The organism is Deinococcus sp. YIM 77859, assembly GCF_000745175.1.
Classification (GTDB): domain Bacteria; phylum Deinococcota; class Deinococci; order Deinococcales; family Deinococcaceae; genus Deinococcus.
This window is the reverse complement of record NZ_JQNI01000002.1, coordinates 160,908-272,500: the sequence shown is the minus strand read 5'-3', so window position 1 is coordinate 272,500 and position 111,593 is coordinate 160,908. Positions and strand designations below refer to the sequence as shown.

The window sequence follows — 111,593 nt, the reverse complement described above, 5'->3', positions numbered from 1 at the left end:
CCAGCACATTCCGCCCGAGGTAGCCCGCTGCCCGCGCCTCGTGAATCGCGGCCCATACCCGCTTGGCGGCGTGGACATACTCGCCGCGAATGTAGATGTAGCCGACGGAGGCGCGCATGGCATACCCACCGATCAGCATCCCCTCGATGAGCTGGTGCGGGTCTTCCGAAAGGAGGTAACGGTCCTTGAAAGAGCCCGGCTCGGACTCGTCGGCGTTGCAGATGATGTAGTGTTGCCTGCCGTCCTTGAGCGGCATAAAGGACCACTTCAGGCCGGTGGCAAAGCCCGCCCCGCCGCGCCCGCGCAGGCCGGACTTCTTGACCTCCTCGATGACGGCGTCTGGACCCAGCGCAAAGGCGCGCCGCACGCCCTGATATCCCCCATGACGCAGGTAATAGTCGAGCGTCCAGCTGCCCGGCTGCCCGACATGGGCGTAGAGGGTGGGGGCAAAGCGGGGATCCTTGCCACTGGTGATGGGCTTGGGGGCCGGTTCCGCGACGGTCACGCCTCACCTCCCAGGGGGACGAGGTCCGCGACGCTCGCCCCGACCCGTTCGCCGCTGGCCAGCATCTGCCGCCCGTCCTCGCGCACGGTGACGGGAACGGGATGGTCGGGCGGGGGCGGCGTCTCCGCCCGCAGGGCAGCGAGCAGGCGATCACACTTCGTTCGGGTGACCTGCTCGTAGTAGCCCTCGTCGTTCAGTTGCACGACCGGGGCCGTCCCGCACGAGCCCAGGCATTCCACCTTCTGCACGCTGAAGCGCCCGTCCGGCGTCACCTCGCCGGGAACCACGTCAAGCTCCGAGACCAGGTAGTCCCACAGCTCGTCACTTCCGGCCAGCGCACACATCAGCGTCGAGCAGACCTGAAGGTGATACCGCCCGGTCGGCAGGGTGTGGTAGGTCGAGTAGAAGCTCATCACCGAGCGGACTTCGGTGGCCGTCGTCCCGCACAGCTGGGCGATCTCGGCCAGGCGCGCCTCAGATACAAAGCCCTCGGCGTCCTGCACCTCACGCAGGAGCGGCATCAGCGCCGAGCGGCGGCCCTGGGGCGTGGCGGGATAGCGAGAAAAGATGTCTGCGAGGAGGGATGGTTTGTCTGCGAAGTAACTCAAAGTGCCTCTCCTTAGGGGCGAGGGAGAACTCAGGGGTGAGAGAAAGGCAGCAGAGACAACAGCGAAGAGGCCGCCTTCCTCACGGCTCACCCCTCAAACCGTTCACCGGTCCACATCGCCCAGCACCGGATCAATCGTCGCCAGGATGGTGATCAGATCGGCAAACTGGGCACCCACACAGGCGTACTCGAGGGCTTGCAGATTCACGAAGCTGGGCGCACGAATCTTGACGCGGTAGGGCATCGAGCCGCCGTCCGAGACGATGTAGTAGCCCACTTCGCCGCGGGCCGATTCGGTGGGCACGTACACTTCACCGGCGGGCGGGTGAAAGCCTTCCGTCACGAGCTTGAAGTGGTGGATCACCGCCTCCATGCTCGTTTCGAGTTCGGGGCGGGGCGGCAGCGAAATCTTGCGGTTGGGGTCCTTGATGGGACCGGGGGCCAGGCGTTTCAGGGCCTGCCGCACGATCTTGGCACTCTCGCGAAATTCCAGCAGCCGGAGCTGAAAGCGGGCCAGGCTATCTCCGGCGGTGGAAAAGGGCACCTCGAAGTCGTACGTCTCGTAGCCGCAGTAGGGGTTCGCCTTGCGGTGGTCGAGGGGCACACCCGAGGCCCGCAGGTTGGGCCCGGTGAGGCCCAGGTCTATGGCCACGTCACGGGGAATCACACCGACGCCCGTCGCTCGGTCGAGGAAGATCGGGTTCTGGGCAAACAGCGCCTCGTACTCGTCCACTCCGCGCTCGAAGGTGTCGAGGAAGGCGGCGACGCGGGCCGGCCAGTCTTCCGGGATGTCGCGCGCGAGGCCGCCCACGCGGAAGTAGCCCTGGTTCATTCGGTAGCCGCACACCGCCTCGAAGAGGTCTTGCACCGCCTCCTTCTCGCGGAAGGCGTAGAAGAAGGGAGTGAGCGCGCCGAGGTCGAGCAGACCCGTCCCCACGAAGACAAGGTGCGAGTGAATGCGGCCGAGTTCGTGCAGAATCACCCGCACGGTGGTCGCGCGTTCGGGCACCTCGGCCCCCAGCAGCTTTTCGACGCTCAGGACGTAGGCGAGCTCGTGCCCAAAGGAGTGCAGGTAGTCGGTGCGCGGCGCATAGGTCACGCCCTGCTGGTAGGTTCGGTGTTCAAAGGTCTTCTCAAAGCCCGTGTGCAGGTAGCCCATGTGCGGCGTAACCCTCGTGACGAGCTCACCGTCCATATCCACCACGAGGCGCAGCACACCGTGGGTGGAGGGGTGCTGGGGCCCCACGTTCAGACTCATGATCTCGGTGTGCAGCAGGGCGCCCTCTGGAGGGGAAGACAGGGGTTCTGCCGTCATGTGAGCACCTCCGGTACCCTTCACTTCGGTCCCCCTTCCGGCAGCACCGGCGGCACGCGGTCACCCCGCTCGCCACGCCGGAACTCGCCGCGCCAACCGGTGAGGCCGGGGTTTTGCCCGCTCAGGCCCGCGCGGAAGGCAGCAGGATCGATAAAGCGGCCTTCGCGAAACATGGTGGGCGATTCCCCCAGGGGAAAATCTTTGCGCAGGGGGTGGCCTTCAAGGTCGTCGGGCGTGAGGATCTTGCGCAGGTCCGGGTGACCAGCAAACTCGATGCCGAAAAGGTCATACACCTCGCGCTCCAGGTAGTTCGCCGCGCGCCACACCGGGTACAGGCTGTCCACGGGCTGCCCCTCATCCAGCCATACCCGCAGAAAGAGGCGGCGGTGATCTTCCGGGTGGTAGATGTTGTGCAGCACGGCAAAGCGCGCCGGCCTGGGTTCGGGGTAGGCAAGGTAATCCACCCCGACGGTATCGAGCAGCATAAAGCCTCGTTCCTTGAGGGCCTGCGCCACCACCCGCAAGCGCTCGGCGGGAACGGTGGCGGTGGGTTCGGCGCTGTCCTCGGCCAGCAGCCCCAGCTCGGCAAGCAGGGCCGTCACGTCACGGCGGCTCCCCGTCATCGCGTCCATGCCTCCACCATCGGAAGCCGCTCGCCGCGTTCGTCGTACGCCTCGCCGCGCACCTTTTTCTGAAGCTGCATCACGGCGTAGATCAGGGCCTCGGGACGAGGCGGACAGCCGGGCACAAACACGTCCACCGGTACCACGTGGTCGACGTTCTGCACGATGGCGTAGTTGTTGAACATGCCGCCCGAACTCGCGCAGGCACCCATGCTGATCACCCACTTGGGGTCGGGCATCTGGTCATAGACCCGGCGCATGACCGGCGCCATCTTTTTGGAAAGCCGCCCGGCCACGATCATCACGTCCGCCTGCCTGGGCGAGGCGCGAAACACCTCGGAGCCGAAGCGGCTGAGGTCGTTGCGCCCGTCGGTGCTGCTCATCATCTCAATGGCGCAGCAGGCCAGGCCGAAGGTGGCGGGCCACAGGCTGTTGCTGCGCCCCCACGCCACCAGCTTTTCCAGCGTACTGAAAAGAACGCCCTCGGATTCGAGTTCCTGCCAGTCGCGGTCAAAAAGTTCCTTTAGGGCCATGAAGACACAACCTCCGCTTTGCGGCCTCGTACGTCCGGGAGCAGAGACCGGCCAAGGCCCCCACGCGCCCGGTCCCCCGCCTCCCTCACGTCCATTCCAGCACCCCTTTTTTGAGGATGTAGTAGTAGCCCACCAGCAGCAGGGCGACAAAGGTCACGGCCTCGAAAAACACGAAGGGCACCAGCTTCTGGTAGGCGACGGCCAGAGGGTAGAAAAAGGCCGTCTCGATGTCGAAGACGATAAACAGCATGGCCACCAGGTAGAAATGAACCGGGAAGCGCTGGTCGGTGCCGACGCCCCCACCCTGGGGGTCGTTGCCGCTCTCGTAGGCCATCAGCTTGGCGCGGGTGGCCTTTTTGGGCCCCAGCAGGGCGGAGGCAATGACCGCCAGCACTCCAATCCCCAACGCGACCAGCAGCATGACGACGAAATTCGCGTACTCGATGGGAGTCTCCCTTCTGCCCTTGTCTCCTCTCCTCATAGCTCGTGAAAAAACGCACGAGATGGTTGAAAAAAAGAGACGCGGACCTGACGAACCGAATCTGCGACCGACTTGTGGTACGCCACTGTTCTAGCACGAAAACACGTCTCAGGCGACACACAACCCTCGAGGACGGCAGAACGGCGGAGCCGCAGGGGGAGTGCCGCAAGGTTGCGCCCGCGAGGCAGGGGGCATGAAACAACTTGTCGCTTTGCTGCTTGCCCTGGGCACCACCGCTTCCGCCCTCACTCCTGGCTTCGTCGTAACGGCCTGCAGGGCACCGGCAGAACACCCTAGAGCTGTGCCGGCCTTCTTCCTCAGCTCAGCAGCTCGGCAAAGTCGTCATCGTCATTGTCGTGGGCAAGGGGCAGAGTAAAGGTGAAGGTGGAGCCCCGGCCACGCTCGGACTGAACCCAAATGTGCCCGCCATGCTGCTCGACGGCCAGCTTGCAAAAGGCCAGACCCATACCGGTGTCAAAACGGCCGTGCAGGGTCAGGCGGGACTGCTCGAAGGCGGCAAAGAGGTTCGGGAGATCTTCTGCGGGAATTCCCTCACCGTCGTCGCGAACGGTGACATACGTCTCTTCGTCCCTCTGCCAGACACGCACCTCGATCAGGCCACCGGTGACCGTGTGCTTCATGGCGTTGCTGATGAGGTTGGCCAGAATGCGGCGCAGAATGTCGGGGTCGGCCCGGGTGGGGCTGAGGTCCGGCAAGACGGTGACGGAGACATGCCGGTCACGCAGGCCGCTGCCAACGTCGCCGCGTGCCTGCTCGATGATCTCCTCGAACATGGGGCTAAACACCAGCTCGGGGCGCAGGCGCATCTTGCCCGCCTGGATCTTGCGCACATCGAGCATATTCACGGTGAGGTGCAGCAGGTGCCCGGTCTCGTCGCGGGCCACCTTGACAAGTTCGCGGGCGTCGTCGGGTACGCGGTCATCATCCTCGACGACTTCCAGCAGGCCCAGCACCGCCGTGATGGGGTTTTTCAGGTCATGCACGAGCATATGCACAAGCTGGTCACGCACGCGTTCCTCGTGTTCCCAGTCTTCTAAACGGCGCTGAAGCCCCTGCAGACGGCTTTCGAGGTCACGGTGCTGAACGGCGCGGGCAAGTAGGGTACGAACCTGAAGGGCGAGGGTGCCCACCGGCATCTCGTCTCCCATCAGGGCGTCCACCCCCGCCGCCAACAGCGGCTCCAGGTCCCGGCCCACCGCCAGCCAGTAGGTGCCTGCGAGCTCCGCACGCTGGCGCAGAAAGGGCAGCACCTCCGCGAGCGGGACGCCCGGTGTGTCGGCGTGCAGCAGGACCACCGCGGGGGGATGGACATGCGCTTCTCGCAGCAGCGTCTCGGCGTCGGCGATGGCCAACACAGCCGCCTCCTGAAGTAGAGGCGCGAGCCGTTCCGCCCGGGTCGAGTCAGGGGACACAACAAACACCACCGGAACATGGGGAATGGGCATGGGATAGCTGGAGTCTATCGCGGGAAGGCCAGCTCCTCTGCTGCATCGTCCACGCCGCTCAAAGCACGCGGCACGCCCTCAGCGCAAGGACGTGCCGGAAGGCCTTCTTGTCCTCTTTGTCTACCCCTTGACACTCCCAGCCAGCAGGCCACGGACGAAGTACCGTCCCAGCAGGATGTACACCAGCAGGGTCGGCAGCGCCGCGAGAATAGCCCCGGCCATCGGCAGGTTCCAGCTCACCGCCTGGCCGCCCGCAAGCTGCGAGAGGGCATACGTGACGGGCTGCGAACTGGTGTTCGTGAGGGTGGCGGCAAACAGAAACTCGTTCCAGACCTGCGTGAACTCCCAGATAATCACCACCACAAAGGCGGGCAGGCTCAGCGGCCAAACCACCTGGCGGTAGATGCTCCAGAAGCCCGCGCCGTCGATGGTGGCGGCCTCGATCAGCGCATCGGGCACCTCCGCGTAGTAGTTGCGGAAAATCAGGGTGGTGATGGGCAGGCCATACACGACGTGCGCGAGGATCAGGCCCCAGATGCTGCCGTAGAGGCCCAGCGCCTTGACAAACTGGAAGAGGGGAATCAGCACGGCCTGATAGGGAATGAACATCCCAAACAGCATCAGCGCAAAGAGGAAATGGGCACCGCGGAACTTCCATTTGGAGAGCGCGTAGCCGTTGAGTGACCCCAGCAGCGCGGCGAGGATGGTGGATGTGACGGCAAGAAAGAGGCTGTTGCCGAGGTTGCCGCCCACCTTGGCCCAGGCCTCCACAAAGCTCTGCCAGTTGAGCACACGCGGCCACTGCCAGGTGGTGGCGAGGTTGATCGCGTCCGGCGTCTTGAGGGCCGTCGCGACCAGGAGGTAGACCGGCAGCAGGAAAAATAGCGCTCCGAGCAGCAGCAGCACGTACAGCCCGATGCGGCCCACTCTCCCCTTGCGCGAGGTGGGAGCAGCCGTGGTGGTGGGCAGGGTGGTGGTCATGCGTGACCCTCCTCGCTGCGGAAGGCGCTGCGCAGGTAAGGCACAATCACGACCGCGACCAGAATGAGCAGGATGGTCCCGATGGCCGCCCCCAGCGCGAACTGGTTTTGCCGAAAGGACGTGAGGTACATGTTCAGCGCGGGCACGGAGGTATAGGTGTTGTCCGGCCCGGCCATGGCGTACACGAGGTCAAAGATCTTGAGGCTGATGTGCCCCAGGATGATCATCGCGCTGAGGGTGATGGGCGAAAGCAGCGGAAAGACCACGTGCCGGTACATCCCCACCTCGCTGGCACCGTCCACACGGGCCGCCTCGCGCAGCTCCTCGGGAATGCCGCGCAGCCCCGCGAGGTAGAGGGCCATGGTGTAGCCGCTCATCTGCCAGACAGCGGCGATGATGATCCCGATCAGGGCGAGGTTAAAGCCGTGGAGTTCGGGCGCGGGCAGGATCTTGACGTTTGGGCCGACGAACAGTGCCCAGCCCAGAAGCAGCGCGGCGCAAAGCCCCGAGATGACGGCCCGGGCCCGGTCAGCGGCGCGCAGTGCCCGCACAGCCAGCCACACCAGCACGAGCGCGACCACGACAGCCGTGAGCAGCGGGAGCTTGTTCCAGTCAAACTGCCAGATGGCGTCGGTGCTGCTCAGCCAGCCAAAGCTCCCGGGCGGAAGGCCGAACACGGTCGGGAACTGGTTGAGCCCCCCCTGCGGCTGCAGCATCCAGCGCCAGATGGTGCCCGTCACGATAAAGCTCAGGCTCATGGGAAACAGGAAGAGCGTGCGCCACAGCCCCTCGCCCTTCGGATTGCGGTCAAGCAGCAGCGCCAGGCCCAGGCCCAAACCCAGACAGCCCAGAATAAAAAACACCGTGAAGAAGATCGTGTTCACCAGTTCCTGCCGAAAACGGACCTGAAGAAATCCGGTAAACAGATCCTGGTAGTTGGCCAACCCCACCCAGCGGATGATGGGGGTAGCGGCCAGGGCCTGTGCGGGATCGTTCCCCCAGTCGGTCAGACTGACGTAGATGGTGCGCCCGATAAATCCATAGACAAATACGGCCAGCAGCAGCACGCTGGGCAACAACACCAGGACGGACCACCAGCGGTCACGGGAGAGGCCTTTCAGGTGAGGTCACCTCCTTTCGAACGGTGGGGCCACAGGTGTGGGAGAAGACGCTCCTCCCTCCACCGGCGGCCCACCCATTATTTTGCTTACTTGCCGATGCCAGCGCGGCTCGCCAGTTGCTGGGCGGCTGCAGCGGCAGCCTGCGCGTTTCGGCTGGCGACGAACTGGTCGATGATGGCGCCGAAAGCGCTCGTGAAGCTTTCGGGAGCGACCGCGCCGTGCACCATGCTGCCAACGATCCGGCTCTTCTTCCAGTCGGCTGCCGCGCTCTTCGAGTAGGTGTTGTACCGGCTGAGGTCACTGTCGAGTCGCGCGGCGATGGAGCCCTTCAGGGGGTTGAAGGTGTCCTGGCCCTGTTTGCTGCCCAGCAGCTTGAGCCAGTTGATGGCCTCGGTGCGGTTCTTGGCTCCCTTGGGCAGCCCAAAGGAGTCGGCCAGCATCACGAACGTGCCGCTCGTACCGGGGGCCGTAGTCCAGCCGAAGCCGGTTCCGGGCTTGAGCTTCTTGGTGGTCGTGAAGTACCCCGCCGCCCAGTCGCCCATGACATTAAAGGCGCTCGTTCCGTCTGCGATTCGGTCGGCCGCCTGTTGCCAGCTCAGGCCGCTGGCATCCTTATTGGTGCAGTCGAGCACCTTGCCGAACGTGGTAAAGCCCGCCAGTACCTTGGGATCGGTGAATTTGAGCTTGCCCGCCCACAGGTCCTTCCAGCCCTGCGCCCCCAGCGTCCCGACCATCACGTTTTCCCAAAGGTGCTGTTGCGTCCAGTTTTCCCCGACGACGAGGGGCGCAGCGACACCCTTGGCCTTGAGCTTGGCGCAGGTCGTCAAGAATTCATTCCAAGTTTTGGGCGGGGTGACGCCCCAAGCCTTGAGTTTGGCGGGGTTGTACCACATCACGTTGGAGCGGTGCACGTTCACCGGCACGCTCCAGATGCCGCCCCGCGCAGAGAGCAGTTCGATCACGTCCCGGGGAAACACCTTGTTCCAGCCTTCAGACTGAAACAGCCCACTCAAGTCCTCCATGCGGCCCGCGACCACCCAGGTGCCGATCAGCTCCTGCCCCGCGTGCACCTGGAAGGAATCGGGGGGCGTGCCGCCCAGCATGCGGGTCTTGAGCACGGCCTTGGCATTGGTGCCCGCACCGCCCGAGACCGTCGCGTTGTCCACCGTGACGTTGGGGTACTTCTGCTTGTACAGCTTCAGCAGGGCTTCGAGGGCCGGGCCTTCATCGCCGGACCACCAGGAAAAAATCTCCAGCTTCCCAGCAGCAGAAGCGGTGGACGAGAGAGCAAGCGCAGCCATAAGCACAACTTTTTTCATAGGGTTCCTCCAGGGGAGAAAGAACGTGGGGTCGGGGCGAGTGCGGCGGCAGGCAGGGTGCCGGGTGGCCCCCGACCTACAGCCGCGACACGGTACAGGTGGCGCAGACCACACGGCGTAAGCAGATGATCGAGCAGCATAGCGCCCGCGCCCAGTACCCCGGCATCCGCGCCCAGGGTGCTCAGATCGATGCGCGTGCCGCCCGCATTGATGCGCAGGGTACGGCTGAGGGCACTCGTGCGAACGGCCTGTAGGAACACGTCTCCCGCCTGTGCGAGCCGCCCACCGACAATCACAACGCTGGGGTTAAAGAGGTTGAGCGCAGTACTGATCGCCACGCCGAGGTGATGTCCAGCCTCTGCCCACACAGCACGTGCCAGCGGATCCACATTGGCCAGGGCGATCAGATCGGGCAGCGTAGGGGGATCAGGCAGGGCGGTGAGCATTCCCGCCTCGCGGCGGGCCTGGGCCGCTGCCAACAGCACCTGCGCCGCCGCGTAACTCTCCAGGCTGCCGGGGTTGCCGCTGCGGCCCACCGGGCCCTGCTCATTGATGCTGATATGGCCGATCTCGCCCGCTCCCCCCCGAACACCGCGGTGTAGCCGCCCGCCCAGCAGGACACCCGCACCGATGCCCGTCGCCGCTTTCACGTAGATCAGGTCGCTCGCTCCGCGGTGCGCGCCAAAACGCGCCTCGGCCAGGGCACCCAGATTCGCGTCGTTGTCCACCCAGGCCGGCAAGCCCAGGGCCGCTTCGAGACCCGCCTTCACGTTCTCGCCGTCCCAACCGGGCATGTTGGGCGGCTGCACGACGCACCCTGTTGCGTAATCAACTGGACCCGGCACGCCCGCACCCACCCCCGCGACCCGCTCGCGGGGCACGTCCGCCTCCTTCAGCACCGCTTCTGCCAGCCCCGCCAAGAGCTCATACGTGGCGGCCGGACCACTCAGGATGTCGTGAGAAACGGTTCGGCTTGCCAAGGGGGTGCAGCGCAGATCGAGGAGGTCCACCCGTGCATGACTGGCCCCCAGGTCCACGGCAAGCAGGTAGGCCGCGCGGGTGTGCAGGGCGAGCAGGGTCGCGCGCCGGCCCACCTGTCCGTAGCCTTCCCGCCCTCCCGCTCGCGGGCCAACCTCGCGAACGAGTCCTGCCGCAATCAGTTCGGCGACGATGGAGCTGATCGCGCTGCGCGACAGGCCCAGTTCCCGTGCCAGGTCCACCCGAGCCCGTTGTCCCTGCCACAGCCGTCCAAGCAGCAGGAGCGTATGCCGGACCCGAATGGCAGCCAGGTCAAGCGTATCGGGAAGAGGCAGGGCGTACGTCACAAGAACTCCAACAGGGGTGGACCAGGAACAAAACCAGGGGAAACACGGTGCCGAAGCGCCGTCAGAAGCGTCTTGGTGGTGGCTGCATACTGCGCCTGCGCAATTTTGTTTGTCAAATGAACAAATGAATAGCGGGGGTCGGAGGGGCCTGGCCTGGGCTCGCCGACCAGGCCCCGTGCTCTTGGTCTATTGGTCTGGGTGCTCGGGTTCCTCGCCGCTCTTCTCTGCGGAGCGGCTCTGACTCTCGGGCCGCAGCAGGGGAAAGAGCAGCACGTCCCGAATGGAGTCGCTGTCGGTGAGGAGCATGGCCAGGCGGTCGATCCCCATGCCCATCCCGGCAGCGGGCGGCATGCCGTATTCCAGGGCCAGCAGGAAGTCCTCGTCCTGCTCATGGGCCTCCTCGTCCCCGGCCTCACGCCTTTGCGTCTGGGCCTCGAACCGCGCCCGCTGGTCGAGGGCGTCATTCAGCTCGCTGTAGATCGGCGCGAGCTCGAAGCCCGCGACAAAGAGGTCGGCGCGCTCGGCGAGGCCGGGGCGGCTGCGGTGCGCCTTGACCAGGGGACTGATCGCCAGCGGCACGTCGGTCACAAAGGTGGGGTTGATCAGCGTGTGTTCGACGTACTCGCCAAAGAGTTTATCCAGCAGCTTGTACTCCGGCACCCTGCGGAGCTCGGGATGCCGCTCGTCGGCCCAGGCCCGCAGCCGGGCGAGATCGGTGGGATCAAAGTCCAGCCCAGCCGCCTCCCGAAGCGCCGTCACGAAGTCCAAGCGGCGAAACGGCAGGCTGAAATCCACCTCCTTGCCCCCGTAGGTGAGGCGAGGTTCGCCCTTGAGCTCGGTGACCAGGCCGCAGAGCATCTCCTCGACCAGGCGCATCATGTCCTCATAGTCACCGTAGGCAAAGTACGCTTCCAGCATGGTGAACTCGGGGTTGTGGGTGCGGTCGATGCCCTCGTTGCGGTAGTTGCGGCCGATCTCGTACACCCGCTCGAAGCCGCCGACAAGCAGGCGCTTGAGGTACAGCTCCAGGCTGATGCGCAGGGAAAACTCGTGCGAGAGAGCGTTGTGAAAGGTCTTGAAGGGCTTGGCTTCCGTCCCGCCCGGCACGACCTGGAGGGTCGGCCCCTCCACCTCCATAAAGCCCCGCTCGTCCAGGAAACGGCGGATGTAGCGAATGGCCCGCGCGCGGGTTCGGTACGCCTCGCGCCGCTCGGGGTTGACCATCAGGTCAAGGTAGCGGCGGCGGGCACGCAGCTCCTCGTCCTGCAGGCCGTGGAACTTGCTGGGCAGGGGGTGCAGGCTCTTGACAAGGGGCTGCCAGCTCTTGACCCGCAGGGTGAGCTGGCCGGTCTTCGTGACAAAAGGAAAGCCCGTCACGCCGATGATATCGCCCAGATCGATCTTCTTCGTCGCGTCAAAGGCTGCGGTGTCCTGTTTGGAAAAGTGAAGCTGAATTCGGCCCTGCTCGTCCTGCAGGTCCGCAAAGGCCGCCTTGCCCATGTGCCGCATCAGCGTGACGCGGCCCGCTAACGCGTAGCTTTCTTCCGGCCACTCCTCTCCCGGCTGGGCCGCAGGATGGGCCGCCAGCACGTCAAGGGTATGGTGCGTCTGTGGGTAACGGTAGGGATAGGGTTCAAACCCCGCCTCGCGCAGCGCCTCCTGATTTCGTAGGCGGCTTACAGTCTGCTCATGCAAGCCCGCATAACGGGCATCCGGGTGAGGAGCATCGTTCGACATGGGGGGAAGTATAGGGGGCTGGAGACAGAAGGCTCTGCTCCAGCCCCTCGCCCCCGGCGCCTAGTACTCGATGTTCGTGACCCGGTACTTGACCTGCTTGCCGTTTTCGAGGTTCACCACAAAGGTCTCGCCGGTCCTGCGGCCCATCAGTTGGCGCCCAACCGGACTTTCTTCGCTGATGCGCGGAAGGGTGCCTCCCAATACCGCCGCCTCGGGAGCGCTCACGATCTGAACGCGCATATCCTTTTTGGTGGTCTCATTGGTGAGGGTCACGATGGCGCCGAGCTCAACGGTGCCCTCGTTTTCATGGTCCTCGATGATGGTGGCGCGGGCAAGGGTCTCTTCGAGTTCCTCGATCCTCGCCTCGATGTTCATCTTCTCGCGCTTGGCGTCCTCCAGACCGGTATCCTCGGTGTCGGCGCTGGTTTCCATCTGTTCTTGCAGGATGCGGGTCGCTTCTGCGAGCCGAGCCTGTTCCTGGGCCAGGGTCCGCTGGAGGCGCTCATGGCCTTCACGGGTGAGTCTGACTTGCCTGGGTGCCTGTACCACTGCTGTCCTCCGTTGCCGGGAAGTGGGAATGGGGGGAAAGGGGTGTTCTGAGAATTGCAGGGCATTCTGCCACACGCCCGCTGGGGTGGCAAGAAAATGTAACGGGCCGCACCTGATCCCGCCGGGTCAATCGGCGCGCGTTCCCAAATCGCGGGTGACGCGCGCGGTTAGCAGGACCAGAACTGTACAGACGAGCCCCAGGGCGGCCAGGGCCAGGGGCACGCAGCCTGCCCCGCTGCGGGCGACGAGCGCGCCCAGTCCCGCAGGCGCCAGCATGCCCCCCAGAGACCCCGCAATCAGCAGGGCAGGGACCTGCCGAGCGGGAAGGCAGCGGGTCATCCAGGCGAGCACCGTGCCAAACACCGGTCCGAGGGTGATTCCCGCGAGCACATACGCGGCGGGGGCAAGCGCGGGCACCGCCGCGGTGAGAGCAGCGAGGGTCGTGAGGCCAGCCGCCGTCAGAACGAGCACGGGCGGCGGCACCCGGGCCCCAAACAGCCCGGTCAGGACGCGACCGGCGGTGAGGCCCGCCCAGTAGCCGCTGAGAATCAGGGCGGGCGCGGCAAAGCCCAGGGCGCTGAGGTGACGGGCCAACCACGCCCCAAAGCCCACTTCTAGCCCCACGTAGGTGGCGAGCAGCAGGGCGAACAGCAGCAGGGGCAGGCCGGGGCGCACGGCCCCTCCCGAAGCGCCGGAGGCCGGCAGGGCGGGCACACCCCACAGCCGGACCAGCAGCAGCGTGGCCAGCCCCAGCCCCGCGACGGTCAGGAACGGCAGTGCCAGCGACCGGGAACCCAGCGTGGCCACCAGGAGCGGCGACAGGATACTTCCCACCCCGAACACCGCATTCACCAGGTTCACCGCCCGCGTCCCGATCCCCGCGTAGGCCGTGTTGAGCGCTGCACTCATGCCGCCCAGGCCCAGCCCGCCCAACAGCGCCGCCGCCACAGCCAGGCTCCACGCCGGAGCCAGGGCCACGCCCGTTACACCGGTGAGCAGCAGCAGCAGGCTGCCCACCACCACACGCCGCACGCTCAGGCGCGTGAGGGCCACCCCAGCCAGGGGCGGAGCGACCGACGACCCCAAAAAGTGCGCGCTCGCGATCAGGCCGACCGTCGCCGCGCCGACGCCGTACCGCGCCTGAAACAGTGGGAAGGCGGCCCCGTACATCGCCTGAAGCACGCCCAGGGTCAGGAACGCAGCCCCACCCGGCACGAGCAAGGGAGCAGTCAGCGGCAGGGCGGGGCGAAGGGCACTCACGCTGCGGGAGCGTAGCACAGCTCGCCGGGGCGCAGTGGCCCGCGTTCCCTCCCCTAGCGCGGCATAAAGACCAGGCTAAAGAGCCACTTGTTGCTTTGACCGTCCCGTGTCCACTCGTAGCCGATGCCGGCCCCAACGAGGCTCGGGAGGGCCTGGACGCGGAAGAGCACGTCGTTCCACAGGTCGGTTCGGTCCTCCTGCCAGTAGTGGGTGACCCGGCTGCGGACGGCCCCCACGCCAAAGACACTCGCCGTGTCGCGCACGGGCAGGCGGTAGGTGACGCTGGCGTTCGTCTCCTGGTAGCGGCCCAGCCCGAAGTCAGGAATGGCGACCCGTCCAGCCACAAAGCGCTCGAAGTGCGAGGCGGACACCGTCAGCCCCGCCGCAGGCGTCACGCTTGCGCGCACCGAGAAGTCTACGCTTCCCTGCGCCTGCTTCTGCACCGGAAAGGTATACAGGCGGGCGGTGCTGGCCAAACCCACGTTCACCTTGCCCAACGTCCGTTCGTAGCCGCCTCCCACCTCGCTCTGGGTGTAGGGAGCGGCCACCTCCCCCTGGTAGGCCACGCCCACATTGTTCAGGACGCGCACTCGGTCCCTCAGGGTGGTCAGGGCATACCCAGCGCTGAAGCGCGAGTGGTAGCCGCTCCCTTGCAGCAGACCGGTGTACTGCACACCCCGCCAGGGGTCATGCCGGACTTCTAGCCGAGGAATCCCCCGCGCCGCGTTCAGCCCGTTGTCAAACACCCCAGCCGCCAGGCTGGTGTCATCCAGTCGGGTGTAGACACCGTATTCCCAGTAACGGGGATGCCTGACCAGCACCAGACGCACATCCGGCTGAACGGGCAGCGGGAAGGCCCGCACGCCAAAGCTCACGCCTCCATCCAGTCCAACAACCAGCTCCGTTCCCCCGAGGCGGGGACCGTAGTTGGCGGGAAGCCGCAGCGAGGGCGGGGGGCTCGTCTGGGCAGCGGCGGTGGCAGCGAGGCTCAGGGCCAGCATGCCGGCTTTCAAAAGGATGGCGGGGCGATGAGGCACCTGCGCATCTTGACGCCTCCGCGCCGACTTTTGATGAAGGGGCCGAACTCAGGTTCGAACGTTCACCACCGTCACGCCGTGCCCGCCTTGGTTGGCCTCCGCGTCGTGGAAGGACTCGACGCGCTTATCTGTCTTGAGGTAGTCGCGCAGCACCCGCCTCAAGACGCCCTGGCCTTTGCCGTGAACCACCCGCAGCGGCGTCTCCTTGAGTGCGTGTGCCTCGGCAATCGCCTGGCGCAGCTCCTCGACCGCCTCCTCGACCCCCAGGCCACGCAGTTGCAGCTCGTGCTGGAAGTTGCCCGGCCGGGTGCCCGCAAAGGTGGGCCGGGGGGCCCGGACCTTGGGCTCAGGTTTCAGGCGCACGTCGCGGCGCTTCACGCCGACCTTCATCACGCCGAGCTGCACCACCAGGTCATCGCCGCGCATCTCCAGCACCTGGCCCTGGGCGCCGTAGGCGGGTACGTCTACCGTGCTGCCCACGCGGATGGGGTCGCCGCGTTCCTCACGGGAGGGAGGCGGGGTGGGGCGGGCTTTTTGCGCGGCCGCGCGCAGCTCGCGCAGTTCCTGCATCACGCGCGGACGAGCGCTGTCCTCCTGCGCGCGGGCCCGCAGCGTGCGCACCCGCTCGATGGCGTCGGCATAGAGCGTTTCAGCCTTCTGCGCAGCTTCTGCCAACATTTCGTTTCGGCGGGCGTCCAGCGTCTCGCGTTCGTGGCGCACCCGGGCGAGTTCGGCTTCTGCCTCACGGCGGGCCGCCGCCGCGGCTTCCAGTTGCGCGGCGAGGTCGGTGCGTTCGCGCTCCAGGCCCTCCAGCATCCGTTCCATCAGGCCCGCGTCGGGACCGAGGAGTTCTTCGGCACGCGCGAGCACAGCCGGCGGCAGACCCATGCGCCGAGCGATCGCCAGCGCGTACGAGCGGCCCGGCTGCCCCACCTGAAGGCGGTAGGTGGGGCTGAGCGTCTCCAGGTCAAAGCCCATCGAGGCGTTTTTCAACCCCGGCGTTTCCAGCGCAAAAAGCTTCAGCGGCGAGAGGTGCGACGTGATGATGCCGCGCGCGTCCTGCGCGAGAAGCGTCTCGATCAGCGCCTGCGCGAGGGCCGCCCCCTCCTCGGGGTCGGTGCCGCTGCCCAGCTCGTCCACGAGGACCAGGGTGTCGGGCGCGGCGTGCCGCAGCACGTATCTGAGGTGCTTGAGGTGCGAGGCGAAGGTGGAGAGGCTCGCCTCAATGCTCTGCTCGTCCCCGATGTCAACAAGCACGTCGCGGACCACGGGCAGCCGAGCGCTGGCGGCGGGCACGTACATCCCGCACTGGTGCATCAGGACGGCAAGGCCCAGCGTCTTGAGGGTGGCCGTCTTGCCGCCCATGTTGGGGCCGGTGATCAACAGCAGCTTGGTTTCCCCAAGCCCGATGTCGTTGGGAACGGGGTTCTCGATCAAGGGGTGACGAGCTTCCCGCAGGTCATAGGTGTGATCGCTCGCGGGTTCGGGGCGGTTAAGCCGCCAGTCACGGGCCAGGCGGGCCTTGGCGGCGATCAGGTCGAGTTCGCCGATCGTGGCCAGGGTCATGGGAATCTCGGCGTCCTGGGCAAGCAGACCCGACAGCTCGGCCAGGATGCGCCGCACCTCCGCCTCCTCGTCCAGGATGAGGCGGGCGAGTTCGTTGTTGAGCGGAGTGATGGCGGCCGGTTCCACGAAGTAGGTCTGCCCGGTCGCCGAGGCGTCCACGATAATGCCCTGGACCTGGCCCACCCGGCTGGCCTGCACCGGCAGCACGTAGCGGTCGCGGCGAATGGTGACAAGGTGCTCTTGCAGCACGTCCGCCCACTTCTCCAGCGTGGCCGCCAGGCGCTCGCGGATGCGGTTCCTGAGCGGCTCGATGCGTTTGCGCAGGTCGCGCAGCGTGTGGCTGGCATCGTCGCGTACGGCCCCATCACGGTCGAGGGAGGACAGCACCCGGCGCACCAGCTCGCTGTGGTCACCCAGGCCCAGCGCCACGTCACGCAGCGGTCCACGCGAATTGGCGTTGATCGCCCGCCGCACCGCCATCGCGCCGTCGAGGGAGTACGCGGCATTCAGCAGGTCCTGCCCGGAGAGGACCCGGCCCTCCTGCGCCCGCGCGTGCAGCTCACGGATGTCCCCAATCCCGCCCAGCGAGAGGCTCACGCCGAACAGGGCATCCTCCACCTCGTCCAGTTCGCGGGCAATGCGGCCCCCATCCGCAGAGGGCATCAGTGCCCGAGCCCGCTCTCTCCCTAAGGGCGTGGCGCTGCGCTCGACCAGCGCGTCACGAATGCGGGGAAAGTCCAGGGCGTTCAGGGCACGGGGGGCAAACGGCATCTCAACAAGGAGGATAACAACGCGCCCGGTCCCGGAACGTGCGCCGGGTGGCCTAGAGGGCAGGCAAGCCGCATGCCCGCTTACGGTCCTGTCGCCCAGAATGTGAGGCAATAGGGTATGACCACCTTTCCAGCGGGTCCCCGCCGCGTCCTCGTCACGGGCGGAACGGGGTTTGTCGGACGCTCCATCGTCCGGGAACTGGTCGAGCGGGGCCACACGGTCTACGCCGGGTCAAGGGGCGGGGAGGCGCTGCCAGGGGCGCGCGGCATCACCCTGGACGTCACCGATCCGGGAAGCGTTCTGCGGGCGGTGGGCGAGGCCGAGCCGGACGCGGTGATCCACCTCGTGGGCATCATCGAGGAGACGGGCAGCCAGACCTTTCAGAGGGTTCATGTGGAGGGCACCCGACACGTGCTCGCCGCCACCCCGCGCGGCGCCCGTTTTCTGCACATGAGTGCCCTGGGTGCAGACGAGGCCAGCGCGAGCCGCTACAGCGCCACAAAGGGCCAGGCCGAGCGCCTGGTGCACGACAGTGGTCTGGAATGGACCATCTTCCGGCCCAGCCTGATTTTTGGCGTGGGGGACGATTTCTTCGGGCGGGTGCTGCGCGACCTTGTGACCGCCGCGCCGGTTGTGCCCATGATCGGGGACGGTTCCTTTCCCTTTCGGCCGGTCAGCGTGGAGGATGTGGCGCTGGCTTTTGCCGGGGCGCTCGAAAAGCCGGAGACGGCCGGGCAGACGTACGCCCTGACTGGCCCGGAGGAGTACACCTTCCGCGAACTCCTCGAGCAGGAGCAGCGCGCGCTGGGCCAGAAGCGGCCCATCGTCCCGGTGCCGCTCGCCCTGATGAACGTGGCCGTGCCGCTGATGCAGGTTCTCCCCCATCCGCCCATCACCCGTGACCAGTACGTGATGCTCAAGGCAGGCAATACCGCGCCCAACGAACCCGCGCGGACAGTGTTTGGTCTTCCCATGCACCGTCTTCGGGACCGGTTACCGGAGATCCTTCGCCGGTCCAGTTCTGCACATTGATACGGATACGGGAGAGCAGCGCTCCGTCCATCCTCCCTCCCGCGGGCCTGGGCCTGCCCCGATGTTGCGCAGTTGAAGTTAAGCGGTTGTCGCTTGGCGTTCGAACTCGTGGGGCGTCAAGTACCCGAGAGTCGAGTGGCGGCGCTGGCGGTTGGAGAAGACCTCAATGAACTCGAACACGGCGCGTCTGGCAACCTCTCGATTCTCGAACATGGCGTCCTCGAACAGCTCCCGCTTCAGGGAGCTGAAAAAGCTCTCCACGACGGCATTGTCCCAGCAATCCCCCTTGCGGCTCATGCTGCCCCTGGCCCGCAGGCGGGCCAGTTCGTCTTGAAAGATTCTGCTGGCGTATTGGCTGCCCCTATCGCTGTGATGGAGCAAGCCCGGCGGCGGATCACGACGTCCAGCGGCCATTCGAAGGGCGGCTAGCGGCAGGGTGGCGGGCATGGACGCATCCATCGCGTAGCCCACCACGGCCCGCGAATGCAGGTCCAGGGTGACCGCCAGGTACAGCCAGCCCTTCCGGGTCGGCACGTACGTGATGTCGGATGCCCAGACCTGATGGGGCTGCTGAACCTCGAACTGGCGCTCCAGCAGGTTGGGGCAGACCGGGAGGGAGTGATGGCTGTCGGTGGTTCGCACCCAGCGTCGCTTCCCCTTGGCGCACAGCCCCCCTGAACGCATCAGGCGAGCCACGCGCTTTCGAGAGACGCGCAGACCTTCGGCCCGCAGTTCCGCGTGAACTCGTGGCGCCCCATACCTGCCCTTGCCGCGCTGGTGAACGTCTCGGATGCGCTGCTGGAGCAGCGCATCCTGCTGCTTGCGGTGGGAAAGTGGCCTTCTTCGCCAACTGTGGTACCCGCTCACCGACACCTCCAGCACCCGGCACATCACGTCCAAGCGGTACCTCAGCGTATGGTCTCTTTGGCGAAGAAGGCCGCCGCTTTTTTCAGGATTTCGCGCTCCTAACGCAAGATCTCGTTCTCTTTGCGGAGCCGCTGCATCTCCTGCTGCTCCACGGTGAGGACCTGCTTCCCCTGCCCTGGGAACGCTCCATCACCTTTCTCCCGCTCGACGTTCATCCATTTCCGGAGCAGTGAGACGTTGATGCCCAGGTCGCGGGCGGTGCCCGAGAGGTTGCCGCTGGTTCGGGCAAGTTGCACTGCATCTCGCTTGAACTCGGCGGTATGAATTCCGCGGTTCGTCATGATGGCGCCTCCTATCTTCGAGGCTTCTCTCCACCTGCGCAAAACCGGGTCACCCTCAGACCCGTGCTTTGCTCGGGTGGATACAAAGAGGCGGCGCCCTTTGAAAGGGGTTGGCGCAGGCGGGGTGCTGATACGTCCCTGATGGACAGGTTCTACCTTCCCGCCGATGCCGCACCATCAGCTTGGACAACAGCACTCGCGACGACTTGGCTTGCCTGGGCTCCTCTCCCGCTGGTCCAGCGGTCTGCTGGGCACGGCGCTGCTGCTCACACCGGCGGCCCAAGCGGTCGCGGTGGGCCTCGAAGGGCAAGTGCACAATCTTGCCGTTCTAGAACGTGAGCTGGGTCGGGACGGAGTCTTGGTGCTCCTGACGAACTTGACGGCTGGCCATCTGGTAGGCGTTGGACACCTTCAAGGGGGACAATTCCAAATCGGAATCCCGGAAAAGTTTCATCCGCCGGTGAGTCCCGCTCAATTCTGTGCGGGTGTTCGCAGCCTGCCCAGCGAGCCGAACATCTACATCGCCGAGTCGCTGCTGGCCTATCAACCGGCGCGTAACGCGGCCACCCTTCTTAGTCAGGCGGATCATCCAACCAATCCCACCCGGCGAGCCCAGTGGTTTTATAGTGACCGTGCAGCGACGGTCCGGGGCCGTTGCAGCGGCCTGAACACTTCCTACCAGTTAAAGCTTCGTGCCGGCTGGAATGCCGTCATGACAGTGAGCCAACCCGGCCACTTTCTGGTGACCAATGCCACCTCCAGCCTGCCCTACTGGGCCCAGCCCACCCCGCTTCGCCAGGTCCGCACGCTCTTTCGGACCCTCTTTGCACACCCCTGAATACGCTAGCTTGCGACCGTGACCGCTCGCGCACCCCTCCTCCCCCCCACCGAAAAACCGCGCGTGCTGGTGGAGCACCCCGACTTTTACGTGGTGCACAAGCCCGCGCTGTGGCTCACCCATCCGGTTCGGGCGCGGGTGGACGTGCCCGACGTGCTCACCTTTCTGCGGGCAGAGACGGGGGAGCGGGACCTTGCGCCGCCGCACCGCCTCGACCGCGAGACGAGCGGCACGCAACTGCTCTCGCGCGACGCGGACGCGGCACGGCGGTTTTTCACCCTGTTTAAGGAACACCTCGTTGGAAAAACGTACCTCGCCATCGTGCACGGCTCGCCCGACTGGGAGCGGTACACGCTGGACGCGCCGCTGGGAGACCTGGGGCTGGGGGGGGCCAACCGGATCGCCGTTCGGCAGGCGGTGGTGCCGAACGGGCGGCCAGCGGTGACCGACTTCCGGGTGGTCGAGCGGCGGGCCGGTTTCACGCTGCTCGAGGCGTATCCGCGCTCGGGCCGCCTGCATCAGATTCGCGCGCACCTCGCACACCTGGGCCTGCCCATGGTGGGGGACAAGATCTACGGGCCCGACCCGCAGGCGTTTTTAGAGTTCATCCAAAGCGGCCAGACCCCCGAACTCACCGCGCGGCTGCTGCTGCCCCGGCAGGCCCTCCACGCCGCCCGTATCGCCTTTCCTTGGGCGGGCACGCAGTTCGTGGGGTGGGCCCCGCTCGCGCCTGACCTGCAGGAGTTCTGGGCGGGGCTGCCCGAGGCCCCCGCTCAGACGACGATGCGCCGGTAGGCCCCGTCTTCTCCCACCGCGGGAAGCTGGCCGTACATCAGCTCCTGCTCCACGACGCGGGCCAGGTCCTCGCCGAGCTGCCGGGCACTGCGCCCCTCGCTCTCCAGCGGTTCGGCCACCACGTCGAAGCCGCGCCGGGCGTTCACATCCTGCGTGCGGACTTCGATGTACAGCGTGCTGTCCTCGACGCGGGGCGTGATGGTCACACCCTCCGGATGATCGGAGTTGAAAGCAGACTGGAAAGCCTCAAGAGCCTCTTGCAGGTTCAGGCGTGCGGTCATGGCCGCAGTGTGACGCGCTCAGAGGAGCGCGAACTGCTGCCTCCGCCACACCCCAAACGGGCGTGAAGAGCGGGTAAAGGAGCGGCCTATACTGGCCGCACATGACCTCCCCTTCCTTCCCAGCCCCGCGCGTGAGCCCCTGGGTGCTGTCGGCCTTCTGGTTCGGAACAGCCTTTCACTGGTTGCTGCTGCTGCTGATCCTGATGCCCGCGAACGTGGTGCGCTTCGTGGGCGAGGAGCAAAAGGGCACGTACCTGGGCCTTCTGACCGCGCTGGGCGCGGTGCTGGCGCTGGTGCTGCCCCCCATCATCGGTGCCCGCAGCGACCGTACCGGCCGGCGGTTGCCCTACATCCGGCTGGGGTTGGGCGTCAATCTTGCGGGCCTGGGCGTGATGGCCTGGGCGGCCTCGGCGCTTTCGGGCATGGGGGGCTTCTGGGTGTACGTGCTGGGCTTCCTGCTTGTGCAGTTCGGGAATAACTATGCCACCGCCCCCTACAGCGCGCTGATCCCGCAACTCGTGCCGCCCGCCCAGCGGGGCCACTACAGCGGCGTGATGGGCCTGCTCCAGGCGGCCGGGCAACTGTTGGGAGCGGTCGCGGCCTTTGTGGTGGGGCTGCTGGGATGGCCGGCGCTGGTGTCCTTTGGGCTGATCGCCGTGGTGCTGCTGGTCCCGGCCCTGGTCACCCTGCGCGGGGTCCCCGAGGACGCAGCGGCCGCGCTCGCCCCGAACACTCCTCCCCTGACCTGGCAGCAACTCTTCGCCTACCCCCCCTTCCTGTGGGTGTTTGTGACGCGGGTGCTGTTCGCACTCGGGCAGTACAGCGTGCAGCCCTTTTTGCAGTACTACAACGCGGACGTGCTGCGGCAACCCGAGCCCGAAACCAGCACCTCGATCATGCTGGTGTGCATCATCGCGGGAAGCATCGCCTCCGCGCTGATCGGGGGGCGGATCAGCGACCGGGTGGGCCGCAAACCCGTGATCTATGTGGCGGGCACAGTGATGGCGGCGGCAGCCCTCCTGCTGCTGGTCGCGCCGGGGTACCCAGCGGCCCTGGTGCTTGCCGTGGTGTTCGGGCTGGGCTTCGGCGCCTTTACCAGCGTGGACTGGGCGCTGGGAAGTGACGCGCTGCCCAGCGCGAGCAGCTACGCCCGCGATATGGGCATCTGGCACGTGGCCTTTGTTGCGCCGCAGCTTTCCAGTGCGCCGCAGGGTGCCCTGCTCGACTGGGGAAACACGCAGGGGCCCAACGTGGGGTACACCCTCGTCTTCGGGGGAGCGGCGCTGTTTTTCTTGGCGGGCGTGGTGCTGGTGCGGAACGTGCCGGAGGTCGTCCGCAGGCGGCCCCTCACGCAACCTGACGGGAACCTTTAGACGGTGCCCTTCCTGCCAGAAGCGGCGGTAGGGCCCGTGACAAGCTCGCTCCATGACCCAACACACCGAACATCCGACCCGTGAGGAAGCGATCAAAACCCTGGCCGGGCTGATCAAGGACGTGAAGTTCGCCATGCTGACGGTCACGACCGCAGAGGGGCACCTCAAGGCGCACCCCATGACCACCCAGCAGACCGAATTCGACGGGGACATCTGGTTTATCGGGGGCAAGGACACCGAACAGGTGCAGTGCATGGCGGCTCGCCCGCAGGTCAACGTCAGCTACTCGGACCCTGGCAAAAACAACTACGTGAGTGTGAGCGGGGTTGCCGAGCTCGTCGAGGACCGGGCCAAGCTGGAAGAACTGTGGAGTGACCTCTACAAGGCGTACTTCCCGCAGGGCATCGACGACCCGAACATTCAGCTCATCAAGGTCAGCGCCCAGGGAGCCGAGTACTGGGAGGGCAGTGGCCGGATGAAGGCCCTCTTCCAGATGGCCCGCGCCGCCGTCACCGGAAAGCCCGCCACCGATATGGGGGACAACGCCACCGTCAAGCTCTGAGGCTGACCAAAAGATTCGCGCAAGCCCCCGAATTCATCCGTGGCGTGAGCGAATCGCCCCGAAGGAATGGGGGTGGAAGTCAAAACGTGCTTCCCTCCACCCTTCGGGTGAGCCTTCCGCGCCGAACAGGCGTACCGGGTCGGGCAGACCCGTCGGGACAAAACGCAGCGGGTGGCCGCAGACGTGTCAAAAGCCCCGGCTTGAGACAGCGGGTATGTCAAGACGCCTTCGCCCCAGGACGACGCGCCTGGGGCGAACTTTGAGGAACCGGCAGAGCAGGAAAGCAAGACCCGCTCGCCTCAATCCAGGTTGATGTCAATCACCGGGGGAGGCGTCTCCTCCCCGTTCGCGCCGTCTGCCTGAGGGGAGGCGGGCGGCGGGGTCACCTGCCAGCTGAGGTGAGCCGGAGGGGAGGACGGCCGAACGGTGATCTGAGGAACGCGGGACGGGACGTCCGGAGACCGCTCCGGCGAGCCCTGGGCCGCTCGGCGGGCCGCGATCAGGATGGCGTCCACATCCTCAGCGCTCAGGAGGCCCCTGCTCTGCAGCGTGCTGAGAATCGCCAGGGCGAGCTTGCGAACGTACTCCACGTCATTGGAGCTGGGAGGAGTGGGCGCGCCTTGCCGCGTCATGCCTGCACCCTAGCGCGAAAGGGCAAGGGGAGTGGCGGCTTGCTCCCCCTTACCGCCGCAGTAACAGGCGGCATTCCGCGGAGCGGGACAGGAACGGGCAGACCCTAGAAGCGGGTGGTATCTTCTAGCCGTCTGTCAAAGTGGCGTGAAGTCTCACCCACACGGCACCCCGCCGCCCTCCATGGGGGAGGGAGCAAGAGGAGGAAGAGGGAATGTACCGAGGAAGAGAAGGGCAGTGGGCCTTCCTGCTTCACCGCCTGTCCGGGCTGGCGATCCTGGCCTACTTTCTGCTGCACGTCGTGAGTATCAGCCTGTTTATGTTTGGCGAGCGGGCCTACATGAGCCTGCATACGCTCTATGAGCTTCCGATCTTTAGCCTCGGCCTGATCCTGGTCACGGCAGGCGTTGTGTACCACGCTCTCAACGGCCTGCGCATCATCGTGATGGACTTTACCGGGCGGGGTGTCGCGTACCAGCGCCAGATGTTTTACGGCGTGCTCGGGCTCACGCTGCTTGCCACCGCCTACACCGCCTTTGTGGTGATTGGCCGTCTCCTCGGGGGTGAAGCGTGATTCGCGCCCGCACCCTCACGGACGCCCGGCAGCAGGCCCACTCCAACGCCGAGCTGAACTGGTGGATTTTCATGCGGATCAGCGGCCTGATCCTGATGTTCCTGGTGCTCGGCCATATCTACATGACCTTTATTCAGGTGAGTGAAGCGGACGCCACCTTCGACGCGGTCGTTTTCAAGCTGCAAAACCCCGCCTGGAAGTTCTATGACTGGATGATCCTGCTGCTGGCCATGCTGCATGGCGCAAACGGCGCACGCTACTCCATCGAGGACTATGTGCGTTCGCGCCCCAACCGCGCCTGGGTCAAAGGCATCTTCTACACCGTCTGTGCCGTGATCTTCCTGCTGGGCACGGTCGGCCTGTTCTCCATCTAAAAAGGACGCTGATTCCTATGCATCATCGTTACGACGTACTGGTCGTCGGTGCGGGTGGCGCGGGGCTTATGGCCGCGCTGTACGCCGCCAAGGGCAACGTGTCGGTTGCCTGCATCTCCAAGCTCTACCCCACCCGTTCCCACACCGGGGCGGCGCAGGGCGGCATCGGCGCAGCGCTGGGCAACGTGACCGAGGACCACTGGGAATGGCACATGTTCGACACCGTCAAGGGCGGCGACTACCTCACCGACCAGGACGCGGCGGAAGTCTTTGCCAAGGACATCATCGAGGCGGTCTACGAGCTCGAGCATATGGGGCTCCCGTTCTCCCGCACGCCCGAAGGCAAAATCGCCCAGCGCAAGTTCGGCGGCCACACCCGCGACTTCGGCAAGGCGGCGGTCGAGCGCTCCTGTTACGCGCAGGACCGCACCGGCCACATGATTCTGCAAACGCTGTACCAGCAGAACGTCAAGGCCGGAACCACCTTCTACAACGAGTTCCACGTCACCGACCTGATTATCGAGCGGGGGCGCTGCTGCGGCGTGGTCGCCTACCACTACGCGACGGGCGAGGTCCACACCTTTCACGCGAAGGCCGTGATTCTCGCCGCGGGGGGCTTCGGGCGGATCTTTAAGATCACCTCGAACGCCCTGACGCTCACCGGCGACCTGATGAGCATCTACTACCGCAAGGGCCTGCCGCTGGAGGACATGGAGTTCTACCAGTTCCACCCCACCGGTCTGGCCAAGCTGGGCATTCTGGTGACGGAGGGGATTCGCGGGGAGGGCGGCATTCTGCGCAACGCGAGCGGCGAGCGCTTTATGGAGCGCTACGCGCCCACCATCAAGGACCTCGCGCCGCGCGACATCGTCTCGCGCTCCATCATCAAGGAGATACGCGAGGGACGCGGCGTAGGCCACGACAAGGACGCCGTGCACATCGATCTCACGCACCTGCCGCGCGAGGTGATCGAGGTCAAGCTCGCGGAGATCACGGACCTCGCCAGGACGTACCTGGGGCAGGATCCGGTCAAGGATCTGGTCGCCGTGCAGCCCACTGCCCACTACGCGATGGGCGGGATTCCCACCGACATCAACGGCCTGTGCCTGGCGGACGGGGCGGGCACCACGGTCGAGGGCCTGTACGCGGCGGGTGAGCAGGCCTGCGTCAGCCTGCACGGCGCAAACCGCCTGGGGACCAACAGCCTGGGTGACCTGGTCGTGTTCGGCCGCCGCGCGGGAATCGCGGCCGCGGCCTACGCCCGGCAGGCGGAGTATCCCGAGATGCCGGAGCACCCCGAACGGGACACCCTGGAGATGTTTAGCCGCCTGCGCCACGCGAGCGGCAAGGAAAACGGCGCCGTGATCCGCAAGGAGCTGCAAGAGTCGATGATGAATAACGTCGGCATCTTCCGCAACGGCCCGGATATGGAAAAGCAGGTCGGCATCCTGCAGGAACTCAAGGCCCGTTACGCGCACGTGAGCGTTTCCGATCCCAGCCAGCGCTACAACAGCGAGCTGATCGAGGCGATGGAGCTCGGGTTTATGCTGGACTGCGCCGAGGCGATGACGGCGAGTGCGCTCAACCGCAAGGAGTCGCGCGGGGCGCACGACCGCGAGGACTACCCCGAGCGCGACGACACCAATTGGCTCAAGCACACCATGGCCTACCGGGATTTGGACCATCCTGGACGGGTGGTGATCGGCTACAAGGACGTGGTCCTCAAGGGCTTCACCCGCGCCTTCGAGCCCAAGCCCCGCGTGTACTGACAGGGTGTGGGCCGTGCTTCCCCACGGCTCACACTTCAGAGGAAAAGACATGGCAGAACAGCACGTTCCCGTTGACACCTACACCACCCCGACCATCCGGGTCAACGTCAAGATCCTGCGCTTCAACCCCGAACAGGACAAAAAGGCGCACTGGGAGACCTACCCGGTGGAGGCCCAGCCCAGCGACCGGGTGCTTGACGTGCTCAATTACGTCAAGTGGTACATCGATCCCAGCCTCACCTTCCGCCGTTCCTGCGGCCACGGCATCTGCGGCAGCGACGCCATGCTGATCGCCGGACGCAACCGCCTGGCCTGTAAGACGCTGCTGCGCGACGTGGTCAAAGACGGCGGCACCCTCACCGTCGAGCCCATCCGCGGTCTGAAGGTCGAAAAGGACCTGCTGGTGGATATGGATCCCTTCTTTGACGCGTACCGGGCGATTATGCCCTACTTCATCAATGAGGATCCGCCGCCCGCGACCGAGCGGCTGCAATCGCCCGAGCAGGCGGACCGGATGCAGCATTCCAGCAACTGCATCCTGTGCGCGTGCTGCACGACCTCCTGCCCGATCTTCTGGGTCAACGGCTCCTACCTTGGTCCCGCCAGCATCGTGCAGGCACACCGCTTTATCTTTGACAGCCGCGACCAGGCGACCCACCAGCGGCTGAACATCATGAACCAAAATACCGGCGTGTGGCGCTGCCGCACCGCCTACAACTGCACCGAGGCATGCCCGCGTGACATCCCGATCACCACCATCATCGAGGAGGTCAAGCGCGCGGTGATGTACCAGCAGGCGTAAGGGGAGCCGTCAGCGATCAGCGATCAGCAAACAGAGGGGCGGAGGCCAGGGGGCTTCCGCCTTCTGCTTTGGGACGCTCAACGCGGGTGAAGGCGGCGCACACACCCCGCACCTGCGAAGCCTTCAGGATAACGGTGAGGAGAGAACTGATGACGACACGGGAAAGGGAAATGGACGGGACAACTGCCGGGCGGCGTTCGCTTTGGGGAGGAGTCCTGCTCGGGCTGGGCCTGGGGGGGTTTTTCGACGGGATCGTGCTTCACCAGATCCTGCAATGGCATCACCTGGTCAGCGAGGTCTATCCGCCCACCACCCCCGAAAACCTGCGACGCAACACGCTTGCCGACGGCCTTTTTCACGCCATGACCTGGGTCTTCACGGTCCTGGGGGTGTTCCTGTTGTGGAGCGGCCTGCGGGGCCAGCACGCGACCTGGCGGACCTCCGCTTTCGTCGGTACCCTGCTCCTAGGCTGGGGCCTGTTCAACGTGGTCGAGGGCCTGATCAACCACCAGCTGCTTGGGGTTCACCACGTTCGCCCCGGGCCTGATCAGCTCGCCTACGACATCGGCTTCCTGATCTGGGGGGCCGTCATGCTGCTGGTGGGCTGGAGCCTGATGCGCCGAGCAGCGGCATAGGGCCGTACCCCGGAGCGCTTCTTTTGCTGACGGCCAAAACTGAACGCTCCCTCAGAACTGCATCGCGTACCGCGCGCCGTCGCTGCCGGTACACTCGCCGATGCCGCGGCCCTCGGCATCCACCTGAAGGGTGCAGGTCAGGGTTCGGGGGGTTGCCCCGGTGGTCCTGGCGATGAGGTTGCCGCTGCGCAGGGTGATCTGTGGGGTGCCGGTGGTGAGCTGGCCGCCCCAGGCCCAGCCGGGCACAGTGTTCCAAAAGCCTGCGCCGAAGGTGACGTCGAGGGCAGGCCGCAGCGGAACGGTTCCTGCTGCTGCCAGCAACGTGGCGCGGCCCAGGTAGGTCTGTCCGCCGATCTGGATGACAACATTGTCCGTACTGCTCGTGCCGCCGGAAAGGGCCCCGGGGGGGAAATTCACAGTGCCCTCCTGTCCGGTCGCAGCGTTCACGATGCGGCCCACCGTCGGCGCAGTCAAGGCGGGGGCACAGGCGGCGAGCAGCGCAGCGGCCCCCAGACAGGTCAGGGCAGTCTTGAACATGCCCTCAGTTTGGGCCGCCTTTCTGACCCATTGGCCTCATTGGGCTCAAGCTGTGCTCATGAGGGGGCACCGCCCTCAGGGGCTGAGGCAGAACCGGGCAAGGCCAGGCCGCTCCTCTCCATGGTCTCGTGCACTTCTGTCCAGGCTTCGCGGGGCAAGCGACCGCTGCCGCGTGGGCCGCCGGGCATCCCGTCAACCAGCCGGCGGTGACCATAGCGGATTCTCCTTGGTCAGCGGGCAGCGAAGTCGTCCACGAACTGTTCGTGCGCGGTCGTCCCGATGGCCCCGGGGCACGCCGCACGCACCCGCGTGACCGCCTGCTCGGGCGGCATGCCTGCCTGGATGAGCAGGCATACAGCGCTCAGACCCGCCCACCCCGGCTCGCCGCAGCCATGCACGACAACGGCGCGGCCGTCCAGGAGGTGCTCCATCAGCTCCTCGAGGAAGGAGGTGAAGGGGCCTGGACCATGCAGCCCGGCCTGGCCTTGGATGGGGCAGGCGATCACCGTGAGGGCATGGACCTCGGGCAAGTCCCACCGCTCGCCCTCGTGCGGCCCAATGAGGAGGGCAAGAACGTTCACGCCCTGCCTGGCCAGGCGCCCGAGGTCGGCCAGTTCCTGGTCAGGGCTGAGGCCCAGGCGGCCCGGCCACAGCGCTGTGTCGATCCAGGCCACCTGACCAGGGGTCGTCTCGCCGGTCACTGCCTCAGCCCTCTCGCAGCCAGCGTGCCGCGTCAAGCGCGTGGTAGGTGATGATCGCGTCGGCTCCGGCCCGCCGCATTGCAGTGAGGGTTTCAAGGACGGTCCGGCGCTCGTCCATGTAGCCCGCCTGCGCGGCGGCCTTGACGAGCGCGTACTCGCCGCTCACGTTGTAGGCGACGAGCGGCAGATCAAAGGTCTCGCGCAGCAGCCGCAGAATGTCGAGGTAGGCAAGGGCGGGCTTGACCATCAGGAAGTCTGCACCCTGCTCGGCGTCCAGCCGCGCTTCCCGCAGCGCCTCGCGCTCTCCCCCCGCCGGGTCCATCTGGTAGGTCGCTCGATTCCCCACGCTGGGCGCGCTGCCCGCCGCGTCGCGGAAGGGACCGTAGTAGGCGCTGGCGTACTTCACGGCGTAGCTCATCACGGGGACGTGTTCGAAGCCGGCGGCATCGAGGGCCGCACGGATGGCCCCGACCTGCCCATCCATCATGGCGCTGGGAGCGACCACGTCCGCCCCCGCGCGCGCCTGAGACACCGCCGTCTGTGCCAGGAGGTCGAGCGCGGCGTCATTGTCTACCGTCCACTCACCGCTCCCGGTCTGGCACAGCGGGCCGCAGTGCCCGTGGTCGGTGTACTCGCACAGGCAGGTATCGGCGATTACGGTGAGGGCAGGTACCGCGGCCTTGATGGCCGCCGCCGCGCGCTGGATGATCCCGCTTTCCGCATACGCCTGGCTGCCCTGCGGGTCCTTTTCGTCGGGGATGCCAAACAGGATCACGCTGGTGATGCCCAGCTCAAGGGCCGCGCGAGCCTGCTCCACCGCCCCGGCGACGCTGTGACGGCTCACGCCGGGCATGGTGGCGACAGGTTCTGTGGTGTCCTGCTCGTGCACGAACACCGGGTGAATGAAGTGCTGCGGCGCGAGCGTGACCTCGCGCGTGAGGGCGCGCAGACCAGCTGTGCGGCGCAGACGACGGGGACGGTCAAGCATACGGGCAGGCTAGCGCAGGGGGCACGCCGGGAATGGGGGGTGGACAGCGGTCAGGGACACGCCGAATCTCTGGCCCTCTGTTCAGGAAGGCCGGAAGGCAACCACCACGGCGCGCAAATGGGCTGCGCACGGGCCCATTCGAAGGCGAACATCTCCCCATACTCGCGGATGGCCTCGGGATCACTGGTGGCGAGGGTGTATTCCCCCAAGCCCAGGGGACCAAAGGCGGAGTGGTGGAGGTTTTGGCTGCCCACGGTGAGCATCTGGCCGTCGATCAGCGCCGCCTTGGTGTGCAGACCACCCGCCGTGCCGTACCAGCGGGCCTGCACGTGCTCTGCCAGGCCCAGCGGGGTCAGTTCGGCCAGCAGACCGCGCAGCAGGGCGAGCGTCTCGGCCTGCAGGAGGGGATCGTAGTCGAGCAGCAGCCGAACGGTCACGCCCCGCTCGCGAATGGCCTGTACGGCGGCCCGCCACACCGGAAGCTGCCGGTCGGGGGGACAGCCGTTCTCCTCCACGAGGTCCCCCAGGCAGCCCAAGGTCCCGCTGATCTGCGACTGCATGACATCGATGCTTGTTTCTGCCGCACCAAAAAGGGCCGCTACCGCGTCGTCCGCCGTGGTGTATCCACTTCGGCGGTAGAGGGGGTAGACATGGTCTTCACCGGCAGCGGGCGCGGGAGCCGCCCAGATCAGCGGCCAGGGGGACGCGGGACGGGTAAAGGTGCAGGCGCGGCGCAGCGTCTCCGGCGTGGGCGGAGCGTGACAGGAGAGCAGGCGGCTGTGCGCCCAGCTCTCCCGGAACGCCGCGACAGCGTGCCGCGCCACAGGTCCCCGCACGCGCAGCGCCAGGTCGGTGAGATCCCCGCCACCCGGCGCGCCGGCGGGCAGGTGATGGAAACTGACGTTGAACCCTCCGGTCAGAACCGTTTCTCCGTCCTGCACGACGAGTTTGCTGTGGTTGTGCGGGTAGGTGTAGGCATAGTTGGCGAGTTCCAGCCGCCAGCCGGGCACCGTATCCCCCGCCAGCGGAATCCCCGCAGCGAGCAGGTGCCGAGCGGCACCGTAGGCGCTGGCGGTGGGGTCGAGCAGGTCGCCCAGGCGCACAGCATTGCCCAGCAGCACGCGGACAGTCAGGCCCGCCGGGTAGCGTTCGGGGTGCTGCGCCACATCCTGCCGGAGTGCGGCAAGCGCCCGCGCAAGCTGGGCCCCCGGCGCTGCGGGGCCGTCATCCCAGATCATGTTGGCCAGCAGGAGCTCGCGGCGCGCCTCCCGCACCTGCGCTGCGAGCAGGTCAAAGGCGCCGTGTGGGGTGCGCGGCTGCGCGCTATAGGCCGGATTCGCCTGCGGAAAGTGCAGCAGGCCCTCCACCCGGTTCCCACAGCTCAGGGCCGCACCCTCGCTCACCGTCCAGTCGTACAGCAGGCGGTCGAGGGGCGCCTGCGGAGGAGGGCAGGCGTTCAGCCCCAGGCCATCGAGCGCGCGGAGATCGGGCGGGGGCAGGTTCAGGCCCAGATGAACCCCTGCCGGAAAGACAGCGCCCCGTGCCTGTGCCTCCAGCGGCGGCCCGGCCAGCAGAACCAGGCCCTGAAGCGCCCAGACGAGGAGGCGGGAGGCCAAGACGGCAGACATGTTGAGGAGAGTATGCCGCGTTCCAGGGCTGCTAGCCTCACCCTATGAGGCTCCTCAGCGTGAATGTCGGCCAGCCCACAGCCCTTCAGGTCGGGAACCGCACGACCATCACAGGCATCCGCAAGCACCCGGTGCCGGGGCGGGTCAGGGTGACGGTCACCGGGCTGGATGGCGACCACGTCCTCAACCGCCAGCATCACGGCGGCCCCGACCAGGCCGTGTACGTGTACACACGCGAGGACTACGACCACTGGACGGAGACCCTGGGAAAGCCCCTTGATCCCGGCACCTTCGGCGAGAATCTGCTGCTGAGCGGTCTGGAGTCGGCGGGCGTGTGCGTCGGGGAACGGTTCCGCATCGGCACCGTCCTGCTGGAAGTCACCGCGCCGCGTATCCCCTGCGGCACGCTGGGTGCCCGGATGGAGGACGCCGGGTTCGTGAAACGCTTTGCGGGTGCCCGCCGCCCCGGCTTCTACACCCGCGTGCTCGAGGGCGGCGACGTGGGCTGCGGCGACGAGGTGACCCGCGAGGCTGCACCGGGCGGCGCTCCCACGGTCGCGGAGCTCTTCGACCTGTGGTACGGGCCGCAGCCTTCCCGGGAGACCCTGGAACGCTACCTGGCCTCTCCACTTGCGCTGCGGCTGAGGCGAAACGTCGAGCAGCTGCTGGCCGAGCGGTTCTGAGGTGCAGCGGCGTTCCCCGCTTATGCCCGCAGCCGGTCACTGTACGCCTGGCGAAACTTGGCGACCTTGGGCGTGATGACGGCCCGGCAGTACGGCTGGTTGGGGTTACGGGCGTAGAAGTTCTGGTGTTCGTCCTCCGCCACATAGAAGGGGCCAGCAGGTTCAATGGTGGTCACGATGGGGCGGTCAAACACCCCTTGCGCGGTGAGTTCGGCCATCACGGCGCGCGTCTCCCGCTCCTGCTCCTCGTTCAGGGGGAAAACGGCGCTGCGGTACTGGGTGCCCACGTCCGCCCCCTGCCGGTTGAGGGTGGTCGGGTCGTGCGTGGCAAAAAACAGCATCAGCAGGTCGCGAAAGCTCACCTGAGTGGGGTCAAAGGTCACGCGCACCGCCTCAGCGTGACCCGTCTTGCCGCTACACACCGTGCGGTAGTCGGGGTTGGGCACGTGTCCGCCGATGTAGCCGCTCTCCACCTTTGTCACGCCGCGCACCTCTTTCATCACCGCCTCCGTGCACCAGAAGCACCCGCCCGCGAGGATCGCCTGCTGCATCTGTCTGCCCGCCTGTGGTGAGGTCATGGCCAGATTCTGGCGCATCCCGGCGAGCAGGAGGGGGCGGGAGGCACGGTTTGCCTGTCTTCCCGCCACCCTGATGCGACATGGCGGTGAGTCGCAGACAAACCCGACCGGCGCAAGACCCTCTGGTGCCTTCCTGGACGTTCTTCCATCAAAGATCACTGGGTGAGCAGCCGCGCTGCCACCAACACCACGATCACCCCGTACATCACCTTGACAAAGCCGCTGCCGCGCAGCATCGCCATCCGCGCACCCAACGTGGCCCCCAGCGCGTTGGCGACGCCCATGGGCAGGCCGATCCACCAGACCATCTGGCCCTGGAACAGAAAAAACAGGAACGCGCCCAGGTTGGTGGCGAAGTTGATGGTGCGGGCGTTCCCGCTCGCGCGAACGAGGTTAAAGCCCACCAGAGCGAACAGGAACATCAGAAAGGTGCCGGTGCCGGGACCTAGAAAGCCGTCGTATACGCCGATGATGAACGCACCGGGCAACGTCAAGGCCAGCGTGCGGGCGGTCAGGCCGGGAAAACGGTCCTCCAGGCCGAAGCGTTTATTCGCGAGCACGAGCGCGCCGACACCGAGGATCACCACGCCGACGAGCGTGCGAAAGGCGTCCGGATCCACGAAGTGAACGAGGTAGGCTCCCAGCGCACTCCCCGCGAGTGCCAGCGGAATCAGCCGCAGCACCAAGGCCCGCGCCACGTGCCCTTTGCGCCAGTACTGAAAGGTGGCGCTCCCGGAACCGAAGATGGCGAGCAGCTTGTTTGTGGCAACCGTCTGCGCGGGCGAGAGGCCCATAAAAAAGAGCGTCGGAAGCGTGATCGTTCCCCCCCCGCCCGCTACCGCGTCGATGAAGCCGGCAAGAAAGGCGAGGGGAAGACCGTAGAGCAGGACTTCGGGACCGGGCACGGGGGGCAGTATAGGAGCCCTTCGCCCTCCGCTCGGACAGACACCGAAGCCGGAACGGGCGGCCACCTGCGGACCTCTCCCCTACTCCTGATCCTGGCCCAGATCTGCCCCCCGGCGGGTGGCCGCTACAACCGCGCGCATCAGCGCCCCGCGCACGCCCGCGGCTTCCAGCACCTCCAGCCCGGCGATGGTGGTCCCGCCGGGACTGGCGACCTCATCCTTGAGGAGGCCGGGGTGGGCCCGTTTCTGAAGGAGTTCGCCGCTGGCGATGAGCAGTTTGGCGGCGAGTTCGTGCGCCAGAGCACGGGGAAGGCCCATACGCACCCCGCCGTCCGCGAGGGCCTCGGCAAAGACGGCAGCGTAGGCGGGACCCGAGGCGCTCATGCCGGTAAAGGCGTTAAAGAGGTGTTCGGGGAGGTCGTACACGTCGCCAACCGAGCCGAAGAGCTGCCGAGCGAAGTCGAGGTCACCGGCGCCCTCGGCCTCGCGGGAGGCGGTGATGGCCGTCTGGCTCAGACCGATGGTCGCGGCGAGGTTGGGCATCACCCGGACCACCCGCTGGGTCCCGAGGCGGCGGGTGAGGGTTCCTGTGCTCACGCCCGCCATCGTGCTGATGTAGCCGGTGCTTTCCTGCGCGAGCCGATCACTGATCTCGGGAAAGACGCGCGGCTGCACGCTGACCAGGATGCGGTCTGCCGAACGCAGGTCAGCCCAGGTGAGGACGCGCGCGCCGGTGCGGGCGGCGAGTTCGGCGGCGCGCGGCGCGTTTGCGTCGAGCAGGCCGATCTCGCCTGCGGGCATCACACCGCGCGAGGTAACGCCCGTAAGCAGGGCGAGGCCGAGTTTCCCGACACCGACGATGGCGAGTCTCATGCCGGGGAGTATAGGGGCGCCGTGTCCCCTTCCCAAGGCAGGTGACTAGGATGCCCTGCGGGCCGCGCGGTAGGTTGCCGCCGCGGCAAGCCCCCCAGCGAGGTACCAGCCCACAGTCAGCAGCTGGGTCAGGGGGGGCTGTTCGCCCGGCTGGCGGCCCAGCCCGAGGGGCCGGGGCAGAAAGACAGCCCCCAAGCCCGCGGCCAGGCCAAGCGCGCTGCCCCGTGACCACGCGCCCTGCGGCGCTCCGGCGCCCACCAGACTGTAGTAGAGGGCGTTCGAGACAAGGTCAGCCCCCAGCGTCCAGCGGTACAGGTCCTCACCGCGCGGCGGCTTCACACCGGCGCCTCGCAGCGACTTCCCCAGGGCCCGCTCACCGATCACGTCCATGCGCGGGGCGTGGGGCAGAACGCGCCGTGCCCCCTCGTTCAGGAGGGTCACCGTAAGGGCGCCCGCCAGACCCGCCGCGGCCACCGGCAGCCAGCGCCGGAGCAAGTTGGCTTCGGTCTGTGGGGCTTCGGCCTGTTTCAGCGTGCGGGTTGTGTTCATTCTTCATCAGTACCGCGCGGAAGATGACCCGGGTGGTTTTCTAAAGACTGCCCCTAGGCCCTAGACTTTCCCCATGCTCGTGTACCACCTGCCCGGCACCCTGGACACCCGCGAAGCTGACCTCGACCTGCTGTGGGAGGCGGGTGCCACCGGCCTGGAGGAACGGGCGGGCGTGATCCGCGCCTACTTCGACGCGCGCACCGAGCTGCCTGCCGGGGTCGCAGACGGCGAGTGGCGTGAGGAGGCCGATCAGGACTGGCTGGCCGAGTTCAAACGGACGCTGCGGCCCGTGCGGGCGGGCCGAGTCACGATCGTGCCGCCGTGGCTGCGCGAGGAGACCGAAGCCGGGCAGCTCCCGCTGGTGATCGAGCCCGGAATGGCCTTTGGAACCGGACACCACGCGACCACTCGGCTCGCAGTGGAGGCCCTCTCGGCGCTCGACCTCGCCGCGCTGGGACCCGAGGGCCAGGGAGCACGGGTGCTGGACGTGGGCACCGGGAGCGGGGTGCTGGCGATCGCGGCGGCGCTGCTGGGGGCGAGCTTCGCCCTTGGAGTGGACATCGATCCGGTCACCATTCCGGTCGCGCGGGAGAATGCGGAGAGCAACGGCGTCCCGGCGCAGCGGGTGCGTTTCGAGGAGGGCACCTTGGGAGAAGCCCCCCTCACCCTCCCTGAAGAGGGCGTAGATGCCTATGACGTGGTGGTGGCCAACCTGTATGCCGAACTGCATGACCTCCTTGCCGGAGAGTACGCCGCCCATCTGGTGCCGGGCGGCGTGCTCGTGCTGACGGGCATCCTGACCGTGAAGCTGCCGCTGGTGGGCGCGGCGCTGAGGCGCGAGGGCTTCGGGGACATACAGGAGACGCTGGAGGGCGAGTGGGCTCTGGTGACGGCCCGTGCGCCACTGGAGTGACGTGGTGGCCCCGCATAGAGTTCGGGTGGAGGCCCTTGCCCCCACCATGACGCTCGGCCCCCGCGAGACCCGGCACCTGCAGGTATTGCGGCTGCACGAGGGAGAGACCGTGCGCGTCTTCGACGGCCAGGGCACGGAGGCCGAAGCCATCCTCACCCGGCTGGAAGAAGGGCGGGCGGTGCTGACGCTGGGAGAACGCCTCGCGGGAACAGCCGAGACGCCGCAGCCCGTCACCCTGGCGGTGGCCCTGCTCAAGGGTGACAAGCTGGCAGATGTGGTTCGCGCTGCCACCGAACTCGGTGTGGCGCGGGTACAACTCCTGGTCACGCGGCATGCCGACGCCCGTGAGATCGGCACGCAAAAGCTCCTGCGCCTGCGCCGCGTGGCTCAGGAGGCGAGCAAGCAGTCGCGCCGCGCTGTTGTGCCGCAGGTTCTGGACCCCCTGCCCCTCGCGGAGCTGAGCTGGGAAGGTCAACTGTTCGTCGCGCAGCCCGGTGCATCCGCCCGGCTCAGCGATCACCTGAGCTGGAAGGCACCGGTGACGGTCCTGACCGGCCCGGAAGGCGGCCTCGCCGACACCGAGGTCGCCACCCTGACGGCACGGGGCGCTGTGCCCGTGACCCTCGGTCCCCGCATCCTACGCGCCGAAACGGCCCCGGTGGCGCTGCTGGGGGCGATTGTGGCGACGGGCGTGTAGGCGGAAGGCTCATCGGCCGTCTCTAGAATGCGCCCATGCGCTCTTCTTCCCTCTGCCTCCTGCTGCTGACCGGCCTGCTGCTTCCGGCACTGAGCGCCTGCCGCTACGCCTATGTCCCGCTGATTCCAAAACCGGTGGAGGTGACGCTTCCGGCGCGGGTCACGGCGGCCACCCTCACGCGTGATGGAAACACGCTGCTGCTGCGAACGCGCATGGAGGGGCGTTTTGAACCGGGGTACCTGAGGGTCACGTGGTTTAACGGGCCGCAGGAACTCGGGCAGGACAGCGTGTACCTGGACGCGGCGCAGCGGGAGGCGACCTTTCGGCTTCCGGCCCCCGAACGCGGCGCGTACCGGGCCCTGCTGAGCTTTGGGGACACGGTCCTGCGTCAGGTCGAGCTGTACGAGGTGCAGCCGTGACGGGGACGCCGAGCACACCCGTCGAGGGGGTGGTGGAGTGGACGCGCGGCACGGTGGACCGCTTTGTGTGGCGCGGCGGGCAGCTTCTGCCGTACCGAACCGAGCCCTGGCCCGCTCCGGTCAATTACGGCTGCCTGCCCGGGCTTGTCAACCCTGCTGACGGGGCGGAGGTGGACGCCGTGTGGTTGGGCGAACCGCTTGCGGTCGGGCAGCGCGTGACGGCTGTGCCGTCGGGCCTGCTGCGCCTCTCAGACGGGGACCACAAGGTGCTGTTTGGCGAGTTGGCGGCGCACCACGGCGGAGACGTGCTGGCGCTGCTCGCGTGGTTCCCGCCCGAGCGCGGGGCACAGCTTGCCGGACCGGAAGAGGCTGCAGCGTGGCTACAGGCCCTCGGTGCCGAGCGCTGAGGAGGTCACTCCGGGCGGGAGAAGACGTCCTACGCCGGTGCAGGTGGGCCAGGCCTCTCCGCGCCGTCCGGCTGACCGAGGGGAATCACCGGCCAGGTCTCGTCCAACAGGTGTGGCTGGTGTGTGACCAGCAGGACCGACCGGCCCACCGTGCGGTCCGCCACCGCACGCAAAAGCCGCCGGGCATTGGGCTCGTCGAGGTGCGCGCTGGGCTCGTCGAGCAGCAGGAGGGGTGCGGGGCGCAGCAGGGCGCGGGCCACCGAGAGGCGGGCCCGCTCCCCCGCCGAGAGCCGTGCTCCGTATTCGCCCACCCAACCATCCAAGCCACTTGGCAGCCGCGCAAGCAGGCCCTCCAGGCCCAGGTCCGCAAGCAGGGCAAACAGTTCGCTGTCCCGTACGCGCGCGTCACCCAACCGCAGGTTGCCGCGCAGGGTTCCGTCCAGCACCTCTGCTTGTTGGGGAGCCCAGGAAAAGTGTGCCCGCAGGTCCGCGAGGCTCAACGTCCGCACATCCACGCGCCCCAGCGTGACCCGTCCCTCCAGGGGGTCCCAGAACCGCAGGGCAAGGCCCAGCAGTGTACTTTTCCCGCTGCCCGAGGGACCAACGATGGCCAGCCGCTCGCCAGGGCGCAGGGTGAGGTCCACACCACGCAGCACAGTGGCCTCTGCCCCGGGGTAACCGAAGGTCAGCTCCTCGAAGCGCAGTGTCGTCTCCGGAGGTGGTCTCCGAGGAAAGCGCGGCTCCTGCACCGCCGGTTGAAGGTCGTGTAGGGCCTGCACGCGCCGGGCGGCGGCACTCAAGCTGCCATGCGCGGCCCAGGCACTTCCCAAGTTCCCGATGGCCTCGAAGCTGGCCAGCACGCCCAGGGCACTCGCGGCAAGCAGGGGGCCAGGAGCCCGTCCATCGGCCACCACCTGCCCCACGAGCAGCAACGCCGCGATTAGGCCCAGGCCCCCCAGTGCCTCGCGCCCCGCACTCGCGCTCGCGGTCACCTGAGCGCCGCGTATTTCAGCACCCTCCAAGACAGCAAGGACCCCGGTGAAGTGCCGTTCCACCACCGAACGGGCACCGCAGGCCAGCAGGTCCGGCAGACCATGCAGAGTTTCCAGGGTGGCTGCACCCAGCTCGGCGCGGGCAGCGTTCTGCTTCCGTCCAGCGTGGAGGGCTCTACGGGCCGTCAAGACGGGCAGCACGCCACCCGCAAAGGTGAACAGGACGAAAAGGACGAGCGCGAGCGGGGGCGACACCTGAAACACCAGGGCCAGGGTGACAAGCGCCACGAGCGCGGCCACCAGTGCCGGAGCCAGCAGCCGCAGGAAGACGCCCTGCAACTCGTCCACATCGGAGCGAACACGGGCGAGCAGGTCACCACCACGGTGTCCCAGCAAGCGGGCAGGGGCCACACGGGCAAGGTGGGCAAGCACCCGCGCGCGGACCTGTCCCAGGAGCCGGAAGGTAAGGTCGTGGGACACCAGCCGCTCGGCGTACCGCAAGGCCGCCCGCGAGATACCAAACAGGCGCACGGCAGTGATCAGGGGCAACAGCACGAGCAGCGACTCGGGCCGTAGAGCTGCTCCGGAGATCAGCGCACCCGACACAGCGAGGAGTCCCACCGAGGAAAGTACGGTCAGGCCGCCCAGCAGGACTGCGCCAAACAATCGGACCCGCTGCCCTCTCAGCGACTGCCATACCAGGTGCCACAGGGCGCTCATTCCTGTTCCTCCATCTGGAGACGTCCGCCCGAGAGGTGGAGAATCTGGCTGTGCCCACCGTGCAGGGCCGGGCGGTGCGAGATAATCAGCACGGTCCGTCCCGTGCCCAGCCGTTCCAGGGCGGCCCTCACCTCTGCCTCGCTCTGCTCGTCGAGCTGCGAGGAGGGCTCGTCGAGGATCAGCAGGTCAGTGTTCCGCAGGGCCACGCGGGCGAGGGCAAGGCGCAGGCGTTCACCGCCGCTTAGGCAGGCCCCTTCCGCTCCTACCTCGGTGTCGTAGCCGTGAGCCAGGCGCGCAATGAATTCATGAGCACCTACGCTCCGCGCTGCCGCCAGCACAGCCTCGTCGCTGGCACCGGGCTGCCCTAGGCGAATGTTGTCGCGCACCATACCGGGAAACAGGTAGGGGCGTTCGGGTAGGTACGCCACACGCGCCCGCCACGCCTCCGGGTCGAGGTCGCGCAGGGGAACGCCGTTCACCCGCACCTCTCCCGCTGTGGGTTGAATGAAGCCCAGCAGCAGGCGGGCCACGCTCGTCTTGCCCGCGCCGCTTTCCCCCACCAGCAGCGTGCGTGAGCCGGGCGGCAGGGTGAAGCTCACATTGGTCAGGGCCGTCCGCTCGCCGTATCGCAGGGTGACCTCCCCAAATTCCACGCAGAGGGGGCCAGGGGGAACAGGCCGGGTTCCTGAGCTCGGTGTTGCCCACGCCAACACCGCAAAGAGCCGTGTCCCGGCGGCCCGCGCCTCCAGGCTGGCGTGGTGGTCGGCCCCCAGGGCCCGTAGCGGCGCGAAGAACTCCGGGGTCAGCAGCAGCACCAGAAAGGCCCGCTCGAACGGCAGGTGCCCCTCGAACAGCCGCACACCCACCGTGACGGCGACAAGCGCGGTGCTCAGGGTCGCGCCGAACTCCAGCACAAAGCCGGACAGGAAGGCGGTGCGCAGCACGCCCAGGGTGCGCTGGCGGTACGCCTCGTCTGCTTCTCGCAGGGCCGCGAGCCGCTCGGGGACACGCCCGAACACGACCAGGGTGGGCAGAGCCCGCAGGGTGTCCACGAACCCCGCACTGAGACGCCCCAGCGTGAGCCACTGGGCACGAGCCGCCGCGTCTGCGCGGGAGCCAACCAGCCACAGCAGCACGGCGAGCAGCGGCCCGGTGAAGACCAGGATCAGGCCGCTGAGAGGGTCGAGCAGCAGCACTGTGCCTGCCAGCAGGGGTGGCAAGACGGCAGCGAACACCGCACCCGGCACGAAGCGACCCACGAAGCCGCCCAGTTTCTCCGTGCCCTCCAGCACGGTCTCTGCCAGTTCTCCCGCACGTTCTCCCGCCACGTAGAGGGGGCCCAGGTTTAGGAACTGCGCCAGCAACCGCATCCGCACCTGGCGCTTCACGCGGGCGGCGGCGCGAGCGGCCAAGACGTCGCGCAAACCTACCAGGGCCGAACGCACCAGCCAGGCGGCCGTCAGCGCCAGGAAGGGCAGGAGGAGCGTGGTGGGTGCCTGCCCCTCCTCGAAAATCGCGTTTACGAGCCGCGCCACCAGCGTCCACTGCCCCAGCACCAGCCCGAACACGAGGAGGGCCAGCCCGGCACAGGCCAAGGCGAGCACCCGCACGCCGGGGAGCTGCCACAGGGGTTTCACGCCTGCTCCCGCACCACGGTCAGTCGTAGCCCCGGTCCAGCCCACCCTCGTCAGGCCGAACACGCTCGCGGAACACGTAGTAATTCCAGACCTGGTAGCCGATGATGAGGGGCAGGAAGATACCGCCCACCCAGGTCATCAGCACCAGGGTGTAGGGCTGACTGGCACTGTCGCGCAGTCCTAGGCTGAACGTGGGATCGAGGGTGGACGGCAGGACGATCTGCCGGGTGTACAGCGCAATGAAGACGGTGAGGGTGGAGAACACGATGGTGAGGCTGCTCATCAGAAAGGCCAGCACGTCCCGCCGGGTGGTGAGGCCGAACCAAATGCTGCCCAGGGTAAGCGCTGCGAGGGTGGGGAACACCCACGGCAGCACACCGAAGGTGGTAAAGAGTCCCTCGGTGACGTACCCCATCACCACAAAAGTGAGGATGGCGGCCGTAGCGAGCGCGCCCCAGAAAAGGGCAGCGGCGCGTGCCCGCACGTACAGCCGGGTGTCCTTGTGCAGCCGCAAAAGCAGAAAGTTCGCCCCGTGCAACATAAACAGCAGCAGCGTAGCGAAGCCCCCTACCACGGAGAAGGGCGTGAAGAGGTCCACAAAGCCGCTCAGCACCCGCTCGTCCGCATTCAGCGGGAGACCCTCGATCAGTTTGGCCATGGTCAGACCCCAGAAAAAGGACGGAATCAGGCTGCCCAGGAAGGACATCCAGTCCCAGAAGTTCCGCCAGCGCTGCTGGTCCACCTGGTTGCGGTACTCGAAGGAGACGCCACGCAACAGCAGCGAAAGCAGGATGATCACGAACACTGGGTAGAGCCCGCTGAAAAGGGCCCCGTACCACACCGGGAAGGTGGAGAACATCAGGCCCGCCGCCGCGATCACCCACACCTCGTTTCCGTCCCAGAAGGGACCGATGGTGCCCACCAGTGCTCGCTCCTCCGCCTCACTGCGGGCCAGGAAGGGCCGCAGAATGTCCACCCCAAAGTCAAAGCCCTCCAGGAAGAAGTACAGGGTAAAGGTCAGGGCGATCAGCCAGAACCACAGCGCGACGAGGTCCATGTCAATCTCTCCGGTCGTAGCCCTGGAAACCTTCCCCCGCGTAGTTAGGCGCGGGCGCGGCCAGGATCTGCGCTTCCGGGTGTTCGTGAATCCCCGCCCGCGCCGTGACGGTCAGCAGGTAAATATCCAGGCCGATCAGGGCGAGGTACACCACCCACAGCCCCACCAGCCCCACCAGCACCTCACCCACAGTGTTTGCACTAACGCCCTCCTGGACGGTGAGTAGGCCGTACACCATAAAGGGCTGGCGGCCCATCTCGGTAGTAATCCAGCCGCTGAAGTTGGCGATCCACGGCAAGGGAATCGTGAACAGCAGGGCGCGCAGGTACCAGCGGGTGTCGTTTAGGCCCGCCCGCTTGCGCCACCACAGGAACAGTCCCAGGAAGGCGAGCAGCAGCAGCAGCATGCCGATCGCCACCATGATGCGGAAATTCCAGTACACCCAGGGCACCGGCGGGATGTAGTCGCCCGGGCCGTACAGGGCCTCGTAGCGTTTCTGGAGAGGAATCATACCCTCGTAGCGGCCCTGAAGGCTGTTATAGGCGAGCAGCGAGCCCAGATAGGGAATCTCGACCGAGAAGTCGTTGCGCCGCTCCGCCATGTTGATATCGGCGATGAGTGACCACGGTGCGGGCGACGCCGAGGTTTCCCACTGCGCCTCCATCGCCGCGAACTTCATGGGCTGATCGTAGCGGGCCACCTGTGCCGCCCGGTGCCCACTGGTGGCGGAAAAGACCGTGCCGATGGCCGCGAACACCAGCCCAATTCGCAGCGAGCGCGAGAACACGTCCACGTTCTGCCGGCGCAGCAGGTGGTACGCGCTGATGCCCAACACGAAAAAACCGGCCACTGTCCAGGCCGAACCCTGTACATGCAGGAAGTACAGCCACGCCTTGTAGTTGAAGACGACCGCCGGGAAATTGGTCAGGAATGCCTGGTCACCCACCACCTCGTAGCCCACCGGGCGGTGCATCCAGCCGTTGGCGAGCACGATCCAAAAGGCGCTGATCTGCGTGCCGATGGCGACCAGCCAGATGCTTCCCAAACGCACCCAGGGCCGCAGCCGATCCTTGCCGAACCACCACAGCGCGATGAAGGTGCTTTCCAGAAAAAAAGCCATCAGCACCTCCAGCGCGAGCGGCACGCCGAAAATGTTGCCCACGAAGCGGGAGTATTCGCTCCAGTTCATGCCGAACTGGAATTCCTGGACAATCCCAGTCACCACACCTACGGCGAAGTTAATCAGGAACAGGTGTCCGAAGAAGTTCGTCATATTCCCGTAGACGTGAAGACGGTCGCGCCGAGCATACGCAAAGGTCTCCATCACGGCGATCAGAAAGGCCAGGCCGACCGTGAGGGACACGAAGAAGAAGTGAAAGATGCTGGTGGACGCGAACTGAAAACGGGACAGGCCGACGACGTCTAACTCCATGTCTCCCTCAGGGGTCCAGGCACGGCTGGCACAAGCACGCGAAGCTCGGGGGGCATCCACACCGTAGCGCGCAAGGCACCTTGGTGAGTACCGCATGTTCACCCGCCACCCTGCGCAGGGATTGTAAGAGTGCTTTCTGTGATGGAGGGAAGCTCCCCTAGGGGCCGGTCGGCTGGTCTTTCTCCGACCGGGCCCGGTACAGCTTGGCCGGACGCCCGGCCAGCCCGTACTGGTGGTCGAGGGTCGCTCTCCCCGTTCGCACGAGGTGTTCGAGGTAGCGCCACGCCGTCACGCGCGAGAGGTGCGCTCGGTCCCCGACCTCCTCGGCACTCAGCGCCTGTGCGGCTGCCTCCAGCACCTGCGCCACCCGTTCTAGGGTATGGGGATCAATGCCGCGCGGCAGGGGCTCAGACGCCGCCCCACTCACCCCCAGCAGCCGGTCAAGGTGCAGCTGGTCGAGCGTACCCCGCGCGCTGCGCCGGGCGCGGTGCCGGGCGACCACCTCGGCCAGTCGCGCGCCGGTAAAGGGCTTGATGAGGTAGTCAAAGGCCCCCTGTGCAAGCGCCGCCTTCACGCTTGCCTCGTCATCGGCGGCGGTGATGAGGGCCACGTCGGTGGTGCGGCCCTGCGCCCGCCAGTGACGCAACAGGCCCAGGCCGCTCCCATCGGGCAGGTACACGTCGAGCAGAATCAGGTCGGGGGCGAGCGCCTGCACCAGCGCGTCGGCCTGGGCGAGCGTGGCCGCGCTGCCCACCACATGGACATCCGGGTCTCGTTCCAGCAGGTCACGGTTCACCCGGGCAACCCGGAGGTCATCCTCGACAAGAAGCACGCGAACGCGGGTCATACGGGCTCCAGCGGGGCCGGGGCCAGGGCGGGCGGGGGCAGATTCACCTGGAAGACGGTGCGGCCCTCCCGGCGGGTGTAGCGCAGCTCTCCGCCCAGGGCCAGGACGCGCGCGTAGACTCCCGCCAGCCCGTAGCCGCGCCCTTCACCCTTGCTGCTCGCGCCGCGGGTAAAGAGCCGGGCAGCCACCTCGGGGGGGACGCCGGGACCGCTGTCCTCCACCTCGATCTGTGCTCCATCCGGGTCTTCTCCGATGAGGACGGTCACGGTACCGGGCTGCCCCCCCAGCGCCTCAAAGGCGTTCTCGGTGAGGTTGCCGACCGCCGTCACCAGCGTGTCCGCATGCCGTTCCCAGGCGGGCGAAAGACTACTTCCCTCAGCCACCTGGAAGTCGATGCCGAGTTCCTGCGCCCGCTCACGCTTTCCGGCAAGCAGCGCCACCAGCCGGGGCACCTGCACGTCACGCAGGAGTTGCCGGAAGTGCGCGCCCTGCTCGATCTCAGCGTTCAGAACGCGCAGGGCTTCTTCCGGGCGGCCCAGCTGCAGCAGACCCGAAAGGACGTGCAGCCGATTTTGGTACTCGTGCGTCTGCGCGCGCAACACGTCCACAAAGCCGCGCGCGTGCGTGAGCTCGTCCGCCAGCGCCAGCGCCTCGGCCCGGTCGCGAAAGGAGGCCACGAAGCCGCCTGCCCCGCCCGGAGCCACCGCCAGGGGCTCGACGTTGACCAGCACCGGTGAGCCCCCCAGGGTGAGTTCTACGTTCTGTTGGCGCAGGGGACCGGTGGCCAAAAGGTGCGCGGCGAGTTCGGGCCACAGGGCGGCCAGCGGCGCCGGGAGGGGGCGGGCGGGCAGCGCCTCGGCAGCGCGGTCACTCGCAAGCGTGACCCAGCCTGCCGCATCCACGGCGATCACCCCTTCGCGCAGCGCCGCCAACACGGCGCGGTGCTGACCGACAAGCGCGGTGATCTGTTCGGGTTCCAGGTTCAGGATTTCTGCTCGCAGCCGCCGCGCGGCCCACACCGCTCCGACCGTCCCGAGGGCCAGCGCGAGCAGAAACCAGGGAGCCAGGCCCAAGAGCGCCTGCGCGACAAGGTGCCACGCCTGCGGCATGAGGTAGCCGGTACTCACCACGCCAACCACCTCCTTCCCCTGCCGGATGGGCACCTTGCCGCGCACGCTCACGCCCAAACTGCCACGCGCCACGCTGATCACCTCACGGCCCGCGAGCGGCCCCGCGTTGTCTCCCCCCTCCATCGGTCGCCCCAGCCGCTCCGCCACAGGATGGGCCAGCCGAATCCCCTGGCGGTTTCCCACGACGATAAAGTCAGCCTCCGCCTCGCGCCGCAGCGCATTCACCTGTGCGTTGAGGGCCGGGTTCTGCCTCCCTGCCGCCGCCGCCTGCACGACGAGGGGAAGCCGGGCAACCAGGCGGCTGGTGGTGATCGCCCGCTCGCCCAGCCGCTCGCGCGCCTCACCGTACAGCGTGGCCGTTTGAACCGCCACGAGCATCACGGTCATCGCACACAGGACCAGCAGGTGCAGGCGCACCAGGCGGCTTTGCAGCCCCGGCCGGCCACGTCCGGAGGGGGAGCGAGAAGAGAGCAGTGACGTGCCCCCCGTTTCCCGGTCCAGTCCGATTGCAAATCCAGTGGCAATCTGGGGGTCATATGAAGGGGAAACGGTACACCGAGCAGCAGATTCTGGACATCCTCGGCCAGGTTGAGGCTGGGGGAGCGATCAGTGAGGTCGCCAGGACGCATGGTTTGGCCATCACCACCCTGTACCGCTGGAAGGCGCGCTACGGGGGGATGACCAAAGACGAAACCAAGAGGTTTCGTCTGCTGGAGGAGGAAAACCGCCGCCTGAAGAAGCTAGTCGCGGACCTGGCACTGGACAATCAGATGCTCAAGGAGGTGGTGGGAAAAAAGTGGTGACGCCTGAGGCCACGCCCCAGGCGCAAACACCCGTCAAGAAGCAGATGGTGGGGTTCCTGCGCCGTGAATTCCAGGTCAGTGAGCGCCGGGCCTGCCAGGTACTGGGCTTCTGGCGTTCGACCCAGAGGCATAACAGCCCTAAAAAGGAGGGTGAACGAGTTCTGATTGACCGTCTGCGGGTCCTGGCGCAAGAACGTCCCCGCTTCGGATACCGGCGGCTCCATACGCTGCTCAGGCGCGAAGGGACACAGGTCAATCACAAGCGCGTATACCGCCTGTACCGAGCAGAGGGACTCGCAGTCCGGCAAAAGGGGCGCAAGAAGCTGACGGGAAGGCAGCGGGTGCAGAAACCTGAGGTTTCTGCACCCAATCAGCGATGGAGCATGGACTTCATGTCCGACCAGCTCGCCTCCGGACAGCGTTTTCGCGTCTTCAACGTCGTGGACGACTTCACTCGCGAGAACCTAGTCATGCACATCGGGACCTCGATCACCGGGGCGGATGTGGTGCGTCGCCTGACCGAGGTGGTGGCCGTGAGGGGTTGCCCGACGAGCATCACCACGGACAACGGCCCCGAATTCATCAGCAAGGCCTTGGATCAGTGGACCCATGAGTTGGGCATCGCCCACGTCTTCATCACACCGGGGAAACCCATGGAGAACGCTTACATCGAGAGTTTCAATGGGAGGGTGCGGGATGAGTGCCTGAATCTCCACTGGTTTCAAAGCCTTCCCGAGGCACGACTGGTCATTGCCGCCTGGCGCGAGGATTACAACCAAGTCAGACCGCATAGCAGTCTGGACGGCCAGTCACCGAACGAGTTCGCCCGCCTGCAAAAGGCGGGCTGAGGTACGCTAGTTGTTGCAAAAGGCCTGGACCGATAAATGGGGCACCCTCAGCAGCATGAGCGTGTCACCATTCTAGAGACCAGGATGCCGCTGTCCCAGGTTGCGTGCATTCCGTTCAAAATCGTACATAGTGCTCACCAAAAAGTGCGTGCAGCACGGAGAAAAGACTTGCTTCGCGCCACGCGGGCGAGTAGCGTGAGGAGGCTCTGACAACCCCACTTCACGCGCGGCTCCCGGCCGCCCCGGAGGATCTATGAAAGGATCTATGAAAAGAGTGCTGTCCCTGGCCCTGTTGGCCGCATTCACGCCCCTTGCTGCCGCGCAGAGCCTGAGTAATCTGCGCATCATGGCCCCTGCCAGCCCGGGCGGCGGCTGGGATCAGACCAGCCGGGCCATCCAAAGCGTGCTGCAGAACGAGAACATCGCCAGGCCGGTGCAGGTGTTTAACGTGCCCGGAGCGGGCGGCACCATCGGCCTCGCGCAGCTCTATAACGCCAAGGGCGACGGCAACCTTCTGATGACGATGGGTCTGGTGATGGTGGGCGCGATCCAGACCAACGGCAGCAAGGTCGATCTCAGCCGCGTCACCCCCATCGCCCGCCTGACCGGCGAGTACGAGGTGCTCGTCGTGCCCGCACAGAGCCCCTACAAGACGGTAAGGGACCTCGCCGCGGCCTGGAAGGCCAACCCCGGTGGGGTCGCCATCGCGGGGGGCAGCGCGGGCGGCACGGACCACATGCTGGCGGGTCTGCTCGCCGAGGCAGCGGGCGTAGATCCCAAAAAGATGAACTACGTGCCCTTTAGCGGCGGCGGGGAGACGCTGGCGGCGCTGCTGGGCAACCAGGTCGCCGCCGGAATCGCTGGCTACGGCGAGTTCGAGGCGCAGATCAAAGCGGGCAAGCTGCGCGCCCTGGGTATCAGCGCACCCAAGCGGCAGCCCGGCATCCCGGTGCCCACCTTCAAAGAACAGGGCCTGAACGTGGAACTCGCCAACTGGCGCGGCATCGTGGCCCCCCCCGGGATCAGCGCCGCGGAAAAGGCCGCGCTTGTTGCCGCGCTCGACCGGATGCACGCCAGCAAAGAATGGAAAGACACCCTTGCCACCCGCAAGTGGACGGACCTGTACATGAGTGGCAGCAAGTTTGACGTCTTCCTGAAATTGGAAACGGAGCGTGCCCGGAAAATCCTGAGGAATATCGGCCTCGTCAAGTAACGGCGGCAGGGCGGGGCCTGACCACCTCGGTCAGCCCCGCCTCCTTTTTCCCTGTTTGTGACGCCAGGATCAAGGGCGTCCTCTCCCGGAGTTCTCCTATGCCTGACCTTCCTTCACCTGCCCCCCGGCCGGGCATCAGCCTGCCTGACCTGCTCGTCGCCCTGGGCGTCACGCTCCTCGGGCTGCTGCTGCTGCTGGGCAGCCTCCAGATTCCCTTCGGGATTAATGCGGTGGTCGGCCCGCGCGTCTTTCCGCTGGTCGTGAGCATTGGCATGCTGAGCCTGGGCGCCTTGCTGGTCGTGGGTGCCCTGCGCGGCGAGCGCGCCGAGCCCGCCGCCGAGGAGGACACCGATCCCGACGCGCCCGTTCACCTGGGTGCCGCTGGGATTATCCTGGGGGGGTTCCTGCTGGGTGCCGTGCTGCTCCCCTCGCTGGGCTTCGTGCTGGGCACCGCCATCATGTACTTCAGTGTCGCGCTGGCGTTTGGTGAGCGCCGCTGGGGAAGAATGGTGCTTGTGGCGCTCGCCGTGTCGCTGGTCACCTACCTCGTCTTCACGCACGGCCTGGGCCTGAGCCTGCCTCCCGGCGTGCTGAAGGGGGTGCTGTAGATGGACGCCCTCCATTCCCTCTTCGCGGGCTTTGAAACTGCCCTCACGCCCCTCAACCTGCTGTGGGCCCTTCTCGGCGTCACGCTGGGGACGCTGGTCGGCGTGCTGCCCGGGATCGGCCCCGCGCTCACGGTCGCCTTGCTGCTGCCGGTCACCGCCCAACTGCCCCCGGTCAGCGCCTTTATCATGTTTGCGGGCATCTACTACGGCGGAATGTTTGGCGGCTCCACCACCTCGATCCTGCTGAATACGCCCGGCGAGTCGAGTTCGATCATCACCGCGCTCGAGGGCAACAAGATGGCCCGCCGGGGCCGCGCCGCCGCCGCGCTCGCCACCGCCGCCATCGGGTCTTTTGTGGCGGGCACCATCGGTACGGTGCTGCTCACCTTCGCCGCGCCCGCCATCGCGGAGATCGCGGTGCAGATTCCGCCCTCAGCCAAGTTTGCGCTGGTCCTGCTCGCCTTTGTCACCGTCAGCGCCACCTTTGGAGGCAGCCCGCTGCGCGGCCTCACCAGCCTCTTTCTGGGGCTGGCCGTAGGACTCATCGGCACCGACACGCAAAGTGGCCAGGCCCGCTTTACGCTGGGCTTTCCAGAACTGCTCGACGGCATCGAGTTTGTGACGGTGGTGATCGGCCTCTTCGCGATCGGGGAAACGCTGTACGTCGCCAGCCGCCTGCGGCAGGGTGGGCCGAGCGTGGTCAAGCTGGCTGGAAACGCCCACATGACCCGTGAGGACTGGCGCCGCAGCTGGAAACCCTGGCTGCGCGGCACGGCCCTGGGCTTTCCCTTCGGCGCGCTCCCCGCGGGCGGTGCCGAGATTCCTACCTTCCTGAGTTACAGCCTGGAAAAGCGGCTCTCGAAGCACCCCGAGGAGTTCGGCCAGGGCGCCATCGAGGGCGTCGCCGGACCCGAGGCCGCGAACAACGCTTCGGCGGCGGGCGTGCTCGTGCCGCTGCTCACGCTGGGCCTCCCTACAAGCGCGACTGCGGCCATCCTCCTGGCTGCCTTTCAACAGTACGGGTTGCAACCGGGCCCGCTTCTCTTCGTGAGCAACGCCGACCTGGTGTGGGGCCTGATCGCCTCGCTCTACATCGGCAATGTCATGCTGCTCGCGCTGAATCTGCCGCTCGCGCCGGTGTGGGCACGGCTCCTGCTCATTCCCCGCCCCTATCTGTACGCGGGCATTCTGGTGTTCTCGACGGTCGGCGTGTACTCGCTGAATAACTCCGTCTTTGATCTGATCGTCCTCGCCCTGTTCGGGGTGATCGGGTACGGGATGCGCCGCTTCGACTTTCCGGTCACGCCCGCCATCATCGGCACGATTCTGGGTCCCACGGCCGAATCCCAGTTCCGCACGGCCCTCCAGCAGAGCAACGGTGACTTCGGCATCTTCGTGCGTCAGCCCCTCACGGCGAGCATCCTGCTCATCGTGGCGCTGGCGCTGATCCTGCCCCCCGTGCTGCGAATGCGGGCGGCACGGAAGGCCAAGGCGGTGGCGGCACTCTGATCCGGACTTCAGGTTTCAGGTGGGTCGGGGCCCACGTGAGCCGAGCAAGTCGTACAGATACAGGGCGAGAAAAGGGCCATGAGCCCTGAACCGGCGCAGCCATAGCCCCCCAGCGCCATGCGGGCTGGGGGGCTATGGCTGCCCGGCTTACTGGGCCTGCGACTTCGCCTCCTGGTAGCGGCGGGCGACCTCATCCCAGTTCACGACGTTCCAAAAGGCCTTGAGGTAGTCGGGGCGGCGGTTTTGGTAGTTGAGGTAGTAGGCGTGCTCCCACACGTCCACACCGAGGATGGGCGTGCCGCTCGCGCCCGCGATCGCCTCACCCATCAGGGGGTTGTCCTGGTTGGCGGTGCTGACGACGGCGAGCTTCCCGCCGGGCTGCACGACCAGCCAGGCCCAGCCAGAGCCGAAGCGCGCCTTGGCGGCATCCTCGAACTTCTCCTTAAAGGCGTCAAAGGACCCAAAGGCATCATTGATCGCCTGAGCCAGCTCGCCGCTGGGCTGCCCCTGCCCATTGGGCGTCATGATCGTCCAGAAGAGGCTGTGGTTGGCGTGACCACCCGCGTTGTTGCGCAGCACGTTCTTCTTGTCCGCGGGCACCTCGTCAAGGCGCTGGATCAACGCCTCAACGGGCAGATCGGCAAACGCGGTGCCCTCAAGCGCTTTGTTGGCGTTGTCCACATACGTCTGGTGGTGCTTGGTACGGTGGATGTTCATCGTGCGGGCGTCGATGTGCGGCTCGAGAGCGTCTTCGGGGTAGGGCAGATCGGGCAGTTGGTAAGCCATGCAAGGACTCCTTTCGGGCCGGAGCCTCACCCGCATCGGATGAGGACGGCGACGGTTCTCATCTTATCGAGCGGGCATGAGCCGCAGAGCTCAAAAAAGGCTTAAGGGAACATTCAGAAGAGCCGTCACCGCCAAAGAGACGCCCCTTTCAGACGGCAAAAGGGGCGCGTGGGCGGGAAGAGGCTTAACGGACGCGGTTCAAAGCCTCCCGGGCCAGCGCGTAGTTGGGGTTGAGTTTCAGGGCACGCTCGTAGTTCTCGCGGGCCTTGATGCGGTCGGGGGCGATGACGCCCGCCCCACGCTCGTAACTCAGGCCCAGGTAGTAGGCGTACTCCGGGATGGTGCTGCCCAGGGCAGCCGCCCGCGTGAGATTCTCGCGGGCTGCCTTGAGGTCTCCGGCGTCCAGGTCGAGGCGGCCGAGGTAGTAGTAGAACTCGGGGTAGCGCAGGGGATCGAGCTTCACGGCCTGCGCAAGCTGCACGCGGGCCGTCGCGGGGTCCTTGCTGAGGTAACTCACCACCCCGTACTGCCCCACCGCGTAGGCGTTCGTGGGGGCCAGGCGGGCTGCCTGCGCCGCCTCCGGCTTGGCGGCGGTCGTGTTGCCGCTCAGGGCGAGCAGCTTGGCGTAGTAGGCGCGGCTGTAGGGGTCGCGGGGATCGGCGATCACGGCCTTTTGCAGGCTATCCAGCGCGGCCACCAGGTTGCCGGTCGCGTAGTGCATCTCGCCCAGGTTGGAGAGAATAACGGCGTTATCAGGGTTGAGGGCGCTGGCCTGCCGGAAGGCATCCAGGGCGCGGTTCAGGTCTCCCTGAAGCTTGTAGACGTACCCGCGCTCATTCCAGACCTTGCTGAGGTTGACCCGCTGTTCAGGTCCCGCCTGATCCTGTACGGTTCGCTCGGCCGCATCCAGAACACGCAGCGCCTCAGCGAGGTTGCCGGTCACCGCCGAACGGTCGCTCGCGCCCATAAACTGCTGCTGATACGCCTGCGACAGCGCGATGTACCCACTGACGTTCCCCGGATCTTGCGTGACGAGGCGGCGCAGCGTCTCGATGGCGGGCGCATAGAGCCGCAGCCGCATCTGCGAGCGGCCCAACCCCAGCAGCGCGTCTGCGTTCCGCGGCTCCATCTCGGCCGCAGCGCGAAAGGCCACGTAGGCCAGGTCAAACTGTCCCTGGGTGTAGTAGTAGTTGCCCAGCACCACGTAGTTCGCGGCGGGCGGCGTGGGGCGAGCCGCAGGAGGAGCCGCCTTGGACGCCGGCTGGGCGGTGGCGGGCGCCGCCGGCTGCGTCTGTGCAGCTGCGCCGGAGAGAAGGGCCGCCGCGAGGAGCAGGCCGAGGGAACGTCGTTTCACTCAGAAACCTCCGAGGTGAGGCTAACACCGCGTCACGAGGGGTGCAAGCCGAGATCAGTCAGAAAAGAAGCCTCAGAAAACAGCGGAAAACCAGCATAGAGAACCTGCCCCGCAGCGGGGTGAAGTCCCTGTGAGAGGGCACCTCGGCGAACAACCTAAGCCGCCCGTTTGACGGGCCTCTGACGCACGCCGCGCCGACCTACACTGATCGCCATGTCGCTCCCCCCACCCCATCCCCGCCGGCTGGGCCTGACCGGCTCTATCGGCGCGGGCAAAAGCACGGTCGCCCGCCTGCTGCGCGCGCGCGGCCTCACCGTCCTTGACGCCGATGAGGTGGCCCGCGAGGTCACGCGTGACCCAGCCGTGCTGGCCGAAATCGAGGCCGCCTTTCCTGGAGTTTTGCGAGACGGCGTGCTCGACCGCGCGGCTCTGGCCGCCGCCGCCTTTGCGGACCCCGCACGGCTCGCGGTGCTGAACGCGATTACCCATCCACGGGTGCGGCAGAGGATGCTGGCCCTGGAAGAGGCCGCCGCCGCGCGGGGCGAAGGCTGGATCGTGCAGGACGTGCCCCTGCTGCTGGAGGGCGGCCTGGAAGGGGCCATGGACGCCGTGCTCGTGGTGGATGCGCCCCTCGACCTGCGGATTGCCCGCGTGACTGCCCGCAGCGGCCTCACCGCTGAGGAGGTGCGGGCGCGCGACGCCCGGCAGATGCCCGCCGAGGAGAAACGCAAACGGGCCACCTTCGTGCTGGACAACAGCGGCGACCTGGCGGACCTGGAGCGGCAGGTGGACGCGGCGCTGGGCGCACTGGGCATGGCGCCGCCAGCGACGAGCGCCCCACCCGAAGAAAGCCCCAGCCGGAGCTGAGGCTTTTGCCCGCTGGGGCCGCTGACCGCTTACGCTTCTGCTCTCTCCTGCGGGCGGCTGGACGCCGGGAGCTGGCCGCTCTGCAGCGCTGCGGCCACGAACCCCACAAAGGGCGGGCTGGGGCGCATGGGGCGGCTCTTGAACTCGGGGTGCGCCTGGAGCGCCACAAAGAAGGGGTGTTCCGGAATCTCGATGCTCTCCACCAGGCCCGCGCCGCGGCCCTGCACCCCGGGCGTCACGCCGCTGATCACCAGGCCGGCGTCCTGAAGCGGCCCCACATAGGCCGGGTTCACCTCGAAGCGGTGGCGGTGGCGTTCCTTGACGGTGCCGCCCCCCGGAACACCGTACAGCCCCGCGATCTTCGTTCCGGCGCGCAGCTCCATCGGCCAGTCGCCCAGGCGCATGGTGCCGCCCAGGCCCTCCACCTCAAGCTGTTCGGGCATCAGGTCGATCACCTTGTGCGGCGCGTAGGGATCGAACTCGGCGGAGTTGGCCCCCGCGAGGCCCGCCACGTGCCGCGCGTACTCGATCACCGCGATCTGCATCCCCAGGCAGATGCCCAGGTAGGGGACGCCGCGCGTCCGGGCGTATTCGGCAGCCTTGATCTTGCCCTCGATGCCCCGGATGCCGAAGCCACCCGGCACCAGGATGCCGTGGGCGTCCCCCAGTTGCGTTTCCAGGTCACCCTCCGCCAGTTCCTCGGCGTTCACCCACTTGACCCTGACGCGGGCGTCGTTGGCAATCCCAGCATGGGTGAGCGATTCGAGCAGGCTGAGGTAGGCGTCGGGCATCTCGGTGTACTTGCCCGCGATGGCGATGGTGACCTCGTTTCTGGGGTGCTTGATGGTGCGAACCGCGTTCTGCCACACGCCCAGGTTGGGGTGAGTCCGCTCCAGCCCCAACAGGTCTTCTACCGCCTTGCCCAGCCCCTGTTCCTCCAGCGCGAGCGGCAGCTCGTAGACGTGGCCCACATCGTAGGAGGAAAAGACCCGGTTTTCCCGCACGGAGGTAAAAAGGGCGATCTTGCGGGTGATGTCGGGCGGCAGCTTCTCCTTGGAGCGCACCATCACGATGTCGGGGCTGATGCCCACCGAGCGCAGTTCCGCGACCGAGTGCTGGGTGGGCTTGGTCTTGAACTCGTTGGAGGTCCCCAGATACGGCACCAGGGTAAGGTGGATGTAGAGGACGTTCTCGTCACCCTCGTCGAAGCGGAACTGCCGAATCGCCTCGAGGAAGGGCAGCGACTCGATGTCGCCCACGGTGCCGCCCACCTCGATCAGCACGATCTCGGCCCCGGCGTTCTCGCCCGCCACGCGGATGCGGCGTTTGATCTCGTCGGTGACGTGCGGGATGACCTGCACCGTCTGCGAGAGGTAATCCCCAGCCCGCTCACGGCGAATCACTTCCAGGTACACCTGTCCGGTCGTGATGTTGCTGCCCGGCGGGATGTCGAGGTCGAGAAAGCGTTCGTAGTTGCCGATGTCGAGGTCAGTTTCCGCCCCCGAGGCCGTCACGAAGACCTCGCCGTGTTCGTAGGGCCGCATGGTGCCCGCGTCGATATTGATGTAGGGATCGATCTTGACCGCTGTGACCTTGTACCCGCGCGCACGAAGGAGCGCCCCCAGGGACGCACTCGCCACGCCCTTGCCGAGGCTGCTCACCACGCCGCCCGTCACGAAGATGTATTTCATGCTTGACCCCGAGCGCCTGACCTCCTCCATGAGGCCAAAAAGAAAAGCCGGGGCGCTCGGCCTCCGGGTCTGTATGGTAGCACGGGAAGGCCAGGAGTGACTCGACTGCGCCCGTGCCCCCTCCGTTCAACCTCCACACCTCCTGCAGCGCCGGTCCACCGGCCTGGTGCCGGGATGGTCGCCGTGAAGTTCATCCGGGCGAAAAAGACCTCCCGGCATGGGGCGAGTTTGCCCTTTACCGCCCCCGAATCCGCTCCAGCAGCGCCGTATTCCGCGCCTCGCGTTGCCGTCCCGCCGCCTTCTCCCACGCAGAGGCCGAGCCCACCGCAAAGAAGCGCTCGCGGGCACGGGTCAGGGCGGTATAGGCGAGGTTGCGTGAGAGCATCGGCAGGTGCACCTCGTGCAAGACGCCTAGGACGGTGGGCCACTCGCTGCCCTGTGCCCGGTGAACGGTCAGCGCGTAGCCGAGTTGCAGGTTGAAGAGTTCCGCCCCAGAGAGTTCGACGATGTTGCCGTCAAACTCCACCGTCAGGCGGCCGCCCTCGGCCTTGAGGACGGTGCCAACAGTGCCATTGAAGACCTCGTTCGTGTAGTCATTCTTGGTCTGCACGACCACGTCGCCGGGCCGCGCCTCGCCGTCCGCGATGCGGATGCCGCCCTCACCGGGGTTAAAGAGGGACTGGAGGTGGCGGTTGAGGGCCTCCACGCCGAGCGGTCCCTTGCGCATGGGCGTGAGCACCTGGACCTGACCGGGGCCGCCCAGTTCGCGCACCATCAGGGCCACCCGGCGGGCACCCACGTCGGGCTCCGTCTCGGTGAGGTCAAGGCGCGGGTCGCCCCAGGCCGGGGCCTGCCCGTGCAACAGGCCGTGCGCCGCGCGGATGATGGGGTTCTCGGCGGCCTGACGGTACACCCGGCTGAGGCGGACGGTGGGCGCCGTCTGGGCGATCGCGAGGAGGGGCAACCCCGCCTCCACCGGAGGAAGCTGGTCGGTGTCTCCCACGAGGAGCACCCGCGCCCCCGGCGGCACAGCGGCGAGCAGCGAGAGCATCAGCGCGTCCCCCGTCATGCTGACCTCATCCACGATGAGGAGGTCATACGGCGCGGGTTCGAGGTGGTTATGCCGAAAGCCCGCCGGGCCGTACCCCAGCAGGCGGTGAATGGTGGAGGCGGGGCGCCCGGTCACTTCGCCCAGGCGGCGGGCGGCTTTGCCAGTCGGGGCGCAGAGGCCGACCTCCAGCCCCAGCCTCTCGGCCAGGTCCGCCACGGCTCGCGTGGTCGTGCTTTTGCCCGTGCCGGGGCCACCGGTCAAGACCACGAGGCGATGTTCTGCAAGCAGGTGGAGCACCTGGGCCTGTTCCTCCGAGAGCCCCCCGACCGCGCCGGCGGGCAGGTCTTCAGCGGCAGGCCACTCGTCCCCGGCGGGCGGCGTGGCGAGCAGGGTGCGGATCAGTCCCGCGAGCTTTTTCTCGGCCCTGAGGACGTGCGGCAGGTAGATGCGGCTTTCGCCTTCGGGCGTGGAATCGTCCGCGAGGCGGCCCAGTTCGGTGGCCGTCTCCACCGCAAGCCTCGCCTGTTCGGGCGAGACGCGGGTGTAGTGCAGCACGCCGCGCTCAGCGCGGGCACGCGACAGGAAGGAATGCCCGCCCTGCTGGCCCGCCTGCTGAAGGGCGTACACGGCGGCGGCGGTCAGGCGGCGCGGGTCGTCCTGCGCGCCGCCCCGCGCCTGCCACAGCCGGTCGGCGGTCAGAAAGCCGATCCCCTCCACCTCGGTCAGCGCGAAGAGGTCCGCCTGGAGGCGTTCGAGCGCGGCCTCCCCGAAGTGCTTCACGGCGCGCTGCGCCTGCGAGATGGAGAGGCCGAGGCCCTGCAAGCCCGCGAGCAACCGGCGCTCCAGGCCCTGCTGTGACCAGCTCGACACCATCTTGTGCAGGGTCGAGGCGGTGACGCCGGGCACCTGAAGGAGCTTTTCCGGTTCCTGCTCCAGCACGTCGAAGGTGGCCGGACCAAAGGTCTTGGCGATGCGCCCGGCAAGCACCTTGCCCACACCGCCCACCCGAGCTTCGAGGTAGGCCGCCACCCCCGCTTCGGTGAGATCCGTCGGCTGAGCCTCGAGCACCATATTCAGCACGCGGTACTGATAGCCGTACTCGCGGTGCTCCTCCATCAACACTTCGGCACTGAAGGTGTCCCCGGCTTCCAGGGGCGGCATCACCCCGATCACCGTCGCGTCCGGGTCCTCGCCCTCCGCGTTGCGCAGCCGAGCGCTCATCACGGTAAAGCCGCTCTCCGCGCGAAAACGCACCCGGTTCACGCCGCCCGTGACGCGGAAGGGTTCGCTGGGAGGTGCAGCGGTCATGGAAAAAAGATAGCGGGACCGGGAGCGCAGGGCGAGAGACCCGCCGGACGCGCCCCCGTGTGCAAATGCTATTTTTTGCGCCATGCACGTTCTTCAGGCGGTACGGTTCCATGGCTGAGCACAGGGCTGAGCGGTCCGCCGCCGAGGTGCTGAAGCGGCTGCGTGGCCGCCTGGTCGTGTCCTGCCAGGCGAACCCGGAAAGCCCGCTGCGTGACTCCTACATCATCAGCCGCCTGGCGCTGGCGGCCGAACAGGGCGGCGCCGCCGGGCTGCGCATTCAGGGCTTCGAGGACGTTCAGGCGGTGCGGGCGGTGACGAGGCTCCCCATCATCGGCCTGACCAAGACCAACCGGGAAGACACCGCGGTCTATATCACGCCCACCGCCGCCGAGGGCGTGCGGCTGGCCGAGCTGGGCTGCGAGATCGTGGCCCTGGATGCCACCCTACGGCCCCGCCCCGAACCCCTGGCAGAGCTGATCGCGGCGGTGCATGCCGCCGGGGCCCGGGTGCTCGCCGACATCAGCACGCTGGCCGAGGCAGAGGCCGCGCTGGCTGCGGGAGCAGACCTCGTGAGCACCACCCTGAGCGGGTACACGCCCTACAGCCGCCAGCTCAGCACGCCGGACTGGACACTGATGGACGAGCTCCACGCGGCAGGTCTCCCCTTTGTCGCTGAAGGCCGGATCAACCGGCCGGAGGACGCGGCGCGGGCCCTCCGGCAGGGAGCCGCCTGGGTGGTGGTGGGCAGCGCCATCACCCGTCCAGAGGTGGTGACCCGCTGGTTTGCCGAGGCGCTGCACATCTAGAGAGGAACGGGCCGTCTCCCGTGCTATTTTTTCCGCCATGCGCGTACTTCACACCGCAGATTTCCATGCCGGGCGGAATCTGAGGGGGTTTGACCGAACGCCCGAGGTTCATGAGGCTCTGGTGGAGATCGCCGAGCTGGCCCGCAGCGAAAAGGTGGACGTGGTGCTGATTGCGGGTGACCTCTTCGACACCGCGAACCCATCGGCAGAAGCCGAGGCCGCCGTGTTCGACTTTTTCCTGCGCCTGCGCGACGCGAACATCCCGGCTATCGCGGTTGCCGGCAACCACGACTCGGCTGCTCGGCTGCACAGCCTGGCGGGGCTGCTGGGCTGGGTCGGCGTGCAGCTGGTCGCACAGCCCACCCCCCATCCCCGCGACATGGTCCGCACCGTGGAGACGCGCGGCGGCGAGCGGCTGACGGTGGGGGCGCTGCCCTTCCTGTCCGAGCGGCGCCTGATCAAGGCCGCCGACGTGCTGGGCGGCGACGTGGGAGCGTGGCGACAGAAATACCGTGAAGGAATGGGGTTTTTTCTGCATAGGCTCGCCGAAGGCTTCCGGGGGGACAGCGTGAACATGGTGATGCTCCATGCGACGCTGGACGGGGCCGTTCCCAGCGGCTCCGAGAAAACCATGCAGTTTGACCTGATGAACGCCTATACCCTCTCGCCGCTACAACTGCCCGCCGCGGCGCAGTACGTGGCGCTGGGGCACATTCACAAGCCGCAGCAGAATTCCGACTCGCCCCTTGCCCACTACCCCGGTTCGGTGATCCAGCTCGATTTTGGGGAGGGCGGCGAGAAAAAGCAGGTCAACCTGGTGGAGGTGGAAGCCGGACGCCCCGCTCGGGTGATGCCGATTCCGCTCACAAGCGGGCGCGAGCTGCGAACGGTGCGGGTCACGCTTGACCACGTGGAACAGGGGCTGGCCAAACTCGCAGGCTTCAGCGGTCTGGTGAAAGTGGTGGTGCAGGCCCCAGCGGGCACCGCCCTCCCCGGCCTCAAGGACCGGGTGCTGCGCCAGGTCCCCAATACGCTGGCCGTCGAACTGGACGCCGTACAGGACGACCTGGCCGCGCCTGAGCTGAAACGCGCGGGCCTGAGCCTCTCCGAACTCTACGAGCAGTTTCACCGTGAACGCCGCGGGGAACTCCCCGATGATCTGCGGGCCGCCTTTCATGAGGCGGACGAGGCGGCGCGGGGTGGCGAGGTGGTCGCGTGACGCGGGCCGCTTGGGCGTGCAGGGCCCAGCCGGAAAGGAGGCACGCATGAGACCGCTGCGCCTCGAACTCCAGGGCTTTACCGCTTTTCGGCAACACACCGTGCTCGACTTTTCGGACCTGGAGCTGTTCGCGCTTGTGGGCCCGACCGGTAGCGGAAAATCCAGCCTCCTTGACGCGATGACCTTTGCGCTGTACGGAACGACGCCGCGGCTGGGCTCCACCGGGCTGGACGCTCTGATCTCGCAGGGGGAACGGGGACTGTCGGTTGGCCTGACCTTTGAGGTGGGTGGCGAGACCTACCGGGTGGCCCGCTCCAAAGGGCGGCGACAGGCCGAAAATGAGGTGCGGCTCGAACGGCGCGAGGGCCCGCACTGGGTCAGCCTCAGCGCGGGCGGCACCCGCAGCGTCAACGAGCGGATTCGTCAGGTCGTGGGCCTCGACTTCGAGACCTTCCGGCGCAGCGTCCTGCTGCCCCAGGGTGAATTCAGCCGCCTGCTGCACGGCAAAAGCGCGGATCGCCGGGAACTGCTCGGCGAACTCATGGGCCTGCGGCACGTGGAGGCCATGCGCGCCTATGCGGGGAACCGCGCAGGAGAGCTGCGGCGCGACCTGGGCACTCGGCATGCCCTGCTAGAAGGTGAATACGCGGGCGTGACCGAGGAGGCGGTCAAGGCGCTGCGCGCCGAGCGGGAGGCGGTGGACGCGGACGCCGAACGCCTGACCGACACGCGCGAGCACCTGCAGGAGCAGGTCAACCGCCTGCGCGCGCTGGAAGGCGTCTGGCGCGAGCGCGAGGACAAGAGCCGCCGACTGAAGCTGCTTGAAGCCCGGACTGCACCGGTGCGCGAGGGGGCGGAACGGGCCGCGCGGGCACGGCGGGTGGCCGGCGTGCTGCCCCTGCTTGACGCCGCCGAGCGCGCGCGGATCGCCGCCGAGCGCGAGGAACGGGAACGCACCGAGGCGCAGCAGGCAGAAGCCCGGGCCCGGCAGGCCCTGGAGGCCGCGACCGCCGCCCTGGAAAGGGCGCAGCTCGCCGAGAGCCGCATTCCAGAGCTGGAAGCCAAGGCAGACGCCCTGCGGGAGGCAGAAGCCGACGCCGCTCGCCTGAGGCGGGCAGGGGGAACGCCGCAGACCACGCACCCTGCTCCCCTACCCTGGGACGAGGACGCTTTTTTTGCCGCGCGCGAGGCCGCACAGAAGCTGGAGCGGCTGCGGCTGGAGCGGGCCCAGCTCACCGCCCGCCGCAGCGCGCTGGAGGCCGAGCGTGAGCGCCAGAAAAACGAGCTGCGCCGTCAAACTGCGCTCGAAGCCGAGCAGGAACGCGTTCAGCGGGAGGGCAAGGCCGCCCGCGCCGCGCACCTTCAGGCCGAGGAGGCGGTAAGGGCGGCTCGGGTGGCGGCGGGGGTGCAGGCGTACCGAACCCATCTGCACGCGGGGGAACCCTGTCCGCTGTGTCTGCAGGTGGTGACAGAGGTGCCCTCCCCAGAGGGTGTAGACCTCGCGGCGCTGGAGGCCGCCGCCGAGTCCGCCCGCGCGGAGTTGGAGGGCCGCAAGCTGCGTTACCGCGAGATCACGCTCGAACTCGACCACCTGCGCAAGACGACGGAAGAGCGCCAAGCCGCCCTGAGGGACACCGAGGCCCAACTTCGCCAGGACGAGGAGGATCTGCGCCGCGCCGAAGAGCGCCTCTCGGGAGATCCCCAGGACACGGCGGCACGGCTCCTTGCCGGGCTGGCAGCGCGGGTGCGGGCCGCGGGGGCAGATCCGGCGCGCGAACGGCAGAAGCTGCTGGCCGAGATCAGGGGCCTGCGCTCCGGGCTGAGCGAGGCGCAGACCACCCTGGCCCGCGCGCAGAGCGCTCATGCAGCGGCGCAGGCCACCCTCCACTCGGCCAGTCAGGCCGCGCAGGGCCGGGCCCGTGAGGCGCGGGCGGCGCAGGAGGCCCTGGAAGCCGCGCTCGCCGCGCTTGGTCTGGACGCCGCGCAGGCCCGCGCCGCTGCCCTTCCCGAAGCGGACATCAGCGCGCTGGAGGAGGCCGCCCGCACCCATACCGCCCAGGTCGAACAGCTCCGAGCGCAGCTCGCCGAGCTGAACCGGCAGCTTGGGCTGGAACCCTTCGACCCGGCGCAGCTTCGGCAGGCCGAGCGCGATCTCACCGCCACCGACGCCGCCCTCAGGGCAGCCCGTGAGCAGGCAGGTCGCCTGGCCGAGCAGGAGCGCAGCGCCCGCGAACGTCTGAAACGCCGCTGCGAGATCGAGGCGCAGGCCAAAGTCCTGGCCACGCAGCTCGACACCTGGCAAACCCTCACCAATACGCTGAGGGCCAACGAGTTCCAGCAGTTTCTCCTCGCGGAGGTGGAGGCGCGGCTCCTCACGGGCGCAGGGACCCTGCTCTTTCAGATCAGCGACGGGCGCTACCGCCTCGCGCTGGAAGACGGCGAGTACGTCGTACAGGACCTGTGGAATGCGGGCGAACCGCGCGCGGTCAAGACCCTCTCCGGCGGTGAAACCTTCCTGGCCAGCCTCAGCCTGGCGATCGCCCTGAGTGACTACCTGGCCGGCAACAAGGTGCTGGGGGCACTCTTCCTCGACGAGGGCTTCGGCACGCTGGACCCGCAGGCGCTCGAGGCGGTGGCGAACGCGCTGGAGAACCTGCGGACGCAGGGGCGCATGGTGGGCGTGGTCACGCACGTCGAAAGCCTCTCCGAGCGGCTCCCCAGTCGCCTGATCGTCACCAAGAGTGTGGCCGGAAGCAGCGTGCAGCGGCTGGACGGATAGGCAGGTGGGCAAGTGGGCGGGCCCTTACCGCCCCAGCGCCTCCTCCGCCTGCCGAATGCTCAGCACGCGGCTCGCCCCGCTCGAGTCGGTGGTCACGCCCCAAAGCGCGTGCGCGACCTCCATCGTCGCCTTTTGGTGCGTGACGAGCAGGAACTGCGCGCCGCGCGCGGAGAAGCGTTCGAGAAAAGCCGTGAAGCGGCGGATGTTCGCCTCGTCCAGGGGCGCGTCCACCTCGTCGAGCACGGCGAGGGGGAGCCCTCCCGAGCCTCCCTCACCGCCCGCATGGTTCAGGGCAAACAGGAACCCCAGGCCCGCCATCGTTCGCTCACCCGCGCTCAGGAGGTTCATGGCGCGGGTGCGCTTCCCCTTCGGCTGCACGGCAAGACGCAGGCCCGTGAGCCTGCCCGTCTCGTCGTGCTCGGGCTCCAGCTCACCCTGTCCGCCCAGAAGTTCGGCCGCATAGTCGCGGAAGGCGGCATTCACCCGGTCAAAGGCGGCGCGGGTCGCGGCGTTCTCGGCGCTGGCCAGCTCGGCGAGGTGCGCGCGCAGTTCGGCAGCCGCCGCCTCCGCGTCGTGCAGCTCGGCATTCAGGCGTTCGAGCTCGGCGCTGGCCAGGGCGTGGTCCGCCTCTGCGCGCGCGTTCACCGGGCCGAGGCGTTCCAATTCGGCCCGGATGCGGGTGAGTTCTGCTGTCCACTCGCGGGGCGTGCCGGGGGGACTGCACCCCTCGGGAAGAGCTTCCAGAGCTCCTTCACGCCGGGCGATCAGCAGACGCAGGTCTTCAAGGCGGGCGCGCACCTTGTTCTGCTCGCCGATCAGGAGGGTATAGGCTTGGGCAGCGGCGTCGCGCGCCTTTTCGGCGCGGTACAGCTCGTGCTCGTCCAGGGTGCCGAGGGCCGCCTCACGCCGCGCCACCTCAGCGGCGGCCGCCGCCAGGTGGGCTTCTTGCGCCGCGAGTGCCGAAGCGTTCGCGGCGAGGCGCTCGCGCAGGTCAGCAGCACGGGCCCGGGCACTGCGAAAGGCTCGCCACGCCCCGTCGAGTTCGCGGGCGAGCGCGAGGGCTTCTAGGGCCGCCCGCTCCCGAGCGCGGCCATCCTCGGCCGCGCGGCGGGCCGCGAGCAGGGCGGCGGCGAGCTCGGTAGGATCAGGCGCGGGCTCTTGCGACCGCGCGGGGGCAGGGGACGTCGTGGCGGCCAGGCGAGCCCGCAGCCGTTCGCGGTGTGCCGTCAGGCTGCGGGTCTGCGCCTCCAGCTCGGTGACGCGCCGCTCGGCCTCACGCTCCTCGCGGGCGGCGCGCTCGCGAGCGGCAAGCAGGGTGTCATGGTCCTGTGCGCCACTCGAAAGGAGGGCCTGCACCCTCCCGAGCTCAGCCTGAAGGCGAGCACTCTGGCGGTCTACGTCCTCCAGTTCCGCGTCAATCTCCCCCAAGCGGCGCTGGTCGGCCAGCACGCTGAAGCCCGCGTCCCGCAGGCGTCCGCCGGTGATGGCGCCCCCAGCCTCCAGCAGTTCGCCGTCCAGGGTGACGAGGCGCGGGCGGCTCGCATGCGCGCGGGCAAGCCGGGTCGCGGCACGCAGGTCCGCGACGACCAGCGTGTCGGCCAAGATCGCCTCACCCACCACGGGGGGATCGGTCGGGCACAGGTCCGCGAGGTTCCCGATCACGCCCGCCTCGCGCAGCAGCGGCCCGTCACGGCGCGGACGAGCGCGAAGAAGGTCGAGGGGGAGAAAGGTCGCCCGCCCCCCCACCCGCTTGAGTTCCTCGATAATTGCTCGCGCGTCCTCACCGCTGTGAACGACGATCTGTTCCAGGCGGCGGCCGAGCGCGGCCGTCACGGCCGTCTCGTACTCGGCGGGCACAGTCAGCAGGTCCGCCACCGAGCCCACGATGCCGGGATGGTCAAGCCGCAGGGCATTGCGCGCGCCCTCGCCGTAGCGGGCATAGGAACTCAGAACCTGTTCAAGCCGCTCACGCTCGCGGCGCAGGGGGGCCTCGCTCGCCTGGAGGCGGGCGAGTTCGGCCGTCAGGTGCCGCTCGTGCGCCTGCTCCTGCGCGCGGCGGGCGGCGAGCGCGGCGTACTCGGCCTCGGCCTGCTCACGGGCGCGGCCCACCGCCTCCAGGCGTTGGCGGGCCGACGCCAACGCCTCCAGTGCCGCTTCCAGGTTGCCCTCGGCGCGCTCGAGCTCCGCCCCCAGCGTCTCGCGGCTGGCGTCCACCCGCGCCGCAGCCTCGGCCGCCCGGGCCGCCCGCTCGCGCGCACGGCTCAGGTCGGCGTCCAGGGCCTGAGCGCGGCGCTCGGCGGCCTCGGCGTCGGCGCGGGCCACGGTCACGGCCACCTCCAGGGCGGGGAGGTCGGGGGCCGCCTCAGCGGGCGGGCTCTGCGGCAAAGCGGCGAGTTCGGCGCGCAGCCGTTCCGCCTCGGCCTGAAGGTGCCCCGCGTACCGTTCGGCCTGGGCGTGGGCCTCGCGGGCCGCACGCAGGGTGTCCAGCGCTCCCGCAAAGGCGTCCGCTCGGGCGCGGGCCTCCGCCACCGCCTCACGCGCGGCCTCCACCCGTCCAGCGGCGGCCTGCACCTCGGCGGCGAGTTCGGCACTGCGGGTCTCCAGCGTGTTCGCCTCCGCGCGGGCCGCCGCGATCTCGCGCACCAGGGCAGCTTGCCGCTCACGCTTCAGGGCGTCTTCGAGGGTAAGAACCCGGCTTGTGAGGTCACGGTGTACCCGCGCGGCCTGGGCCGCCTGCGCGAGCCTCGCCACCCCCGCTGCCCGCTCCCCCTGCACCAGCCGAAGCTGCTCCAGATGCCCGTCCGCCTCGCGCAGGCGCGCTTCTGTCTCCTGCCGAGCCGCCACCGCCCGCGAGAGACCCGCCGCCTCCTGCACGTAGCCCAGCAGGGTACGGCCCTCGGCCTGCACGACGCCGCTGACTTCACCCTGCCCGATCACGGCGAGCCCCCCCGGCCCCAGCCCGGTGCCGCTCAGCGCGGCCTGCACGTCACGGGCGCGGGCGGGGCGGCCGTTGAGGTCCTGCTCGCCCGTGCCGTCGCGGTATACCCGGCGGGTCACGTTCACCCGGCCCCCCTCGGTCAGCAGTTCCACCTGCACTTCCGCCAGCCCAAGGGGCGCCTTGCCACCGCTGCCGTGAAAGATCAGCTCTGTACCGCGCCCGGCGCGCAGCTCACGCGCCCGCGCCTGATGGGTCGCCCAGCGCAGCGCCTCCACCACATTGCTTTTGCCACTGCCGTTCGGCCCGATGATGGCCGATACCCCCGGACCGAATTCCAGTCGGGTACGGTCCGCAAAACTCTTGAACCCCTGGAGGGTGATGCTCTGGAGCATGGCGCTCTACTGGTCGGCACAGTCCTGCCGCGTGTACGGCTCGCGCAGATCCAGGTGCCCCAGCGTGTCGGCGTTCTGACCACCCACCAGAAAGGTCACGTCCTGGCCGCTTTTTTCGAGCAGGGTCCGGGTGAGGCTACACAGCAGCATTCGCTCACCGCTCGTGCCGTAGCGCAGCTCGCGGTAGGTTTCAGGGAGGTTGACGTAATAGTGCACGCCGCGCAGCCAAACCTTGGGGGGCTCGCTGCCTTTGGGCACGACGGGAAGAACGCCGGAGGTGTTTGGCCCAGCCGCCCAAGTGTTCAGGGCCGCCTGGGCCAACGTGCCGGAGCTCTCGTTCGTGACCTGCACGGTACGCGTCTCGGGCTTGAGGGTCTGCACCTGCGGGTCGGTGTAGTACACCCTGACCTGCACCTCACGCTTTTCCTGAAGTTCCAGCCGGGGAGGCGCGGGGGTCTCGGGGGGACGCCGCACCTCCTGGTAGGCATAGGCCGCAGCGGCCAGCAGCGCCAGGCTCACCACGTTGAAGAGGGAAAAGAGCCGCTTCACGGGTTCACCCCGCTGGCGGCCGAGTTCGCTCGGCCCGCGTTGTTGGCACGGGCCGTCAGGTAGGTCGCGATGGACCGCGCCACCGCCACCGACATCGCCTGAAGGCGCTCGTCCACACTCAGCTTGGCGCGGTCCTCCGCATTTCCGGTCCAGCCCAGCTCCAGCAGCAGGGCGGCCTGCGGGGCCTCGCCCAACATCAGCGCGCGGCGCACACTGTCCGCTTTGGCGGTCACCCCCCCGCCCTTGAGTTCACCGCGCAGCAACTCGCTGAGCCGCCGGGTTCCGCCGCCATTCCCGACCACAAGGTCGATGTAGGGGGCTTCGCCGCCGCTACGCACCGCGTTCACAAGCTGTGCCGAGCTGCGCCCCACCGGTTCATACACGGTGACGCCGCCCCGCTCACTGCCCGGAAAACGGCCCAGGTCCAGCGCCAGGTACACGTCACTTCGCCGCGCGAGGGCCAGTTTCTGGTTGAGGCCCAGCGCGCTCTGTGCGTCGCGGGTTAGTTTTACCTGCCACCCAGCCTTGTTCAGCAGCTCGGCGGCGCGCCGCGCCACGTCCAGCGTCACGTCACGGCCCAGTCCCGTGACCCGGGCGGGGTCCAGCACGATCAGGGGCCGCGCGATGCGCTCCAGCAGGACGGGACTGGTGTACGGCACCCCGGGACCGGCGTCCACCACGATTCGCGCGCCGCCGGGCCGCACCACTCGGTAGACCCGGTAGCCGCTGCCGGGCGGGAGGGGAAAACTGAGCTTCAGGTCGTTCCCGCTGCGGGTCACCTCCGCGCGGGGCACAAAGGCTCCCCGGGTGGTGTAGCGCCGCGGCTCGCCCTGCACACCCGGTAGGGTGACGGTCACCACCGTGCCGCGGAGCTCGTGGGTCAAGGGCACGTCGCGGGTGAGGTCAAGCACGAGCCGATCACTGTCCTTGCCTGCTCGGCTGCTGACCCCTTGCAGGCTTGCCGGGACCACTCGGAAACTTCCCGCTTCGTACTGCGCGCCCAGGCCGCGGGCCAGCGTGTCGAGCGGCAGGTAAAGGTTCCCGTTCACCAGGGTGGCCGCGCGCGCCCGGACCCGTTCGGTGTCGAGCTGCACGGTATTGAAATCGGTGGTGGCGCGCTGCTGGTCCTCGTCGATGGGGAGCAGCAGCGTGTGCCCGAAGCCGTCAACCCGTACCACCTGACCCTCTCGCGTCACGTCTACGAGGCGCTTGAGCACGTCCTCACGGGCGTACTCCGCCCCATACAGGTTGATCGCCTGCACCTGCTGCCCGGCGAGATTCAGCCGCGTAAAGGCGAGCTGCGCTCCCGCCAACCCGGCGCACAGCAGCGCCGCCGACAGCAGCAGGGGTCTGGAGAGGCGGCCCCTCATAGCTCGCGCAGCTCCCGGCGCAGCGTCTTTTCCGCCTCGGCTCGGCGCTTGTCGTGCAGCTTCTTGCCGCGCGCCAGGGCGAGTTCGACCTTAAAGATTCGGCCCTTCTGGTAGAGGCGGGTGGGCACCAGCGTCAGGCCCTTTTGTTCCAGCGCCCGCTTCAGCTTGCTGATCTCCTCGCGGTGCAGCAGCAGACGGCGACTTCTGCGGGGCTCATGGTTGTTGTAGGTCGCTTCAACGTAGGTGGGAATGTAGAGGCCCTCCAGCTCGATGTTGCCGCCGACAAGGCGCGCAAAGGCGTCCCGGAAGTCCACGCCTCCGGCGCGCACGCTCTTGACCTCGCTGCCCGTCAGAGCGATGCCCGCCTCGAACCGGTCGAGGAGCTCGTACTCGTGGTAGGCGCGGCGGTTGGTGTACACGCGGCGCATTCTAGCAGGGCTCTTCGGGAGGCACCCCGGGTGAGGCAGCCTCCGCCTGGGGCCTGCCGCTGCCTTCCGCGCTCCTGAACCCTACTTCTGCGGCGGCCGGCTGGGCCGCACCTCGACCCGGCTGGGAAGCGTACGCGCGGGCATGTTCAGCAGGTCGAGGGTGAGTTGGGCGATGTCCTCGGGCTGAATCTTCCAGGCGTCGGCCTCGCTGGGCGTGTGCCCGTTAAAGAAGGTGGCGACGCTGCCAGGCATGATCTGGGTGACCTTGATGCCGTACTGCCTCAGGTCGAGCATCAGCACTTCGGAAAGGCCGTTGAGGCCGAATTTGCTGGCGTTGTACGCCGCGCCGCCCGCAAAGGGATTTTTTCCGGCGAGGCTCGAGAGCGTAAAGATGTACCCGCCCCGGCGCTTGAGGGCGGGGATGGCCGCCTTGACCGTGTAGAAGGCGCCGCTGAGGTTGGTGTCGATCACCTCCTGCCACTGCTCGGTGGTGAGGTCTTCGGCGCTTGCGAAATGCCCTACCCCCGCGTTCACAAACAGCACGTCGAGCCCACCAAAGGCCGCGACGTGGGCATCAACGGCCGCCTGAAGCGCCCGGGGATCACGCACGTCGCACTGCACGCCCCGAGCATCCTGGCCGATCTGCCGGGCGGCGGCCTCCACCTCGTCCTGATGGCGGCTGGTCAGGGTGACAGCGTAGCCCGCGCCCGCCAGGGCCTGCGCGACGGCAAAGCCGATGCCCTTGCTGGCGCCGGTCACAAAAGCACTGGAACGGAGTGAAGTCTCCTGCTGCGTCATGCCGCGAAGCTAACACGCCCAGGCGAAGAGGCCCGGGCGCGTGAAGGGGCGCTTAATACGGGTCAGGGCAACTTCTGGGCCAGGCGGTCATACACGTAGTTGGCTGCGTCGGCCTGCTGCTGCCAGAGGGTGAGCAGGCCAAACTGGTCGTTCACCGCGACGCGCTGGCCATCCCCCAGGTCGAAGTACAGGTGGGCCGTCAGCTTGGCCCACGGCACCAGCGCCTGGGGCGCCGTCAGCACCGGCGTCACCTTGACGGCATCCGGGGTCTGCGGGTCGGTTGCGATCGTCGCTTGCGGATAGCGGCGCTTGATCGCCCGCGCCGAATCCCGCCGCATGGCCTCCAGAATGGCGGTGCGCTGCTCGCCCGTCACCAGGTTGACGTTGCCCTCGATGCGCGGCGGGAGAATCACGTAGGTGGCGCGGGCAAGCACGGCGGCACTCCAGCTGGGAGCCGGGGTGGGCGCGGCCGCCTGCGTGGGCCAAGCGGTCATGCTCAGCAGAAGGAAAAAAGCCAGGCGTCTTTTCATGACGGGCAGTTCAGCATGCGGAAGTGGTGGAGCGGTGAAGAAGACATGAAGTTCAGCGGGCTCTTCTGCGGCCCCCCGCGCCGTGCTGCCTCCCCGGCACAACCGCCAGGAGGCTCGGGCCCAGCACTTGCTACCCTACAACCCGTGACGGCGGCCTCCTCCCATCCTCTCGCGTCCCCCCTGCGTCAGGGGCAGCGCCGCGCGTTGGCACGCGCCATTACCCTGATCGAGAGCACTCGGCCCGACCACGAGGCAGAAGCCCAGCGCCTGCTGGCCGAGCTCCTGCCACACGCTGGAAAGTCCGTCCGAGTCGGCCTCACCGGGGTGCCGGGCGTGGGCAAGAGCACCTTTATCGAGGCGCTGGGTGTGTTTTTGGCCGACGCCGGGCACCGGGTCGCGGTGCTCGCCGTAGATCCCAGCAGCGCCCGCAGCGGCGGCTCGATCATGGGCGACAAGACGCGGATGCCCCGGTTGACCGTTCACCCCAACGCCTTTATCCGCCCCAGCCCCAGCGGAGGCACGCTGGGCGGCGTCTCCAGGCGCACCCGCGAGGCGATCACCCTCTGCGAGGCTGCTGGATACGACGTGCTGCTGGTCGAGACGGTCGGCGTGGGCCAGTCGGAAACGCAGGTGGCCGCCATGACTGACCTCTTCGTGCTGCTGACCCTCCCGAACGCCGGGGACGAGCTTCAGGGCATCAAGCGGGGGATCATGGAACTGGCTGACCTGTGCGTCGTCAACAAGGCGGACACCGACAAGGAGGCCGCCACCCGTGCCCAAACCGAACTGACAGCGGCCCTGAAACTCCTGACGCCCCAAGGAGCTTCCTGGCGGCCCCGCGCGCTGCAGGCCTCCGCCCTCACCGGAGCGGGGATTCCGGAAGTTTGGGCCGCAGTGGAGGCCTACCGCCAGGCGGTGGACATAGCCGCCAAACGTCGCGCCCAAACCGCCCTGTGGTTCGACGACCTGCTGCGCGAGGCGGCTTGGCGGGCCTTTCAGTCCGGCGTGGACGCAGAAAAGCTGCGGGCCCTGCGCGCCGAGGTGCTGGCAGGAACGCTCACCCCGGTACAGGGGGTGCGGGCCCTGCTCTCCCCCGCCCCATGACGCCCAAGGCCGCCCGGACCCTGGCTGACCGCTACTTGATGTTGCCGTTGAGCCCATTGGGGTAGAAGCCGCCCCTATGGGCACCCGGAGCCAGGTAGACGATGTTCAGCACCTCGCGTGTGCTGCGGGGGAAGGCGACCCCATTCCGGTCGGCCGGAGCGAACACGGCGTTCCCCGCCGCGTCCGTCAGGCCCAGATCCTTGCCGCCGCCAACCTTGCCGCGCAGGTTGCTGATCGCCTGCACGACCTGGCCGACATAGAGCCCAGCTGCCGCACTGATCTGCCGCTGCTCGTAGAGCATGGAGCGGATGGCCCCGCCGTGATACGCCTCGACCGCCAAGATGCCCGCCGCCGCCTGGAGGTAGGCAGGGTTGGTGATCAGGGTGGCCGCACCGTTGTACGCGGTGACACCCACATCCTCGAAAATAAAGGCCCCGTGCAGGAAGAAGAGGTCATTCGCGTAGGGGTTGAAGCCCTTGATTTTGCCCCCGCTCGCCGCCCGCCCGGCCGCGTCAAAAGCCCCCGCAAGGTCAAGGACCGGGCGCGGCGCAGCGGCCTTGCCCAGCGCCCCGTACAGGAACTTCACGTGCGCCAGCTCGTCTTCCGCGATATCGCGGGCCAGCGCCTGCACGTTCGAATCCTTGAACTGCATCCCGCTCATGCGGTCGAGTCCCGCGGGCAGACGAATCTCCGCCCCACCTCCGATGGCGCGCAGCTCGTTCACCCGGCCCACAGCCGCGAGATAGAAGGCCGCCTCGAGGTACTCCAGGTTGAGGGCGAAATTCAGCACGTCCGCATCCATGTTCTTGGCGGGCGCGGCGAGCGCGGGGGTCCCGGTGAGGCCGAAGGCGGCGACGCCCAGGCCAAACTTGCCGAGGGTACCCAGAGCGGCGCGGCGGTCGAGGGTCTGGGCTTCGGGGGTCTGGGGGGCGGGCGTGGTCTGGTCGTGACTCATAGATTCCTCCGTGAGGGTCAGTGCGTTCTGACCGGTTCATCCGGCTCTATGCGGCGGGGAAGCGTTTGGATCACTGGCCCCGGCGGGGGTGAGGGGGCTCGCCCTCCCAACACAGGCCGCCCCCCCGAGACGGCCCGTCATCACCGTGACCAGAGCACCCGCCACCCGCTGGCGATGGCTTCACCTGCTTTGGGCGTTCTCACCGTCCTCGTCCGCCAGCGCGAGGCCTCTTTCAGCGAGGGCGGCGCGGAGTTGGGCCACGGCCTTGGGCCCTATCCCGTGAAGGCGGAGGAGGTCGGCCGCGCGAACCGTCCTCAGCTCCTCAAGGGAGGTAAATCCCGCGGCACGAAGCGCCCGCCGAGCGGGTTGAGACAGTCCGGCTGGAAGATCGCTCGCCTGCTCTGGAACCTTGTGGCTGTCCGTCATCTCCTGCTCCTCTACTCGCCAGGTCTCCAAGCCCGCGCCGAACCTCACCGCGCGCGTTGCCGGGGAACCCCTCGGCCCTGTCCGGGCAAACCTGGTCTTCAGACGGCCGATTCTGCATCCCATCTCCCCCTGCTGGATCAACGACGACATGGGCCGGGCCGCTTTCCGCGGGTCAGGCCAAACCGCAAAAAAGGAACAGGACGGCGGGACCCTCCCAGAGGAAAAACGACATGCCGCCCAGACCAAGCGGGTCCACTTAGGTGACTCTAAATCTCCTTTGTCTGACTTAGTTTAGAACGTAAAGGAGGCCAAGAGCAACCCAGTGCTCAATGTTTGGTAAAGGGCTCGCCAAAGCCCTGGCCCAGTTCATCTGTCGGGGATGGGGTGCCTTGCAGCAGCCGCGTGAGGATGACGTGATGATCCTCAAAAAAGCGGCGCGGCAAGGCGAGAGCGCGGCGCAGGGGGACGGGCCGCGCGACGAACGCGGCGGGCGGCGGACCCAACCACACGTGGGCGGTGGTGGGCAAGACGAGGGCACGAGCGGGATCGTCGAACAGGGCCGCGGCTCCCGGTGGCGGCTTGTGGGCCGGCGGGAGAACCCGGCCCGGCAATTCCCACAGGCCGTCCCCGATGGGTTCGCGGCGCGCGTGCAGCCAAACCTGCTCCTCCCGCACGTGCAGCCAGCGTTCCTCGTGGAGGTGGGTGCCGGGGGGAAGGGCAGCGCGGGCCGCCGCCACCGCCGCCCATTCCCTCTGCAGACGGGCAAAGGCGGGGGTCCGGGCAAAGCGGGCCAGAAAAGCATGAACTGCCTCCGGCACCCCGGGGGGCAGGGGCCGCCCGGTCAGGAAAGCCGCGCGCAGGTCGGTGGCGTTCAGCCCCGGCACAGGGGGCGTGCTCAGCCGTGACCAGCCGGGAAACCAACGCAGGTAGGCGCTGCTGGCGTCCTTTTCGTGGCCGATGAGGGTGATGGGAACCCGCGGGCCGAAGACCCCGGCCACCACCTCGCGCACCTCCGCGGCCCAAAGAACCGCGTCGAAATGGTCGGCAAGGGGGCGAAACAGCACCCGGCCCCGTTGTCCTCCGACCTCCCGCAGGGCTCCTCGGAACATCGCCGCGCGCTCGGGCGCACTGAAGGGGTTGCGAACGCTGCGGGCGAGGTTGGCACTCCCCAGCAGGACGAGCACCCGTTCAGCCCACTCCAGCGCGTGCAGCACCGTACCGAGGTGCGCCGCATGCGGGGGCTGAAACCGGCCTACGTAGACGGCAGCGGGCCTCATACGCCGATGTGCGCGCGCAGGCTCTCTGCCACCCGGTCGCGCAGCGCGGCCACGTCGGCGCCCAGGCTCACGCGGTAGATGTGGGGATTCAGGGGGCGCAGGGTCCCGGCGGGAAGGCGGGCGAGGTCGGCCCGGGCTCTGGCCTGCAGGTCGGCGAGCGGCTCGGCGGGGAGGGTGCGCTGCCCGCCCTCCATCACCACCGCGTGGGCTTCTTGCCACTGCAGGCCCGCGGGCACGTGAGAAAAGCGCAGGGGGTTGGTGGGATCGCTGATGCGGGCGCCGGGGCGGGGCGGCTCACCCAGGGTCAGGGCGTCTAGGGCGTACGTGCCGTCCGTGTCCAGCGCGCGCCAGACGCGCTTGAGGCCAGGCAGGCTGGACTTGGTGGGGTCACCCGTCAGCTTCATCTTGGGAACGCCGTTCAGCCGAGCGAGCTTGAAGACGCCGCCCAGCGCCCCACCGCCCTCGCCGCCCGCCGTGACGAGCTGCGTCCCGACGCCGTAGATGTCCACCCGGCCGCCCTCCGCGATCACAGAGGCGATGACGGACTCGGAGAGGTCGTTACTGGCAACGATCTTCACGTCACCGAAGCCCGCCTCGTCAAAGGCGGCCCGAATGCGGCGCGAGAGGTACGCGAGGTCACCGCTGTCTAGCCGCACGCCGCGCAGCTCGTGGCCCCGTGCCCGCAGCTCGCGCGCCACCGTGAGGGCATTGGGGAGGCCACTGCCCAGGGTGTCTACCGTATCGAGCAGCAGCACGGTGCTGTCGGGGTACAGCTCGGCGTAGGCGCGAAAGGCGGTCAGCTCATCCGGAAAACTCTCCACCCAGGCGTGGGCGTGCGTGCCGATCACCGGCAGGCCGTAGCGTCGCCCGGCCTCCACGTTGCTGGTGCCGGCCGCGCCCCCCACGACGGCGGCCCGGGCCGCGCTGAGGGCGCCGTCTGGTCCCTGCGCGCGCCGCGCCCCAAACTCGACGACCTGCCCGCCGAAGGGGCTCGCCTCGGCGGCAAGGACGCAGCGGGCCGCCTTCGTCGCCACCAGGGTCTGAAAGTTGACGGTATTCAGCAGCGCCGTCTCCACAAGCTGCGCCTCCCAAAGGGGCGCCTGCACAGTCAGCAGCGGCTCGTGCGGAAAGACGGCGCTCCCCTCGCGAAACGCAGTGACGCGGCCCCGGAATCTCCAGCTCCGCAGCGCGTCCAGAAAATCCGGCCCGAAGAGGCCCAGCGTGTCCAGGTAGGCGAGGTCGTCTTCAGAAAAGCGCAGCGCCGCAAGCCGGTCGAGCGCGGGTTCCAGCCCCGCCCACACGGCAAAGCCCCCACGAAAGGGATTGCGGCGGAAGTACAGATCAAACACCGCCTCTTGGGTGTGCAGGCCGTGCCTGAAGTAGCCCTGCATCATCGTGAGCTGGTAGAGGTCGGTAAAGAGGGTAGAACCTTGCGTCATGCCCCATTCTCCGGCATCAGCGTCTCGGTGAGTTTCTGCCCACGGGTCTCGACGCCGATGGCCCAGGCACAGGCAGCGGAGACGGCAAAGCACGCGGCAAAGAGGGTGAGGGCCGCGCCCAGTCGCCCAGTCAGCAGCAGCGCCCCCACGCTGGGGGACAGAACGCTGGCGAGCCGGGCCATGCCGCTCGCAACGCCCATTCCGGTCGTGCGCAGCGGCGTGGGAAAGAGTTCCGGCGTGTAGGCGTACAGCGCTCCCCATGCCCCCAGCAGCGCAAAGGACAGCAGGGCGGACGTCAGCAGAACGGCCGAGGGCGTCCCGGCGAGCAGGAAAAGGTAGGCCCCCAACGCGCTGGCGGCCAGGTAACCCACCAGGGTGGCGCGGCGGCCCACCTGCTCGACCAGGTACGCAGCCAGAGCGTAGCCCGGAATCTGCGCCAGCGCGAGCAGCAGCGTGGTCCGGTATACCGCGCCCAGCTCGAGGCCCTGCGCCCGCAGGAAGGAGGGCAGCCACGAGAAGATGCCGTAGTACCCCAGGCTGAGGCCGAACCACACCAGGGCGAGCAGCACGGTGCGGCGGCGCAACGGCCCCGTGAACAGCGCAGCGGGGGTAACGCGGGGCGCGGGCGGCGGCACAAGAAGCGGCGCATCCGGCAGAGCCGTGCCGTTGGCGCGGGCCACCCGGCCCAGGGCACGCCGGGCTTCCGGCTCACGCCCGCGCACAAGCAGCGAGCGGGGCGAATCGGGAATGCCCAGCCGGGCCAGCAGGCCGACCACGCCCGGCAATGCGGCGAGGGCGAGCAGCCAGCGCCACGCCTCGGCGGGTTCAAAGAGGGTGCTCAGCCACCAGGCCAGTGCGGCCACCGCGACCGTTCCCAGCGCCCAGAAGCTCTCCAGGTACACCAAAAAGCGCCCCCGCCACGCGGTGGGCACAAACTCGGCCATCATCGCGTAGTCCACCGGGAGGGTGCCGCCGATCGCGAAGCCCGTCAGAAACCGGGCAGCGACCAGCCAAGCCACACTCGGCGCAAAGGCTCCGGCAAGGCCGAACACCACGCCCAGCGTGACGGTGGTCAGAAAGACCGCCCGCCGGCCGATCCGGTCGGCCAGCCAGCCCCAAAACACCGCGCCCACGAGCATTCCCGCAAAGGTGGCCGTCAGGAGCAGGGTCGCGGCGGACGAGCCGCGTTCCAGCCCGAAGGCGGCGCTGATGCCCGGCAGGGCAAAACCCATCAGAAGAACTTCCATCGCATCGGCAGCCCAGGTCAGGCCGCAGATCGCCAGCAGCCGCCACTGAAAGCGGCCCAGGCCCAGGCGGTCGATGGCATCGTCAAGCGGAACAGCGCGGGGCATCGCAGTCATGACGTGCGAAGTGTACGTGACCGCAGGCACAAGAGCAGGCGGGTTCGCTCAGAAACCCTTGACGCTTGGTGGGCGCTCCCGGGCGGCCCGTGGAATACTCCGCCCATGCTCCGAGACGAGATTCGCCGCACCCTCCACGTGCAACCGGAGATCGACCCTGCCGGGGAAGTTGAGCGCCGCGTGACCTTTTTGGCAGAGTACCTGCGCAGTACCCCCGCTCGGGGCTTTGTCCTGGGCATCAGCGGCGGCCAGGACAGCACGCTGGCAGGCCGGCTTTGCCAGCTTGCCGCCGAGCGCGTGCGGGCCGGAGGCGGCGACGCCACCTTCTTCGCGGTTCGCCTTCCCTACGGCGTTCAGGCAGACGAGGCAGACGCGCGGGCGGCGCTGGCCTTTATTCGCCCCGACCGGACCCTCACGGTCAATATCAAAGCCGCCGTGGACGCGTGCGCCCAGGAGGTCGCGCAGGCTCTGGGGAGAGCGCTGCACAACTCGGCGGCCGCAGGCCCCCACGATCCTCTGCGGGACTATGTGCGCGGCAACATCAAGGCCCGCGAACGCATGGCCGCTCAGTACGCCATCGCCGGACAGGAAAACCTGCTGGTGGTGGGCACGGACCACGCCGCAGAGGCCCTCACCGGCTTTTTCACCAAGTACGGGGACGGCGGCGTCGACCTCACCCCCCTGACCGGCCTGACGAAAAGGCAGGGCGCGCAACTCCTCGCCCACCTGGGCGCCCCCGAAGCGACCTGGCGCAAGGTGCCCACCGCCGACCTGGAAGACGACCGCCCCGGCCTCCCGGATGAGGTGGCGCTGGGCGTGACCTACGCGCAGATCGACGCCTACCTCGAGGGCCGCGAGGTCTCCCCGGACGTCGCCGCCAAACTCGAAAGCCTGTACCGCAACACCCGGCACAAACGCGCGCTGCCGGTCACGCCGTTCGACGACTGGTGGCGGGGCTGAGGGAAGACCGGGAAGATCAGCGAACCTCTGGTCACCGCTCGTTCCACTCCGCCTCCGCCGCCCGCTTGAGAGGATTCCTCAGCGTGATCGGCGTCTCGGCGCTCGCCCCCTTCACGCCCTGGGTGCTGGGCGTGGGGCCCGGCAAAACGCGGTTGGTGAGGGCCATCACGTCGGCGGTCAGCTGCGGGGCGAGGGCCTGCGCGTAGCGCAGCAACAGGGCCGGGCCCCCGATCATCGCCTCAGCGTCCCCGCGCACCAGGGCGTTGACGATCCGCCGGGCGGCCTCCGCGGCCTCCAGGGACACGACGGGCAGGTTATCCAGGGTGGCAAAAAGGGTGTATTCCTTCCTCTGCTGGCCCTTTACCTCGGCGTGGCGAGGGCTTCCGGTGCGCATCAGCGAAGGGCAGACGGTGGTCACGCCGATGCCCTCGCGGGCGAGTTCGGCCCGCAGCGCCTGACCGAGGCCAACGGCGGCGAACTTGCTCACCGAGTAGGGTGCGAGGTGCGGCACGGCGACCTTGCCCCCCACGGAGGTGATGAGGAGGATCCGGCCCCGGCGGGCGCGCAGCAGCGGCAGGGCAACGCGGGTGAGGCGCAGGGCCGCAAAGGCGTTCACCTCCATGATCTCGCGGAAATCCTCCTCCGTCATGTTTTCCAGCGGTCCAACCTGAATCAGGCCGGCGCTGTGTACCACCACATCGAGGCCGCCGTATACGCGGGCCGTCTCCTCCACCGCCCGCTCGAGGTCAGCGGGCACGGTCACGTCGGCCGTCACGGTGTGGACGGTCGCGCCCTCCGCGCGCAGGTTCCTCGCGGCGCGTTCCAGTTCGCCGCTGTCGCGGGCAAGCAGCATGACGCGGGCGCCGCGCGCCGTCAACTCGTGGGCGAGCGCCAGGCCCAGACCGCGTGACCCGCCGGTGATCAGCACGCTCTTGCCCGTCAGGTCGTAGGGGGAGCGGAGGGCGCGCCGGGCGGCGAACGCCCCGAGTGCGGCGGCAAGAAGCAGGCGTTGAGGAAGTCGCATGTTCTGAGTGTGCCTGCCGGACCCGGCAAGAATCCTTAGAGTAAAGGCATGACGAACACGTCACCCACCCCGACCCTCTTTACGCGCATCATCAACCGCGAACTGCCCGCCGATGTGGTGTACGAGGATGACCGTTACATCGCCATCCGCGACATCGCGCCCAAAGCGCCCATTCACCTCCTCGTGATTCCCAAGAAGGTGACCACCCGGATAGACGAGATCAAAGATGCCGCCGAGATGGGCGAGCTATGGCTCACCGCCGTGAACGTCGCTCGGCAGCACGCCAACGACTACCGCCTGCTGGTGAACTGCGGGCCGGGCGGGGGGCAGATGGTCTTTCACACCCATATTCATATTCTGGCCGGCTGGGAGAACGGTCCCGAGAGCGACACGCAGTGAGCAAGCTGCCCTTTGCCGCCGTCCTCTTCGACCTTGACGGCGTGCTGGTAGACAGCGAGCTGCTGGGCAACGCCGTCTGGCTGGACCTGCTGGCCGAGCACGGCCTCACGCTGGACCGGGACACCCTGATGAGGCGAGCGGTGGGGGGAACCCACCAAGCTCTGTTCGACTGGCTGCACGCCGAGCACCGCTGGGTGCCGCCCGAGGGGTTCCTGCCCGAGCTGGACGCCCGACTGGCCCGAGCCTTTACGGCCACGCCCGCCATCGAGGGAGCGGCAGATACCCTGCGGGCCCTGCGGGCGGCGGGGCTTCCTGTTGCAGTGGCGAGTAACAGCCTGCGCGCTCGGCTGCGGCTCAAGATGGCGGCGGCTGGGCTTGCCGACCTCGTGGGCGAGCATGTCTACGACCCCGCCCATGTCGGTGGGCGCGGCAAGCCTGCTCCGGACCTGTACGCCTTTGCCGCCGCACAACTGGGCGTCTCTCCCACGCGCGCGCTCGTGGTCGAGGACAGCGTGACCGGCCTCACGGCGGGCGTGGCGGCCGGGGCGACGGTTTGGGGCCTGCTGGCGGGCGGGCACATTCATCCGGACAGCGCCCAGGCATTGCGCCAGGCGGGGGCGGAACACGTTCTGTTCTCACACGCCGAACTGCGGGCGGCGCTGGGCCTCAGCGTTCCGGTTTGAGCCCTCAGGCCAGCGGCAACGCCACCATTCCGCCGGGCAGCTCGCCTTCCTCGCGGCCTTCCATCCGGGCCGTGACCGCCAGCCCGGTGGGGGTCTGGGCCAGACCCCCCTCGGCCGTCTCGCGCAGGGCAGCGGGCATCATCCGGCCCACGGACGCCATCGCGCCCAGCACCTCGTCAGGGGGAATAAAGGATTCGAGTCCCGCGAGGGCGAGTTGCGCGGCGCTCACCGCATGGACGGCATAAAAGGCGTTGCGGCTCACGCAGGGCACCTCCACGTAACCGCCGACCGGGTCGCACACCAGGCCGATGGTGTTCATCAGGGCGAGGGACGCAGCGTGAACGGCGGCGCGCGGCGTACCACCCAGCAGCTCCGTGACGGCGGCGGCGGCCATGGCGGCACTGGAGCCGATCTCGGCCTGGCAGCCCCCCGCCGCGCCGGAGATGAACATGCGACGGCTGATCGCCTTGCCCACACCCGCAGCAAGGATCATCGGGTCGATGAGCCGCTCGTCCGGTAACCCCAGGTGATCCGCCACCCCGATCAGCGCGCCGGGGATGGTGCCCGCGCTTCCCGCGGTCGGTGCGGCGACAATGCGGCCCATGCGGGCGTTTTCCTCGTTCACGGCCATCGCGTAGGCCTGGACGCGCTTCAGAAGGGGCGCTTCCAGCACGTCGGGTGCCTCCCACAGGCCCTTGGCGTTCCAACCCACCATGCCGGTGATGCTGGGGGCGTTCGAGGCCAGGCCGCGCTCGATGGAAGCGCGCATCTCCCCGATGCGCCGGCGCATCTCGTGGCGGACGTCCTGGGGGTCTAGGCCCGTCTGGGCACAGTCCTGCGCGAGCACCCAGGCGGAGGCTGGAGCAGGGGCATTCATCAGTTCTTCGAGGGTCATGGGCACTCTCCTGGGGCCACCGCTTTAGCCGTCCATCAATTTGGGCAGCAGGCGTACCCAGTTCGTGTCGGGCCAGTGGTTGAAAAAGGCGAGGGCCTCTCTGCTGAGGAGCGCGTCAAGTTCGATGGCGACGAGGGCCTGCCCCCCGCGCGTCTCGCGCGTGCAGGTGAGAGAAGCGATGTTCACGCCGTCGGCGGCGATCGTGCTCGCGATGCGGGCGATCATGCCCACCGCATCGGTGTAGCGCAGCAGGACCGTGGGGGCCGCGCCGCTGAAGTTCACGCCCAGGCCCTGCACCTGCGTCACCTGAATCACGCCGCCACCGGTGGAGCTTCCCTGCACGGTCACGTGCTGCGTCTCGCCCCAGAGGTCAATCTGGGCCGTGTTGGGATGAACGTCTCCCAGGTCCACGTGGCGGAACTCAGCCGTGAGGCCCGCCGCCTCCGCCTCCTCAACGGCGCGGGGGAGGCGGGGGTCGTCGGGTGCGAAGCCGAGCAGGCCAGCGACAAGCGCGAGATGGGTGCCGTGGCCCTTCCCCGTCTTGGCAAAGGAGGCGTGCAGCCCGATCACGGCCCGGCGGGGAGCTTCACCGAGGAGGTGGTGCGCGACCAGCCCCAGACGGCAGGCCCCCGCAGTATGGCTGCTGCTCGGCCCGATCATCACGGGACCGATCATGTCGAGCAGGGACATACGACCAGTATAGGCAAGCTCTCTGAGAGCTGTCCGGGGAGGGGGAACGGGAACGCAGCGTGCCCCTTTACTCGCCGTCCGTCCCCGAGGTGCGGGGGAACTGGGCCGCCCTGTGCAGCGCGCGCAGGCTGGCGCCCGGCTCCGCAAAGGCCGCGCGGACAAGGGCGACCCGCACGGCGAGAGGCACGTGGGCAAAAAGCCGCAGCATGGTTCGTGCCAGGGTCCCCGCCTCTGTATGGGGAGATAAAAAGGCGCGCCACTGGGCAGGCGGCAGGTGAAAAAACGTGTCGAAAAAGGCGGGGAGCTGCTTTCCCGGAAGCGTGAGCAGGGCTTGTACCCCCAGCAGGGCGACTTCACGGGCGGCCCGGCGCTCGGGAGGCCACAGGGCCGCCCACCCGGCCTGCGTGGCCGCCACCGGCCCGCGACGAGCGAGGGCAACGGCAACCGCCTCGGCCACCCGCGGCGCGTCGTGAAGTGCCCCCGCCACCTGAAAGCCGCTGACGGGGTGAACCAGGCCCGCCGCCGAGCCAAAGGCGAGCACAGCGCCCGGCTGGGGCGCGGCAGCGTTCATCGGAAAGGCGACCCATTCCTCCCGCTCAATGTCGTGGGGCGGCGTGCCCTGAGCGCTGAGGCGGGCATGCAGCCGCTCCTGCAAGGCGCGGCGGGAAAGGGCAGGGCGGGCGATCAGACTGGTTTCCTCGACCAGATAACGGTCGTCACCCAGGTGCATGGCGTACAGAAAGGTGGGCGGCCCCCGGACTCCCGGACAAGGTGGGCGGTGGTCCATCCACACCATCCCGCCCGGAGCGGCCGGAGGCCGGTCAAAGTACCCGACGATCCCGAAGGCTGTCTGGAGCGCGGCGCCCCCTGGGTGCCGGGGCCGGGTCAGGCTCCCCGCGTGGCCCCCGGCATCCAGCAGGACGTGGGCTCGCCAAGTCTCGCCGCACGCGCCACACACCTCCCAGCCCTCCCCTCCTCGCACGGCACCCCGCACCCGCCCCACAGTCCAGGTCAGGCCGCCCCCGCCGCGGGCGAGCAGCGTGTTCAGCAGGCGGATGTTGTCGAAGAGGGCGTAGGCGCGCAGGAGCGGCGTGGGCCGGTCCGAAGTGTAGGCGCGCACGTCCGTCCACACGTCCGCGAGGGTGGCGCGCGCCCAGTCGGGCAGCTCGTCGAGCCACGCGCCGTAGGTCGGTGGAAAGGGCCGCGGCGGGTGCGGGGCGACCAGCCGCACGCTTAGCCCCCGGGCGGCGAGTTCGGCCGCAAGGCTCACACCCGCTGGGCCGCCACCCACCACCAGCGCATCTGTGGGGGGGAGGGCGGCGGCCATCTCCAGCAGGGTAGCGCGCCCCCGGGGCCAGGAGTGTAGGCCGGCACGCGACGTTCAAGACACCCGCAAGCCCGAGTGTGCCCCCGAGCTCACTCTCCGCCCCACAGGCCGTTAGCCTGCGCGCATGCCCTTGCGCTCCTGGCCTGTTCGCGCCGCTCTTTCCTTCCTGGGTCTCCTCGCCCTCAGCGTCTCCCTGGGCGCCTGTTCGGCAGGAGACGCACAACAGGCCCTGAATAGCGCCATCAGCACACGCGGTCTGACGGTAGCTGCGGACCAGCGCTACGGGCCCGCCGAGCGCAATCTGCTCGACGTGTATGCCCCCGCACAGGCCCGAAATGCGCCGGTCGTGCTCTTTGTGCACGGCGGTTCCTGGCAGGGCGGCGACAAGGCCGGACACCGGTTTGTCGGGGAGAGCCTGGCGCGCGCCGGGTACGTGACGGGCGTGATGAATTACCGCCTGGCGCCGCAACACCGCTATCCAACCTACATCCAGGACACCGCCGCTGCCCTGCGGTGGCTGCGGGACCACGCGCGCAGGTTCGGCGGCAACCCGAACAACCTGTTTGTGGTCGGGCATTCGGCGGGGGCCTTTAATGCCGTGGAGGCCGTGGACAATGCCCGCTGGCTGCGGGAGGCGGGGGTGCCCATCACGGCGGTGCGCGGCGTGATCGGCATCGCCGGGCCGTACAGCTATGATTTCCGGCAGTACCCCAGCCGCGTGGCCTTTCCCGAAAACGCCACCCCAGACGAGGTGATGCCTGATCGTCACGTGCGCCCGGACGCACCGCCCCACCTGCTCCTTGTCGCCGCAAACGACACCACCGTTCACCCACAAAACGCCCTCAACCTGGAAGCCGCGCTCCAAAGGGCCGGGGTGCCGGTCACGCGCACGGTGCTTCCACGCGTCAACCACATCACGATTGTCGCCGCCCTCGCCCGGCCCCTCACGTTCCTGGGGGGAACGCGGCAGGCGGTGATCGACTTCATCGAGAAAAACCGCTGAGGGTCTCCTGAATGCCAGGAGGACGGCCGCAAATCTGCATGCGCTCCTCCTCCTCCAATGCTATACCCCTGGCGTCATGAAAAAGACCCTCGCCCTGCTGCTTCTTGCGTCCACACCAGCCACCGCACAAACGGGGGGACCGGTAGAACCGTTTGGTCTCCGGCAAGGCCTGCCCATCAGCGAACTGCTCAAGATGGGCGCGAAGCCGCTGGAGACGCCCGGCTACTACCGGCTTGACCGAGTGCCCAATCCAAACAGCAACTTCGAGTTCTACACGGTTAAAGCCTCGCCCGAACAAGGGCTCTGCCGGGTAAGGGGGGTCGGCGTCATTATCCGCAACGACAAGTCCGGCTACCGGACGCGCCAAGTGTTTAATGATCTGGAAACCTCTCTCAACAACAAATACGGCAAAGGACTGCGTTTCGACTTTCTGAAAAGCTCCAGCATCTGGGATGAAACCAACGACTGGATGATGGCGATTCGGACGGAGGACCGGTATCTGACGACGTTCTGGTCAGTTTCCGAGGGTCTGAAACTTCCGCGTGGCCTGGACAACATTATGCTGAACGTCAATGCCCTCAACAGCAGCGACGGGTATGTCGACGTGTCCTACGAGTTCTCCAACATGAAAGCTTGCACAGACGAACTCAAGGGGGACGTGGGCAAGGGTCTTTGACCTCATCCGGCCCAGTCCAGAGACGTGGCTGGCGCTTTGCTCTAACACACCTCACGGGTTCCCACCGGCACGAGCTGCCGCCAGCTCTGCACGTTCCCCACCTGCACGGTCACGAAGCGCTCCAGCGCTCGCCACAGCGCGGGCCGTTCCTGGGTCGGGACGGGCGCGTCCATGCTCGCGCGTACGCTGCGGCGCACGACGCGGCGCAAAAACTCCAGGCTCCCCGGCGGGTAGGCGGGCAGGCTGGCGCACCCGCCGCACAGCAGCTGCCCCCCCAGCGGGTCGGGGTGCGCCGGGTCAGGAGCACCGCAGCGGGCGCAGCGGTCGGTCTGCGGCACGAAGCCCGCTAGACCCAGGAGCTTGTAGCTCATCACCAGCGCCACCCACTCGGGGTCAGGGTGGTGAGAGACGCCGCGCAGCGCACCCGCAAACAGGTCAAAGGCCTGCTCGGCAAATTCACCCTCCTGAAAGAGCGTCCCGGCAAGCTCCGCCAGCAGGTGCGCGAAGGCGTAGCGCTCCGGCTCGGCGAGGCGGGGCAGCGCGCCCTCCAGCACCGCCTGCTGCACCGTCGCCAGGTCCGCTTGCGGCGTCTGGTACATCTGCACGCCCACATGGTGAAAGAGGTTCAGACGGCTGCTGAGTGGCCCCCGCACACCGCCCCGCGCCACCGCCTTGACCTTCCCCTGGGGGGTGAGCAGGGTCACGATGATGTCTCCAGCAGGCGTGACATGCCGCCGGATCACGATGCCGCTGCGGTTGGCGCTGCGCGATCTCACCGCCAGAGTCTAGGGCGAGAGCGGCAGCGCAAAGGGGGCGAAGCGGCACGGTTGGGGATGCTGAAATCTTGCCCACCTTCCCCCGCGCCGTCTCTCCCGTACACTCGCCCCATGAGCGACACGCCCCCAAAGAACCACAGTGCCCGCGACGTGCTGCGGGAACTCTTCCCGGGGACGTACCGGGAACTGTTTGGCGAGCCGGGGGCCGATGGTCCCCTCACCCTGGGCTTGTATCCGGTTGCGGACGGGCGGCTGGCGCTGGTCCAAGGAGACCAGCTCGCCGAATTGACGCCGCTGGAACCCAAGGGCAAAAACGCTCTGCACTGCGACCTGTGCCACCACACCCGCTCGCGCACCGAGGCCGCCCTGTACCGAGTGGTGGTCGGCGCGCGGCGCACCCGCTACGTGACGCTGTGCCTGGGCACCGAAGCCTGTCAAAAGCGTGCCGGAGCCCAGGCCCTGGCCCGCCTGGCCGACCACATTTTTCCCATCGAACGCCTGTACGTGGACTGAGCCCCGGCTACTCTAAGCTGCCTCTTGTGGAGAGCTTCTGGAATGAACTGCGCCTGATGCAGGGGCTGCTCGTGGCCTTTGGGCTGAGTGGGCTGATCGGCTGGGAACGGGAACGGCTGCGCCGGGGCGCGGGCCTGCGCACCTACATTCTCGTGGGCGTGAGCGCAGCGCTGTTTGTGGTGCTTGCCGACACGCTGATCCTGCGCTTTTCGGACGACTCGGAATTCGTGCGTTTTGACCTGGTGGGCGTGCTCGGCGCGGTCGTCAGCGGCGTGAGCTTCCTGGGGGCAGGAGCCATCTTTTCTGACCGTGCCGGCAAGGGAACCAAGGGCCTGACCACCGCAGCGGGCCTCCTCGCGGTGGCCGGGGTCGGGGTGGCCTGCGGGCTCCACCTGTACGTGCTTGCCACCGGCGCGACGCTGCTCTTTCTGTTCACGCTGGGGGTGCTGGGCCGCCTGGTCGAGCCGGCCAAGTACCGCGAGGACCAGCAGGAAAACGCCGGGTAGACGGCTGGCCGCCCGCGCCCGAGTTCTTGCCGCGAACTCCTTTTTTGTATACATTATCCAGGATGTCCTCGTTCGAGCGGCCTTCTCTGGTGCGCGACGGTGTGTACGAGCACCTGCGCCGCGCTGTTCTCGACGGCGAGATTGCTCCTGGCGAACGCATCGCCGAGGTGGAGCTAGGAGAAAAGCTGGGGGTTAGCCGCACCCCGATTCGCGAGGCACTGATGCGGCTGACGCAAGACGGCCTGCTGGTGGCAGAGGCGAACAAGGGCGTGCGGGTGCGTGCTCTCAGCGCGGCCGAGGCGCGCGAAACCTATGTGGTGCGCGAGGAGCTTGACGGGCTGGCCGCCGCCCTGGCCGCTCGGGCACACCGCGGAGCCGACGCGGCGGCGCTGAGGGCGGCGCTCGCGACCCTAAACGCCGCGCCGGGCGGCGACTACCGCGAGCAAACCCGCCTCGACCTCGCCTTTCACCGCAGCGTGACGCTTGCCGCGCACAACGCCGCACTCGCCGACCTGGCCCGCCGTCTGGAGCAGCGGGTCGCCCTCATCAAACACCAGACCCGGACATACAACGCCCATCCCGATACCGGAGCGCAGCACGCCGCGATTCTGGACGCCATCCTCGCCCGGGACGCGGAGGCCGCCCGTGAGGCTGCCCGCGCGCACGTCCGCACCTTTGCCGCCCTTGTCCTGCATGACCTAGGAGAAGCCCCTTTATGATTGACCAGCTCTACCGTAAGGCCGTCCTGACTGTCTCGGGACAGAAGTTTGTCGAAGACCTCGTGCGCTCACGCGGGTGGCGGGTGGCGCAGCGTTTTGTGGCGGGTGAGGACGCCGCCTCCGCGCTGCGGGCTGTTCGTGAGCTCGAAGGTGACGGCATTCTGGGGAACCTCGACCTGCTGGGTGAGTTCATCGACTCGCCGGAGCAGTGCTCTGCCTTTGCAGAGCGGGTTCTGAGCCTGCTTGATCAGGCGAACGCTGCGGGAATTCCCCCCTACGTCAGCGTCAAGCTTTCCAGTGTCGGCCAGGGACAAACCGTGAACGGCGAGGACCTGGGCCTGACGAATGCCCGCCGAATCGTGAGCCGGGCCAAGGGGTACGGCGGCTTCGTGTGCCTGGATATGGAAGACCACACCCGAGTAGACCAGACGCTCACGCAGTTCCGGCTTCTCGTGAACGAGTTCGGCAACGAGACGGTGGGCACCGTGCTGCAAAGCTACCTCTACCGTTCAGAGGCCGACCTCGCCGCCCTGCAAGACCTGCGCCCTAACCTGCGGATCGTCAAGGGCGCCTACCTCGAACCCCCCTCGGTCGCCATGCCCGACAAGGCCGACGTGGACGCCAGTTACCGCCGCCTGGTGTACGCCCAGCTGCGAGCAGGCCATTACGTCAATGTCGCCACGCACGACGAGCGGCTGATCGAGGACGTCAAGCATTTTGTGCTCGCCCACGGCGTCCGCCGCGACGCCTTTGAGTTCCAGATGCTGTACGGCGTGCGGCGCGACCTACAAAAGGAGCTTGCTCGGCAGGGCTACCGCGTCCGCGCCTACATCCCCTACGGGCGCGACTGGTACCCGTACTTCAGCCGCCGCATCGCCGAGACACCGCGCAACGCGCTGTTTGTGCTGCGCGGCATGCTCAAGGGCTAGGCAGCGTCACCCCACCCCTCACGCCTGATCCTGAGCGCCTCCCGCCTCGAAAGGAATGCCCATGATTAAAGTCCAGGACTACCGCCCCCAGCCCTTTACCGACTTCACCCGCGAAGAGAACGTCAGGGCCTATCAGGCCGCGCTGCAGCGGGTCCGCGCTGAACTCGTCGGCAGGCATTACCCCCTGATCATCAATGGCGAGCGAGTGGACACGCCCCAGCGGCTGACTTCCGTCAATCCCTGCGACACCTCGGAGGTGATCGGCACAACGGCCAAGGCGACCGTTGAAGACGCGCAGCGTGCCCTAGAAGGCGCGTGGCAGGCCTTTGAGACCTGGAAGACCTGGGAGATGGACGCTCGCGCCCGCATCCTCCTCAAGGCCGCCGCGATCCTCAAGCGCCGCCGCCTGGAGGCCTGCGCGCTGATGACGCTGGAGGTCGGCAAGAACTACGCCGAAGCCGACGTCGAGGTCGCGGAGGCGATTGACTTTCTGGAGTACTACGCCCGCTCCGCGATGAGGTACGCGGGCTTTGGCGCCGCCGAGACGACGTGGTTTGAGGGCGAAGAAAACGGCCTGCTGTACCTGCCCCTCGGGGTGGGCGTCTCCATCTCACCGTGGAACTTCCCGTGTGCGATCTTTACGGGAATGCTGGCGGCGCCCATCGTGGTCGGCAACTGCGTGATCGCCAAGCCCGCCGAGGATTCCGGCCTGATCGCAGGCTTCATGGTGGACATCCTGCTGGAAGCGGGACTCCCCCCCGGCGTGCTGCAATTCCTGCCCGGCATCGGCGCCGAGGTGGGCGAGTACCTCACCACGCATCCCAAGACGCGCTTCATCACCTTTACCGGTTCGCGGGCGGTGGGCCTGCACATCAACGAGGTGGCCGCCAAGGTCGTGCAGGGGCAGAAGTGGATCAAAAAGGTGGTGCTGGAACTGGGCGGCAAGGACGCGCTCATCGTGGACGAGACCGCCGATCTGGACGTTGCCGTGACCGCCGCGACCCAAAGCGCTTTCGGCTTCAATGGGCAGAAGTGCTCCGCGATGAGCCGCCTGATTGTGGTGGACGAGGTGTACGACAAGGTGGTGAACGCCTTTGTGGAGCGCACCAGGGCCCTCAAGGTGGGCACCGGTGAAGAAAACGCCAACGTCACGGCGGTGGTCAACGAGGAGAGCTTCGAAAAGATCCGCCAGTACCTTGCCATCGGCAAGCAGGAAGGGCAGGTGCTGCTGGGCGGCGAGGCCCCGGGCGAATGTGAGGGCAAGAAGGGCTATTACGTCCAACCCACCATCATCGGGGACGTGAGCCCGGAAGCCCGCATCGCCCAGGAGGAAATCTTTGGGCCGGTGGTCGCGGTGCTGCGGGCGCGCGACTGGCAGGACGCGCTGCGGATCGCCAACGCGACCGAGTACGGCCTCACCGGCGGCGTATGCAGCAATAACCGCCAGCGCCTGGAGCAGGCCCGCGCTGAGTTTGAGGTGGGAAACCTGTATTTCAACCGCAAGATCACGGGGGCGATCGTGGGGGTGCAGCCCTTTGGTGGGTACAACATGAGCGGCACCGATTCCAAGGCGGGCGGCCCGGACTACCTGGCGAACTTCCTGCAGCTCAAGTCGGTCACCGAGCGCTGGTAAAGGCCGGAACCAGGAAGCGGGGCGGCGCCGTATGCCGACCTCAGGGCGGCAGCAGCCCGGCGAGGGGATCGCGGCCGTCCCAGAGGCCCTCGGCCTGCAGGGGCACGAAGCGGGCGAACAGGTCCTCGCTGTACCAGCCGAGGCGGCGGGTCTGGCGAATCGCAGCTCGGTGCCCCGGGGAGCCGTAGGCAAAGGCCCGGACTCCGGCCATCTCCCGCCACAGGCTAAAGGTGCCCTGCCGCAGCAGGGGCAACTCCCCGAAGCCCACCGAGGCCAGCAGGCTGGGGTGGGCGTGCAAGGCCTGTTGGGAGGCGGGCACCGCACGCCAAAAGGCAGGCAGGCGCGTCAGGCGCAGCGAGCCGCGGGTGAGCACGGCCACGGGGCCCCCCTCTTCCTCGCGCAGGGGGAGGTGACCCAGGGGCTGAACCCCGCCCCAGGTCCCACGAGCGCGCAGGGGCCGCAGCAGCAGCGTATACGTCTCGAGGGCACAGGACCGCTCTGCTTGGCGCCAGGGACTGTCCTCGAAGCGCTCGTAGGCTTCGCGTGAGGCCCAGACGCAGAAGCGGGCCCAGCGCAGCAGGTCGGCCCCCAACGTGAGGTCCTGCCCCCGTCCGGTTCCCAGCAGGCGCCAAAAGGTCAGGCCCGGTTGGCGAGCGAGCACCAGACGGTCCTGGGCCAGGCGGGCCAGGCCCAGCCCACCCTTGCGCCCGGCATAGCGCGTGAGGGTAAAACTGGCGACGGGCCCTGGGGGAGTTCGGTGTTCTCCCGTCTCTCCTGGTGGCATCGGCTTTCCTCCTCTGGGCCAGGACATCCCAGATGCCCATCGTACTCGGCCGTCAGCGCTGTGGGGTGATCCCAAGCCCGCCACTGCCGTCAGCCCGCGCGAGGACGGAAAACGCTTCAGAAAGAGGAGTTCTCCCGTGCCTCCAACGGTGCCTACTTGCTGAGCTGGCCGATGATGCTGAACATCGGGAGAAACATCCCCGCCACGATGGTCCCCACAATCGCCCCCAGGAAGACGATCATCAGCGGCTCGATCGCAGCGGTGAGGCTGGCCACCGCCTCATCCACCTCGCGGTCGTAGAAGTCGCCAATTTTATAGAGCATGCTGTCGAGTGCACCGGTTTCTTCACCGATTGCCACCATGCTGACCACCATCGGCGGGAACACCCGGCTGGTCGCCAGGCTGGCACTCATCGGCTCGCCCACCATCACCACATTCTTGGCGTTTTCGATGGTGTCCTCGACAATGGCATTGTTGGCGGTCCCCTTGGTGATTTCCAAGCTCTCGATGATGTTGACGCCGCTGCTGATCAGAAGGCCAAAGGTACGAGCAAAGGAGCTGACTGCACTCTTTTTGAGCAGGGGGCCAAAGACAGGAAGACGCAGTTTGATGTCATCGATCACATGCCGTCCCTGTGGCGTTCGGTAGTACCACCGGTAAGCAAAGACAAGCGCGGCAATGCCTGCGAGGATGAATAACCCGGAGTTCTTCAGAAAGTCCGATACCGCCATCAGCAGACGGGTAATCAGGGGAAGCGGCGCATTGAGCTGCGCCAGAATCCCGGCAAACTGCGGCACGATGGTGGTGAGCAGGAAGTACGTGATGCCGATGGCAAAGACCAGCACCACCACCGGGTACGTGAGGGCGCTCTTGATCTTGCCGCGCAGTCCGAGTTCCTTTTCCTGAAAGGCGGCAATTCGTTCCAGAATGCTGTCCAGCGTGCCGCTCGTCTCGCCCGCCCGCACCAGGTTGATGTACAGCCGGTTAAAGACCCTGGGATGCTTGACGAGCGCCTCGCTGAGGGGCAGGCCGCCCTCGACGTCCGCCCGAATACTCCTGATGATGGTCTGGAACGCCTTGTTTTCGATCTGGCGTTGCAGGATGGCAAGCGACTGCACCAGCGGCACGCCTGCGTTGATCAGGGTAGCGAGCTGTTTACTAAAGACGGCGACCTGCTTGAGGTTGGGCGGGCGGTCACTCAAGCCGGGGATCTTGACCTCGGCGTTCAGCCCCGTCTTGGGCGGCTTGATCTCGACGATAAACAGGCTTTTGGCGCGCAGGGCGTCGCGAACCTGTGAGGCGGTCTCGGCCTCCATCTGGGACTTCAGGATCTTTCCGGAGCGGTCCCGGACGCGGTATTCGTAGACCGGCATGGGCGCGAGTATAGTTCGGGGCGTCTTGCGTTCCCCTTACAACGGGGAGGGCAGGCGGGTGAAAAGCGCATGAAGGAGCAATCACACATCGCACAGGCGATCGCCAAAGCCGCCGAGCACATCGCGGCCGGGGGCGTGGTGGGCTACCCCACCGAGACGGTGTGGGGCCTGGCCGCCCGCCCTGACGCCGCCGCCCGACTGTATGACGTCAAAGGCCGTGAGCCGGACAAACCGGTTCAGGTGTCGTGCGTGGATGCTGCCACCGCCCGCACGCTTACGCGCGGGGACACGGCCTTTGACGCCCTCGCGCCGCTGTGGCCGGGACCGCTCACCCTCGTGCTGCCCGCCAGCCCCGCCTGCCCGCCGGACCTCGCGCCGGGAGGCTGGGTGGGCCTGCGGGTTCCCGATCATCCTGTGGCGCTGGCCCTGCTGCGAGCCTGCGGCGGCCTGCTTGCAACCACCAGCCTAAACCCCAGCGGGCGGCCCGCCGCGCGAAGCTTCGCGGAGGCGCAGGCCTACGGCCTCACGCCCCTCCTGCTGCCGGATGGCGGCGTACCCGCGCAGGGTCTGGCCAGCACGGTCGTGCGCGTCCGTGGACATGAGCTGGAGGTGCTGCGCGAGGGTGCCCTCCCCGCCGCCGTGCTGCAGGAGCAGCTTCGCGGGGCGGCGCGGTGACACCCACGGCACAGGCCCTGATCGGCGCGGCGCTCCTCGCTGCTGGGCGGCCCATCACCCGGCGTGAGCTGGCGGACATGCTGGGCCTGCCCGAAGAAGCGGCGGTGCGGGCCACCGAAGCTTTTGCCCGCTCCCTGCGGGAAGCCGAGCTGGGCTTTGAGGTGGAGGCGGTGGCCGGCGGTTACCGGCTGGTGGTGCCGCCCGCTCTCGCCGCCCACCTCGCCCCGCTGCTCGCGCCGCCGCCACTACCGCCGCTGAGTGCGGCCGCGCTGGAGGTCCTGGCCGTGATCGCCTACCGGCAGCCCGTCACCCGGGCGGAGATCGAGGCGATGCGCGGGGGCAGCGCCAGCAGCATCGTCACCCTTCAGGAACGGGAACTCGTGAAGGTGGTGGGCCGCAGTCCCGCGGTCGGACAACCGCTGCTGTACGGCACCACAGAACGGTTCCTGCTGGAATTCGGTTTGACCAGCCTGGAAGACCTTCCTCCGCTGGAAGGGGCAGACTTCGCGCACCTGCTCAGGGGCTAAAAGGGCGGTCCCAGCACACGGCGTTCACCGCTCGGCAGGGTCCCCGGGCACTTCCCCGCTACACTGCCTGTCATGCCGGATGTGTCGCTGACCGCCACCGACCTCGCCCGCGCCGTGCAGGCGCGTGAAATCACCCCCCAGGCCCTGCTGGACGCTGCCCGCGCCCGTGCCCAGGCGGCGCGCGACCTCAACGCCCTGATCAGCCTCAATGACCGTGCCGAGGCGCAGGCTGCGCAGGTGCAGGCCCGTCTCGACGCCGGGGAGACGCTGCCCCTGGCGGGCGTGCCGGTCACCGTGAAGGACAACATCAACGTGACGGGCACCCGCACGACCTGTGGCAGCCGTATCCTGGCGAACTACGTGTCCCCCTACGACGCGACGGTCGTCGAGCGGCTGCACGCGGCGGGCGCCATCATTCTGGGCAAGGCGAACATGGACGAGTTCGCGATGGGGTCGAGCACCGAGAGCAGTGCGAGCGGCCCCGCCCTCAATCCCTGGGACCGGACGCGCGTACCGGGCGGCAGCAGCGGCGGAAGCGCTGTGGCGGTCGCCGCGAACATCACGCCCGTCGCGCTGGGAAGCGACACGGGCGGCTCGGTGCGCCAGCCTGCGGCCTTCACCGGCATCTACGGCCTGAAGCCCACCTACGGGCGGGTGAGCCGTTACGGCCTGGTGGCCTACGCCAGCAGCCTCGACCAGATTGGCCCCTTTGCCCGCACCGCCGCCGACCTGGCCCTTTTGATGAACGTCCTGGCCGGGCATGACCCGCGCGACGCCACCAGCCTGGACGTGCCCCCCGCCTTCCAGCCGGGCACTCCAGACGACCTGCGGGGGATCAAGGTCGGCGTGATTCGCGAGAGCCTGAGCGGCAACACGCCCGGCGTGGAGGCGGCGCTGCGAGCCACCCTGGACGCTCTGCGTGGGGCCGGGGCGAGCGTTCGCGAAGTCAGCGTGCCGAACGTTCAGCACGCCGTCGCGGCCTATTACCTGATCGCCATGCCGGAAGCGAGTTCCAACCTGGCCCGCTATGACGGCATGGTCTACGGCGCGCGTGTTCCGGCGGGCGACGTGATGGAGAGCATGACAAGGGCGCGTGAGGAGGGCTTTGGGCCGGAGGTGAAGCGGCGCGTCATGCTGGGCACCTATGCCCTCTCCAGCGGCTACTACGACGCCTACTACAGCAAGGCGATGCGGGTGCGCCGCCTGATCGCGCAGGACTTTGCCCGCGCCCTGGCGGAGGTGGACCTGCTGGTGACGCCCACCAGCCCCTTCCCTGCCTTCCGGCGCGGCGAGAGGACGCAAGACCCCCTCGCCATGTACGCCGCCGACGTGGACACGGTCGCCATCAACCTCGCGGGGCTGCCCGCCCTCAGTGTTCCCGCCGGGTTCGAGGAGGTGGACGGCAAGAGGCTTCCCGTCGGCATCCAGTTCATCGCGCCCGCCCTGAAGGATGAGGTGCTGGTCCGGCTGGCGGGCGGGCTGGAAGGCATCGGGGCGGTAAAGGTGGAGGCACCGGGGCACTAGCCTTCACGCCCAGGCCCGCACCACCCGCAGTTCCTCGCCGTTCCCGTCCACCACGGCCACCAGCGCGCCGCCCCGCGTGACGACGTGCCGCCCGACCACCCCCGACGGTGGGCGCTTGCCCTGCCGCAGGGCGCGGGCGAGCTGCTCGTCCGCCTCGATGCGCGGAAAATCGAGGGCGGCGAGGTCGGGGAGGCCTTCCGCTTCGGCCAGATCCTCCACGCGGACGCTCCCGGCGAGACCAAAGCGGCCCACACGGGTGCGGACCAGGCCCGCCAGGTGGGCAGGCACCCCCAGCGCCGCCCCCACATCCCGCGCCAGCGAGCGCAGGTAGGTCCCGCTGCCCACGCTGGCCCGCACGAGCAGGGTGGGAAAGTCGCCCAATGGTGGCGGCAAGTCAAAGGTGCGTCCGTTCGGATCCGGACGCCAGCCCTCGAGGCCAGGGGAAAAGGCGCGGGGAGCCTCCTGCACGCTGGAGGACACGCTCAGCAGGTCCAGCGCGTGAATGGTCACGTTGCGAGCGGGCAGGTCGAGTTGACCCCCGGCCCGTGCCACCGCATACGCCCGCTGGCCCCCCACCTGAAGGGCGCTGTACTGCGGGGGCACCTGCGCCTGCGGCCCCAGGAAGCCGCTCAGTACCTCGCGGACGGTACCCTCGTCAGGAGGTGTGACGGGCACAGCCTCCGTCACCGGTCCCTCGGCGTCCAGCGTCGGCGTGCCCGCGCCCAGAGCGATCCAGGCGAGGTAGTCCTTGCTGTCGGCCTCCATAAACTGCACGAGCTTGGTGGAGTCGTCCACACACAGCACCAGCACCCCGGTGGCCAGCGGATCGAGGGTGCCGGTATGCCCCACGCGCCGGGTGCCCAGCGCGCGCCGCGCCCGGTTCACGACATCGTGAGAGGTCAGGCCCAGGGGTTTGTCCACGGGGATGACGGGCATCGGGGGCAGGCTAGCAGAGGACAGAGGACAAAGCGCAGGGAGCCACCACGCTCTGCTTTTCTGGCGTTCTATCCTCCGCCCTCGGCCCTCGACACGCGTACACTGCGCAGGTGTTGCGCGCCGCGTTCTGGTTAACCGCCTTGGTGTTCTTGCCGGTCGGGCTGTTTCTGTACTTCCTTCCACCGGGCGCTGGAACCCTCCTGGGTGTATCGCCGCTGTGGCTGGCCCGCTGGGCCGGGGGCCTGCTGGTGGCCTGGGGCGCGTTCCTGTTGGTGGCCAGTGCTCGGCCCAACGGTCCGAGCGCCTTTGCCCTGGCCGCCGGGAATCTGCTGACCGTCGCCGCGCTGGTTCCTCCCGCACTGCGGCTCGCAGATGTGCTGCCCTCCGCCGTCCGCGCCCTGATGCTGGGGGTGTCGTTGGTGCTGGCCCTGCTCGCTGTGGTGGGCATCCTCACCGCGCCTTCCCCCCGGAGCCGCCCATGAGCGGAGAACGCCTGCAAAAACGGCTTGCCCGCGCCGGGATCGCCTCGCGCCGCGCCGCTGAGGCGCTGATCACGGCAGGCCGCGTGACGGTTAACGGCGAGGTCGCCACCCTGGGACGCACCGTCACACCCGAGGACGAGGTGCGCGTGGACGGCACGCTGGTCGGGGCGGAGGAGCGTCCCAGCGTCACCTTTCTGCTGTATAAGCCGGTGGGCTACGTGACCACCGCCCGCGACGAGTACGGGCGGCGAAACGTGCTGTCTGCCATGCCGCCCGTGCCCGGCCTGCATCCGGTTGGACGGCTCGACAAGGATTCCGAGGGGCTGCTGCTGCTCACCAACGACGGCCAGCTCACGCTCACGCTCACGCACCCCCGCTACGGCCATGAAAAGGCGTACCGCGCCTGGACGGCGGGGAACCACGACCCCACACCCGCCGAACTGCGCGCCCTCCTGGAAGGGGTCGAGCTCGACGACGGCCCGGCTCGCGCCCTGGACGTGCAACCCGCGCGGGGCGGCGCGTTCGTCACGCTGGGCGAGGGCCGCAACCGGCAGGTTCGGCGGATGCTGGCCGCGATCGGCCACCCCGTCACCCGCCTGCTGCGCTACCGAATCGGCGGCCTGTGGCTGGGTGACCTCTCCCCCGGCGAGTACCGCGAGCTTTCGTCCAGTGACCTCCGGGCTCTCCTCCACCCGGCGCAGGTCCCTCGCCGTCTGTGGCAGCAGGCCGAGCGGGAGATGCTTTCGCGGTGGGGGTGACCGAAAGAGACGCACAAGCCTCCAACATGGGTCCCTGGCCCCTTGCTCTTTGCTACACTGTCTGCTGCGGGGAGGTCCACGGTCGCGCCCGACAGTTTCTTTCCAGGAACTGGGGGTGAGGAAAGTCCGGGCACCGCAGGGCAGGATGCCAGCTAACGGCTGGTCGGCGAGTCAAGTGCCCGCGCAGGCGCCGAAGCGCGCGGGTGGCGGCGAAGCCGAAGGACAGTGCCACAGAAACCAGACCGCCACTTCTGTGCAGCCCCGGCGCGGGTGGAAGTGGTCAGGGTGAAACGGTGCGGTAAGAGCGCACCAGGCCCAGCGGAGACGCGGGGCGCTGGTAAACCCCATCCGGTGCAAGACCCGACAGCGCGCGAGGAGCGGCCCGCTCCGATGACCGCCAGGATGGTCGCTAGAGGCGCGTGGTGACACGCGTCCCAGAGAGATGACCGTGACTCCACCCTCCGTGGGGACAGAACCCGGCTTACCGCCTCCCCGCACCCCTACCGGCAGAGCGGCTCTCCCCGACACGGGGGGCGGCCGCTCTCCTCACTAGCGGTTCTGCGCCCTCTTGGCGTCCAAGGCCGCCGTCACAAAGCCCGCGATCAGCAGGAGTCCTCCCACCGGTGTGACCGCTCCCCACCAGCGGGCGCCACCAAGCGCGAGCACATAGAGGGTGCCGCTAAAGATCAGGCTGCCCCCGAGCAGGAGGAGCGGTGCGCGGCGCTGCGCAGGGTGCGTGCCCAGGACGAGCAGCGCGAGGGCAGCGTACATCTGATAGCGCACGCCGGTCTCAAAGTTGGCGAGCATGGCCGGGTCCAGGCGGCCTTTGAGGGCATGGGCGCCAAAAGCCCCCAGGGCGACCCCCAGGGCTGCCAGGAGCGCTCCGGCTGCTGTGGCATTCAGGCTTCGCATAAACCGAGGCTACGGGGAAGCCGGGTGGGGGTTTGTCCCACCCCGTGCGCGGTGGGAAAGCGCAGGGTCACTCCCCACCTCCTCACCCCAAAAAAGGCGTGCTGGACCACTTTTTTTGCAAGAGGCGCGCGCAAGCCTCCGGGTGTTCGGGGAAAGCTGGTGGGAAAAAGAGGAGGCCAGGGTGGAAAAGCGGGGGAAAAAGTGGGGAACGGTGGTAAATGCTGAGCTGGGCTGTTACACTCGCCGCACAGCCCGAAACGGCGCCCACCGTGCGTACGTGGGCTGCTTTCCGCGTCCCTCTCCGGTCTGACCGGCAGAGGGACGCGGACGGGGAGGAGCGCAGTGCCATTTGGAGAGTATCCCTACACCATCGACGACAAGGGCCGCGTGGTCATGCCACCCGCCTTTCGGGAATTCGTCGAGGATGGGATGATTCTTACCCGTGGCATGGAGGGCTGCCTGTATGTTTTTCCGCTCGCCGGTTGGCGGCGGGTGGAGGAACAGTTGGAGGGCCTACCGCTGACGGACGCGCAGTCACGGGCGTTTGTGCGCTTCTTCTATTCCGGCGCCAACAAGGCGCGTCTGGACAACCAGAGCCGCGTCACGGTTCCGCAGACGCTGCGCACCTTTGCGGCCCTCGAGAGTGACGTGATTGTTGCCGGTGCCCCCGGACGGCTGGAGCTGTGGAATCCTGGCCGCTGGGAGGCCGCGATCCAGGCGGTGCAGCAGAACCCCCCGAACCCCGACCTTCTCGCCAACTTCGTGGCGTGATCACCATGAATACTGCTTCTCCCGACCTTCCCCACCACGACACCCTCTCGCATATCCCGGTGCTGGCCTCGGAGGTGCGAGAAGCCCTCGCGCCCGCGCCGGGCCGCGTGATCGTAGACGGCACCCTGGGCGGGGCCGGACACACCCGGCTGCTGCTCGAAGCGGGCGCAACGGTCTACGGCATCGACCAAGACCCCTATGCGCTGAGCCGCGCCCACGCGCTGAAGCTTCCCCGACTGACCGTGCTTGAGGGCAACTACCGCGACATGCGGGAACTGCTCGCTCGCCAGGGCGTGACGCGGGTCGACGGTGTCCTGCTTGACATCGGCGTCAGCAGTTTTCAGCTTGACGACGCCGGACGCGGCTTTTCTTACCACACCGACGCGCCGCTTGATATGCGCATGAGCCAGGCGGGTCAAAGTGCCGCCGATGTGGTCAATACCCTCTCCGAAGCGGAACTCGCTTCGATCATCTACGAGTACGGCGAGGAACGCCACTCGCGCCGAATCGCGCGGGGCATCGTGCAGGCGCGGGAACATGCCCCCATCGAAACCACCGCACAGCTCGCTTCGGTCATCAAACGGGCCTATCCGGGCTTTTCCAAGGGCATTCACCCGGCGCGCCGAACCTTCCAGGCGCTGCGGGTGTATGTGAACGACGAGCTAGGAGCGCTGCGGGACGGCCTCCAAGCGGCGGAGGCGCTGCTGACGCCGGGGGGTCGCCTCGCGGTGATCTCCTTTCACTCGCTGGAAGACCGCATCGTCAAACGCTTCCTGCGCGCGAGCTCTACCCTCCGGCCCCTGACCAAACGGCCCGTCGAGGCCACCGAAGAGGAACAGGCCCGCAACCCACGCGCCCGCAGCGCCAAGCTGCGCGCCGCCGAGAAGGTGGCCCCGGAGGAGACCACGGAGGTGACGGGGTGATGCTGCCGCGCGTTGACCTCAGCATCGCCACCTGGCGGGCACGGGCCATTCGCTACGTGTCCATCTATCTGGTGCTGGCCCTGACGCTGGTAGGGGCCCGCTTCTTCACCCAAGACGTGCGCCCCACCCTGCGCGCCGCCCAGGACCGGGAAGCGGCCCTGCTCAACGAGCGCGACGAACTCGAGCTGCGCGTTCAGGCGCTCACCAATCCCCAACGCATCCGCGACTGGGCACTACACAACGGGATGCGGCGCTTTGCCGAGGCCCCCAAAACCACCCAGGACATCACCGGCGTGCCCGCCCCCGCGCCCCTCTCTGCCCGAAGCACCCTGGAGGTAAAGACCGAATGGAAGTGAAGATTCACCACCGTTCCCGACTCATGCAGTTTGTGGCGCTGCTGCTGTTCCTGACGCTGGTATGGGCCTATGCACAGCTCGAATGGAACGTGCCGCAGGGCGTGAAGCGCACGGCGATGCAGGCTCGCGGCACGATCGTTGCTCGCGACGGTACGGTCCTCGCTCGCTCGGTGAACGGCCAACGGGTCTACCCCCAGGGGAAGCTGGCCGGTCAGGTGATCGGCATGATGGGCGCGACCGAGGGGCTGGAGGGGCTGGAGTACGCCTACAACCGCGCCCTGGCTGCCGGACAAAATCTCAAGCTCACCCTTGATCCCGGCGTGCAGGCGACGGCCGAGGCGGCCCTGGCCGAAGCCGTACCCAAGCACAAGGGCGAGTACGGCTCGGTGGTGGTGCTGGAAACCCGCACCGGCAAGGTGCTGGCAGCAGCCAGTTACCCGCCCTTTGATCCCAACAACTGGCGAGACTACAGCCCAGAAGCGCGGCGCAACCGGCCCTTCCTCGACGTCTTTGAGCCGGGCTCGACCGTCAAGGGGCTGGTGGTGGCGGCGGCCATCAACGAGGGGCTGACCACACCCGACACGGTGTACGACACGCCGATGCGCCGCTACGTGGGGGGGCGCTGGGGAAGCACCATTGGGGACGCGGTCGCCCACCCCCGGCAGCTCACCACCCGGCAGATCCTGCGTTACAGCAGCAACGTAGGCATGAGTCATATCGTGGAGCACTTTGCACCCGAAAAAATGCGCGGTTACCTGAGCCGCTACGGGTTCGGAGACTACGTGGACATCCCCACGGTGATGACGAGCACCGGAAAACTTCAGCCTCTGCGCCGGTGGGATGATCTCGTGCGGGCCACCAATGCCTTCGGACAAGGCATGAGCAGCACCACCCTGCAACTGGCCGCCGCCTACAACGCCCTCGCCAACGACGGCCTGTATGTGTCGCCCCGCCTGGTCGAGGGCGAAAGCGCAGGACAGCGCCATGAGGTGCTGCGGCCCCAGACGGCCCGGGTGACCCGGGAGATGCTCCAGGCTGTGATCGAGGAAGGCATTCCCCATGCCGCAGGTCTGAAAGGGTACGCGCTGGCCGGGAAGACCGGGACGGCACAGGTCGCGGGTGCCCAGGGGTATACGCGCAACCTGTACGACAGTGTCTTCGCGGGGTTCTTCCCGGCGGACGCGCCGCGCGTCACCGTCGCGGTGATGGTTCACGGCGCCAAGATCGGCTACCACGGCTCACAGCTCGCTGCTCCCATCTACCGTGAAATCGCCTCGGAAATCCTTTCCCGCTGGGCGACCGCCCCGCAAGAGGAACCGCAGCCCAAGGAAAAGTCCCAGTAGGCTCCCGGCCCTCAACGCGCAGAGAGCAGCTCTTTCTAAGAACACTCTGAGAACTACCGAGCCCAAGCGGGGGAGAAAGGCACGCCAACGCCTTCTCCCCCGCGCTCGTTGTGACTCCTAACGTAAAAAATGTCACAAACCTTTGCGTTTTTGCCCCCAAAACCCCCCACTGGCGTCCCAGAGAGGCCCCTCTCCGTAGACTTATCATGAGAGAGAAAGTGAGAGAGTTAGAACTTCGCTCATCTAAAAAGTATGCTGCCAAAGGGAGCAAGCCATAGAGGAACAGGGGCCGTGGCCGCGCCAGGAGGGCTGAAGATGAGAAGAAGAGGGCACTTCCCACAGAAATCCCCCATGGAGGATCTTTAGGCTCTCGGCAGCCGGGAACCAGAACGCCCGCAGCTTCTTCACCCCCACAATCCACCCCCGGCTACTCCTTTTGGGGTAGCCGCAGGAGACTCCATGGCCAATACTCCTCGCCGCTGGATGCATGTCATCCTGTTGGGCACCGTCGGAACTGTCACTGCTACCCCCGCTCTTCCTGTGCCGAGTGTCGCTGCTCAGGCGGTGCGCGACGCGCTGACCCCAGAACTCCCCCTGGCGCCCGTGCCCCCACGCGCCGAAGCCCCTCAGAAGGCGGCCTTACCGGCGGAGGTGGCCGCACAAAACCGGGCGCGAGCCGTGCAGCAGGCCCAGGCAGAGATTGCCCAAAGCCGCGTTCGCACGGGCCGCAGCGTGATCGCCCGCGCGACGGCATACAACAGCACACCCGGCCAGACCGACAGCACGCCCTTTATCACCGCCACAGGCACCCGGACTCGACCCGGTGTGGTGGCGCTGAGCCGCGACCTGCTGCGTATCTTTCCCTATGGCAGCAAAATCATGATCGAGGATCTCAGCGGCCGGTACAACAACCTCTTCAAAGGTCGCGTGTTCTACGTCGAGGACACCATGGCGGCCCGCAAGACAAACAGCATTGACATTTGGATGGCGACACGCAGCCAGGCCATTCAGTTTGGCGCGCGGCAAGTTCGCATCACGGCGGTGCGCTGAAGCTTTCCTTGCCCTTCACGCGGCGTGGGCTGGCCCCCGGGCCACTCACGCTGTTTTTTTTGAGCGCCCCTCCTCTGGTATTCTCCGCAGACGTGGCCCATTCCGCCCCCGATCTCGCCTGGACGCTGGCCCGCGCACACCTCGCGCGCCGGCGCACCCAAAACCTTCTCACCGTGCTGGGCATCGCGGTGGGTGTGATGGTGTTGATCGCGGCCCTGAGCCTCACCAACGGCTTTACCCGTGCTCTGGTCGACGCGACCCTGCGGGCCAGTCCACACCTGAGCGTCACGGCCTTTGTCCCCTCCCCCCGTGACGCTGCCCTCGAGGCGCAGATGCGGGCCGACCCACGGGTGACCGCCTTTGCGCCCTTTCTCGCCGACAAGGGGCTGTTGACTCGCCCGGCCACCTCCGGACGGGGGGCAGGCGTAGATTTCGCCACCCTCTTCGGCGTGACGCCACAGGCCGCGCAGGTGTTGCGGCTCAGCCCGCAGGAAAGTGAGCTGCTGCGAACGCTGGGGCCGGGTGAAGTCCTGTTGGGTGCGTCCCTGGCCCGCAGCGTCGGGGCCTTTACGGGGGATGAGGTGCGGCTGCTGAACTCCACGCAGCGCCGCGCGACCCTGCGCGTGAAGGGCGTTTTCAGCACGGGCAACTACCTGATCGACTCCGGGTATGCCTTTACCAGCCTGGAGACCCTCCAGGCCCTCCAGGGGACCAGGAACGTCACCGGCTATCAGCTCCGGCTGCGCGACGCCCAGGCAGCACGCGCTGTCGGGGAGACGCTGACCCGTACTCGGCCCTACACGCCACTTCCCTGGCAGGACCTCTACGGCACCCTGCTCGACCAGCTTGCCCTGCAGAAGCGGGTCATCGCCTTCGTGGTCTTTCTCATCGTGATTGTGGCCGCCTTTGGGATCGCCAACGTCCTGACCCTGGCCGTGTTCGAGAAAACACAGGAGATCGCCATTCTGCGGGCCATCGGCGCCACAAGGGGAACCATCACCCGTACCTTTCTGATCGAGGGAGCGCTGCTGGGCCTGGGCGGGCTGCTGCTGGGAAACCTCCTGGGGCTGGGCATCAGCGCCTACTTCACGCTCAGGCCCTTTCGGCTGCCCGGCGACCTGTACTTCATCACCACCCTACCGGTAGAAGTTCGCCTTGGCGACCTGCTGTGGGTCAATGCGGTGGGCCTGGGCACGACCCTGCTCGCTGCCCTGATTCCAGCGCGGCGAGCGGCCAATGTGGAACCTGCCCGAATTCTTCGTTGACCTCCGGTCACTTTGTTCTGCCGCGCTTCTCAAGAGGATACGAGGGACATTCCAATCAGCTTGTCTTTGGGTTCGTTCTCTTGGGAGAGCATAGGATTTCTGCTCGTCTCTAGCCTTCCGGGACATTCTTCATCCTTCCTTGTAAGGAATCAAGGAGCTTGAACCATGGGACGAGTGGCAGCCTCTTGCCCTTGTCGCCAATCCGTTTGAACGAAAAGCTTTGTGAAAAACTGCATATCAGCCAGGAGTCAACTACCTGACGGCGGGCTGAAGCACCATTAACATTGCCTCCCAAACTGCTCATGGCCCGTCAAGTTGTTCCCCGTACGCTGCTTCTCGGAGGTACGACATGAAGAAGCTTCTGATGATCCCCGCGGCCATGCTCCTGAGCACCGCTGCTGCGGCCCCCAAGATCAGCGCGCAGAGCATCATCGTGAACCCGGTGGAACCCGACCTGAGTGTGAGTGTGCGGGTCGACAAGGACAACACCGGCAACGGCAACCCCACCTACCGCGTGGGTGAAAACATCCGCATCAGCACCACCGTGAACCGGGACGCCTATGTGTACCTGTTCAACGTGGACGCGACCGGTGAAGTGACCCAGATTCTGCCCAACCGCCTGAGCGACAGCAACTTCGTCAAGGCGAACACCACGGTGACCTTCCCCGAACCCGGCGCGAACTTCACCTTCACGGTGGGCAATGACCTGGGCCTGAACAAGGTGCTGGCGCTGGCCAGCCTAACGCCGCTGAACCTTGACCAACTCAGCACCTTTAAGAGCCAGCAGGACCAGTTTGCGACCGTCAACGCCAAGGGCCAGCAGCAGCTCGCCCAGGCCCTGAGCATCGTGGTGAACCCCATTCCGCAAAACAGCTGGGTCACGGATACCGCCTTCTTCACGGTGGTGGGCCGCACCCCCGTGCAGACCGGGAGCCTGTTTGTCGGGACCAACGTCCCGAATGCGACGGTGATTCTCAACGGTCAGCGTCTCGGTTCGGCCAACACCACCTTCAGCAACATCCGGCCCGGCACCTACCCGGTGCGTGTGCAGGCTCCGGGCTTCCGGGACTACACCACCACCATCACGATTCGCGCAGGTCTGACCACCAACCTGAACGTTGAGTTCGCTCAGATCGTGACGCCCGCCCCCGCGCCGGTGAACGAGGTGACCCTGTCCATCCGCAGCCCGCTGAATGGTGCCCGCGTCTTCGTGGACGGCCGTGAGGTCGGAACGATCCGCGGCGGCAGCCTCAGCGTCGAGGTCGACCGCGGCAGCCACGAGGTGGTGCTCATCGCCCCCGGCTACCGCACCTTTGTCCAGACCTACAACGTCCAGCGCGACAGCCAGATCACCGTCACACCGGCCCGCTGATCCCCATCCCCCGAACACCCCTGCCCGTTGGCGGGGGTGTTGTGCTTATGGTCCCTGGTCCAGCAGGTCATGGAGGACTCGTGCCGTCATCCCCCAGATGTCGTGACCGCGCCAGGGGTAGTGGTACACGGGGACCTCCCGTCCACCGGGCAGCGTGCGCGTTTCGCGCAAGGGCGTGAGGGCACGCAGTTCAGCGAGGGTCGGCATGATGATCTGTGCGACTTCCGCAGTGAGCGTGAGACGCGGTTCGGCAGGAATGCGGGCCAGCACGGGCGTCACGTGAAAACCGATGGGGGTAAACACGTCGTCGAGTTCCCCGAGCACGGTGACGAGGCAGGGCTCAAGGCCGACCTCCTCCTTCGCCTCCCGCAGGGCGGCCTGCACGGGAGTCTCGCCCACCTCCAGGCTGCCTCCCGGAAAACTGATCTGGCCGCGGTGGGTGGGCAGATCCGCCGAACGCACCGTGAGCAGCACCCGCGGATCGGGTTCGCGGGTCAGGGCGACGAGGACGGCGGCACGGCGGTACTCGGGCAGGTGCAGCGGCTCGCGGGTACGCCCTTGAAGCCATACGGCCCAGGGGTCATCCAGCGCGGCCTCAAAGGGGTCCGGGGTTCCGCCCTGCCGGGTCACAAGGGCACTTCCGAATCCGGCAGGGCCCGCAGCCGGGTTTGGGTACGCTCCCGCAGGGCCACTTCGGGGTCAACCCCGAGCTGACGGGCCCAGGAAACAACCGCTGCCAGGACGTCCGCGACGCCCGCTGCGGCGTCGGGGGCCGACCGCAGAGCGGCTTCCACGCCTTCCCGTCCGGCCTTCTCTTGGCAGAGCAGCTGCTGCGCCCGCGCTTCACGGGCCAGCGCCCCCAGGGCCGCAGGGACCCGCTCTGCCGCGCCGCGCGGCCGTCCCCCGCGTTCGGCGGCCTTGATCGCCTCCCAGTGGGCAGTCACTTCGTCACGGCTGGCAACCCTGACGGTGCCAAACACGTGCGGATGCCGCCGCCGCAGCTTTTCAACAATGCCCCGCTCGATGTCGGCGTACGTAAAGGTGCCCTGCTCCTCCGCGATCACAGCGTGAAAGGCCACCTGCAACAGCACGTCACCCAGTTCGCCGCACAGAGCTGCGGGCCCCTGCGTGACCGCGTCGACAGCCTCGGCGGCCTCCTCCAGCAGGTAGGGCCGCAAGGACTCGTGGGTTTGTTCACGGTCCCAAGGGCAACCATCGGGAGCACGCAGACGGCGCAGGGTCAGCAACAGGTCTTGCATACCCCATGCTAGCGGGGAAAGGCAGACCGTACCGCAGGGCTGGCCGTCGCGGATGCCCTACAGCACCTCGAACAGCCCGGCGGCACCCATGCCGCCCCCCACGCACATGGTCACGACGACGTACTGCACGCCCCGGCGCCGCCCTTCGATCAGGGCATGCCCGACCAGGCGCGCTCCACTCATGCCGTAGGGGTGACCGATGGCGATCGCACCACCATTGACGTTGAGCTTGTCGTCAGGAATGCCCAGCTTGTCCTGGCAGTACAGCACCTGCACCGCGAAAGCCTCGTTCAGCTCCCACAAGCCGATGTCGTCCATGGTAAGGCCGAAGCGCTTGAGCAGCTTGGGAACGGCGTACACGGGACCAATCCCCATCTCGTCGGGTTCGACCCCCGCAACCGCCATGCCCAGGTAGCGGCCCAGCGGCCGGACTCCCCTGGCCTGGGCGAGTTCGGCGGCCATCACCACACAGGCGGAGGCTCCATCGGAAAGCTGCGAGGCGTTGCCCGCCGTGATCTGGTTGCCCTCACCGCGTACGGCCTTGAGGGCAGCGAGGCCCTCAAGGGTGGTGTCGGGGCGGTTTCCCTCGTCCTTGGTGAGGGTGACCTCCCGAAGAGAGACGGCGCCGGTCTCCTTGTCGGTCACCTGCATGCGGGTGGTGACCGGGATGATCTCGTCGTCAAACTTGCCCTCGGCCTGGGCACGGGCGGTGCGCTGCTGCGAGCGGAGGGCATAGGCGTCGCAGCGTTCACGGCTGATGGAGTAGCGCCGGCCCACCACCTCAGCGGTGTCGATCATCGGCATGTACACGCCGTTATGCATGGAGAGCAGCTCGGGATCCGGCGTTACCCGCATCTCCGGCGTCTGCACCAGCGAGATAGACTCGACGCCCCCCGCCACAATCACGTCCATGCGGTCAACGATGATCTGTTTGGCCGCGGTCGCAATGGCCATCAGCCCAGAGGCACACTGGCGGTCGATGGACATGCCCGCCACCTCCACACCGAGGCCCGAGCGCAGCGCCACATTGCGGCCGATGGTGGTCTGCACGCCCTGTTGCAGGGCCGCGCCAAAGATACAGTCGTCGATCTCGGCCGGCTGAACCCCAGCTCGCTCGACGGCAGCCCGCACAGCAAAGGAGGCAAGGGTCGGAGAGGGCGTGGCGTTAAAGGCTCCCCGGTAGGCCTTGCCAATGGGCGTACGGGCAGTGGATACGATGACAGCTTCACGCATGACAGAGCCTCCTCAACCGGGGCAGGCTGACCCTGCCCCCGGCGAACTTCAAGCGGCTTTTTCCCGGTCCCACTCGGCGAACGTCTTGCCTTCTTCGGCCAGCCGCTGGAGGAGCGGCGCGGGGGTTTGGCCGTACCGCTTCAGGGCCGCGACGACGTTGGCCAGGCCCACCTCATCGGCGTAGCCCATCGGGCCGCCACGGTAGGCGGGAAAGCCGTAGCCGTAGATGTAGATCACGTCGATGTCCCCGGCGCGCTGGGCAATCCCCTCCTCGAGAATCTTGGCGCCCTCGTTGATCAGCGAGTACAGCAGGCGCTCGGTGAGTTCCTGCGCGCTGAGTTCGCGGGGCTGAAGCCCCTTTTCGGCGCGGTACGCCTCGATCAACTGCCCAACCTCGGCATTGGGCCGCGGCTTGCGGTCCTCGCCGTAGTCGTACACGCCGCCCCCCGTCTTCTGGCCCTTGCGGCCCATCTCGACGATGCGGTCAAGCCAGCCGTCAGGCTTGGGAAGGCCCCGTACCTTCGCCTGATGCTGACGAATCAGGTAGCCCACGTCGAGGCCCGCCATATCGCTCATCTGAAAAGGCCCCATGGGCAGACCAAACGCGTTCATGGCGCCGTCCACGTCCTCAGGCCGAGCTCCCTCCTCCACCAGTTTGCGGGCCTCATCCCCGTAGCGGTGGATCATGCGGTTCCCCACAAAGCCGTCACAGACGCCCACCACCACCCCGACTTTCCCAATCCGCCGGGCGAGGGCCATGCTGGTCGCCAGGACGCGGTCACTCGTCTTGTCCGCGCGCACGATCTCCAGGAGCCGCATCACATTCGCCGGGCTGAAGAAGTGCAGACCGATCACCTGTTCGGGCCGCGTGGTGACGGCGGCGATCTCGTTCACGTCCAGGGTGGAGGTGTTTGTTGCCAGAATCGCGCCCGGCTTGGCGATCTCGTCCAGACGGCGGAAGATGTCTTTTTTGACGTCCATATCCTCGAAGACCGCCTCGATGATGATGTCGGCGTCCGCGAGATCCGCGAGGTCGAGGCTCGGCGTCAGCAGGCTCAGGCGCTGTTCAACGTCCTCCTGGGTCAGGCGGCCCTTCTTGGCGGTGTTTTCGTAGTTGCGCCGAATGGTGGCCAGGCCCCGGTCAAGCGCCTCCTGGGAGGTTTCCACAATGGTGACGGGAATCGAGGCGTTGAGGAAATTCATGGCGATTCCGCCGCCCATCGTGCCCGCACCGACGATGCCCGCCCGGCGAATCTCGCTGACGGGCGTGTCCTTGCTTAGTCCTGGAATCTTGCCCGCCTCGCGTTCGGCAAAAAAGATATGGCGCAGGCCGCGTGACTGCGGGGAATCCTTGGCCTGGAGGAAGAGCCGCGCTTCCTCCTCCCATCCCACCTGAAAGGGCTGGGTCGTCGCCAGCTCGACCAGATCGATGATCAAGCTCGGGGCGAGCTGACCGCGGTGGGTCTTCTTGATCCCCTCGCGAGCAGCGGCAAACACCTGGGGGCTCCCCCCCTCGACCGGACGCTCACTGACTCGGGGGAGCGGACGAAGATCAGCATGGGCGCGGGCAAAAGCCACCGCTCCTGCGCGCAGGTCGCCCTCTATGATCTCGTCCACCAGCCCGAGGGCCTGGGCTTCGGTCGCGCGAACAGGCGTGCCCGAGAGCATCATCTCCAGGGCTTTTGGCACACCCACCACGCGGGGCAAGCGCTGGGTGCCCCCCGCTCCGGGCAGCACCCCCAGCTTGACCTCCGGCAGACCCAGTTGCGCGTCCCGGGTGGCCACGCGGTAGGTGCAGGCGAGCGCGACCTCCAGCCCCCCGCCCAGCGCCGTACCGTGGATCGCCGCGACGGTGGGCTTGGGAAAGGCGTCCAAACGGGTGATAAAACCGCGCAGGTCAGGCGCCTGCTCGCGTGGAAGGTCAAAGGTCTTGATGTCGGCCCCCGCGATAAAGGTTCGCCCGCCGCCGATGATCACGACCGCCCGAATGCCTTCATCCGCCTCGGCGGCATCGAGCCCCGCATGCAACCCCTCCGGCACCCCGGGCGAAAAAGCATTCACAGGCGGGTTGTTGATGGTCAGGACGAGAACGTCACCCTCACGGGTCTGGTCAACGATGCTCATGTGCGCCTCCTCGTGGCTTGTGCTGACGTGTCGTCCCCCATGCTTCCACGCCGCCCGCCTCCGGTCAAATACGTCCACGTTCAGGATGTACGTGTGCGTTCACCCAGCGGGGAACAGTCGGGTATGCTCCTGGGCATGAGTGAAACCATGAAGGCCGTCGTGGTTGAGCGTCTCGGTCCTCCCGACGTGATGGAGCTGCGCGAGCTGCCCGTACCCCAGCCCGGTCCCGGCGAGGTGCGCCTTCGGGTCGAGGCGGTGGGCATCAACTTCGCCGACGTGCTCGCGGTGGCCGGCGAATACCTGACCCGCACGCGGGTGCCCTACACCCCGGGCATGGAATTTGCGGGCGTGGTGGACGCCCTGGGCGAAGGCGTGACGGGCGTCCAGCTCGGCCAAAGGGTCGCGGCCCTCGCCGGACGCGGCGGCCTAGCGGAATACGCGGTGACGCCCGCGGCGGCCCTCGTGCCCATTCCCGCCAGTCTGAGCGCCGAGCAGGCCGCTGCCTTTCCAGTCTCCTACTTCACGGCGTACCACGGCTTGAAAACGCTCGGACGGGGCCAGCCGGGAGAGTGGGTGTTGGTGCAGGCGGCGGCGGGAGCGCTGGGCACCGCTTCTGTGCAGCTCGCCAAGGCGCTGGGCCTGAACGTTCTCGCGACCGCCAGCACCGAGGAGAAGCTGGCGGTCGCTCGGAAGCTCGGAGCCGACCTGACCCTCCTTCAGGACGATCCCGAGCGCGTGCACAAGGCCCGGGAGGCCACCGGGGGCAAGGGCATTCCCCTCATTCTGGAAGTGGTGGGAGGCAAGAGATTTCAAGAAAGCCTCGACATGGCCGCCCACCGGGGCCGCATCATCGTGATCGGCAACGCCAGTCGTGAGCAGGCTCACCTGCGGCCCGTTGAGCTGATGAAACGCAACCTGACGGTGACGGGCCTGTGGCTGACCTCGCTGATGGGAGACGAGGAAGCTACCCGTGAGGCGGCAGAGGTCCTCACCCGGCTAGTCGCCAGCGGCCAGGTGGTGCCCCAGGTCGGACCCATCTATCCGCTGGCCGACAGTGCGCGCGCCTTCCAGGACATTCTGGACCGCAAGACGACCGGAAAGGTCCTGATCAGGCCCGGCCGTTAGGTCACCGCGCCGCCCCCGCGAGGTTCCTCCCCGGGACCCGGCTCCCTCTTCTGCTCCCCCTTGACAGGGGGACATTTTTAACAACAATGGGATTGTAACCGCTTACAAAACCGTGTGGGTCCCTCGCTTGGGTGGCTTGTGCCCGCTTTTGTAACCGGTTACAGAGCTCGCTCTCCCCCGGAGGAAGCGCTTTGACCGAGAGTTTTCCGCAACCCACCATCGACGATATTGCCCGGGCCAGCGGCGTGAGCAAGGGCACCGTCAGCCGCGTGCTCAACGGGCACGCCACCGTTGCGGCGGCCACCCGGCAGCGGGTGGAGGCGGTGATGGCGCAGCTGGGCTACAGTCCGGATCCGGTGGCGCGGCATCTTTCCTGGCGCCGGGGCCAGAGCCTGGGCCTCTTGCTGGAACGGGATGACCCGATGCTCAGCCCGTATCACGTGCTGCTGCGCCGCGCCCTCGAGCAGCACACCGCGCCTCGCGGCGTGCAGCTTGTCGACCTGCGAGCAGACCTGAAGCAGCTCAAGCGCCTGCCCAGTGCCGTGCTGGTCCTGCATGCCGTAGACCGGGATCCCCGCCTCACCCTGCTGCAAGAACGGGGGGTCCCGGCTGTGCTGCTGGGCCACCAGGCGGGTGCCTTTTGGGTCGCACCCGACGATGAGGGGGGCGCTGCACTCGCCGCCCAGGCGCTGCTGAAAGGAGGACACCGGCAACTGGCCTACCTGGGTGCTGGCCCCAGCCAGGTCGCGCAGGATCGTCAGCGAGGGTTTGAGCGCGTTGCTCGGCAGGCACAGGCAACCGTGACCGCCCTTCCGGCGGACTTCACGGTGCTGGGGGGCTACCGCGCGATGCGCCGCGCCTGGGAGAGCGGGCTACGCTTCACCGGGGTCTTTGCCCAGAGTGACGAGAGTGCCGTGGGGGCGATTGCCGCCCTCGAGGATCTGGGCGTGCGCGTGCCGCAGGACGTGTCGGTTGTGGGCTTTGACGGCCTGCCCGAGTTGCCTCTCCCCTATGCCCTGACCACCGTCGCGCAGGACATTCCCCGCATCGCTGCGACCGCCCTGGAACTGATGCAGGAAGCCACCACCGGACAGCCGCCGCGTGGTGAATACATCCCCGTTCGCCTCATTCCCGGCGCGACTGTGGCCCCGGCGGCACAGGCGCCATGTTCTGGAGGAACGCTATGAAAAAAGCTCTGTACCTCGGCCTCGCCCTGCTTGCCGCCAGCGCCAGCGCGCAAAGCACCAAGACCATCAAGATCAACGGGTATGGCGGCACGGACCAGACACTGGTGAATGACCTGATCAACCGCTTCGTCAAGCCGCAGCTGGCAAAAGAAGGGGTGACCGTCGTGTACCAGCCGCTTCAGGGCGACTACAACAAGGCGCTGACCACACTGCTCGCCGCCAATACCGCCGGGGACGTGATGTATCTGCCCGCCGAGACCCTCGACGGCTTCGTCGCGACGGGCAAGATTCTTCCCTTAAACGGCCTGGTGAGCACGGCGCCCTTTATCAAGAGCCTGAACACTGCGTTCACCCGCAACGGCAAGCTCTACGCGATCGCCAAGGACTTCAATACGCTGACTTTGGTCTACAACAAGGACCTCTTCGACGAGGCGGGCGTGGCGTATCCCAACAACAACGACACCTGGTCGAGCCTCGCCAACAAGCTGCGCCAGGTCAAGCAAAAGCTGGGCAGTGACTACTACGGCCTCTGCCTGCAACCCAACTGGGACCGCTTCGGGGCCTTTGCCTTTGCCACCGGCTGGCCGCAGTTTGGCCCGGGTGGCAAGACCAACCTCGCTGACCCGCGCTTTGCGGAGGCCTTTGGCTGGTACACCAGCCTGGCCAAGGACCGGGTAGGCGTGCAGCCCAGTCAGCTGTCCACCGATTGG

Annotated in this window: 107 protein-coding genes, 1 other RNA gene and 2 pseudogenes (2 of these 110 cut by a window edge); 50 read left to right on the top strand and 60 right to left on the bottom strand. The window is 67.6% G+C overall.

The features are described from left to right. From nuoF to EI73_RS01480, 16 genes are all read right to left on the bottom strand, one after another. A protein-coding gene (nuoF, locus tag EI73_RS01555) for an NADH-quinone oxidoreductase subunit NuoF (RefSeq protein ID WP_034383462.1) crosses the window boundary here: on the bottom strand, positions 1 to 505 show its beginning. The gene continues 836 nt to the left of window position 1, outside the view; only the first 505 of its 1,341 coding nucleotides appear in the window; the start codon lies at positions 503 to 505; its stop codon lies beyond the left edge, outside the window. Further along, complete coding sequence (gene nuoE / locus EI73_RS01550) at positions 502 to 1,113, bottom strand: NADH-quinone oxidoreductase subunit NuoE (protein WP_034383460.1); 612 nt, start codon at positions 1,111 to 1,113, stop codon at positions 502 to 504. The genes nuoF and nuoE overlap by 4 nt, the downstream gene beginning before the upstream one ends. A gap of 102 nt (positions 1,114 to 1,215) precedes the next feature. Continuing rightward, positions 1,216 to 2,427 carry an NADH dehydrogenase (quinone) subunit D gene (nuoD, locus tag EI73_RS01545; RefSeq protein WP_034383458.1) on the bottom strand — a complete coding sequence of 404 codons (1,212 nt, stop codon included), beginning with the start codon at positions 2,425 to 2,427 and terminating at the stop codon, positions 1,216 to 1,218. A gap of 20 nt (positions 2,428 to 2,447) precedes the next feature. Next, entirely contained in the window at positions 2,448 to 3,059 is a 612-nt protein-coding gene (locus EI73_RS01540) for an NADH-quinone oxidoreductase subunit C (RefSeq protein ID WP_034383455.1), read from the bottom strand. Next, on the bottom strand, positions 3,047 to 3,583 hold the full coding sequence (locus EI73_RS01535; RefSeq protein ID WP_034383452.1) for an NADH-quinone oxidoreductase subunit B family protein: 537 nt from the start codon (positions 3,581 to 3,583) through the stop codon (positions 3,047 to 3,049). The genes EI73_RS01540 and EI73_RS01535 overlap by 13 nt, the downstream gene beginning before the upstream one ends. Before the next feature lie 85 nt (positions 3,584 to 3,668). Then, positions 3,669 to 4,004 carry an NADH-quinone oxidoreductase subunit A gene (locus EI73_RS01530; protein ID WP_034383449.1) on the bottom strand — a complete coding sequence of 112 codons (336 nt, stop codon included), beginning with the start codon at positions 4,002 to 4,004 and terminating at the stop codon, positions 3,669 to 3,671. Positions 4,005 to 4,381: 377 nt separating this feature from the next. Then, positions 4,382 to 5,530 (bottom strand): HAMP domain-containing sensor histidine kinase, encoded by a 1,149-nt coding sequence (locus tag EI73_RS01525; RefSeq protein WP_034383446.1) that lies wholly within the window; start codon positions 5,528 to 5,530, stop codon positions 4,382 to 4,384. Positions 5,531 to 5,650: 120 nt separating this feature from the next. Then, entirely contained in the window at positions 5,651 to 6,511 is an 861-nt protein-coding gene (locus EI73_RS01520) for a carbohydrate ABC transporter permease (RefSeq protein WP_034383443.1), read from the bottom strand. Then, positions 6,508 to 7,632 carry a carbohydrate ABC transporter permease gene (locus EI73_RS01515; protein WP_034383440.1) on the bottom strand — a complete coding sequence of 375 codons (1,125 nt, stop codon included), beginning with the start codon at positions 7,630 to 7,632 and terminating at the stop codon, positions 6,508 to 6,510. The genes EI73_RS01520 and EI73_RS01515 overlap by 4 nt, the downstream gene beginning before the upstream one ends. A gap of 86 nt (positions 7,633 to 7,718) precedes the next feature. Then, positions 7,719 to 8,951: an ABC transporter substrate-binding protein gene (locus tag EI73_RS01510; RefSeq protein WP_034383438.1), complete on the bottom strand. Its 1,233-nt coding sequence runs from the start codon at positions 8,949 to 8,951 to the stop codon at positions 7,719 to 7,721. After that, on the bottom strand, positions 8,948 to 10,276 hold the full coding sequence (locus tag EI73_RS01505) for an ROK family transcriptional regulator (protein ID WP_231557252.1): 1,329 nt from the start codon (positions 10,274 to 10,276) through the stop codon (positions 8,948 to 8,950). Before EI73_RS01505 ends, EI73_RS01510 begins: the two co-directional genes overlap by 4 nt. A gap of 186 nt (positions 10,277 to 10,462) precedes the next feature. Beyond that, the gene (gene lysS / locus EI73_RS01500; RefSeq protein WP_051935371.1) at positions 10,463 to 12,013 is read right to left on the bottom strand and encodes a lysine--tRNA ligase; all 1,551 of its coding nucleotides are present in this window, start codon (positions 12,011 to 12,013) and stop codon (positions 10,463 to 10,465) included. A gap of 60 nt (positions 12,014 to 12,073) precedes the next feature. After that, a complete protein-coding gene (locus tag EI73_RS01495) occupies positions 12,074 to 12,562 on the bottom strand; it encodes a GreA/GreB family elongation factor (RefSeq protein ID WP_034383435.1) in 489 nt (162 codons plus the stop codon). 126 nt (positions 12,563 to 12,688) lie between these two features. Continuing rightward, positions 12,689 to 13,822: a sugar MFS transporter gene (locus EI73_RS01490; RefSeq protein WP_034387479.1), complete on the bottom strand. Its 1,134-nt coding sequence runs from the start codon at positions 13,820 to 13,822 to the stop codon at positions 12,689 to 12,691. Between the two features lie 53 nt (positions 13,823 to 13,875). Continuing rightward, on the bottom strand, positions 13,876 to 14,823 hold the full coding sequence (locus EI73_RS01485) for a hypothetical protein (protein ID WP_051935370.1): 948 nt from the start codon (positions 14,821 to 14,823) through the stop codon (positions 13,876 to 13,878). Between the two features lie 84 nt (positions 14,824 to 14,907). Further along, positions 14,908 to 17,196 (bottom strand): endonuclease MutS2, encoded by a 2,289-nt coding sequence (locus tag EI73_RS01480; RefSeq protein ID WP_197050731.1) that lies wholly within the window; start codon positions 17,194 to 17,196, stop codon positions 14,908 to 14,910. Positions 17,197 to 17,313: 117 nt separating this feature from the next. On the opposite strand from EI73_RS01480, the gene EI73_RS01475 reads away from it, so the two are divergent. Further along, positions 17,314 to 18,228, top strand: a complete 915-nt coding sequence (locus EI73_RS01475; RefSeq protein WP_034383433.1) for a complex I NDUFA9 subunit family protein — start codon at positions 17,314 to 17,316, stop codon at positions 18,226 to 18,228. A gap of 78 nt (positions 18,229 to 18,306) precedes the next feature. Here the strand turns inward: EI73_RS01475 and EI73_RS01470 are convergent. Beyond that, positions 18,307 to 19,436 (bottom strand): annotated as a pseudogene (locus EI73_RS01470) (IS3 family transposase). 460 nt (positions 19,437 to 19,896) lie between these two features. On the opposite strand from EI73_RS01470, the gene EI73_RS16640 reads away from it, so the two are divergent. Both EI73_RS16640 and EI73_RS01455 read left to right on the top strand, forming a co-directional pair. After that, complete coding sequence (locus EI73_RS16640; protein ID WP_231557251.1) at positions 19,897 to 20,274, top strand: hypothetical protein; 378 nt, start codon at positions 19,897 to 19,899, stop codon at positions 20,272 to 20,274. A gap of 18 nt (positions 20,275 to 20,292) precedes the next feature. Next, the gene (locus EI73_RS01455; protein WP_034383428.1) at positions 20,293 to 21,069 is read left to right on the top strand and encodes an RluA family pseudouridine synthase; all 777 of its coding nucleotides are present in this window, start codon (positions 20,293 to 20,295) and stop codon (positions 21,067 to 21,069) included. Here EI73_RS01455 and EI73_RS01450 read toward each other — a convergent pair. Then, on the bottom strand, positions 21,048 to 21,350 hold the full coding sequence (locus EI73_RS01450; RefSeq protein WP_034383425.1) for a hypothetical protein: 303 nt from the start codon (positions 21,348 to 21,350) through the stop codon (positions 21,048 to 21,050). The genes EI73_RS01455 and EI73_RS01450 overlap by 22 nt on opposite strands. Positions 21,351 to 21,451: 101 nt before the next feature. On the opposite strand from EI73_RS01450, the gene EI73_RS01445 reads away from it, so the two are divergent. Together EI73_RS01445 and EI73_RS01440 are read left to right on the top strand one after the other, a co-directional pair. After that, positions 21,452 to 22,723 carry an MFS transporter gene (locus EI73_RS01445; protein WP_034383422.1) on the top strand — a complete coding sequence of 424 codons (1,272 nt, stop codon included), beginning with the start codon at positions 21,452 to 21,454 and terminating at the stop codon, positions 22,721 to 22,723. Between the two features lie 52 nt (positions 22,724 to 22,775). Beyond that, complete coding sequence (locus EI73_RS01440; protein ID WP_034383418.1) at positions 22,776 to 23,285, top strand: pyridoxamine 5'-phosphate oxidase family protein; 510 nt, start codon at positions 22,776 to 22,778, stop codon at positions 23,283 to 23,285. A gap of 299 nt (positions 23,286 to 23,584) precedes the next feature. Here the strand turns inward: EI73_RS01440 and EI73_RS01435 are convergent, their stop codons facing one another. Beyond that, entirely contained in the window at positions 23,585 to 23,917 is a 333-nt protein-coding gene (locus tag EI73_RS01435; RefSeq protein ID WP_034383415.1) for a hypothetical protein, read from the bottom strand. A gap of 206 nt (positions 23,918 to 24,123) precedes the next feature. Here EI73_RS01435 and sdhC point away from each other — a divergent pair. From sdhC to EI73_RS01410, 5 genes and pseudogenes are all read left to right on the top strand, one after another. Then, a pseudogene (sdhC, locus tag EI73_RS01430) lies at positions 24,124 to 24,489 on the top strand (succinate dehydrogenase, cytochrome b556 subunit); the annotation flags it as partial. Next, complete coding sequence (locus EI73_RS01425; RefSeq protein WP_034383411.1) at positions 24,486 to 24,863, top strand: succinate dehydrogenase hydrophobic membrane anchor subunit; 378 nt, start codon at positions 24,486 to 24,488, stop codon at positions 24,861 to 24,863. The pseudogene sdhC and the gene EI73_RS01425, both read left to right, overlap by 4 nt. 17 nt (positions 24,864 to 24,880) lie before the next feature. Beyond that, a complete protein-coding gene (gene sdhA / locus EI73_RS01420) occupies positions 24,881 to 26,632 on the top strand; it encodes a succinate dehydrogenase flavoprotein subunit (RefSeq protein ID WP_034383408.1) in 1,752 nt (583 codons plus the stop codon). Positions 26,633 to 26,681: 49 nt separating this feature from the next. Beyond that, the gene (locus EI73_RS01415; RefSeq protein ID WP_051935368.1) at positions 26,682 to 27,434 is read left to right on the top strand and encodes a succinate dehydrogenase iron-sulfur subunit; all 753 of its coding nucleotides are present in this window, start codon (positions 26,682 to 26,684) and stop codon (positions 27,432 to 27,434) included. A gap of 149 nt (positions 27,435 to 27,583) precedes the next feature. Beyond that, positions 27,584 to 28,069 carry a DUF2243 domain-containing protein gene (locus EI73_RS01410; RefSeq protein ID WP_051935367.1) on the top strand — a complete coding sequence of 162 codons (486 nt, stop codon included), beginning with the start codon at positions 27,584 to 27,586 and terminating at the stop codon, positions 28,067 to 28,069. A gap of 51 nt (positions 28,070 to 28,120) precedes the next feature. On the opposite strand, the gene EI73_RS01405 is transcribed toward EI73_RS01410, so the two are convergent. The 4 genes from EI73_RS01405 to EI73_RS01390 form a co-directional block, all read right to left on the bottom strand. After that, complete coding sequence (locus EI73_RS01405; RefSeq protein ID WP_034383402.1) at positions 28,121 to 28,606, bottom strand: hypothetical protein; 486 nt, start codon at positions 28,604 to 28,606, stop codon at positions 28,121 to 28,123. Between the two features lie 230 nt (positions 28,607 to 28,836). Then, on the bottom strand, positions 28,837 to 29,307 hold the full coding sequence (locus EI73_RS01400; RefSeq protein WP_034383400.1) for a hypothetical protein: 471 nt from the start codon (positions 29,305 to 29,307) through the stop codon (positions 28,837 to 28,839). A gap of 4 nt (positions 29,308 to 29,311) precedes the next feature. Next, positions 29,312 to 30,295, bottom strand: a complete 984-nt coding sequence (gene hemB, locus EI73_RS01395; RefSeq protein ID WP_034383398.1) for a porphobilinogen synthase — start codon at positions 30,293 to 30,295, stop codon at positions 29,312 to 29,314. A gap of 50 nt (positions 30,296 to 30,345) precedes the next feature. After that, positions 30,346 to 31,923 carry a phospholipase D-like domain-containing protein gene (locus tag EI73_RS01390; protein ID WP_051935366.1) on the bottom strand — a complete coding sequence of 526 codons (1,578 nt, stop codon included), beginning with the start codon at positions 31,921 to 31,923 and terminating at the stop codon, positions 30,346 to 30,348. A 44-nt stretch (positions 31,924 to 31,967) separates the two neighbouring features. Here EI73_RS01390 and EI73_RS01385 point away from each other — a divergent pair, with 44 nt between their 5' ends. Continuing rightward, positions 31,968 to 32,606: an MOSC domain-containing protein gene (locus tag EI73_RS01385; protein ID WP_034383396.1), complete on the top strand. Its 639-nt coding sequence runs from the start codon at positions 31,968 to 31,970 to the stop codon at positions 32,604 to 32,606. A gap of 20 nt (positions 32,607 to 32,626) precedes the next feature. Here the strand turns inward: EI73_RS01385 and msrA are convergent, their stop codons facing one another. The 4 genes from msrA to EI73_RS01365 form a co-directional block, all read right to left on the bottom strand. Next, positions 32,627 to 33,184: a peptide-methionine (S)-S-oxide reductase MsrA gene (gene msrA, locus EI73_RS01380; RefSeq protein WP_034387462.1), complete on the bottom strand. Its 558-nt coding sequence runs from the start codon at positions 33,182 to 33,184 to the stop codon at positions 32,627 to 32,629. A 155-nt stretch (positions 33,185 to 33,339) separates the two neighbouring features. Further along, a complete protein-coding gene (locus EI73_RS01375) occupies positions 33,340 to 34,089 on the bottom strand; it encodes a TSUP family transporter (RefSeq protein ID WP_034383393.1) in 750 nt (249 codons plus the stop codon). An 81-nt stretch (positions 34,090 to 34,170) separates the two neighbouring features. Beyond that, positions 34,171 to 34,962, bottom strand: coding sequence for a pyrroline-5-carboxylate reductase (proC, locus tag EI73_RS01370; RefSeq protein ID WP_034383391.1), 792 nt, complete (start codon positions 34,960 to 34,962; stop codon positions 34,171 to 34,173). Between the two features lie 45 nt (positions 34,963 to 35,007). Next, a complete protein-coding gene (locus EI73_RS01365; protein ID WP_081908939.1) occupies positions 35,008 to 35,511 on the bottom strand; it encodes a hypothetical protein in 504 nt (167 codons plus the stop codon). Positions 35,512 to 35,584: 73 nt separating this feature from the next. Between EI73_RS01365 and EI73_RS01360 the strand changes: the two genes are divergently transcribed. From EI73_RS01360 to EI73_RS01345, 4 genes are read left to right on the top strand one after another with little or no spacing between them, the layout of a single operon-like run. Further along, a complete protein-coding gene (locus EI73_RS01360) occupies positions 35,585 to 36,424 on the top strand; it encodes a 50S ribosomal protein L11 methyltransferase (protein WP_034383389.1) in 840 nt (279 codons plus the stop codon). Between the two features lie 46 nt (positions 36,425 to 36,470). Continuing rightward, positions 36,471 to 37,121 (top strand): 16S rRNA (uracil(1498)-N(3))-methyltransferase, encoded by a 651-nt coding sequence (locus EI73_RS01355; protein ID WP_231557250.1) that lies wholly within the window; start codon positions 36,471 to 36,473, stop codon positions 37,119 to 37,121. 35 nt (positions 37,122 to 37,156) lie between these two features. Beyond that, positions 37,157 to 37,540 carry a hypothetical protein gene (locus tag EI73_RS01350; protein ID WP_034383387.1) on the top strand — a complete coding sequence of 128 codons (384 nt, stop codon included), beginning with the start codon at positions 37,157 to 37,159 and terminating at the stop codon, positions 37,538 to 37,540. Further along, positions 37,537 to 37,947, top strand: a complete 411-nt coding sequence (locus EI73_RS01345) for an inorganic pyrophosphatase (RefSeq protein ID WP_034383384.1) — start codon at positions 37,537 to 37,539, stop codon at positions 37,945 to 37,947. Before EI73_RS01350 ends, EI73_RS01345 begins: the two co-directional genes overlap by 4 nt. A 29-nt stretch (positions 37,948 to 37,976) precedes the next feature. On the opposite strand, the gene cydC is transcribed toward EI73_RS01345, so the two are convergent. The 6 genes from cydC to EI73_RS01315 all read right to left on the bottom strand — a co-directional run bounded on the left by cydC (position 37,977) and on the right by EI73_RS01315 (position 46,149). Further along, positions 37,977 to 39,659: a thiol reductant ABC exporter subunit CydC gene (cydC, locus tag EI73_RS01340; protein ID WP_051935364.1), complete on the bottom strand. Its 1,683-nt coding sequence runs from the start codon at positions 39,657 to 39,659 to the stop codon at positions 37,977 to 37,979. Beyond that, positions 39,656 to 41,296, bottom strand: coding sequence for a thiol reductant ABC exporter subunit CydD (cydD, locus tag EI73_RS01335; protein WP_034383381.1), 1,641 nt, complete (start codon positions 41,294 to 41,296; stop codon positions 39,656 to 39,658). Before cydD ends, cydC begins: the two co-directional genes overlap by 4 nt. A 19-nt stretch (positions 41,297 to 41,315) precedes the next feature. Continuing rightward, entirely contained in the window at positions 41,316 to 42,353 is a 1,038-nt protein-coding gene (cydB, locus tag EI73_RS01330) for a cytochrome d ubiquinol oxidase subunit II (RefSeq protein ID WP_034383378.1), read from the bottom strand. Position 42,354: 1 nt separating this feature from the next. After that, complete coding sequence (locus tag EI73_RS01325; protein WP_034383375.1) at positions 42,355 to 43,785, bottom strand: cytochrome ubiquinol oxidase subunit I; 1,431 nt, start codon at positions 43,783 to 43,785, stop codon at positions 42,355 to 42,357. Between the two features lie 157 nt (positions 43,786 to 43,942). Then, positions 43,943 to 44,632, bottom strand: coding sequence for a response regulator (locus EI73_RS01320; RefSeq protein WP_034383372.1), 690 nt, complete (start codon positions 44,630 to 44,632; stop codon positions 43,943 to 43,945). After that, positions 44,629 to 46,149, bottom strand: coding sequence for a sensor histidine kinase (locus EI73_RS01315; protein ID WP_231557341.1), 1,521 nt, complete (start codon positions 46,147 to 46,149; stop codon positions 44,629 to 44,631). The genes EI73_RS01320 and EI73_RS01315 overlap by 4 nt, the downstream gene beginning before the upstream one ends. A 149-nt stretch (positions 46,150 to 46,298) precedes the next feature. On the opposite strand from EI73_RS01315, the gene EI73_RS15825 reads away from it, so the two are divergent. The 4 genes from EI73_RS15825 to EI73_RS01290 all read left to right on the top strand — a co-directional run bounded on the left by EI73_RS15825 (position 46,299) and on the right by EI73_RS01290 (position 50,743). Then, positions 46,299 to 47,413 (top strand): IS3 family transposase gene (locus tag EI73_RS15825; RefSeq protein WP_156103433.1). Its coding sequence is split into 2 segments (ribosomal slippage): positions 46,299 to 46,548 and positions 46,548 to 47,413, totalling 1,116 coding nucleotides; the frame shifts between segments, so codons are not numbered across the junction. Positions 47,414 to 47,678: 265 nt separating this feature from the next. Then, positions 47,679 to 48,626: a tripartite tricarboxylate transporter substrate binding protein gene (locus tag EI73_RS01300; RefSeq protein WP_034383365.1), complete on the top strand. Its 948-nt coding sequence runs from the start codon at positions 47,679 to 47,681 to the stop codon at positions 48,624 to 48,626. A 98-nt stretch (positions 48,627 to 48,724) separates the two neighbouring features. Continuing rightward, on the top strand, positions 48,725 to 49,234 hold the full coding sequence (locus EI73_RS01295; protein ID WP_034383362.1) for a tripartite tricarboxylate transporter TctB family protein: 510 nt from the start codon (positions 48,725 to 48,727) through the stop codon (positions 49,232 to 49,234). Further along, a complete protein-coding gene (locus EI73_RS01290; RefSeq protein ID WP_034383360.1) occupies positions 49,235 to 50,743 on the top strand; it encodes a tripartite tricarboxylate transporter permease in 1,509 nt (502 codons plus the stop codon). A 147-nt stretch (positions 50,744 to 50,890) separates the two neighbouring features. Here EI73_RS01290 and sodA read toward each other — a convergent pair whose 3' ends face one another. After that, positions 50,891 to 51,529, bottom strand: coding sequence for a superoxide dismutase [Mn] (sodA, locus tag EI73_RS01285; protein ID WP_034383357.1), 639 nt, complete (start codon positions 51,527 to 51,529; stop codon positions 50,891 to 50,893). Between the two features lie 184 nt (positions 51,530 to 51,713). Continuing rightward, on the bottom strand, positions 51,714 to 52,883 hold the full coding sequence (locus EI73_RS01280) for a tetratricopeptide repeat protein (protein ID WP_034383354.1): 1,170 nt from the start codon (positions 52,881 to 52,883) through the stop codon (positions 51,714 to 51,716). 213 nt (positions 52,884 to 53,096) lie between these two features. Between EI73_RS01280 and coaE the strand changes: the two genes are divergently transcribed. Then, the gene (coaE, locus tag EI73_RS01275) at positions 53,097 to 53,750 is read left to right on the top strand and encodes a dephospho-CoA kinase (protein WP_034383351.1); all 654 of its coding nucleotides are present in this window, start codon (positions 53,097 to 53,099) and stop codon (positions 53,748 to 53,750) included. Positions 53,751 to 53,779: 29 nt separating this feature from the next. Here coaE and EI73_RS01270 read toward each other — a convergent pair whose 3' ends face one another. Further along, a complete protein-coding gene (locus tag EI73_RS01270) occupies positions 53,780 to 55,441 on the bottom strand; it encodes a CTP synthase (protein ID WP_034383348.1) in 1,662 nt (553 codons plus the stop codon). Positions 55,442 to 55,676: 235 nt separating this feature from the next. Beyond that, on the bottom strand, positions 55,677 to 57,800 hold the full coding sequence (locus EI73_RS01265) for an ATP-dependent RecD-like DNA helicase (RefSeq protein WP_034383345.1): 2,124 nt from the start codon (positions 57,798 to 57,800) through the stop codon (positions 55,677 to 55,679). Between the two features lie 110 nt (positions 57,801 to 57,910). Between EI73_RS01265 and EI73_RS01260 the strand changes: the two genes are divergently transcribed. Genes EI73_RS01260 through EI73_RS01250 form a run of 3 tightly spaced genes read left to right on the top strand, consistent with a single transcriptional unit; the run spans position 57,911 to position 62,604 of the window. Beyond that, the gene (locus EI73_RS01260) at positions 57,911 to 58,606 is read left to right on the top strand and encodes an N-acetylmannosamine-6-phosphate 2-epimerase (protein WP_051935362.1); all 696 of its coding nucleotides are present in this window, start codon (positions 57,911 to 57,913) and stop codon (positions 58,604 to 58,606) included. Positions 58,607 to 58,643: 37 nt separating this feature from the next. Beyond that, positions 58,644 to 59,825: an exonuclease SbcCD subunit D gene (locus EI73_RS01255; protein ID WP_034383342.1), complete on the top strand. Its 1,182-nt coding sequence runs from the start codon at positions 58,644 to 58,646 to the stop codon at positions 59,823 to 59,825. Positions 59,826 to 59,871: 46 nt separating this feature from the next. Continuing rightward, a complete protein-coding gene (locus EI73_RS01250; RefSeq protein ID WP_034383341.1) occupies positions 59,872 to 62,604 on the top strand; it encodes an AAA family ATPase in 2,733 nt (910 codons plus the stop codon). Positions 62,605 to 62,628: 24 nt separating this feature from the next. Here EI73_RS01250 and EI73_RS01245 read toward each other — a convergent pair whose 3' ends face one another. From EI73_RS01245 to EI73_RS01220, 6 genes are all read right to left on the bottom strand, one after another. After that, positions 62,629 to 65,934 (bottom strand): chromosome segregation SMC family protein, encoded by a 3,306-nt coding sequence (locus EI73_RS01245; protein WP_034383338.1) that lies wholly within the window; start codon positions 65,932 to 65,934, stop codon positions 62,629 to 62,631. Between the two features lie 6 nt (positions 65,935 to 65,940). Then, positions 65,941 to 66,483: a GerMN domain-containing protein gene (locus EI73_RS01240; protein ID WP_034383335.1), complete on the bottom strand. Its 543-nt coding sequence runs from the start codon at positions 66,481 to 66,483 to the stop codon at positions 65,941 to 65,943. Beyond that, complete coding sequence (locus EI73_RS01235) at positions 66,480 to 67,853, bottom strand: N-acetylmuramoyl-L-alanine amidase (RefSeq protein WP_034383333.1); 1,374 nt, start codon at positions 67,851 to 67,853, stop codon at positions 66,480 to 66,482. The genes EI73_RS01240 and EI73_RS01235 overlap by 4 nt, the downstream gene beginning before the upstream one ends. Next, positions 67,850 to 68,281: an SsrA-binding protein SmpB gene (gene smpB / locus EI73_RS01230; RefSeq protein WP_034383330.1), complete on the bottom strand. Its 432-nt coding sequence runs from the start codon at positions 68,279 to 68,281 to the stop codon at positions 67,850 to 67,852. The genes EI73_RS01235 and smpB overlap by 4 nt, the downstream gene beginning before the upstream one ends. Before the next feature lie 81 nt (positions 68,282 to 68,362). After that, complete coding sequence (locus EI73_RS01225; protein ID WP_034383327.1) at positions 68,363 to 69,079, bottom strand: SDR family oxidoreductase; 717 nt, start codon at positions 69,077 to 69,079, stop codon at positions 68,363 to 68,365. Between the two features lie 62 nt (positions 69,080 to 69,141). Then, on the bottom strand, positions 69,142 to 69,573 hold the full coding sequence (locus EI73_RS01220) for a hypothetical protein (protein ID WP_081909036.1): 432 nt from the start codon (positions 69,571 to 69,573) through the stop codon (positions 69,142 to 69,144). Between the two features lie 180 nt (positions 69,574 to 69,753). On the opposite strand from EI73_RS01220, the gene meaB reads away from it, so the two are divergent. Then, positions 69,754 to 70,713 carry a methylmalonyl Co-A mutase-associated GTPase MeaB gene (gene meaB / locus EI73_RS01215; RefSeq protein WP_034383321.1) on the top strand — a complete coding sequence of 320 codons (960 nt, stop codon included), beginning with the start codon at positions 69,754 to 69,756 and terminating at the stop codon, positions 70,711 to 70,713. Positions 70,714 to 70,744: 31 nt separating this feature from the next. Here meaB and EI73_RS01210 read toward each other — a convergent pair whose 3' ends face one another. The 4 genes from EI73_RS01210 to EI73_RS01190 form a co-directional block, all read right to left on the bottom strand. After that, positions 70,745 to 71,668 (bottom strand): ferritin-like domain-containing protein, encoded by a 924-nt coding sequence (locus tag EI73_RS01210; protein ID WP_034383318.1) that lies wholly within the window; start codon positions 71,666 to 71,668, stop codon positions 70,745 to 70,747. A 752-nt stretch (positions 71,669 to 72,420) separates the two neighbouring features. Further along, positions 72,421 to 73,371, bottom strand: a complete 951-nt coding sequence (locus tag EI73_RS01200; RefSeq protein WP_051935361.1) for an adenylyltransferase/cytidyltransferase family protein — start codon at positions 73,369 to 73,371, stop codon at positions 72,421 to 72,423. Beyond that, positions 73,368 to 74,810 (bottom strand): nicotinate phosphoribosyltransferase, encoded by a 1,443-nt coding sequence (locus tag EI73_RS01195; protein ID WP_034383314.1) that lies wholly within the window; start codon positions 74,808 to 74,810, stop codon positions 73,368 to 73,370. Before EI73_RS01195 ends, EI73_RS01200 begins: the two co-directional genes overlap by 4 nt. Further along, complete coding sequence (locus EI73_RS01190; RefSeq protein WP_034387443.1) at positions 74,807 to 76,171, bottom strand: MFS transporter; 1,365 nt, start codon at positions 76,169 to 76,171, stop codon at positions 74,807 to 74,809. The genes EI73_RS01195 and EI73_RS01190 overlap by 4 nt, the downstream gene beginning before the upstream one ends. Positions 76,172 to 76,276: 105 nt before the next feature. Between EI73_RS01190 and nadE the strand changes: the two genes are divergently transcribed. Beyond that, positions 76,277 to 77,131 (top strand): ammonia-dependent NAD(+) synthetase, encoded by an 855-nt coding sequence (nadE, locus tag EI73_RS01185; protein WP_034383311.1) that lies wholly within the window; start codon positions 76,277 to 76,279, stop codon positions 77,129 to 77,131. Positions 77,132 to 77,162: 31 nt separating this feature from the next. Here the strand turns inward: nadE and EI73_RS01180 are convergent, their stop codons facing one another. After that, a complete protein-coding gene (locus EI73_RS01180; protein WP_034383308.1) occupies positions 77,163 to 78,155 on the bottom strand; it encodes an SDR family oxidoreductase in 993 nt (330 codons plus the stop codon). Positions 78,156 to 78,203: 48 nt separating this feature from the next. Here EI73_RS01180 and EI73_RS01175 point away from each other — a divergent pair, with 48 nt between their 5' ends. Beyond that, on the top strand, positions 78,204 to 78,554 hold the full coding sequence (locus EI73_RS01175; protein WP_034383305.1) for a histidine triad nucleotide-binding protein: 351 nt from the start codon (positions 78,204 to 78,206) through the stop codon (positions 78,552 to 78,554). Further along, on the top strand, positions 78,551 to 79,237 hold the full coding sequence (locus tag EI73_RS01170) for an HAD family phosphatase (RefSeq protein ID WP_034383302.1): 687 nt from the start codon (positions 78,551 to 78,553) through the stop codon (positions 79,235 to 79,237). Before EI73_RS01175 ends, EI73_RS01170 begins: the two co-directional genes overlap by 4 nt. 4 nt (positions 79,238 to 79,241) lie before the next feature. On the opposite strand, the gene sdaAA is transcribed toward EI73_RS01170, so the two are convergent. From sdaAA to EI73_RS01155, 3 genes are all read right to left on the bottom strand, one after another. Continuing rightward, a complete protein-coding gene (gene sdaAA / locus EI73_RS01165; RefSeq protein WP_034383299.1) occupies positions 79,242 to 80,132 on the bottom strand; it encodes an L-serine ammonia-lyase, iron-sulfur-dependent, subunit alpha in 891 nt (296 codons plus the stop codon). A gap of 24 nt (positions 80,133 to 80,156) precedes the next feature. Then, positions 80,157 to 80,822, bottom strand: coding sequence for an L-serine ammonia-lyase, iron-sulfur-dependent subunit beta (gene sdaAB, locus EI73_RS01160; RefSeq protein ID WP_034383295.1), 666 nt, complete (start codon positions 80,820 to 80,822; stop codon positions 80,157 to 80,159). A gap of 67 nt (positions 80,823 to 80,889) precedes the next feature. Next, a complete protein-coding gene (locus tag EI73_RS01155) occupies positions 80,890 to 82,149 on the bottom strand; it encodes a lycopene cyclase family protein (RefSeq protein ID WP_034383292.1) in 1,260 nt (419 codons plus the stop codon). Between the two features lie 124 nt (positions 82,150 to 82,273). Here EI73_RS01155 and EI73_RS01150 point away from each other — a divergent pair, with 124 nt between their 5' ends. Further along, positions 82,274 to 83,152 (top strand): alpha/beta hydrolase, encoded by an 879-nt coding sequence (locus EI73_RS01150; RefSeq protein WP_034383290.1) that lies wholly within the window; start codon positions 82,274 to 82,276, stop codon positions 83,150 to 83,152. Between the two features lie 76 nt (positions 83,153 to 83,228). After that, a complete protein-coding gene (locus EI73_RS15560) occupies positions 83,229 to 83,828 on the top strand; it encodes a hypothetical protein (RefSeq protein WP_051935360.1) in 600 nt (199 codons plus the stop codon). Between the two features lie 41 nt (positions 83,829 to 83,869). Here EI73_RS15560 and recO read toward each other — a convergent pair whose 3' ends face one another. Continuing rightward, a complete protein-coding gene (gene recO / locus EI73_RS01140; protein WP_034383288.1) occupies positions 83,870 to 84,604 on the bottom strand; it encodes a DNA repair protein RecO in 735 nt (244 codons plus the stop codon). 111 nt (positions 84,605 to 84,715) lie between these two features. Between recO and EI73_RS01135 the strand changes: the two genes are divergently transcribed. The 5 genes from EI73_RS01135 (at position 84,716) to pruA (ending at position 88,904) form a co-directional block, all read left to right on the top strand. Next, positions 84,716 to 85,117: a hypothetical protein gene (locus EI73_RS01135; protein WP_034383287.1), complete on the top strand. Its 402-nt coding sequence runs from the start codon at positions 84,716 to 84,718 to the stop codon at positions 85,115 to 85,117. A 26-nt stretch (positions 85,118 to 85,143) separates the two neighbouring features. Beyond that, positions 85,144 to 85,623, top strand: a complete 480-nt coding sequence (locus EI73_RS01130) for an MgtC/SapB family protein (protein WP_051935359.1) — start codon at positions 85,144 to 85,146, stop codon at positions 85,621 to 85,623. Positions 85,624 to 85,685: 62 nt separating this feature from the next. Further along, complete coding sequence (locus EI73_RS01125) at positions 85,686 to 86,342, top strand: GntR family transcriptional regulator (RefSeq protein ID WP_034383285.1); 657 nt, start codon at positions 85,686 to 85,688, stop codon at positions 86,340 to 86,342. Continuing rightward, positions 86,339 to 87,271, top strand: a complete 933-nt coding sequence (locus EI73_RS01120; RefSeq protein ID WP_034383283.1) for a proline dehydrogenase family protein — start codon at positions 86,339 to 86,341, stop codon at positions 87,269 to 87,271. Before EI73_RS01125 ends, EI73_RS01120 begins: the two co-directional genes overlap by 4 nt. 61 nt (positions 87,272 to 87,332) lie before the next feature. Beyond that, positions 87,333 to 88,904: an L-glutamate gamma-semialdehyde dehydrogenase gene (gene pruA / locus EI73_RS01115; protein ID WP_034383282.1), complete on the top strand. Its 1,572-nt coding sequence runs from the start codon at positions 87,333 to 87,335 to the stop codon at positions 88,902 to 88,904. Between the two features lie 40 nt (positions 88,905 to 88,944). On the opposite strand, the gene EI73_RS01110 is transcribed toward pruA, so the two are convergent. Beyond that, entirely contained in the window at positions 88,945 to 89,688 is a 744-nt protein-coding gene (locus EI73_RS01110; protein WP_197050730.1) for a hypothetical protein, read from the bottom strand. Between the two features lie 152 nt (positions 89,689 to 89,840). Continuing rightward, a complete protein-coding gene (locus tag EI73_RS01105) occupies positions 89,841 to 91,061 on the bottom strand; it encodes a type II secretion system F family protein (RefSeq protein WP_034383280.1) in 1,221 nt (406 codons plus the stop codon). A gap of 69 nt (positions 91,062 to 91,130) precedes the next feature. Between EI73_RS01105 and EI73_RS01100 the strand changes: the two genes are divergently transcribed. The 3 genes from EI73_RS01100 to gatA all read left to right on the top strand — a co-directional run bounded on the left by EI73_RS01100 (position 91,131) and on the right by gatA (position 93,787). Then, entirely contained in the window at positions 91,131 to 91,736 is a 606-nt protein-coding gene (locus EI73_RS01100) for an L-threonylcarbamoyladenylate synthase (protein ID WP_034383278.1), read from the top strand. Further along, positions 91,733 to 92,263 carry an SMC-Scp complex subunit ScpB gene (gene scpB, locus EI73_RS01095; RefSeq protein ID WP_034383276.1) on the top strand — a complete coding sequence of 177 codons (531 nt, stop codon included), beginning with the start codon at positions 91,733 to 91,735 and terminating at the stop codon, positions 92,261 to 92,263. Before EI73_RS01100 ends, scpB begins: the two co-directional genes overlap by 4 nt. 72 nt (positions 92,264 to 92,335) lie before the next feature. Further along, on the top strand, positions 92,336 to 93,787 hold the full coding sequence (gene gatA, locus EI73_RS01090; RefSeq protein ID WP_034383274.1) for an Asp-tRNA(Asn)/Glu-tRNA(Gln) amidotransferase subunit GatA: 1,452 nt from the start codon (positions 92,336 to 92,338) through the stop codon (positions 93,785 to 93,787). A gap of 3 nt (positions 93,788 to 93,790) precedes the next feature. Here the strand turns inward: gatA and truB are convergent, their stop codons facing one another. Beyond that, positions 93,791 to 94,723 carry a tRNA pseudouridine(55) synthase TruB gene (gene truB / locus EI73_RS01085; RefSeq protein WP_034383273.1) on the bottom strand — a complete coding sequence of 311 codons (933 nt, stop codon included), beginning with the start codon at positions 94,721 to 94,723 and terminating at the stop codon, positions 93,791 to 93,793. A gap of 110 nt (positions 94,724 to 94,833) precedes the next feature. Here truB and EI73_RS01080 point away from each other — a divergent pair, with 110 nt between their 5' ends. The 3 genes from EI73_RS01080 to rnpB all read left to right on the top strand — a co-directional run bounded on the left by EI73_RS01080 (position 94,834) and on the right by rnpB (position 96,463). Then, a complete protein-coding gene (locus tag EI73_RS01080) occupies positions 94,834 to 95,205 on the top strand; it encodes a hypothetical protein (RefSeq protein ID WP_034383271.1) in 372 nt (123 codons plus the stop codon). Then, on the top strand, positions 95,202 to 95,963 hold the full coding sequence (locus tag EI73_RS01075; protein WP_034383269.1) for a pseudouridine synthase: 762 nt from the start codon (positions 95,202 to 95,204) through the stop codon (positions 95,961 to 95,963). Before EI73_RS01080 ends, EI73_RS01075 begins: the two co-directional genes overlap by 4 nt. Positions 95,964 to 96,029: 66 nt before the next feature. Beyond that, positions 96,030 to 96,463, top strand: an RNA gene (gene rnpB, locus EI73_RS15675) — RNase P RNA component class A. 49 nt (positions 96,464 to 96,512) lie between these two features. Here rnpB and EI73_RS01070 read toward each other — a convergent pair. Beyond that, on the bottom strand, positions 96,513 to 96,875 hold the full coding sequence (locus EI73_RS01070; RefSeq protein ID WP_034383267.1) for a DUF423 domain-containing protein: 363 nt from the start codon (positions 96,873 to 96,875) through the stop codon (positions 96,513 to 96,515). Between the two features lie 342 nt (positions 96,876 to 97,217). Between EI73_RS01070 and mraZ the strand changes: the two genes are divergently transcribed. From mraZ to EI73_RS01035, 7 genes are all read left to right on the top strand, one after another. After that, on the top strand, positions 97,218 to 97,646 hold the full coding sequence (gene mraZ, locus EI73_RS01065; RefSeq protein WP_034383265.1) for a division/cell wall cluster transcriptional repressor MraZ: 429 nt from the start codon (positions 97,218 to 97,220) through the stop codon (positions 97,644 to 97,646). A gap of 5 nt (positions 97,647 to 97,651) precedes the next feature. After that, positions 97,652 to 98,569: a 16S rRNA (cytosine(1402)-N(4))-methyltransferase RsmH gene (rsmH, locus tag EI73_RS01060; protein ID WP_034387432.1), complete on the top strand. Its 918-nt coding sequence runs from the start codon at positions 97,652 to 97,654 to the stop codon at positions 98,567 to 98,569. Beyond that, positions 98,569 to 98,925: a hypothetical protein gene (locus EI73_RS01055; protein ID WP_034383264.1), complete on the top strand. Its 357-nt coding sequence runs from the start codon at positions 98,569 to 98,571 to the stop codon at positions 98,923 to 98,925. Before rsmH ends, EI73_RS01055 begins: the two co-directional genes overlap by 1 nt. Further along, positions 98,916 to 100,268, top strand: a complete 1,353-nt coding sequence (locus EI73_RS01050) for a penicillin-binding protein 2 (protein WP_034383263.1) — start codon at positions 98,916 to 98,918, stop codon at positions 100,266 to 100,268. Before EI73_RS01055 ends, EI73_RS01050 begins: the two co-directional genes overlap by 10 nt. Before the next feature lie 459 nt (positions 100,269 to 100,727). Further along, positions 100,728 to 101,318, top strand: coding sequence for a 3D domain-containing protein (locus tag EI73_RS01045; protein ID WP_034383261.1), 591 nt, complete (start codon positions 100,728 to 100,730; stop codon positions 101,316 to 101,318). Positions 101,319 to 101,410: 92 nt separating this feature from the next. Further along, on the top strand, positions 101,411 to 102,583 hold the full coding sequence (locus tag EI73_RS01040) for an ABC transporter permease (protein ID WP_034387429.1): 1,173 nt from the start codon (positions 101,411 to 101,413) through the stop codon (positions 102,581 to 102,583). Between the two features lie 349 nt (positions 102,584 to 102,932). Beyond that, positions 102,933 to 103,955 carry a DUF4384 domain-containing protein gene (locus EI73_RS01035; protein ID WP_034383259.1) on the top strand — a complete coding sequence of 341 codons (1,023 nt, stop codon included), beginning with the start codon at positions 102,933 to 102,935 and terminating at the stop codon, positions 103,953 to 103,955. Positions 103,956 to 104,000: 45 nt separating this feature from the next. Here EI73_RS01035 and EI73_RS01030 read toward each other — a convergent pair whose 3' ends face one another. Genes EI73_RS01030 through EI73_RS01015 form a run of 4 tightly spaced genes read right to left on the bottom strand, consistent with a single transcriptional unit; the run spans position 104,001 to position 108,571 of the window. Continuing rightward, positions 104,001 to 104,585, bottom strand: a complete 585-nt coding sequence (locus EI73_RS01030) for a CoA pyrophosphatase (RefSeq protein WP_034383257.1) — start codon at positions 104,583 to 104,585, stop codon at positions 104,001 to 104,003. Next, complete coding sequence (locus EI73_RS01025) at positions 104,582 to 105,214, bottom strand: MazG nucleotide pyrophosphohydrolase domain-containing protein (protein ID WP_034383255.1); 633 nt, start codon at positions 105,212 to 105,214, stop codon at positions 104,582 to 104,584. Before EI73_RS01025 ends, EI73_RS01030 begins: the two co-directional genes overlap by 4 nt. A gap of 57 nt (positions 105,215 to 105,271) precedes the next feature. Continuing rightward, positions 105,272 to 106,447, bottom strand: a complete 1,176-nt coding sequence (locus tag EI73_RS01020) for an acetyl-CoA C-acyltransferase (protein ID WP_034383251.1) — start codon at positions 106,445 to 106,447, stop codon at positions 105,272 to 105,274. A 48-nt stretch (positions 106,448 to 106,495) separates the two neighbouring features. Further along, entirely contained in the window at positions 106,496 to 108,571 is a 2,076-nt protein-coding gene (locus EI73_RS01015; protein ID WP_034383249.1) for a 3-hydroxyacyl-CoA dehydrogenase NAD-binding domain-containing protein, read from the bottom strand. 135 nt (positions 108,572 to 108,706) lie between these two features. Between EI73_RS01015 and EI73_RS01010 the strand changes: the two genes are divergently transcribed. The 3 genes from EI73_RS01010 to EI73_RS01000 all read left to right on the top strand — a co-directional run. Next, positions 108,707 to 109,696: an NADPH:quinone oxidoreductase family protein gene (locus EI73_RS01010; protein WP_034387426.1), complete on the top strand. Its 990-nt coding sequence runs from the start codon at positions 108,707 to 108,709 to the stop codon at positions 109,694 to 109,696. A 191-nt stretch (positions 109,697 to 109,887) separates the two neighbouring features. Next, positions 109,888 to 110,883 (top strand): LacI family DNA-binding transcriptional regulator, encoded by a 996-nt coding sequence (locus tag EI73_RS01005; protein ID WP_034383247.1) that lies wholly within the window; start codon positions 109,888 to 109,890, stop codon positions 110,881 to 110,883. Beyond that, on the top strand, positions 110,880 to 111,593 hold the 5' portion of the coding sequence (locus EI73_RS01000) for an extracellular solute-binding protein (RefSeq protein WP_034383245.1). Its footprint extends 516 nt past the window's final position; only the first 714 of its 1,230 coding nucleotides appear in the window; it begins with the start codon at positions 110,880 to 110,882; its stop codon lies beyond the right edge, outside the window. The genes EI73_RS01005 and EI73_RS01000 overlap by 4 nt, the downstream gene beginning before the upstream one ends.

Bases quoted from the DNA above. Each gene is read 5' to 3' on its own strand.
- EI73_RS01435 (WP_034383415.1), bottom strand. From the start codon at position 23,917: ATGACGCGGCAAGGCGCGCCCACTCCTCCCAGCTCCAATGACGTGGAG.
- truB (WP_034383273.1), bottom strand. From the start codon at position 94,723: ATGCCCGTCATCCCCGTGGACAAACCCCTGGGCCTGACCTCTCACGAT.
- EI73_RS01485 (WP_051935370.1), bottom strand. From the start codon at position 14,823: ATGCTGGCCCTGAGCCTCGCTGCCACCGCCGCTGCCCAGACGAGCCCC.
- smpB (WP_034383330.1), bottom strand. From the start codon at position 68,281: ATGCGCCGCGTGTACACCAACCGCCGCGCCTACCACGAGTACGAGCTC.
- EI73_RS01070 (WP_034383267.1), bottom strand. From the start codon at position 96,875: ATGCGAAGCCTGAATGCCACAGCAGCCGGAGCGCTCCTGGCAGCCCTG.
- EI73_RS01225 (WP_034383327.1), bottom strand. From the start codon at position 69,079: ATGACGCAGCAGGAGACTTCACTCCGTTCCAGTGCTTTTGTGACCGGC.
- EI73_RS01245 (WP_034383338.1), bottom strand. From the start codon at position 65,934: ATGCTCCAGAGCATCACCCTCCAGGGGTTCAAGAGTTTTGCGGACCGT.
- EI73_RS01350 (WP_034383387.1), top strand. From the start codon at position 37,157: ATGCGCTCTTCTTCCCTCTGCCTCCTGCTGCTGACCGGCCTGCTGCTT.
- EI73_RS01210 (WP_034383318.1), bottom strand. From the start codon at position 71,668: ATGAGTCACGACCAGACCACGCCCGCCCCCCAGACCCCCGAAGCCCAG.
- EI73_RS01175 (WP_034383305.1), top strand. From the start codon at position 78,204: ATGACGAACACGTCACCCACCCCGACCCTCTTTACGCGCATCATCAAC.
- EI73_RS01155 (WP_034383292.1), bottom strand. From the start codon at position 82,149: ATGGCCGCCGCCCTCCCCCCCACAGATGCGCTGGTGGTGGGTGGCGGC.
- EI73_RS01510 (WP_034383438.1), bottom strand. From the start codon at position 8,951: ATGAAAAAAGTTGTGCTTATGGCTGCGCTTGCTCTCTCGTCCACCGCT.
- proC (WP_034383391.1), bottom strand. From the start codon at position 34,962: ATGAGACTCGCCATCGTCGGTGTCGGGAAACTCGGCCTCGCCCTGCTT.
- nuoD (WP_034383458.1), bottom strand. From the start codon at position 2,427: ATGACGGCAGAACCCCTGTCTTCCCCTCCAGAGGGCGCCCTGCTGCAC.
- EI73_RS01190 (WP_034387443.1), bottom strand. From the start codon at position 76,171: ATGACTGCGATGCCCCGCGCTGTTCCGCTTGACGATGCCATCGACCGC.
- EI73_RS01180 (WP_034383308.1), bottom strand. From the start codon at position 78,155: ATGCGACTTCCTCAACGCCTGCTTCTTGCCGCCGCACTCGGGGCGTTC.
- pruA (WP_034383282.1), top strand. From the start codon at position 87,333: ATGATTAAAGTCCAGGACTACCGCCCCCAGCCCTTTACCGACTTCACC.
- EI73_RS01025 (WP_034383255.1), bottom strand. From the start codon at position 105,214: ATGCAAGACCTGTTGCTGACCCTGCGCCGTCTGCGTGCTCCCGATGGT.
- EI73_RS01260 (WP_051935362.1), top strand. From the start codon at position 57,911: ATGGCTGAGCACAGGGCTGAGCGGTCCGCCGCCGAGGTGCTGAAGCGG.
- EI73_RS01440 (WP_034383418.1), top strand. From the start codon at position 22,776: ATGACCCAACACACCGAACATCCGACCCGTGAGGAAGCGATCAAAACC.
- EI73_RS01105 (WP_034383280.1), bottom strand. From the start codon at position 91,061: ATGCCGGTCTACGAATACCGCGTCCGGGACCGCTCCGGAAAGATCCTG.
- sdaAA (WP_034383299.1), bottom strand. From the start codon at position 80,132: ATGACCCTCGAAGAACTGATGAATGCCCCTGCTCCAGCCTCCGCCTGG.
- EI73_RS01235 (WP_034383333.1), bottom strand. From the start codon at position 67,853: ATGAGGGGCCGCCTCTCCAGACCCCTGCTGCTGTCGGCGGCGCTGCTG.
- EI73_RS01195 (WP_034383314.1), bottom strand. From the start codon at position 74,810: ATGACGCAAGGTTCTACCCTCTTTACCGACCTCTACCAGCTCACGATG.
- EI73_RS01315 (WP_231557341.1), bottom strand. From the start codon at position 46,149: ATGACCGTGATGCTCGTGGCGGTTCAAACGGCCACGCTGTACGGTGAG.
- EI73_RS01100 (WP_034383278.1), top strand. From the start codon at position 91,131: ATGAAGGAGCAATCACACATCGCACAGGCGATCGCCAAAGCCGCCGAG.
- EI73_RS01450 (WP_034383425.1), bottom strand. From the start codon at position 21,350: ATGACCGCACGCCTGAACCTGCAAGAGGCTCTTGAGGCTTTCCAGTCT.
- EI73_RS01410 (WP_051935367.1), top strand. From the start codon at position 27,584: ATGACGACACGGGAAAGGGAAATGGACGGGACAACTGCCGGGCGGCGT.
- EI73_RS01250 (WP_034383341.1), top strand. From the start codon at position 59,872: ATGAGACCGCTGCGCCTCGAACTCCAGGGCTTTACCGCTTTTCGGCAA.
- EI73_RS01265 (WP_034383345.1), bottom strand. From the start codon at position 57,800: ATGACCGCTGCACCTCCCAGCGAACCCTTCCGCGTCACGGGCGGCGTG.
- gatA (WP_034383274.1), top strand. From the start codon at position 92,336: ATGCCGGATGTGTCGCTGACCGCCACCGACCTCGCCCGCGCCGTGCAG.
- EI73_RS01220 (WP_081909036.1), bottom strand. From the start codon at position 69,573: ATGACCGCTTGGCCCACGCAGGCGGCCGCGCCCACCCCGGCTCCCAGC.
- cydB (WP_034383378.1), bottom strand. From the start codon at position 42,353: ATGGACCTCGTCGCGCTGTGGTTCTGGCTGATCGCCCTGACCTTTACC.
- EI73_RS01535 (WP_034383452.1), bottom strand. From the start codon at position 3,583: ATGGCCCTAAAGGAACTTTTTGACCGCGACTGGCAGGAACTCGAATCC.
- EI73_RS01120 (WP_034383283.1), top strand. From the start codon at position 86,339: ATGATTGACCAGCTCTACCGTAAGGCCGTCCTGACTGTCTCGGGACAG.
- msrA (WP_034387462.1), bottom strand. From the start codon at position 33,184: ATGACCTCACCACAGGCGGGCAGACAGATGCAGCAGGCGATCCTCGCG.
- EI73_RS01300 (WP_034383365.1), top strand. From the start codon at position 47,679: ATGAAAAGAGTGCTGTCCCTGGCCCTGTTGGCCGCATTCACGCCCCTT.
- EI73_RS01320 (WP_034383372.1), bottom strand. From the start codon at position 44,632: ATGACCCGCGTTCGCGTGCTTCTTGTCGAGGATGACCTCCGGGTTGCC.
- EI73_RS01475 (WP_034383433.1), top strand. From the start codon at position 17,314: ATGACCACCTTTCCAGCGGGTCCCCGCCGCGTCCTCGTCACGGGCGGA.
- EI73_RS01480 (WP_197050731.1), bottom strand. From the start codon at position 17,196: ATGCCGTTTGCCCCCCGTGCCCTGAACGCCCTGGACTTTCCCCGCATT.
- EI73_RS01010 (WP_034387426.1), top strand. From the start codon at position 108,707: ATGAGTGAAACCATGAAGGCCGTCGTGGTTGAGCGTCTCGGTCCTCCC.
- EI73_RS01520 (WP_034383443.1), bottom strand. From the start codon at position 6,511: ATGACCACCACCCTGCCCACCACCACGGCTGCTCCCACCTCGCGCAAG.
- EI73_RS15560 (WP_051935360.1), top strand. From the start codon at position 83,229: ATGAAAAAGACCCTCGCCCTGCTGCTTCTTGCGTCCACACCAGCCACC.
- coaE (WP_034383351.1), top strand. From the start codon at position 53,097: ATGTCGCTCCCCCCACCCCATCCCCGCCGGCTGGGCCTGACCGGCTCT.
- sdaAB (WP_034383295.1), bottom strand. From the start codon at position 80,822: ATGTCCCTGCTCGACATGATCGGTCCCGTGATGATCGGGCCGAGCAGC.
- EI73_RS01020 (WP_034383251.1), bottom strand. From the start codon at position 106,447: ATGCGTGAAGCTGTCATCGTATCCACTGCCCGTACGCCCATTGGCAAG.
- EI73_RS01525 (WP_034383446.1), bottom strand. From the start codon at position 5,530: ATGCCCATTCCCCATGTTCCGGTGGTGTTTGTTGTGTCCCCTGACTCG.
- sodA (WP_034383357.1), bottom strand. From the start codon at position 51,529: ATGGCTTACCAACTGCCCGATCTGCCCTACCCCGAAGACGCTCTCGAG.
- EI73_RS01325 (WP_034383375.1), bottom strand. From the start codon at position 43,785: ATGGAGTTAGACGTCGTCGGCCTGTCCCGTTTTCAGTTCGCGTCCACC.
- EI73_RS01390 (WP_051935366.1), bottom strand. From the start codon at position 31,923: ATGTCTGCCGTCTTGGCCTCCCGCCTCCTCGTCTGGGCGCTTCAGGGC.
- EI73_RS01365 (WP_081908939.1), bottom strand. From the start codon at position 35,511: ATGAACACAACCCGCACGCTGAAACAGGCCGAAGCCCCACAGACCGAA.
- EI73_RS01045 (WP_034383261.1), top strand. From the start codon at position 100,728: ATGGCCAATACTCCTCGCCGCTGGATGCATGTCATCCTGTTGGGCACC.
- EI73_RS01200 (WP_051935361.1), bottom strand. From the start codon at position 73,371: ATGAGGCCCGCTGCCGTCTACGTAGGCCGGTTTCAGCCCCCGCATGCG.
- EI73_RS01445 (WP_034383422.1), top strand. From the start codon at position 21,452: ATGACCTCCCCTTCCTTCCCAGCCCCGCGCGTGAGCCCCTGGGTGCTG.
- EI73_RS01035 (WP_034383259.1), top strand. From the start codon at position 102,933: ATGAAGAAGCTTCTGATGATCCCCGCGGCCATGCTCCTGAGCACCGCT.
- EI73_RS01015 (WP_034383249.1), bottom strand. From the start codon at position 108,571: ATGAGCATCGTTGACCAGACCCGTGAGGGTGACGTTCTCGTCCTGACC.
- EI73_RS01540 (WP_034383455.1), bottom strand. From the start codon at position 3,059: ATGGACGCGATGACGGGGAGCCGCCGTGACGTGACGGCCCTGCTTGCC.
- nadE (WP_034383311.1), top strand. From the start codon at position 76,277: ATGCTCCGAGACGAGATTCGCCGCACCCTCCACGTGCAACCGGAGATC.
- EI73_RS01075 (WP_034383269.1), top strand. From the start codon at position 95,202: ATGAGCGGAGAACGCCTGCAAAAACGGCTTGCCCGCGCCGGGATCGCC.
- cydC (WP_051935364.1), bottom strand. From the start codon at position 39,659: ATGAGCGCCCTGTGGCACCTGGTATGGCAGTCGCTGAGAGGGCAGCGG.
- EI73_RS01530 (WP_034383449.1), bottom strand. From the start codon at position 4,004: ATGCTGCTGGTCGCGTTGGGGATTGGAGTGCTGGCGGTCATTGCCTCC.
- lysS (WP_051935371.1), bottom strand. From the start codon at position 12,013: ATGTCGAACGATGCTCCTCACCCGGATGCCCGTTATGCGGGCTTGCAT.
- EI73_RS01110 (WP_197050730.1), bottom strand. From the start codon at position 89,688: ATGCCACCAGGAGAGACGGGAGAACACCGAACTCCCCCAGGGCCCGTC.
- EI73_RS01290 (WP_034383360.1), top strand. From the start codon at position 49,235: ATGGACGCCCTCCATTCCCTCTTCGCGGGCTTTGAAACTGCCCTCACG.
- EI73_RS01360 (WP_034383389.1), top strand. From the start codon at position 35,585: ATGCTCGTGTACCACCTGCCCGGCACCCTGGACACCCGCGAAGCTGAC.
- hemB (WP_034383398.1), bottom strand. From the start codon at position 30,295: ATGCTTGACCGTCCCCGTCGTCTGCGCCGCACAGCTGGTCTGCGCGCC.
- EI73_RS01295 (WP_034383362.1), top strand. From the start codon at position 48,725: ATGCCTGACCTTCCTTCACCTGCCCCCCGGCCGGGCATCAGCCTGCCT.
- EI73_RS01135 (WP_034383287.1), top strand. From the start codon at position 84,716: ATGAGCGACACGCCCCCAAAGAACCACAGTGCCCGCGACGTGCTGCGG.
- EI73_RS01050 (WP_034383263.1), top strand. From the start codon at position 98,916: ATGGAAGTGAAGATTCACCACCGTTCCCGACTCATGCAGTTTGTGGCG.
- sdhA (WP_034383408.1), top strand. From the start codon at position 24,881: ATGCATCATCGTTACGACGTACTGGTCGTCGGTGCGGGTGGCGCGGGG.
- EI73_RS01255 (WP_034383342.1), top strand. From the start codon at position 58,644: ATGCGCGTACTTCACACCGCAGATTTCCATGCCGGGCGGAATCTGAGG.
- EI73_RS01385 (WP_034383396.1), top strand. From the start codon at position 31,968: ATGAGGCTCCTCAGCGTGAATGTCGGCCAGCCCACAGCCCTTCAGGTC.
- EI73_RS01405 (WP_034383402.1), bottom strand. From the start codon at position 28,606: ATGTTCAAGACTGCCCTGACCTGTCTGGGGGCCGCTGCGCTGCTCGCC.
- EI73_RS01355 (WP_231557250.1), top strand. From the start codon at position 36,471: ATGACGCTCGGCCCCCGCGAGACCCGGCACCTGCAGGTATTGCGGCTG.
- EI73_RS01055 (WP_034383264.1), top strand. From the start codon at position 98,569: ATGCTGCCGCGCGTTGACCTCAGCATCGCCACCTGGCGGGCACGGGCC.
- EI73_RS01270 (WP_034383348.1), bottom strand. From the start codon at position 55,441: ATGAAATACATCTTCGTGACGGGCGGCGTGGTGAGCAGCCTCGGCAAG.
- EI73_RS01415 (WP_051935368.1), top strand. From the start codon at position 26,682: ATGGCAGAACAGCACGTTCCCGTTGACACCTACACCACCCCGACCATC.
- rsmH (WP_034387432.1), top strand. From the start codon at position 97,652: ATGAATACTGCTTCTCCCGACCTTCCCCACCACGACACCCTCTCGCAT.
- EI73_RS01150 (WP_034383290.1), top strand. From the start codon at position 82,274: ATGCCCTTGCGCTCCTGGCCTGTTCGCGCCGCTCTTTCCTTCCTGGGT.
- EI73_RS01125 (WP_034383285.1), top strand. From the start codon at position 85,686: ATGTCCTCGTTCGAGCGGCCTTCTCTGGTGCGCGACGGTGTGTACGAG.